The sequence below is a fragment of the Paraflavitalea speifideaquila genome (assembly GCF_032395985.1).
Classification (GTDB): domain Bacteria; phylum Bacteroidota; class Bacteroidia; order Chitinophagales; family Chitinophagaceae; genus Paraflavitalea; species Paraflavitalea speifideaquila.
The window spans coordinates 3,376,232-3,490,161 of the sequence record NZ_CP135920.1 but is presented as its reverse complement, the minus strand read 5'-3'; the positions used below and the strand labels follow the sequence as shown (position 1 = coordinate 3,490,161).

Genomic DNA, 113,930 nt, shown 5'->3' with positions numbered 1-113,930 from the left:
AAATTGATATTGGTGTTCAGTTGTTCTGCGTGCAAACTGGGCGCCAGCAACCCATGTTTCATTTGCAGGATGATCTTGGTAATACCGGCAATGCCGGCAGCTGCTTCGAGGTGACCTATATTGGACTTGACCGAACCCAGGGCACAAAATTGGGTATCGGCCGTGTCGGGCTGAAATGCTTTTGAGAGGCCCGTGACCTCAATGGGATCGCCCAGTGAGGTGCCGGTACCATGCGCCTCGATATAACTGATGGCGCGGGCAGGTACAGCTGCCTGGTGGAAAGCGTCACGAATAAGGGCCGCCTGCAATATGGGATTGGGTACTGTATACCCACTGGTTTTACCACCGTGGTTAACGCTGGCTCCTTTTACGATGGCATGAATGGTATCGCCATCGGTTATCGCCTGTGACAATCGTTTCAATAATACTACTCCCACTCCTTCACCCGGTACAAATCCACTGCCCCCTTCTCCAAAACTGCGGCACCTGCCATCGGCAGCCAGGAAACTTTGTGAACAAAGCCCCACATAATTTAAGGGGTGCAGGTATAAATTAACGCCCCCGCAAAAGCCATCGTACAGGTACCTTTCAGTATATGATCACAGGCTTCGTGAATAGCTGTCAACGAAGAAGAACACATGGTATCAATGGGCATACTGGGACCGTGCAGGTTGAGATGGAAAGAAACCCGGTTGGCCACTGAACTGAAAGAGGTGCGCAGCTGACTGTTTTCTCCCAGGTTGTTGAGGGCGGGTCCATATAATTCAAAACCCGTTTTAGTAACGCCGGCAAACACGCCTACTTTACCATCGTATAGCTCAGCTATCCGCTCCCGGGTATACCCAGCATCTTCCATCGCCTGCCAGCAGGCTTGCAGGAATAGCCGTTCCTGGGGGTCCATGGTATTGGCCTCCCTGGGTGATATATTGAAGAATAACGGATCAAAATGGGCAAAGCCGTCCAGGAATCCGCCCCATTTACTATAACTCTGGCCACCTTCAATGGCCTTTTCTTTATCGGCTTCAAAGAAACCTGCCATATTCCATCTGTTGGCGGGTATTTCTGTAATACAATCCTTACCGGCTTGCAGGTTCTTCCAGTAATCGGCCAATGTATCGGCCATGGGGTATTGTCCGCTGATCCCAATAATGGCAATGGGTTCTTGCAGACCATGTTGAATAGGCCCTGCCTTTACGGGTGTGGGTTCATGTACAGGCGGTTGATGAATGGCTTCCTGCACAGCTGTTGTAGTTGGCAGGACGTCTATGCCAAGCCCGCTCCATTGCACACAAGCCGCCTCCTGGTCACGCACCAGGTAATCGGCCAGGGCCGCTAAATGGGGGTATTCATAGAACAATGTCTTGGACAGATCGCCAAAGACCTTTTCCAGCAATTGGTTCAGTTGAACGATCATGACGGAGTTGAGACCATAGGCCTGGAACTCTTCCCGCTCTTCAATCCTTGCAGGACTTAATTTCACCACCTGCCCAAATAGGTTTTTCAATTGTTGGATGGTTGAGGTACGGATCGTGGCTTTATCAATTTGTGGTGTTGGTGTAATAACTACAGGTGCAGCGGGCGCCTTGGCTACGAATGCATGCAAAAGACTTTCCTGTATTTTATGCTTGTGACCATACAACACCATGAGTTGACTGCAACCCGATGCTGCTGTCTGGTAAAAGGCTTGCAAAGCACTTACCGTATCAATGGGTAAGAGGCCTGTTTTTTGATCCAGCTGTGCAGCTACGGCCGCATCTACCTGCATACCACCTTCCTGCCACAAGGGCCAGTTAATGGAAAGGCTGTATCCATGTCGTTGACGTACTGCCACCAGTTTATTGCGGTATTGTACGTAGGCATCCATGAAGGCATTGGCCGTAGCATAGTCGGCCTGCCCGGCATTGCCCAATGCACCCGCTATGGAAGAAAATACTATGAAGAAATCAAGCGGTATACTTTGCGTAGCCTTGTCCAGGTACACCAGTCCTGCAATTTTAGAAGCCGTTACTTCCTGCCAATCGCTGGTTGTTTTATGGATCAGGTAACTGTCCCTGGTTATTCCTGCACTATGTATAATGCCATCCAGCCCACCCAGTTCCTCCTGCAAAGTGTTGATCAATTGCGTAACGGCTTCCGGGTTGACCATATCGGCTTGTTGATACAGTACGGTAACACCTTTTCCTTGTAAGGGTTCCAATAATGACTGGCGGCCTGCAAGAGGCGATCGGCCAGTGAGCACGACAGTACCTGTATGTAGTTGTTTAATGATCTCCTGGGCGAAAATGAGTCCCAGACCGCCCGCTCCGCCGGTAATTAAATAACGCCCCCTTCCTTCCACAATGGGCGGGCAGAATGACCGGCCCTGTATTCCTGCCAGCACAGCTCATACCGTAATTCGTTGACATAACGAATAGCAGCCTGGTTGCTAGAAAGCCTGTTTTCCTGTAGCAGGGCAATTAGCCGCCTCGTATCGATCGGCTGTGTAATACCAATAAGTTGACCAGTGATCAAAGGGTTTTCCTGCCGGGCGGTTTGTAATAAGGCAAACAACCCCGTTAATGTGTCGTGCCCGGCATCCACCACTACCTGGATCAATATTTTGTGCGTGGGCCGATCTTGTAACAGGGTTTGTACCAATTGAAATAACTGGAAGGAGGATGCTTCATAGCTGGCTTGTATATCCTGCGAGGGGTCATAACAGTTGATTACCTGCGCCCTGTTGAAACCTTCTTTTAGGGAAGGAAGCCAGGTGGCAGCATCCATGCCAGCCAGGAAAATAATATGCTGTGCATATTGTGCCGCTATGGGCGCCGCAGGTAATGGCTGTAATTGCCAAACAGGTTGTACCAGCAAGGTACTGGCTGGTGTGGCAGCGGGCGCTGCCGGTGCATCAACTGCTGTTGCTTGTGGCACCCAATACCGTTCCTGTTCAAACGGATAAGTGGGCAAGCTTATCCTGCGCAGGGAAGCCAGGGTGTTTGCAGCATACAATCCCACCCAGTTCACTTGCAATCCTTTTACCCAAAAAAGTACAGAGGCGGTTGTATTTTTACGGGTTATCCATTTGTTGATGGCTTCTCTCAGGTCTTCATCTGCTGCCAGGGCTTCCATAGCCCCATTGTCGCGTTCCACTTTTCCGTAATACAGGTCATCGGCCACTTGCCCCTGTTGTACAAAGTCATCCAACTTTTGACATAGCTCTTCGATGGACCTTACCACCAGGGCCAACCTGGTATCCAATGCTTCCCGGCCTACTTGTAAGGTATAGGCAATGGAAGGCAGGTGTTGATTGTTGTATTTGCCTTGCTGCAAAGTTTTTGCCAGGCGGCCCGCTATCAATTGCAGGCGGTTTTCATTCCTGGCCGATAAGACAATGACCACGGGATCCACCAATGCCCCTGTTTCGTTGACAGGGGGCAATGGGGGCATGGATTGCAGATGCTCTTCCAACTCTTCGATGATGAGGTGGGCATTGGAACCTCCTGCACCAAAGGATGAAATACCTGCCCTGCGTAAATATGCTGTGGTATACCCATTGCTGGTGATAACAGGCCTGTTCCAGGGAGCCAATGATTGCTGAACGATAAAAGGACTATTCTCAAAATCGATATGCGGGTTCAAGGTAGCTGAGTGCAGGGAAGGCGCCAGTTGCCGGTGCTTTAACTGCAACAATATTTTTGTGAGGCCCGCCATGCCAGCCGCACTTTCACTATGGCCAATATTGGACTTGACCGATCCGATGGCGCAGAAATGTTTGTCTTGCGTAAATGCCTGCCAGGCTTTTTCAAGCCGGTGATCTCAATGGGATCGCCCAGGGAGGTACCTGTGCCATGCGCTTCCAGGTAACTAATGGTGCGTGGGTCGATGCCAGCCCGCTTGCAGGCTTTGCTGATTACCGAAGCCTGTGCCTGTGGATTGGGAACGGTATAACCGTTGGTACGGCCGCCGTGATTAATAGCTGTAGCTTTGATCACACCATATACATGATCTCCATCCTGCAGGGCCTGCGACAAGGGTTTCAGCAATACAGCGCCCACCCCTTCGGCAGGTACATAACCATCACCGCCTGCGCCAAAGCTTTCGCAGCGGCCATGGCTGGAAATGAATTTTCCCTGGGCCAGTAATAAGTATTTATTGGGATGGATAGAAATATTCACCCCGCCGGCAATGGCTGCTTTGCATTCGCCGTTTTGGATGCTTTGACAGGCCAGGTGAATAGCCGTTAAAGAAGAAGAACACATGGTATCCACTGCCATACTGGGGCCATCAAAATTGTAGAAATAAGAGATCCGGTTGGCAATGGAAGACGGGTTGCCAAACAAGGCAAGGGGCTGTTCCTTCCTGCTTTCCTGTACGCCATACAACTGGTACTCTTCATACATAACACCTACATATACCCCAATATTGGCGGGTAGCCCTTTGTCGTTGGCGGCCAATCCCTGCCGGTTATAACCTGCATCTTCAATTGTTTCCTGTACACATTGCAGGAAAATGCGTTCCTGGGGGTCTAGTAATTCCGCTTCCAGTGGGGATATATTAAAAAAGAGGGCGTCAAAACTGGCTACATCTTGTAAGAAGCCACCCCACTTGCTGTATGTTTTTCCTTTTTTGTTTTATCAGCATCGTACCATTGCCGATAATCCCAGCGGTCGGCCGGTATTTCCGTGATACAATCTTTTCCCTGGCATAGGTTTTCCCAGAAGGCTTCCAGGTTCTCTGCCTGTGGGTATTTGCCCGATACTCCAACAATAGCTATATCAAGTGGGTTTATTTCTTTGGCAGCCTTGCTGACTGTCGAAGGCTGGTTACTGCCTTTCACCAACGGCCATGCCCGGTTACGCAAGGGCTGTATAGTCGCTGTTGTATTACCTGTTTCCTGGTTGGTTTCGGATGATGCATTCACCGATAAGCCCAATACTGTAGCCAGCTGTGCTGTATGCTCCTGCAAGAAATACCGGCTAAGGTCAAGGATATTGCGGTATTCGAAGAACAATGTTTTTGACAAGACGCCGAATACTTTTTCCAGCCTGGCCGTCATCTTCATCACCATCACCGAATCAATGCCATATTCTTCCATGGCCGTGTCGGCCCTGATCTTATCGACCGGTAGTTTGAGTACGGATGATAATAACTTTTTGAAATATCCTATCGCTGCTTCTTCCAGTTGGCTGTCAATAACCAGTGAAGTAGTAGTGACAGGTTTATGATCGGGCTCTTTGGGTAGTAGTATCTTTTCCGTGATCCTGTTCCGGTTGCCCGCTATTACCATCACCTGCGATCGGCCCAGTGATAATGCATTGTATAAAGCAGTAATGCCTGGCCTGGTGGCCAGTGGTATCATACCAAAGGTATCATACAAATAATACTCCGTTTCACGGTCTACCTGCATGCCACCTTCCTGCCACAAGGGCCAGTTGATGGATACCGTGTGCCCCTGCCTTTCTTCTTGGGCCACCAATTCATTGCGGTATTGCGCATATTCATCCATGAAGGCATTGGCGGTAGCATAATCGGCCTGCCCCGCATTGCCCAGGGCGCCTGTAACAGAGGAGAAGAACACAAAAAGTCAAGAGACACCATTCTGCTGGCCTCGTCGAGGTATTGAATACCTGCTACCTTGGGGCCAACACTTCCTGCCATTCGGCAGCTTGTTTGTTCACCAGGTAATTATCCCTGATCACCCCGGCGCTGTGCAGGATACCGTGCAATCCGCCAAATTCATGGCAAATGGATTGTATTAAAAGCTGTACAGCCTGCTGATCGGTGATGTCTACTTTCCGGTAGTCGATCGTAGCGCCAGCCTGTTCCAGGGCAGCCAGTTCCTGCTGTTTGCGCTGGTCGAGGGAGGATCTGCCCGTAAGCACCAGTGTTACGCGTTTTGTCTGACTAACTATTTCCTGTGCAAACAGCAGCCCCAGTCCACCGGCTCCACCGGTAATGAGGTATACGCCACCCTCCTTCCAGGGGTGTGCTACTTTGTTTGTTGCCTGCGCCGCCGCAATGGTCCATTGCAATACCTGCCGGTGGCCATCCTGGTAACGGATCACCTGATCGGTCAGGTTATTGGCATGCGGTATTAATTGTTGCCGGATAGCAGCTATGGGTTCATGCCTGGCTACGCGGATCAGCTGGAAATAGAAATGGGGCGCTTCTTTGCGCGCTGTTTTTAATAACCCCGCCATTCCTGCATAGAGCTGCCCTTCCCCTTCGGCAGGTATCAATACCTGCACCAGGATGGGCTGCTTATCCGATAACCAGTTTTTTACTTGTTCAAATAGTTCCAGACCTGCTTTACTAAACCGGGCTGCCGTTGCTGCGGTAAACGTCCTCAACTCCACACCAGGCATATCAGCTATTAGTTCATTGTCCATTGCCGGCAACCCACACACCACAACCACTTGTTTCTTGATTGGTTGATTGTTGACAGTTTCCTTATGATCTTTTCTTTCCCACGCTGGTAGTAACAACAGGGTTTCTGTCGTCCCCTTTGCTTCCGTTAGCTCGCTGGATGTTGGCTTGGCAAAGGCAACCCCTTCATGCGTGTACAGACACCGCCCTGATCATTCAATAGATCTATATCCAGTATTCTTTGTCCTACCTGAGCACCTGGTTGGCCTGTTATCAATGCCCAGGCAGTAGCAGGAATGGGAGCAAGTATTTCTAAGGATTCCAGGGCATACGGCAGGTAAGTATCAATAGCATCTCCGCCATTGGCCAGTTCCCAACACAGGGTAGCCTGCAATGCCGGGTCGAGCAGCGCGGGATGCAATACCAACTGGTCCTGTGCCTCCATATTAATAGCAGGCACAGCAATGCGAGCCAGTATCTTTTTATCACCAATGTATAATGTTTCTATGCCTGTCAATGAGGGGCCATAGTGCAAACCGGTGCTATGAATGGCTTCATAACAGGCTTCCTTGGTCATCCGCTGTTTATTAAGAGCCTGTTGCAGATGGAGTAGGTTTTCGTTAGCAGAGGAACTGTTGGCAGGTAGACTGGTAATGATTGCCTGTCCCAGACTATAGCTTTCACGTTCCCCTTCTTCGCCAGGCTGTCCCACAATTTCAAAATGGATAATGCCCTGGGCATCGGCCATCAATTCAATAGCTACAGTAAGACCATCTTTGCCTACCACTATCGGCTGAGTCCATACCATATGCTGCAAGCGTACCTGTTGGGTGGAAACATCAAAGGAGGGAATGGATCGCTGTACGGCTTCCCTGGCCATTTCGAGCTGCGCCACGGCAGGCAGGATAGACCTTCCCTGCACCAAATGATCGCGCAGGTAAAATTCCTGACCCGTAAACTGCACACGAAATCGCTGTAAGCCCAGGTCGGAGATATTTTGGTGCAGTAAGGGATGAAGTACTGCCAAGGTATTAATGTTGCCAATGGGGCTTGGCTTTCGACCTGCTTCCCCACCCAATACCTTTCTTTCTTAAAGGGATACGCCGGCAAGCTGATCCTTTGCACTGGCTGATGGGCATACTGCGCTGCCCAGTCGATCTTAGCACCTTGTACCCAACTGCTCACTTGTGGGTGGTGGCTTTTGGCAAAGGTTTGAACCGTTTGTGGATCGTTGATAAACTGGCGCAGCTGCAACTCCAGCTCTTGCAGGGTGTTTACCGATAGTGCCAGCCGGGCCTGCAGGTGTTCTCTGCCCACCTGCAGGGTGTAGACCATTGCCGGCAATGTTGCATCGGTCAGGTTCCAATATGTTTTGTGCAGGCCAATAGCGGCCAGCAGTTGGCCGGCCTGTGCTATCAGCCTGTTCTCATCGGTAGCAGATAACAGTATAAGGAAAGGAGACGAACTATTTTGTACAGGGGTTGGGTGCGCTGTTACTGGGATGTATTCTTCCAACACAATGTGCGCATTGGCGCCCCCGCGCCGAAGGATGAAATACCTGCACTTCGTGGATAGGTGTTGGTGACACCATTCCGGGTCAGTACTGGTCTTTCCCAATCCGTAAGCCCCTGTTGTACATAAAATGGACTATTGGCAAAATCTATATGGGCATTTAAAGTAGCCGAATGAAGGGAGGGTACGATCTTTTATGCTTTAGTTGCAACAATACCTTGGTGATGCCTGCTATGCCGGCCGCACTTTCGCAATGGCCTATGTTTGACTTGACAGAACCAATGGAACAGAATTGCGTGTCGGTAGAATAATCGCTCATAGCTTTACCCAAGCCCAGTATCTCAATGGGATCGCCCAGGGAAGTACCGGTACCATGTGCTTCGAGGTAACTGATGCTGCGGGCATCGATACCAGCTTCGCTAAAGGCCCTGCTGATGGCCCCGCCTGCGCCCTGGGATTGGGCACCGTATAACCATTGGTCTTACCTCCATGATTAATGGCCGTAGATTTGATCACGCCATAGATATGATCGCCATCGGCAATGGCTTTGGCCAGTGGTTTTAACAATACCGCTCCTACCCCTTCGCCTGGTACATAACCATCGCCCCCGGTACCAAAACTTTCACAACGGCCCTTGCCCGAAACAAACCTGCCCTGGCTTAGAAACAAATATTTATTGGGATGAATGGACACATTAACCCCTCCGGCAATGGCCAGCTCACTCTTACCGCGTACAATACTTTCACAGGCCAGGTGGATAGCAGTCAGCGAAGATGAACACATGGTGTCAATCGCCATACTGGGCCCATGAAAGTCGAAATAATAAGATACCCGGTTGGCAATAGACGATGGCAAGCCCCATAAAGCTACTGGCCTGCCAGCCATTGTTTCTTCGGCACCTAGTAACTGGTACTCTTCGTACATCACCCCTACGTATACGCCTACCTGGTTGCCCAGTCCAAAGTTTTTTGACCCGTCAGGTTTTGTTTGGTATACCCGGCATCTTCAATGGTTTCGTACACACATTGCAGGAATAACCGCTCCTGGGGATCCATTCGCTCTGCTTCGGAAGGCGATATATTAAAGAACAAGGGATCAAACTTGTCTACATCATTTATAAATCCTCCCCATTTGCTGTACGACTTGTCTTCCTGCTCTTTATCGGCATCATAATACAAGCGGTAATCCCAACGGCTGGCCGGTATTTCTGTGATACAATCTTTGCCCTGTTGCAGGTTGTCCCAGAACTGCTGCAGGTTATCGGCCTGCGGGTAACGGCCAGCCACACCAATAATGGCAATATCCAATGGGCCGGTAGCTGGTGCAGGCACCGGCGCTTGTTCAAAAGGCCGGGCCTCAGGTACCACCGCTGTTGGTTGGGGTGGTAAGGCAGTAGCAGCGACTTCCTGGGTGGTTGGTGATGCAGGCGTCAATACCTGCTGTAATTTTTGCGCGTGGTGATCGAGGAAATATTGGGTGAGTTCCTGGATATTCTGGTATTCAAAAAAGAGGGTTTTGGGTAAGACGCCAAATACCCCTTCCAATTGGTTGGTCATTTGCATCACCATGATGGAGTCGATACCATAAGCCTCCATAGCTGCTTCGGGATCGATTTGCGCAGCAGGCCGTTTGATGGTGACAGACAATAAAGAGGTAAAGTATTCGACTGCAGTAGTGGCTGATGGTGTACTTATTGGTACAGCCTCCTGGTGGCTGCTGCCCATTGCCAGGAATTTTTGTTCCAATAACTGCCTATTACCGGGCGCTACCAATACCTGCGATACGCCTGTCTGGATGGCCGCATAAAGCGCTGCAATGCCATCATTAGTTTCCAGCAAGTGCATACCCATTTGTTGTAACAGCATGGCTTCCATTTCTGGCGCCAACTGCATACCTCCCTCCTTCCACAAAGGCCAGTTGATGGAAAGTGTATGTCCCTGCCTTTTGCCTGCCGCTACCTGGGTATTACGCCAGGCTGCAAAGGCATCCAGGTAACCATTGGCAGCCGCATAGTCGGCCTGACCGCTATTGCCCAGTGGCCCTACGATAGAAGAAAATAGAATGAAGTGATCCAGTGACAGTTGCTGCGTCAACTCATCCAGGAAAGCAACACCCAATACCTTGGGCGATAAAACCTGTTTTACTGAGTGGGCATTTTTACGGATGATATAATTATCCTGTACAATGCCCGCACAATGTATAATCCCTTGTAGACTGAGATGCTGGTCATTGATGTATTGTATCAATCCGGCCACAGCTGTTCGATCAGCTATATCTACCTGCCTGTACATGACGCGGGCTCCCAGGGCAGTTAGTACTTTGAGCTGTTCTTGTTTATCAGCATCCAATACTGAGCGACCGGTTAAAATGAGCAATGGGTTATTCACCCGGGTGGCGATCTCCCGGCCAACGATCCTGCCCAGGCCGCCAGTACCACCGGTGATCAGGTAGCAGCCATTGGTCTTCCAGGGGATGGCTGCCGCTGCTGGAGGAAGGGCCAATTCTTTCCATCCGGCAGTTTTTCTTATACCCTCCCCATAACTGATCCGATGTGGTGCTCCTTCGTACACATTTTCCTGTAAGCGCTGCAATAGTTCTTCTTCCCTTGTGAGGATGATCACCTGACCCGTAAAAGCTGGATTTTCCAGCGCAGCGGTTTTTAGTAATCCTGCCAAACCAGTCGTAAGCGTAGGTTCCTGCTGTTGTAGGATGGCCAGCTGCACCAGTATCTTGCCCGGCTGTTTTGCTTGCAGCAACACCTTGATCGCTTCCAATACCTGGATCGTATGCTCCAGGTATTGTTGGGCCATATTATTATCCAAAGCTGGTAATACAATGACCTGTACACCGGGCAATTGTTGTTGCAAGGCTGTCGCAGCCGAAGGAGTTGCACCAGCTAAGAAAACCAGGCGACGTGCAGGAGGCTGTGTAATTACTTGTTTTTCGGCAGCGGCTGCTTTCCAATCGGGTGTTATCAGTAAATACGGCTTTGCTTCTACTGCTGGTCTAATCAAACTGAAAGTAAACCCTTTCATACGCACACAAAGCCTGCCGTTGTGATCGTAGAGGTCTATATCAAATCGTTTTACGGGAGCTGAGGGTCCCTTAACTGGCTGGTTGATCACCGCCCACATCCGGGCAGTGGTAGCCTGTATGATTTCCAGGCTATCCAGGGCAAAGGGTAGATAAAGCGGAGGTTCCTTTTCATCCACCCGGCCGGCCACCAGGCAGGCTTGTAAAGGCGGCATCCAGTAAGCCGGGATGCAAAGTATAGGGAGATAAGGTATTGCTTTCCGTAGCAGGTAAATTGATGGAGGCCAGTAGCCATCCTGCACCCGCATACACCCCTTCCAGGCATTGATGAGCCGGGCCATAAGCAAAGCCCATGGCTTGTAAGACCTGATAACAGCTTGCTTTGTCTTTCGAGCACTGGCGCATTGCGCCTTTAATAGTTCAATATTTTGTGTGGTCTGGTGGGATGGCGCTTTGAACAACGCTGCTCCGCTGCTATACACAATAGGGATTTCGTATGCGTTGGCAGGCTCACCGTATACACTGAACGAAAGGGTATCCTTCTCCACGTTCTTCAGGCTTGTATGTACCACTACACTATTGGTGGCAACTACTATCGGCTGATTCCAGCTGATATTTTCCAGGTACAAATGAGTCTCGCCCGATGGTTGAATATCTTGCGCGATTGCCTGCACCGCGGCCCGCACCATTTCCAGGTAGACCACCGCTGGTAATAGCTTTTTATTATTGACAATATGGTCACGTAAAAAGAACTCCTGCCCGGTAAAGGTGGTTGTAAAAACCGGGCCGTTTGTACCAGGCAGTTGGGTGCCCAATAGCGGATTAGTGATGGCAGTAATAGCCACCACTTGTTCCAATTCAGGTACCCAGTATGGTTGTTTGGCAAAAGGATAGGTAGGCATTCCGATACGCTTACCTGCACTGCCCAGCCAGGGCTTTCCCCAATCGGGCTGGTATTCTTTTAAATAGAGTTCGGCCAATACCACCAGCTTTTCATAATAAGCTTCTTGGCTGGTATCCTTCGACAATAAAGTCTGGCTTACGAGTTTGTCTATTTCACCAAAAAGTGCAGCAGAGCTGGCTGCTTGTTTGGGGAACAGTACATTCCTGAAACATCCGGGCACTTCTTCCTGAGTTTCGAGCAGCGCCAGTTTCTCCTGCAACTCCCCTATCTGTTGTACCAGCAACACGGTTCTTTTGGGAAAATGTTCACGCCCTGTTGCCAGGGTTCTGCACAAGTCAGCCAGTTCAACGGGTATAGTCCGGTTGCTCAGCCAGGCGGCCAGTTCTTTTTCTTTCTGGTACAACTGCTCCGCTGATTTGGCCGAGAGGCATACCATATAATAAGGAGGTTTATCAGGCTGCTGCTCACTGACATCTACAGTTGCCTCCGCTGGTTTTTCTTCTAATACCACATGGGCATTGGTGCCGCCAAATCCAAAGGAACTAACACCCGCCCGCCTGGGCAATAAGGTATTGGCTGCTGTGATCAAAGGCTCCCAGGGCATTAAAGAGGTAACCAGGAAAAAGGCGTACCCGCTAAAGAGATGCGGTGATTGAGTTGTTGGAAATGCAGCAAACCTGGCAATTGCCGGTGCTGCATGGACAATAACACCTTGATTACCCCGGCAATACCTGCTGCCGCTTCCAGGTGACCGATATTGGTTTTTACCGATCCCAGTGCACAGTAGTTGTTGGTTAGTGACATTTCCTGGCCGAGCCCTTGAAAAGCATTGACCAATCCTTTGAACTCAATAGGATCACCCTTGGGTGTGCCGGTGCCATGTGCTTCGATATAGCCAATGGTATCGGGTGTAACACCCGCCATTTGTTGAGCGGCGATGATCACATCCCGTTGTGCATCGGGATTGGGATAAGTAAGGGAATAAGTTTTGCCCCCATGATTTACTGCACTGCCTTTTATAATACCATAGATAGGATCCTTATCGGCCAGGGCTTGTTCCAGTGGTTTCAACAGGATCAGCCCTGCTCCTTCTCCACGCACATAGCCATCGGCCCCATCATCAAATGTTTTGCAGGAGCCTGTTGGCGACAACATCCCTGTTTTGGAAAAGGAGATATGCCGGGTGGGTGTTAATAACAGATTAATACCTCCCGCCAGTGCCATTTTGCATTCTCCCAACTGTAAAGACTGCAGGGCGGCATGAATGGCGCTCAGCGAGCTGGAGCAGGCCGTATCGAGCGGCACACTGGGCCCTTTGAAATTATAATAATAAGATACCCGGTTGGCAATAATAGCTGATGCCGTACCGGTAGAATGATGCGCTTCAATAGACAATTGTCCGCCACGCTCCTGCAACTCCTTATAATCGAAATTGAATACGCCCAGGAATACCCCCACCTGCTCGCCCGAAACCGTAGTCGGACGAATGCCTGCGTCTTCCAGGCAAGCCCAGGTAAGTTCCAGCATTAGGCGTTGCTGGGGATCCATTCTTTCTACTTCCCTGGCCGAGAGGCCAAAGAAGTCAATATCAAAATTGGCTACTCCTTCCAGGAAGCCACCCCATTTGCTATTGCTTTTGTTTTTCTCAGTGGCTGGATCGCCCCAATAGTCGCGCCAGTTCCACCTGTTGGCCAGCACTTCTTCAATGCCCGAACGGCCTGCTTTCAGGTTCTCCCAAAACTCCTCATAATTAGAAGCGCCGGGAAACCTGCACGACATACCAATAACGGCTATATCAGGCCTCCGCATACCGGAAGACCCTGCAACAGGATTATGCATTGCTATACTTAAAGATTAAAGAATACAGAAATCAGCATACAGAATAGAGAAGACAGAATTTGGAATCAATGTCGATTACTTAAGCAAATGTCTGTCAGGTCTCCAGTCGCCAGCCTCTGGCTGGTGACGGCTATTTCGTAGCCTCCGGCTACAAACCAACACTATTGAACCAGCGCTTGCCGGTCGCGCTGAATGCCAAACACCAGTTTGGTAAGTACATCGCCTGGACCTACTTCCTTGAATGTAATAGAGCCCTGGTTCGATAAGAACAGTACACTGTCTGTCCATCGTACTGGTTTGATCAATTGATCGGCCAGTAGCGACCGTATTTTATCCTGGTGATACAGGGCCGCTTCTACATTGGACACAACAGGTATCCTGGGAGCCTGGAAATGGAATTGCTGTAAATACAATTCAAACTCCTGCCGGGCAGGCAGCATATACCGGGAGTGGAAAGCGCCACTTACATTCAAAACAAAATACAAGCTGGCGCCTGCTGCTTCAAAATAATGACCCGATCTATTGATCAACTCTTTCGGTCCCGATAATACGATCTGGTTTTGCGAATTGTAATTCGCCACATCTATTTCATCCAGTCCATGGCGTTGCAGGACGTATTTTATTTCTTCTTCACTTAATCCTTTTACTGCTGCCATACTCCCATCTTTCATCATGGCCATCAAGGCCCCTCTTTTTTGAACCAGGCGCAAGCCTGTTTCAAAATCCAATGCTTCGGCGGCAAACAAGGCATTGTATTCACCCAGGCTATGTCCAGCTACAAAATCGGGTATTTGGCCCGTTTCTTCTTTTAATTGCAGGTAAGCCAGCGCATTCACCACATACAGGGCGGGTTGTGTGTACTGCGTAAGATTGAGGTTCCTATTGGCAGGGTCCAGGCATAGTTCCTTGATGGAATAGCCCAATAGTTCACTGGCCCGATCCGTCAGCGCTGGGAAGGCGGGGAACAGGTTTTCACCCATCCCTTTTTCTGCGATCCCTGACCAGGGAATAGCCAGGCTACCAGCCCGTCTTTCTTTGCCACTGGTAAAGCGGGTGCTGAAGGCTTATGCGCCTGGTGGTAATTGATCACCTCCTCCAATTTTTTTAACTCCTGTTGGAAGGGCGACATGATCTGAAATCCCCGGGAGCTGGAACCTTCCCGCATATTGTATTTGACCAGGTTGGCCAGTGAACCGGCCGGTCCCAGGTCGATGTATAGGAGTTGATCGGTATTACCCACTGTATTTTCCAGGGTGTTAATGGCTGCTACATAATTGGTAGGCTGCCGTACAGAGTCCCAGAAATAGTGAGGCGTAAATGATTGCACCGGCTGCCCTGTTATACCCGATACCATGGGAACCGCAGGCCGGCCCACCGTTTGGGTGGATAAATAAGTGGCATAAGCCGCCTGGGCATCATCAATAGCCGGTGAATGAAATCCATATCCAACCATCAGTTCCTGGTGCAGGATATCCTTTTCTTTCAGGAACTGCTTAACTATATTCAGTGCGCCTTTCTCGCCCGCTATTGCAAATTGTGCCGGGCCATTGATGGAGGCCAGGGTGCTATTGTTCCTGATAACCGCCGTTTGATGATATAGTTCCGGGCCCTGCAATACAGCGATCAGGCCTCCTTCCACACAGCGGTCGCGTACCAACTGAGCTTGTTTAATGATCATTTCCATAGCTGCCCTTTCGGTAAGCGCACCGGAAAGTACCGCTGCGGTAAATTCGCCCAGGCTAAAACCCACCAGGTAATCAGGCTGCACACCTGCTGTTATTAATACCCTGGCCAGGGCTAGTTCAACCATAAAAATGGCCGGGTGGGTATGGTGGAGGGTTGTACAGGGATCAAACAGCTTCTTATCGGCAGCGTACAAAGCTCCAATTATGGATTCACCTTGTACTGCTTTTGATACTTCATCCAGTTCCAGCATCTTTTCCCGGAAAACAGGATGGGTATCAAATAATTTCTTTCCCATTTGATAGTATTGGGAACCCTGACCGGAAAACATAAAAATTACTTTCATAGATAGTGCTTATTGGCTGTTCATATCGCTTTTTCCGTTTCCTGTTCGCTTACCAGTGTTCGTAACATGCCCACCATTAACTGCAGGATGCCTGCAGTGGTGCTTTCCTTCATATAGGTTTCAATATAAGTAAGCGTAATATTGAGCTGGCCCTGGTTGATGGCGGCACTGCATTCAAAAATGGAGTCTTTGATCTCGGGCGGATAAAGGTTTTGGCCTATGTCCTCCTGCACCATTTCATACGCTTCGTTATTGCCCTGGGTATTGGTAGCCCCCAGGTAGTTAAAAAATATCTGGGGATTCTTGCGCAAACTGCAATAGGCTTCTCTTAACCCGTCCTGCCTGATATAATCTATCACCATCGCAAAGCCCGTTCCGCCATGCGGTATGTTCTTGATCTGCTCGGCCACATGGTGCACATCCCTGGTGGCATTTCCATAACCAGGATTAGTCAACAAAAGCACCCGCACCAGCGAGATATAGCCCACCAGCCGGTGTTCACTAACCTCATATTCCGCAGGCAGCAGGTTCCGGCCTGCATGTGATGCGGCAATGTCGAGGCAGTCGACCTTCCGGTGATTGGACATGGCCATGAAGAATACCGCGATCAGAATAGCCTCAAACTCCAATCCATACCGGCCCAGCAGCTTAAGCGTATCGCTTTGAGGTAGAGCCAGGTGATAGGTTTTGTACTGGTGTAGCCACTGTTTGGTACGCAGCACTTCGTTAACTACTTCGGCCTGGCCAAATTGGTCTGGATAGTCGCCCGGTAATAGTTTTGCTTTTTCCCAGGGCAGGGATATCCAATATTCATATTGTGCGGGAAATACCACATCCCTGGCATACCCATTTAAAATGTACATCCATTTGCGATAATCCGTCACGGCCTGCCTTTTCAGCTCCCGGCCCTGTACAATGGTGTTGTAGGCGTTCATGTAATCACCCGACAAGATCAGCATCGATACAAAATCAGACACCACATGGTGCACACAGAACCAAATGCGGCCCTCCTTTTCTGAAAATTTGAAATAAAGGATCCGGATCACGTTGCCCCGTCCGGGCAATAACCAATCCCGTTCTTTGATACAGATCTCCCGCATTTTCACCTGCTGTTCTTCAGGCGTTTCCTGCGACAGGTCATACCTGCTATAGATATTCGATTCGGTCAAAGGATACAGTTCCTGTACCCATCTCCCATCTTTATGGTAGATCTTCACCCTCAGGTTCTCATACCTGGCTACCAGGTACCAGGCCGCCTCTTTCATGGCAAATTCGTTCATGGGCTGCTTGGTCTTTATCATAAACTCCAGGCATACCCAGCCTGGCCGCTTATATTTCAACAGTTCCCCCATAAGCCATTGCTGGGCACCCGTAAGCGGTAAATATTCTACGGTTTTACTTTTAATATCCTTCACGCCATACATGTTTACCATTATTTTCTGTTGGATGAAAGCCTTTCTATATCAGGCTATGCAATTTACTTTGGGGCAATTCCATTAATACATTACGCTGTAATAAGGAAAGCCTTACCAGTACCTTGTCTTTATTATTATAGCGTATCACCTCGCAGTTCATGCCCGAAAACGGGCCATCAACAATTGTCAAATGTTGCCCCTGTTCAAACCTGGAAAAAGATACTTCCACCCCTTTTCCATACGCTTCTACCAACTTCAGGTCGTTGATCACCTGGTTGGATACGCGCGCATGGAGGCCGCCAAACTTCACATACTGAACTACGCCAGTGGCATTAAGTCCTTCAAAATAATTGTCCTGGCTTTTTAAATTAACAAAAACATAAGATGGGAACATGGGCACGTTGGCCAGTTTTACCCGGTCGACCCATATACGCGTTACAGTTTGGAAAGGCAGGTAATAATCAACTTGTTTAGTAGACAAAGATTCGGCTACACGGTTTTCGTGTTTGGGCCTGGTATATAGCAGATACCATCCCGCATTAAAGCTGGTCATATGTTTGGGATAATGATTACTGTAAACTGATAGCAGGCAAATGCAACACTTACGTTTCGTAGAAACGGTGAACGGTTGGGAAAGGGGTAGAGCTATCGCTACTGACTACCCAGAACTGGGTACTGCAGAAGCAATTTCAATAATGATTTGGGTAAAAAAGTTCTCGAATGAAAGGGTCTAGGATCAGTTTACAAGCAACAACAACGTTCAAGAGGCTATGCAATCAGGAAACTAAATCAATATTAGTGAAAGTTTTCGTCTGGAAAATGAGTACTTTTAACAAATACAACATGCTGTTCATTTCGTTTTTGTCATATTACAAAAACTAACCGTTGGCTCATGTTATTAGTGCCTAATCGTTAAACCTTACCACCAATGACTACATCAACCATTAAAATCGCTATTGCCGATGATCATACCGCTGTTCGGCAAGCATTTGAAAAAGCACTTTCCGTTTATGATTTCCTTACCGTGATCTTTGTGGCCGAAAATGGGGCCGACCTGCTCGAAAAACTACAGGATGTACAACCAGATGTATTACTGCTTGACATTAATATGCCCCGGCTATCTGGTATCGAAGCCTTAAAAATTATTCACCACAATTATCCGGACACACGTATCCTTATCTTAACCGCTTTTTCTGATGAAGTATATGTAGCCCAATGTCTTGAATACGGCATTAATGGTTTTTAACCAAAACCATGGATATCGTTGAGATCGTCAAAGCCATTGAGGCTGCCTATAATAATGAAGTGTTTTATACCAACCTCCTCAATAATCCCTTGCTAAAGCATTATGTACTAAAAGGAAAAAGCCGTAACCAATTTATTGCCAGACTTTTCTAATGAAGAGCTCAAAATACTGAACCTGTTACGGGAAGAAAAAAATACCGATGAGATATCCGACAGGATGAACCTGTCCAAAAGGTCGGTTGAATTGAAACGGGATAAGATGCGGCAAAAGGCTAACGTCAAAACGATTGGCGGACTTTTTGTTGTATGCGTTGAAAAGGAACCTGATACAGTAAAGTAGATTCGTATAAGCCTGTTTGGGGAAATGCAACACGTAAAAATAATTTGCTTTTGCAAACCGATAAATTTATATTTGGATAGGTAACATTATCTTCCATTTTCCTGGTTCATCGACTTCCAGGGTTCCCTCTTCACGAACTGTTGTTTTCCATAGCGATAGCTGTATCTATGCCATATAGAATTGGGTAAAACCATTCGGTTAAGGTTGTTTTTGACAAACAGCCAGGCAGTGATGAATGAATTGGTCAACCAAAGGCAGTGTATTGCGGGGCAGTGTGATAGAACAAACGTAAGCGCCGCAGAAGAACGAAATAGACTTGTATTGTAACCAATGATTGAATGTACTGACAAAATAATCCCCTACTCTTTCGATAGACTTCACTTCCATCATCCACGCATCCATAGTTAAACCAGTTTTAATGAGCTTCGACAGCGACTCCTTCACTGTCCAAACCAAGGTGTATCCCGCTGGGCTGTCCATGCCATACTTCAACAGTTGTGCATGATCAGCCGGGGTAAGTACTGCCTGTATAGCCGACGCTTTATCGGCATCCACCCTTTCCATATCAATACCCAGGGATGTTCCTCCGGGAAAGCCAGGGCAATGCCTATGTCATCACAATGGCTGATGCTTACCTGCATATTGGAATGGAAGCAATGCTTTACTACCGGGAATTTGAAAACGCCAAAACCAATATAGAAAGCGGCCATATCGGTTACCTGCTTGCCCGACGCCGTTGATACAGCGGTCTTAGCCGCCAGCCTTCCCAGCAGGTAGCTGGACCGGCGCAGATCAACTTTCAACGCTTCATAATAATTCCTTTCCCTGTCATGTAACAGGCAGAGATAAGGAGTCAGTGCAGCCAAAGATTCGTTGACAATACTGTAATGAGCCGTATAAGAACTGTCTGTTCGCTGTAATTCAATAACCCCGCTGTTTTCCAACCATTTCATGATGAACACATTTGAGATGGCTTAATATAACCATTAAATAATTATTCATGCAGAAAAATTCTGAAGTTGTATTCCTTTTCGATGGACAGGGCAGCCAGTACTACAGCCTGGGAAAAGACCTGTATGATTGCTGCACTACTTTCAGAAATACCCTCCTGGAACTGGATGCGGAAGCCTACCGGTTGACTGGACAATCCATTGTGGAACATATTTACCATCATACGGCAACGCTGACTGATAGTATCCGGGTATCGAATCCTGCGCGTTATATGGTTCAATATGCCCTGGCCATGACTTTACAAGTGGAATATGATATCCACCCCACCCATGTGCTGGGCAATAACCTGGGCGAGGCAGTAGCCGCCGCCGTTGGTGGCGCTGTAGACCCGCTGGACATGTTGGCGGCAGTAACAGGACAGGCGGCCGCGTTGGAAGACAATTGTGAAAAAGGAGGCATGATCACTGTATTGGAAAATGGACTGACAAACGACGCCCACCGCCGGGTATACGAAATATATGAAGCCGCTACACTGGTCACCATTCATAATTGCGGCCATTTTACACTGTCGGCCGATGCCAAAGCCCTGGAAGAAATAAAACCTATCTCCACCAAAACCAGATCCCTTACCAGGTGATGCCCGTCAACCTGGCATTGCACAGTCCCCTGATCGATACAGCCAAAGCCGCCTTCCTGGAATGTACAAGCCAGCTACTGAGCACCAAACCCCTGGTGTCTTTTATTTCAGGCGTACATGCCCGGGAACTCTATCACCTAAGTCCTTATTATTGGTGGCAAACCATGCGTGAGCAGATCAGGTTCAGTGATGCCATCAGGCTGCTGGAATCCAGGGGGCAGTATTTCTATATTGACTGCAGTCCATCGGGCATGCTGGCATCTATTGGCAGGCAGGTCATTCCCAGGGGATCAGGGTCGGCCCTGTTTGGTATCATGGACCCTGGACAGGGAGGCTTACAAAACCTGCAACTATTGAAAAGGCGGCCCGATCTATCCCTGCCGGCTATTTACAGGAACAGTTTATAATCCACACTTATCATTAAACCATACAGCCATGTTAAAAGAGAATATTTTTCAATTGTTGATACAGCATACCCGGGAGCTGTTTCCGGAATTAAACAACCATGCTTTCCTGTACCAGGAAGAATTTAGGCAATTTGGCGCTAGTTCTATTGATCGTGCTGTGATCATTGCTGCTACTTTGGAGGACCTGTCTCTGCACATCCCCTCTCCGAACTGTTTGAGGTGCAAAGACTGGCCGACCTGGTAGACCTGATCTACCTCAGACAACTGGCCAGTATGGACAAAACGGTCCACTAAGAAGTCAGGGCTATTTAATCCAAAGGTTATTGTTTACTACCTGCTTAATGACCTGGTCGCGGTAATTGCGGCTAATGGGTATGCGATGGGAGGAGATCACCAACTCATTCCCGTCAATGGATTCTATTTTACTGATGGAAACGATAAAGGATTTGTGTACGCGGATAAATGACTGGGGATTAAAATTCTCTTCCAGCTTTTTCATGTGCAGCAGGGTGAGGTATTTACCCTTCGTGGTATAAATGGTTACATAATTTTGTAATCCCTGGGCATAGAGGATATCGGCAAATTGAATTTTCTCGTATTTATTCCCGCACTTGATAAAGAAATAATCCTGCGTCTGTGTGTTTTTATGATCATCCATCTGGGCGGCGCGGGAGGACAATTCAAAATAGTCATTGGCTTTTTAGCGGCTTTATGAAAGCGGTCGAAGGTAATGGGCTTTAACAGGTAATCCAGTACATTTAACTGGAAACCCTCCAGGGCATATCCTGGAAAAGCAGTGGTAATGATCACCATGGGAGGCTTTTGCACTACCCGTAAGAAATCAATGCCATTCATTTTGGGCATTTGAATATCCAGAAAGATCAGGTCTATATTTTTCTCGCTCAACAACTTTCCCAACTCAACAGGGTTTACACAAGTATCTACGAGTTGCAGGAAAGCAACATCCTTCACATAATTGGCCATTCCTTCCCGGGCCAGCGGTTCATCATCAACGATCACACAATTTAACATGCTGTATTATTTATTATGGCCTTTGGTATCAGGGGCCGGGGCATAGGCTGTTTTCCTGGCAGGCTCAAAAACTACAAATTCCGATAACTCCATATCCAGGGTTACGGTGAAACTATCCTGCTCACTTTGTATGTCAAGACGGTAATTACCATAGTACAAAAGATCGAGCCTGCGCCGTACGTTGTTCAAGCCAATACCACCATAATTGACAATGTCGGTGTATGTATCATCGGCCGTACTATTGGAAATGGAGAAATGCAGTTGCCGTTGGTTCAGTGACATGGTGATCATAATCCAGTTGGGCTTATCCGTATGTTTGGATACATGCTTAAAAGCATTTTCTACAAAGGTCATTAATACAAAAGGAGCAATGGCCAGGTGGCCCACCTGCTGCTTATCGATCATCAAGGCAATGGTTACATTGTCGTTTTGCCGTAGCTTTTCCAGCTGTATAAAATTTTCCAGGTAAGTGATCTCCTGTCCAATGCTATTTGGGTATCATTACATTCATAGAGCTGGTACCGCAACAGTTCAGAAAACTTAGCCAGTGAGGCCGAAGCCATATTGGGGTTCTTATGAATAAGAAAAAAATAGAGTTAATGGTATTGAACAGGAAATGCGGATTGAACTGATACTTCAGGAACTGCAGTTCGGTTTCCAGCTTTTCTTTTTCCAGTAATTGTTGCCTCCGTTTGGTCTGTATCCAATTCTTCGTGAGTTTGATGCTCATGGCCAGTGTCATGGCGGCCACGGTAGAAGGAATAGTATTCGTAATCAGAAAGTGGGTGAAATAATTGGTATGGGCTCCAAACAACCCGGCCATGCTCTTGCCCGCCAACCAGGCAGTTACATAATAACCCGGAATGATCAATGCTGCTGCACAAAACAAACTAAGCCCCAGGAAAGTAATATACTTAGCGATCTTATTTTTTTCCAGGTATACCGGCATCAGGAAATACAGGTTGAAATATACCACGGCCGCCTGAACAGCTACATAAAAACAAACTTAGCAGTGAAAGGAGAAAACAAAATGGCTTTTGCCGATTGCAAGGGATCACCCATGGCCACCGTCCACCATATATAATGATACAAACACCAGAAAGGGATATGGTATAGTTTGAACCTCGACCACCAGTTTTGAGGCAGGTCATTATGGTAGGCTATTGATTTCATGTACTAAGGTTTAATGTGCTCATTCTATCGACCATGAATATACAAAATTATAGCAATTTATCAGGGATCAATGCATAAATCGTTCCTATAAATCATACTTGTTGAAACTATGTATTTCATCAATTAAATGGCCCCTCTTGTCATTTAGGTTTCGCGTTTTGCACAATCCTGCACAACTTGTGCATCGCTGCTCAACTATCATTAACCACCTTACTATGAGAAAACTGTTCCTATATCTTGTTTTGCTTGCTTTGTCCACGAGCGTCACTGGACAAAGCAGCATTACAGGAAAAATCATGACAGCCGACGCCCGGCCGATTCCAGGAGCCAATGTGCTTCTTCTGAACCTGCAAGACAGCAGCCTCAAAAAAGGCAGTCTTACCAATGACTCGGGAGAATATGTAATGAACCTGGTCGATGCAGGTCAGTATTTTATCCGGTTTACCGCCGTCGGGTTTCAAACCTATCATTCTGCCACCATCATCCTGGCCACCACCGACAGAAACAAACACTTGGGCACGCAGGTCATGGACAGGGAATCCCAGGAATTGGAAGCCATTGTGGTCAAGGCCAATAAACCTTTGTACCAACAGCAGGCCGACGGTATGGTGGTAAATGTGGAAAGCAGTATACTAAGCAAGGGCAGTTCGGCCTTGCAGGTGCTGGAAAGGTCGCCGGGTGTATTCATTGACCGCCAGTACAATAGCATTGCCCTGAATGGCAAAAATGGCGTAATGGTGATGCTAAATGGCAAACTATTGCGCCTCTCATCCTCGGAAGTAGTATCCCTCCTCAATGGCATGAGCGCCAACAATATTGAGAAAATAGAATTGTTGACAACCCCGCCAGCCCGGTACGATGCAGAAGGCAGTGCAGGGATGATCAATATCGTATTAAAGAAGGTAAAGCGGGCGGGTACTTACGGCAATATGTCGCTGACAGCCGGATATGGCCGCCGGGAAAAAGGAACCGTAAGTGCCAATATTTCGCACAGCACAGCCAACCTGGACCTCTACCTGGCTTATACCTTTTCACATGATAAGTCGTTCAATACCTGGTTTGCCGATGCCTACCAGGATGTACCCATATTAGGAGGTCCCGAAACGGTGAATTACTGGAGCACTACCCGCCCCACACAAAACAGCCACGATATAACCCTGGGACTTGGCACCCGGTTAAATCCCAGGACAACCATTGGCGCCAACCTCACTTTCAATAGCAGCCACAATGCCAGCAGCATTGTTAACCATGGCGAGTTTACCATTTTACCCGATTCCTTATTGGTGATGGATGCCCGTATTGACGGCACCAACCGGTGGAACAACCTGATCAGCAGTATCAACCTGGAAAAGAAGATCCGGGAAGGAGAAACGCTCAACCTTGACCTGGATTACCTCTATTATAAGAACAACAACCCTACCACCATCGAGAGCCATTTTACGGGTAAGGATAGTAAGCCAGCGGTAACGGATAATGACAGCATCTTCTCCCCTTCTCAAAAGGGATTCGCCAATACCGACATTCATGTGGGTGTTGTTAAGTTCGACTATGGCAAACAGATCAGCAAAAAAGTAAAATTGGAAACCGGGGCCAAGGGTACCTATACCCGCAGTTCGAGCGTATCGGGTATCGAAAGCCTGGTGGACAACAAGTGGGTGAACAGGAATGGCACCAACAACGACATGATCGTAAAGGAGCAGATCGGGGCGGTGTATGCCTCTGCCAATATAGACTTCAGTGCTACTGTTAAAATGACCATTGGCGCCCGGTATGAATATTCCCGTACAAAAATGGACAGTTCTTCCAAAGGAGGTACCAATATTGACCGGAAGCTGAGTAAGCTGTTTCCCAATATTACCTTCTCTAAAAACTGAACGAACATTCCGAACTGCAATTATCCTATACCAAGCGGATCAGCCGGCCCTCTTATAATGACCTGGCCTCCTTTGTAACTTACAACGATGCGGCATCGGTCATTACCGGTAACCCTTTATTGAAACCAACTATTACCAATATTATAAGGGTAGGATACAATTACAAACAGTATTCTTTCTCGGTATTCTTTAGCCGGGACTACAAACCCATTGCACGCTACCAGCTGACAGCCAGTCCGTCGGGAGAGTTGATGTACGTTTCCCCGCAAAATCTCCAATATCAAAACAACATTACATTCCAAACGAACCTGCCATTCAAGGTTAATGAATGGTGGAATATGAATTATGGCTTTGCCGGCGGGCTACGTCAGTTCAAACTGGAACATACTGCAGAGAAGTTGAAGAAAAGTTATTTCGGCTTTAATGTGTATGGATCGGAAAACTTTAAACTGCCGCAGGGCTGGTCGGCCGAGCTATCGGGATGGTATAATGGCGCTTCGTTTGATGGCTCTAAAAAGTAGATGGATTTGGATCCGTAAATGTGGGCATTAAAAAGACCTGAAAAACAATAAAGGGAGCTTCCTGTTATCCGTATCTGATGTATTTATGACGATGAACATCAATAACTATTTCGGTGCGCTTACTCAGGAAGCCTTTTCTCTTAAAAATCATTTTAGCCTGGACCTGGAGTCCCGTACCCGTCCTATTTTCCGGCTTACCTATACCCGGTCATGGGGCAGTAACAATTCCAAGGGGCTTAGAAAGCAAAACAACGGATCGAGGGAAGAAAGGGAGCGGGTGATAAAATAATGCTGGGAACCTCTCCCTGGATTTCCCTATTGAGGTTTTCGCCGCTTACTCTACCAGGCCCATTTCAATGGCTTTCTTCACCAGGGCGGCTGTATTTTTCACATCCAGCTTTTGGATCAGGTTAAACCGGTGGTTCTCTACTGTACGAACGCTTAGGAATAGCTTAGCGGCTATTTCCTGGTTACTGAGCCCCTGAGTGATCAGCGCTATTACTTCTTTTTCCCTTTTGGTAAGTGAGGGGTATGGCGATCTGTTTTTACCGGGTATGAGTTGCTGAAGCATGTATTCCTTCAGTTCATCATGTAGATATTGTTCACCAGCCATGGCTGCTTCGATGGCTGTTATAATGACCGCTGCATCGGCCGTTTTCAACAGGTAGCCCGAAGCACCATGCTGGAACATGCTTTTTACATAATGGCGTTCATTACAATTGGTAAAAACGATCACTTTCAGCGTTGGCCAGGTTGTCAACACCTTTTTGCATAAGCTGATCCCATCTTCGCCAGGCAGCTGAATATCCATCAGTATAATATCGGGCAGGTCCGCCGCCAGGCCAGCCATCAGCTGATTACCGTCGGTATAAGCACCCAATATCTTTATCTGCGGAAAAGCGGCCAGGATCATACGCAGTCCGTTCAATATGGCTGGGTGATCATCTACCAGGCTGATACTTGTCATAATTACCTCCTCTTGTGTTGGTTCTTTTCTACCGGTACTAGGTAGTACTACTCAATTTCAAATACAGGTATTTGTTCTGCGAAAATAAAGATATGGGGTCAATAGTTTTGTACAAGATTTTAGTGTACCATGATATTACCCGGGAAGAAAACTTTAACAGGAGCTATGGCTGGAACAACAATCACCTACTTATTGCTGCATGCAGCAGAAGTGGTTAGCGTGTTGCTTGTATCCCTGCTGCTCTTCAATACCGGCATACCTTCTATTAATTTTCTGTCCGATATTATTGACCTGTTCGTTAAGTTCCTACTGGTCTTTTTATCCTGGTGGCTTACCAGCCGCCTGGGCAGGCTGGCTATCCGGCGTGCCTGTGCTGCCCGGAAACCGGCGGCTACCATATCTTTTAACGAAACAGGCCCTAAACGCTTCAACGATCAACCCGATGTGCAGGTATTGAAAGCACAGATACAACCTCATTTTCTCTTTAATACCCTCAACAGGATCAATGCCAGCATTCCGCCGCAGCAGGAAGAAACCCGCGAACTGATTGCCAAACTGGCCGATACCTTCCGGTATGCACTGCAGGCTACCAAAGAAGATGAGGTATTGCTTTGCGAGGAACTTCACTTTATTAAGACCTACCTGGAACTTGAAAAAGAGCGTTTTGGCGAAAGGCTGCAGGTGGTTATCGATGCCAGTGAGGAAGTGATGCAGGCAAAAATTGCCCCCATGCTACTACAGCCACTCATTGAAAACGCTGTTGTACATGGTGTTGGTCCGGCTATTAATGGCGGCATTATTAAGATCCAATGCCATTTGCTGGACAACAAATTGCAGGTATGCATCAGCAATACCGGCGCCCGTTACACCGGCCCGGTAGAATGGCTGATGGAAGGCAAAGGCATAGGATTGCGCAATACCATGCTGCGATTGGAAAAGATCTACAATGAGCCCATGCATATTGAAAAGAATGACGCCGGTTGCCTGCGGTTTACCTTCTCTGTTCCATTGCCGCTATAAACAAGCTATTTCCTCCTCATTTATCCACGGCCAGGCCCGGCATTTATTTGCCCGGATAAGCCAAAACGGGCAGGTTTTTCTCCGTCTTAACCAATTAGTTACTACCTTAGCAATTCCCGGCAGGCTGCCAACAAATCACCAGCTGCCGCTACTTGTAAGTAACCTGCAGGCCCTGCAACCTCCCGATCAACCCACACAACCTATTGCCCCGCACAGGCCTTTTACCGCCGAAGTGTTGCAGTAATCTATGCAATACCTGGACTATACCTGCTTTTGAGCTAATAGAAGTATTACTTAACTATTAAATTGTAGGCAAAATGAGAGGACTAGACAACAAAGTGGTCGTAATAACCGGTGCTGCAGGCAGTATTGAAAGATCACCGCCAGGCTTTTTCTCGACAATGGCGCGAAAGTATTCCTGGTAGATATGAATGAAGATCAATTGAAGAAGACAGCGGATGAGTTAGGGGTAAAAATGTAGCGTATGCTGCCGCAGATGTCACTAAATCGGCTGATGTAGAGCGCTATGCCAATGCAGCGGTAAAACAATTTGGCAAAATTGATGTGTTTTTCAATAACGCCGGAATAGAAGGCGTGGTAAAACCCATCACCGAATATCCCGAAGAGGTTTTTGATAAAGTGATTGCCGTAAACGTAAAAGGTGTTTGGCTGGGTATTAAATATGTATTGCCCCTGATGAACGATGGCGGCAGTATCATCAACACCTCCTCAGTGGCCGGTATCAATGGCAGTCCCAACGTAAGCGCCTATATTACCAGCAAACACGCCGTGGTGGGTATTATGCGGGCGGCGGCCACAGAAGCTGCTTCCCGGAAGATCAGGGTCAACTCTGTTCACCCCTCCCCGTCGACAACCGCATGATGCGTTCCCTGGAAGAAGGATTTGCACCAGGCCATGGCGGCGAAGCCAAGAAGAACCTGGAAGCCACCATCCCACTGGGCCGTTATGCCGAACCCAGGGAAATTGCCGAGCTCGTCGTATTCCTGGCCAGTGAAGAAAGTAAATTCATTACCGGCACCACCGCGGTCATCGATGGCGGGTTGAGTGTGCTGTAGAATTGTGCGTAGCAAGTGGCAGGTAGTAAATGGGGCATTAGAGTGGCCCACCCTGGTGCCTGGCAAAAATTTTCTTAACCAAATAGTCAGTAACAAAGCGCGCGGACAACAGTGAATGCTGTGTAGTCCGCGCGCTTTGTTGTTCATAGTGGATTGAGCAGTGTTTATACAGTATCTATGCCATGGGCATTAACCCGGTATCCGGCAGCCAGAATTGTACCCGCTTGCGGAATACTACTTTTTTCAAACAGCAGCTGGAAGAGCTGCATGCTACCGAAACCGGCAGTTTTGCGGCAGACGTTGAGGCCGAAGGGTTGAAAGTGGAATGGTGTGACCTGATGATCTGGCAATTTCCCCTCTGGTGGTTTACCATGCCCGGCATATATGTATTACCACCACAAATCGTTTACGGACCGGCCAGATATCCCCTGAACAGCGGGAGAAGGAATAGAATAAGGGGCAAACCAGGCTGCAGCAGGTATTTGAAGAACAGCCCCTTGAAGTAAGCCCTTATTAACCGGTAAAAATAGTTTTGGACGGATGTCCAATCCCAGGCACCTCATTTGTTATGGGTATATACATCGATTATTCAACGATTAAAACCTACAACATGGGCAAACTATCATCCTTTCAGTTCCTTACGCTTAATGGGTATTATAAAGGGCCTGGCGAAGACATCAGCTGGCACCAACACGGCGGGGAAGAAAGTGAATATGCCAATGAGGGCCTCCAATCCAACAGTATCCTGCTCTTTGGCCGTACTACGTATGAAATGATGGCCAGCTTCTGGCCCACGCCCCAGGCCCTGGAATCCATGCCCGGGGTAGCCAAAGGCATGAATGCGTCGGAAAAGATCGTCATCTCCCGCAGCCTGCCAAAGGCCAGCTGGAACAATACCCGGATCATTAAGGGCAACCTGGAAACAGCCATTGGCCAGCTGAAAAAGGAATCGAAGAAATCCATCACTATTTTGGGCAGTGGCAGCATTTTACGCCAGCTGGCCAGTGCCGGACTGGTAGATGAGTACCAGTTTATGATCGACCCGGTGGCCCTGGGCCAGGGTTCGCCCATACTGGAAGGGATCAGTGACAAGCTGGTCCTGCAACTTACCCATCACCGGGTATTCAATAGTGGCGTGGTACTGCTTTCGTACCAGCCCTTGAAAAACTAAGTTACATTTACAATCAGCAGAGGTGACACCTTTCGTTTGCAAGGAAGACAAAAGGTGGGACACCCTGCTGCCCAGCATGGCAGCGCCGCAGGGTGACTCACCTTTATCAGAAAGAGGTGACACCTTTCGCTTTCGAAGCAATGGAAAGGTGTCACCTCTATTGATGTTTTCCTCAGTCGCCAGCTTCTGGCTGGTGACGCCTTTACTCGCTCGCCTTCCCGCCGCATGGCGGGATGAGGTGATTTTGTAGCCTCCGGCTACAGACCGGACAGTAGTCTAAAGCAGCTTAAAACCAATAACGATGGATGAATATTTATTGCTGATGCGCCTGGATCTGATTACACGTGAAGCCCAGCCTTCGCCCGAGCAGCTACAGGTATACATGAAACAATACCAGGATTGGGTAGGTGGCATTGCCGCACAGAACAAATTTGGCGGAGGTACCAGTCTGAGTACCGAAGGCAAGGTATTGAAGCCTGATAATGTGGTCACTGATGGCCCCTATGCGGAGATCAAGGAATCCATTGCCGGTTTTATCATTGTAAAAGCCGATAGCTTTGAAGAGGCGGTGGCCATGGGCCAGGCATGCCCCATCCTGCAAGGTCAGGGCAACAGTGTGGAAGTAAGGAAAGTAGTAAAAGTACACAATGCCGGATAGGTTGTATGAAGGACAATGGCCAATTGATACCGCATTTATTCAGGACCGAATACCGGAAGATCGTATCCGTACTCTGCAGGCATTTTGGGTTTGAGCAAATTGAAATGGCTGAAGACCTGGCCAGCGATACATTCCTTACGGCCACGCAAACCTGGGGTGTGCAGGGTATTCCTGCCAATCCGGTCGCCTGGTTGTACAATGTAGCCAGGAACAAAGCCAGGAACCAACTGCAACGCCATGCCGTATTTGATAAAAAGATCGGCCCCGAAATCAGATCAGCCGGAACAGGCATGACGGAGCAGGATATTGACCTGTCGCAGCAAAACATCAACGACAGTCAGCTGCAAATGATGTTTGCTATTTGTCATCCTGTTATTCCTACCGAAGCGCAGATAGGATTATCCTTGCGCATTCTCTGCGGATTTGGGATTGAAGAAATAGCCGATGCCTTTCTCTCCAATAAGGAAACCATCAATAAGCGCCTGTTCCGGGCCAGGGAAAAATTGCGCGAAGAAAAGATCCCCATCGCCCTGCCTCCCGCAACTGCTATCGACGACAGGCTGTCAACGGTATTGAAAACCATCTACCTTTTATTCAATGAAGGTTATTATAGCCTGGGGCAAAACCATACGCTGCGCAAAGAACTTTGTTTTGAGGCCATGCGTTTGTGCACCATGCTGGTGGAGCATCCCGGCACCAACAAGCCGGCTGTAAATGCCCTGCTGGCATTGATGTGCTTTCATGCATCGCGTTTTGAAGCACGCACCAATGCCGCCGGCGAACTGATACTCTATGATGAGCAGGATACCGATCGCTGGAATACCGACCTGGTGAGCAAGGGCGGTTATTTTCTGCGCTGCGCCGCCCAGGGCAATACCCTTTCCCGTTACCACCTCGAAGCAGGTATCGCCTACTGGAATACCCAAAAGCAAGACAGTGCTGATAAATTGAACAGTATAATGCAGCTCTATAACCAGCTTTTGCAAATTGAATATTCACCAATTGCGGCCCTCAACCGCACCTATGCCCTGTCCAAAGTAAAGGGTAAGCCAGCGGCCATTGCCGAAGCCGAAAAATTACAACTGACCCGCCATCACTTTTATTATATCCTCCTGGGTGAGCTTTACTCCCATATCAACAATGAAACTGCCCGCCAACATTTCGGTCAGGCATTCCTACTAGCCCGTACGGATGCCGAGCGGCAGGCCATTCAAAAGAAGCTGGATGGTTTGTGAAAATGTGTAGTTTTTATATTGCGGGGTTATTTTTTCTATACACATTTAGTACAAAACACTTTGGGTACAGTGCCTTTGAAGGCAGTATCCTGCTTTCAATACCACAATAAATAGTTGATTATAAGTAAATTACCTTCCGCTATTCCTTATTTGCCGGTTTCAGGATCGTCGTCAGCAAATGCCCCAGGTCGCCAGGCACCTTATGGATCCGTCCGGTATTGAAGGACATGCCGATGGCCCCGGCCGGCAGTTGACCGCCTCCTATGCCGAGCCCTGTCATGGTATAGAAAACGGTGGGTTCATCCCCTTCTTGCCAAACCAGAGGGTCATGCCCGAAAATCCGCCTTTACTGACCTTTACTTCTTTACCATCTATTCTCACCAGTTTGTAATAGGTGCCTGAAGGGATGGTCTTTTTCATCGTCTACTTTAAACGTGAGGGTATTGTCGTCACTGGCTCTTTCGCCACCAAAAATGTAGATGCCATTCTTTTCATGGTTTTCAAAGTTCACTACCCGGATAGAATCATTCCAGTAATACGTATCCAATGTCAGGGTAAGCTCATTGGTCGAGTCATTGTAGTGGTAATCATTCAATTTAAAACAGGTAGCGCCATCCTTCTTTGCCTGCCCGGCAATTTTATAGAACAGGTTGGTGATATTGGCTTCCTTTTTTTTACGGCCGGTCACCGAATAGGTGGCCACAAAACTATAAGTTGCAGAATCCGTCCTGGGTTCAATAAAAGCAAAATCTTTGGCTGGTGCGAGGTCCTTTAGATTATTGGTTTTGACGACGGTTACGTCTTGTGCACAAACAATATGTGAAGCGTAACAGGCGAGGATAAGTAGCAGTATTTTATTCATGGCAGGTGGTTATCATTTGCTGAGATGAGAAGCTTATCATAATGCTAACTCCAAACGTCTTTAGCAGGCAGTTCGGACGCTAACGTCTTCTCCAACCAGGCCCAGGATTTATTGTGACTAAACTTCATTTATCTACCGGTTATTAGGGAATAGAAAGGTTATTAATACACAGATCAATAAGAAATTAAACTCAACGCCATTCCTGCCCCCACCCACTACAAACCAACCCTCTTTGAAATGCACCATAATAATGCCCATGATCAACACCAGGATGGTCACCAGGGCGGCGGGTTTGATATATCTATTGATCAGGAAACAGGCGGCGCATACAATATGGGATATTTTGATGGCCCAGGCAATGGGTACGCCCAGGGGAGAAAAACCTGCCTGGTTGAGGTATAGATTACCAAAATCATTAATGCCATTGTTGAAGATGCCGGGAATGCTATGCATCAGTAAAATGATGGCTACGGCCACGCGCAGGACGAATGTATTGTTGAATCCTTTCATAAGCAGAACGTTTTTACCATTGTCTGAGGGCCTTCATTACCCCATCGAAGTTAGGTACCAGGTATTGATGATAGTAATCAAATATAATAAGAAAACCCGGCACCTGCCGCCTTCTCGCAGGGCACTAACAGGTGAAATTCAGGCTGGTTGCAGGGTCTTTGGGACACATTTAAAGATCTTCCGGTATTTATTACTACCCATATCCCTAATGTATTTTTCTTCTATGATCTGAAGCCCATTATCAGCAATGATCTTTTTCAGGGCCGGCTCTGTTAAATAAGGATTGTTGCATCCTTTGTCTGTGGCAACGGTTTTCAGCACCAGCGGTTCTTCAATAATCACCAACCCACCTGGCTTCAACAGGGAGCGTACATCTGCAAACATGGACGCTTTTTCATCAAACTCATGCACTACGGCAATCATTAGTACTTTGGTAAAATGTTGCCTGGGCAGCCCCGTGGTACTGAAAGTGCCATAGGAGAATACGAAGCTGTCGATCGGTATATCGGCTTTAAAGTTTTTGATCATCCGGGCAAACACTTTCCTGTTGCACCTGATGGAATCAATATCTTCAACATAATACTTAACTGGTGGAAAATACTTAGACAGCCTCACCAGGTTATAACCGTTCCCACTTCCTATATCTGCCACCACATCACCTGGCACAATATCGATCACTGATACCATGGTATCCAGTCTTGCCTGTTTGATTACCTGAATAGTTGACAACATGCTCTTCTTAACTTGTCCTGAAGACAACAAAGGAGTAAGGATTACCGTCAGCAATAAGGTACGCATCATAGACAACAACAATTAATTTATCCTATTAAATGGGAATTGGGTCCCCAATATACACAACCGGTACAACAACGGGGCTATTCCAGTAGATATACTCAGACTTTTTGTTGTAACTTTCCAATGGAACACCGTACCGTTCAAACCACTCACTTCTCCATGACTAAGGTACCTCATTTCATTCACTCCAACCAAATAGTCAGTTACCCTACCGTTGCTATTCCCTGGTAATAACCGTTACCGTGGATAGAGGTGACACCTTTCGCCTGTTTCGCAAGGGTAAAGGTGTCACCTCTGGACAAATCTCATTTAATTCTTAATCATTAAATACCATCCCATGGCAAAAGCAGCTAAAAAGAAAGCAGCCGGCAAATCAGCCGCTGCCAATCCCATTAATAACACCTTCGATGTACTCTATAATTTATGGTTCCCCATCAACCAGTTACCTATTCCGCCAAGGGCACTGCCCGAAATAAGGGTTATTTCCCAGCAGGTGCAAGCTGGTTTTTGGAAGGAAGTAAGTAGCAAAAGAATCCATTGCTCGACCTGCTTACCCTGCTCACCTACCCCACCCAGTTGCCTTTTTACCCACAGCTTCAACAAAGCAGCAATCCGGCTATAAAGGCATTCATTAAAGTGGCCAATGGTATGGGTGGACTAACGATGGACCAGGCCTCGCAGGTACTGGGTTTCTTTTTGAGGGTACCGCAGGCCCGCTGTCTACTCAAATAGCGATGACCATCCGGGAAGCTTTTTTGTCGGTGATCTGGGACCTCCGCTCGCGGTGCCGCTTACCGGCATCCAGGTGCCCACCACTTTTGTGAGCAATACCCCTGTGTATTCGCAGATCAATTATCCCAAGCTGCCTTCCTCCAGCTGGCTTACGTATGATGCCCATGCCAAAGTGATCAAGGCTAAAACCGGGGTGATTGACTACCTCATTATTGGCAGTGGTCCGGCCGGTGCCACCATGGCCCATGAGTTGCAAAAAGCCAAAAAGAAAGTAGTGCTTATTGAGCAAGGGCCCTGGGTGGTATGGGGCTCTATGAATACCATGAGTTACTCCAAACTCATGTATGCCAATGATACGGCCACTACCGCCAATAACAGTGTGATCGTACGCAGTGGGCAGGCCATGGGCGGAGGAACCACTGTGAATATCGACCTGGCTTTTTCGCCACTGGAAGCTACTATTCAATCAAGGCTGGCCAACTGGATCGAAAAAGGATGGCTGGATGGCCGTTTCTATACCCAATCGCGCATTTCGGCCGCCTATCAGTGGGTGCGCAATGCCATTGGTACCCGGGCGGTAACTCAATCGGAGCTTAATCGCGATAACCGCGCTTTATGGGATGGCGCCAATGCATTTGGCGCTGATCCCTCCCTGTATCACCTCAACCGCTTCCCGCAATTACTGTCCCCCTCACCGGTTACCCAAAAACGGGATGCTGCCCGGGAACTCATCCTGAAGGCGGCGGAAGACAACAGCAACAACAACCCATTGAGTGTAATACCCGATGCCGCCGTGCAGCAATTGCTTTTACTTCTACAGGAACGGATGGAAGTGTAAAAGCGGCTGGTGCTTCTTTGTTGTTTAATGCCCCCTGGACGGAATATGGCAATACCATTGTTGACCCCTGTGGATTGAAAATACCCGCTGGTAATACAGCCGCTATTTATGCCGAAAATGTGATCTTATCGGCCGGCACCATTGGTTCGGCCAGGATACTGCTCAATTCGTGGAGAACGCAGCCAGCCTTACAAAATCCCAGGATTGGCAAGGGCCTCATCCTGCACCCTTCCATGCCCCTGATCGGATTGTTTGAGGAAACGATCAACCTGTTGGAGGGGCTTGATAGTGCTACCTTCCTGGAAGCCTTTGGCGTAACACCCGGATTTATCTTTGAAACGATGGGCGCTTTGCCGGCCTATGGCGCTCTCCTGATACCCGGCAGTGGACTGGATGTATACAAACAGATCACCCAGTTCAACCGGTCGGTAGGTTTTGGGGTGATGCTGGTAGATACGCCTTCCGACTCCAACTCGATACAACTCGATAACACAGGAGCAGTGATCCTGAATTATAACCTTAGTGATGGTGATAAACAACGGCTTCGCATTGGGGTGGGTATTGCCATCCGCATGATGTTTATGGCCGGCGCCAAACAGGTGATCATCCCTACCAATGAAAATGTACTAAAGCTCAGCAATTTCAATCCCATGGTGGGTACTTACCTTAACGACATCAAACAAGCCGACCTGGTGGAGCAAAATATCCAGTTCATCCCCAATCGCACCATACTCACTTCGGCCCACCTGCAGGCAACCAATAAAATGGGCACCAGTGCCGATACTTCGGTAACATCCATCAATCAAAAGATCTGGAACTATAAAACAAAAAAGAGATACCCAACCTGTACCTGATGGACAGCAGTATGTTCCCCACCTCGGTAGGAGCCAATCCCATGCAATCCTTGTATACACTGGCCAAGATATTCTCAGAGCGGTTGCTGGGAAAAGCTGGTACACCGGGAAAGTATTCATTTACCGATATTGAAACAGACCAGCCAGCAACCGGACCGGGGCGTATATAGGAAAAGGATAGAAAAGGAAGCGTTAACCCAGGTCGGCGATTTTTACCGGCAGCCTGCGAATTCGTTTTCCGGTAGCAGCGAAGAGCGCATTGACCAATGCAGGAGCAATGGGCGGTACGCCTGGTTCACCAGCACCGCCCATTGGCTCTGTACTGGGTACAATGAATACCTCTACAGCGGGCATGTCCTTCATGCGAAGCATACGGTAGTCGTGGAAATTACTTTGTTTCACACGTCCCCGCTCCAGGGTGATCTCTCCATACAGTGCCGCCGTAAGCCCAAATACAATACCGCTTTCCATCTGCGCCCGCACGCCATCAGGATTTACGGCCAACCCGCAATCAATGGCGCAGACAACGCGGTGAATATTAATTTTTCTTTTGTCAAGGGATACCTCCACCACCTGCGCCACATAACTGCCCATAGCTTCATGAACAGCTATTCCCCGGAACCGGCCCGCGGGCAGGGGTTTGCCCCAGGCGGCCTTTTCAGCAGCGAGGTTGAGCGCTGCCAGGTGGCGCCGATGCCCTTTCAATAAAGTACGCCTGTATTCCACCGGATCTTTTGACGCCATGGCAGCCAATTCATCGATCAGTGATTCCATGACGAAACAGCTATGTGTATTTCCCACGGAGCGCCAGGGCAAAACCGGAACACCCACGGTAGTAGTGTGCAACTGTACAGAATGATCGGGAATGGAAGCTAAGTAGGGAGAACCGTTCACCCCATCCACGGAACCATAATCAATTCCATTGTGGATGATGGCCGGGGCCAATGGGGTGTTGGCAAAAGTGATTGCCCTACAATATGATGTTCCCATGCCATGGGAAGCCCGTCGTTTCCTATGCCGGTGATCACCCGGTGCAGGTAAACCGGCCGGTAATATCCTCCCCGGATATCATCTTCCCGTGACCATACCAGTTTGATAAATTGGCCGCTTGCCTTCGCAATGTGTACGGCTTCTACAACCCAGTCTGCATCAAAAGAGGCTTTTCTGCCAAAGCTCCCTCAATAAATGGTGTATGGATAATGACTTGTTCCTCTTTAAGGCCTAACAAGGTAGCTACAATGGATTGATACAAGGAAGGTGATTGATTACCTACCCATAGCTCACAGCCGTTTTCATCAATCTTTACCGTACAGTTCAGCGGTTCCATGGGCGCATGCGCGAGGTAAGGAACAGCAAATTCGGTTTCTACCACTTTAACAGCTTTCTTTAATGCGGCCGTTACATCCCCTTTTGCTGACTGACAGGGCCTTGCGTTTTGGATAACTTGCGATAGGCTTCCAGTTGGGCGTTGCTGTCGATGTTTTCATGGACGCCCAGGTCCCATTCAATTTTCAGTTTATTGCATCCGGATCTGGCCGCCCAATAGTGATCGGCCACCACAGCAACCCCTGTAGGTATCTGCACTACTGCACGCACGCCCTGTACCGCTTTTGCAGCAGCAGCATCGAATGATCTTACCTTGCCACCAAATACGGGCGCATGGGCTACAACGGCAGTCAGCATACCGGGGAACTGAATGTCCATACCATATATAGCCTTTCCTGTTATCTTTTCATGACTGTCCAGGCGTTTATGCGATTTACCGATATGTTTCCATTCCGCCGGCTCACGGAGCTTTACGGAGGGTATGGGTAATTTTGATGCTTCAGTGGCCACCTCTCCATAACTAATGCGTTTGTCGCCTGCTATTACAAAACCATTTTCTGTGTTGCAATCGGCAGGCTGCACTCCAAGCCTTTTGGCAGCGGCGGCTACCAACATTACTCGGGCAGTGGCCCCTACCCTGCGGTAACGGTCAAATTCGGACGAAGTGGAAGTGGAACCTCCAGTGCTTTGCCCCCAAACAGGGTCTCCATATTCCTTACCGGCCGGGCTATGTTCCACCTTAATATGCTTCCAGTCGCAATCCAATTCCTCCGCAACCAACATGGGCAAAGTTGTCCAGACACCCTGGCCCATTTCCACCTTGGTAAGTATAATATGTATATTGTTGTCTTCATCAATACGCAGGAACCCATTGGGAACCATCTCCTTTGGAGCTGATGTTGCCGATAGGAGACGCCTGGCCCGGGCGGGAATAGAAAAGGAGATCAACAGTCCTCCACCGGCCAGTGCACCTGTTTTAAGAAAATCCCTGCGATTTACCCGGTTAGGTTTGTCCATTTTAATGCTTCTATTGTGTGCACAACCGGTCGCCCGGTTATCCTGTTTTAAGCAATAGCCCATCCATTCGTCAAGAATTTATTGCATTACATGTAGCAATAATCTTCCAATCCTACGCTTTGTGTAAGTTTAAACATAATTATCATTATGGAACTGTTAACCTACATCATAGCGGCTTTTGTCTTGATGACCGGCAAGGCTGCCGCTGCCGACCCTGGCCCGCGTAAACCCTTACGAAAGGTATTCAGTGGCTCTACTCCCTGTCGCTCTTTCAGAAACACCTACTAATTTTTATATTATGTCATTGCTATTATCTGCCCTGATCGTTTTTCCCTGTATAGCTGTACGGCCGGTGTACAGGAAACCAATGGTCAACTGAAGGAAGTATTTGTGGGCACCACCCCCTGTGGTCAGCATATAAGACCGATACATCATATTGCTGCCAATACCGATTGCGCCCTGGTAGAATGGGAGCTCACCTTGCTGCGTGACCCCAATACCAAAAAGCCAACCACCTTCCGGATTAGCGGCAACAGTTCCTATATCCTGCCGGATAACAACTATTCAAAGCCGGGCACTAAAAATGAGGCATCCGGCAAGTGGAGCATCCGGGAGGGAACAGGTTCTTTAGCCGGTTCTGTGATCTATCAACTGGATGCCGGTAGCCCCAATAAAATCCTGCGTTTTGTAAAACTGAGTGACGATCTGCTCCATTTGCTGGATCAACAGGGACACGCTATGCGGGGTGACCCTTTTCAAAGCTATACCCTTAACCGGATTGCCCAATAACAGTACTATGAAAAAGATACTATTTGTCCTTCTCCTGATTTCAAGTATGCTTGTCGTACAGGCGCAGATATTGCAGGACACCATCCCGCCTGGATCGGTTACACTGGCTTATTATGAAGGCAGAACTCCCTGCCAGGAAATAATGGCTGTATTGGAGATGACCGGTTCCGAAGCATGTATCAAACGTAAGATAGCTTTGACCTTGTATGCAGACGCCGTTACCGGCCATCCTACCCAGTATAAGATCTGGGGCATGGGCATGCGTACCGGCACAGGCAGTTGGTCTATTGAGAAAGGTACACCTACCCATCCACAGGCAGTAGTGTACCGGCTCAATATGGGGCCAGTGAGCCTATTGCTGATGAAAGCAGATGAGGTATTGTTTGTGCTGGATAAACAGAAAAACTTTTTGGTGGGCAACGCCCATTGGAGCTATACCCTCAACCGGGTGATGGATAAACAATCCTGGCAACGCTGGCGCGAGCTGGTACACCAGGGATTGCCCTTTTAATGCCTTCAGTAAGCTAAACGGCTGCTGGTCTTAAAATGCACTTAAAGGTATCAACTGTTGTGTGTTAAAATAAAGCTGGCTGTATATTGTGCAGGAATTAACCCTGATTCTTGTATATGAGAAATATTGTATCCGTATCATGCTGCATCTTTTTGGCCCTCACGCTAACTGCTCAACAGCCTACCCTTGTATTCAAAGTAATGCAAGGTGAACAAAAACCGGCAGGCATTATTAAACCACTCGAAGGCAGGTATATAATAGGTTTTCCCTCTTCAGGGTATTTGCCAATAACGGGAACTGGAGCAGTTCCTGTAATAAATGAAAAGACCATTTCTTTTGGAGCGGATCACAAAAGAAATGGTCTCTATCCCCTGTTCCCACTGCCTAAGCGAAAGAAACCCTACCTTTTTAGCAGCATCTTTAATCTTGCATTTTTTTCCTTTAATAGCGCTGGTGAAGTAGCTGCACCCAGTGAGAAACTGAAATCGGATGCATAGGTAGCCGAACCTGCAATCGTAGCATTTTTATGACAGGTAAAGCAGGTGGTCCTTTGTGCATAGGTTTCCAGCGTGGTATTGGCTACCGTAGTGCTGGGCAAACTAAGGTAGTCGGTGTACAATGGCCTATACAAGCTGGTTTGGTTATTGGGGCTCGATTGTGACCATATTACATTTACCAGTGAGTAATACTGCCAAACCGATCCGGGAAAATTGGTTTTAATATAATTCTGAATGGTATTGTTGATAGCAGTAGCATTGGGATCGAGGTAATTGATCCGGGTTACCTGTATAGGCTTCGGTCCCGGACCTCCTGGTTTTAGATAATAACTGGGGGTTGATTGTTTGGGCAACTGGCACATGCAGGATCATTGAAATTATAGGTACAGGTATCGCAGGGAGCCGCCTGCGGATTGGGCACATTGTCTACCTGCTCAAACGTAGCCCATACCCAGCTTTGCTGCGACTGGGTTTTGTGCAGGATGTGCAATCCTACCAGGGCCAGGATGGTTTGCCGGTACTTACCGGTATTCATATCCTGTACAATGGCTTTGGTCAGCTTATACCTTGCCCATTTGGGATTTTTGATATCATTTACTTCCATCCAGGCCGCTTTCAATTCCTGCGCGCCTACCGTATCGGTATTGGCAATACCAAAAGGCAGGTTGATGCGGGTGCCCTTTTGTACATAGGCCAGCTGGTTATTGGCATTGTAAAATTTATGCTGTACCACATAATTGTACAAGTCGCGGTTAAGCCGTATTTCATACCATACATTGGTACTATTCTGGGCTCCCAGCCAACTGGGTGCATTGCCCGGGGCAGGTTGCCCGGCATTGTTACTGTCGATGATGGTGGAATCAAATCCCCGGCTCAGGAACTCATCAGAGAATTTACTATCGGCATGCAATACTTTCAGGTTGGTAAAAGTATTCCTGCCATTGAGCAGTACCCGTTTTTGGCCGATGTGAGGATATTCCAGGAAGGTGGGGCCGAACCACCGGGCGGGAACAATTGTTCTTCGGTGATATAGGTTTCCCATACAACAGGGTTCAGGGTATCGTAAGGCTTACCAAAATAACTTTCGCCGGCCGTACTCCAGTTGAGCGATACAAAGTCCCACCAGGCCAGGCTGTTGATATCGATCTGGTTATTGGCCACGGGCACATAACGCCCGCCAACATCCCGTGGCATCAGACCGGTAAATGGTACGGTATCCGTACCAGAAGTGATACAATATTTGATGGCAGGAGATGATGGTTGTTGTATGCTTGTTAAGGAGACCTGTTGCCATTTCCCGATGCCCAATGAGCCCAGGTATACCAGGAGTAAGAGGCTGGTAATGATCAATAGCAACCGGGTCTTCCCCGCCCCTCCGCTTGCGCGGAAGGGGACGCAGAGGAGAACCATATTTCATGTGAAGATGTTTTAAATGAACAAATGGGTTATTTGATACGCAGGAGGGCAGGCATGAATGGCCCTGCTCCTGTTTCACCTGCATCTGTGACGCGTACGCCTTTCAAACCAAGGGGCGTGGCCGGGTCAATTTTAACGGTGAGCTCAACAGCCAATGCCTGTCCCGGATAACTGTTGCCCGGTACTGCATAGGTGATGGGGCCCGATACGGAGGTGACCACGGCAGTGACATTCGGGTCATCGAAGGTAACCGTGGGGTAAGTACTGGGGTCGCCTGGCTTTACCGCATCAAACGATACAGGATAATAGGTGAGCACCATATCCCCCCGGCTAATGGACCCGACACGGCTTTTCGTGATAATACCGGCGGCACAAAAGTGCTATTGCTCAGCAGGCTCATGGAAAAATTAACCGGGTTGGCGATGGGCGTGTTCAGCATGGCCTCAAATATATCGCGCTGGAATAACTGGAAGGGTTGTGCGTGCAGGCTTGGCGAACCGTCGGGTATGGAAGCAGAGCAGGCTAAGGCTGTTTGCTTGCTGGTAGCATAATAGGATGCCAGGATGGCCATGGTCATTTTCTGGGCAACCTGTCCGGCCCATACCAGGGGACCTGAATTGGACACCTGCATCTGACTCAGAGCCGGACTGCCAGCGGGGGCTTCTACAGTGAGGTGCAGGTTCAGGTAGTAGGTTGTTTCCTGGCCTGTAGGATCTTTCACCACTACCGGTTCACCACCACGGGTTACTTTAAAATAAGGGGTGATATCATTCACGCCATCAATATAAAACTCGGCATTGAGGTTAGCAGGCAATTGTATGTAGAGACCCGGCGGATTGAAGAGGGTCACCGCATTACCCGCCGCTGCCAATGAATTGATACCCGATCCGATATTGGGATCACTGTGGCGGCCATACTGACCATATTGGGCGCTGCACAGCAGGGTTTGTATATTGTTGTTGCCCGATACGGGAAGGCGTGGAACAGTTGAAAAAGCACCCAGGCCAATTTCTGTTTGCAAACTATTGGGTGTGCTGGTCAGGTGCATGGCCCCTCCCCGGTAGCCGTAGTAACGGTACCGGTATTCCATTTATTGAGTGGATTGTATGCCGGCCGGCCGGTACCGGGATCGTTTACAACATTGCCTTGATAAGTAAGTTGCAGGTCTTCCATTTTGATATTGGGATTGCCCAGCGTTTGTTTATAGATCGCCAGTACTTTATCCGGACTTACCATCCACAACGTATTCCAATATTCCGGGTTTTCGCAGGTAAAGTCAATACGGGTAATTTCTTTATTGGCATTGCGGGTTACCGACCACTCGCAATATTCATCCTGCCATCCACGTGGTCCATAAGGGCCGTATGGGATCATATTGGAAGGATTGCCCGAGCAACCGCAAGGGCCATCAGGAGGAAAAGCCTGAGGCTGGAAAGCAGTGCAGGGCACTTGCGTGATCTCCGGGAAGGTCACTTTATTACCCTTGCCGGTATAATAACCCGTATCGCCCAACTCCAGCATTTGCTCTGAACTCAATGGTGTAGTGGAGTTGGGACCATAATAAGTAGTAAACCTGCCGGGGAAAGGGATCCAGGGGATACCAGCCCCATATACCGGGGCATTGGGGGTAGTATTGGCCGGATTGTAATAGTTGGGGTGGGCGGCATATTGATCATGTTCCAGGTGCTGCCAATAATGGCCTGGTTGGTGAATCCCGTCAGGTTTTGATTCCATAGGTCCAGCAATTCCTGGTGTAATATAGGATCACCAGGGAAATCGTCGATATTGCCGGGAGGCAAAAACTGAATGCTGCAGCATTAGAAGCAACGGTTTTGCCGTCCTTCTCTTTGGTAAGAGTAGTCATACAATACAATTGAATTGGTTTACAAATAAAAATACCAGGTTGAAAGGATAGGCCAGCAGTTCATAGCAGTGTGCAGCTAATCAGAGAGGAAGTAAAAAATAAGCTATCGGAATAGCGTAGGTCAGAATGTTGAGGATGTGAAATTAAACGCTTTGCCGAATATAAAAAATAGTAATACTACGTTTATGCATAAAGTGGATAATTTAGATGCCCTGACTATACAAAAGACAACTTTTGTGTCATAACAAGCGGACCGGGTACGGGTAAGACCAGTTTGCTGGATACCCTGCATCATCACAGCAACTTCACCACATGCTTATAGGTTTTGCCGAGTGGCAATTCTTTTCCATTCTTTAAACGGATATTATTGCCCTCAAAATAGTGCACATACTGCTTATTAAGGATATACGATTTGTGAATACGCACTAGTGTGGACCTCTACCCTGCCGAAGGAAGATATACCGTACAGGGTCACTACCGGTTGCGCAATGAATCGGCTCAACCCATTACCACCATCTGGCTGGGTGTAGACCCCGAAATAACAAAGCCACAACAACCCAACTGATCCAGCAGTTGAAAGCCGTGGCTACTCCCACGCAGGCCAAACTGGTGGATGAATATTTTCAGCAAGTCATTGAGTACAACAACAGCGTGCAGGTGATCCGCTGCGATTCGTTGTCCAATGGTCAATTCAAATTACAACTTGAAGTACATATTGGAAAAGTAGATCAATCTGGAGGTAAAACCCGCCCGCTAATGCCGGATGATGTAATAAGCATAGGCGTATATGATACGCCGGCCAGTCAATGGAACAAGCGTACCCAACCCTTGTACCTGGCTCCCCATCATTTTACAAAAGAAAGCACCTTGCTCACCCTGGTGGTCAATAAAAAACCTGCGGTGGTGTCCCTTGACCCAATGGGTTATTTGTTGGATGCCGATCAGGAGGACAATGTAGCGGCAGTTAAATAATGTCTGATTGAGTTTACCGCCCCCTTAAAGGTGGGCCTCCCTGCCGCGCTGCTTTGCCGGGCTGCAGGGAGACTCACCTTAACTCCCGCACTCGCTCGCCTCTGGCGAGTGAGGCTATTTTGTAGCCTCCGGCTACAGACCCAGGCGTTGGGCTAAAGGAGCTTGTTGAAACCGCCTTCAACAGGCGCTGACTGACAGCAGACAGGCAATATTACACCCTAATTCAACGACATTGAATTTCATCTATACAATCAACATTAAACTCCGGGCTGGTAGTCCGGAGTTTTTAAACCCCTGCATTTACCTGCCGGGCCTTATCTTTAGTCCCTTTTACTGCCCGGCAAAAATAATAACCCGGCCAGGCATCATTACTAACTTTTCATCAGCGATTCGGACCCATGACCATGATCAATTTGCAGCCAGCCACCCCGGACCTACTAAAGACCAAACAGCATTTTGAAATACTCGACGGCATGCGGGGCATCGCCGCCCTGGCCATCGTGATCTTTCATTTTATGGAAGTAGTATATCCCCCTGATCAAAACTTTATTGGTCATGGATTTCTGGCGGTTGACTTTTCTTTTGCTTATCGGGATTTGTCATTGGTTATGCGTATGATGACCGCATAGCCCCAATGGGGTTACGGAAATTCTTTACCTCCAGGCTCATACGTTTACAACCACTGGTGATCATGGGTACTATATTGGGCCTGGCAGGGTTTCTTTTTGACCCTTTTGCCAGTCAGCCACCAACCCAGGGAGCCGGTCAGATCATCCTGCTCACCCTTACTTCCCTGTTAATGATCCCCTTCCCCATCCTGGCCGAACGGTATTTTAACTTATTCAACTTAAATGCCCCTGCCTGGTCTTTGTTTTGGGAATATGTGGCCAATATTATTTATGCCCTGGTACTACACAAGATCAGCCGCCGCCTCCTTATTGTACTAACCCTGGTGGCTGCTATGGTGCTGGGTATGGTAAGTTACCGCGCGGGCAACTTATTGGGCGGATGGAGTAAGGACAATTTTGGGATGGCGGCGCCCGTATTGGCTTTTCCTTTTTAGCCGGCCTGCTCATTTACCGTTCCCACTGGATCATTAAAACCAGGATCGGGTTTATTGGTTTGTCGGCCCTGTTGTTCCTGGCTTTTGTCATGCCTGCTACCCCATGGAATTGGCTAACAGAACCGCTGGTGGTCATCTTGTTCTTCCCTTGCTCATCGCCCTGGGTGCTGGAGCAAGCAGTAAGCCCTGGCTTCGGCAACTCTGCCTGTTTGCGGGTAAAATATCCTACCCCTCTACATGACGCATTACGCCTTCATTTGGATATTCGCCAGTTACTACACCAGCCATAAACCGGGTACCGCTCAATTAACAGGGGTTATCATCGGCGGCACCCTGTTGCTGACCGGCTTTGCCTGGCTGGTGATGAAGTGGTATGATACACCGCTGCGGCAGTATTTAAGCGCCAGGAGAAAGCGCGGATAATTAGGCCGTTCTGTCTGTACCACGGAAACGGTTGCCCGTCTATTTTACCGCTAGGGATTGGCCTTCGTCAATATCTTCATGGCTCACCTATTCCAGCCATGAAAAACACCTTATTACACAAAAGTGTTCTGGTGATGTTGGTCTTGACATCACTCATTACCCTGGTTAGTTTTAGCTTTAAGCAAAAGACACAAGATCCCCAAGTGCCCTACCCTGAAGGGTACCGGATGTGGACCCACGTAAAAACCGGCCTCGTGGGCCCCTCCAATCCAGGTTTCCGCTTCAATGGCGGCTTTCACCACATTTATGCCAATGCCTTAGCCATGCAGGGCTATACTACCGGGCATTTTCCCAATGGCTCCATATTGGTATTTGATGTAATAGACATGAAAGAGGAAAATGGCAATACCCTGGAAGCTGGCAGAAACCATGTAGATGTGATGGTAAAAGACAGCCTCAAATATGCCAGCACCGGAGGATGGGGTTATGAAGAATTTAAAGGCGATAGCCATACGCAAAGACTCTTAACCACGGCAGCCAAAAACCAATGTTATACCTGTCATACCCAACAAGCCGGTTTTGTATTCAGCGTGTTGAGGAACTAACTAAGGAATGCCTGTATTACGATAACCAGTAGCAATGACTGAAAGCGTTATTGTCCACAATAAACACTTACCGCTTCGTTCGACTGTTGTATTTCCACATCAGTAGCAGCCAATGTTTTCGCTTTGATAAAGAAGGGACAAGCTGAATCTTGTTCGCCTTTTTTCACCAGTATGGCGCCTTGCCAAAGCAGGCAACTGGCGTTCTTATAATTGCTGACAAGCAGCGTCTGAAAGTCTGCATACGCGCTTTCCAGACTGTCCACATAAAATTTAACCTGCGCCCGTTGAAAAAAAGCCTCATTAAAGTTGACCTGCATTTTTGATCCCTCACCACCATAGCGGGTATCCTGGGTTTTAAGCGCCATCACCCGGTCATAATCTGCCAGCGCCTGACCATATTTCCTGGTTGCCTGGTAAGCCAGGCCCCTTTCGTACCAGGCCAACTGTATTTGGTCATTGCTTTTAATTACCACCGTATAGATATCAATGGCTTGATCAAACTTCCCTGCCTGGCTAAGCAGGTTGGCTTTGTACAATAATTGCTCATTGGTTGACTGGCAGGAGCTCAAAAGAAGACCAGTAAGACGAATAAAACAGTTTGTTGGGTACCCATGGATAATAGCTGTTGGGCTGAAATATACACCAAAAACAAGATTCACCAAGCCAGCCCAGGTTCCGTGTAGATGTCGTTGAATTAAGCCAATCAGTCGGTTTTACGGTTTATACCATGTTCCCCACATGGAGTTGAGATTAAAATTGAGTTTTTTGAGCCAATTTCCTGAAAAGTTCCTTCTTATAGTAGAAACCTTGTGTTACAGGCTCCTCTTTAGATCCCCCTACTAGATATGTCAACGTAAGCTGGGTTTTACCTGCATAAATAATCACCATCATAGAATAAGTATACCCTCCTCCATGTTTCCCTTTAATTATAATCTCCTGTGCTGGGTAGCCATTTATTGTTAAAACTTGAGATGAAATATATCTGCCTAAATGCTTGACACTCTCTGTTAATAATTGAGCAGAATTGGGCTTAGTCAAATCTTTAAGGAATGGCGTTTTTTTGATTTTTCTATATCTACAATAAGGGAAATGAATGTATTATATTCTTGAAATACAAACTGTTTTTTTATTGTAGGAGTATGTTTATTGAATCGATATAAGGTTGCCACCTACAAGGGTAATATATTTCAATTAAGGAATCCGGACTTAGTTCTTGAGAATAAAGACAAATTTTGGATGCTTCATCTTGTTCCTTTTGGTTTCTTCTGCTGCTTGCTCTAAATGTTGTTGCAGTACTATCAAACTATTATCATTCTTAGGCTTAGGAAGGCTTGTTCTAAAATATCCAATAATAAGAACTACAAGTAATGCGCCACCTAAAATTCTTAATAAATTCATGAAAAGAGGTTAATGTCATTGCCCCTTATGACATGCAAAAATTAAAAAGCGTGGGACTATAGAATCCACCGCTTTCCTGGCACGACCAAGCGCCATGTATACGAGCTGACGTAAGCCCACGCCTTAGGCGTGACGCTTCGCTGATCCCCGTATACTTTGTAAAAATTGGTCGTTTCGAAAGCTGGGAGAGCTAACGCAATTATTTTATATCCAGACAAAGATTGTTAAAAATCCCGATCTAATTAATTAAACAAATAGAATGTTTGTTTTATTGAATTAAATAAAATAGGTTTGTATCATCATGCAAAAGCATCCTTTTCTCAATACAGAAAAACTATAGAGGCCATAGATGAGCAAATAACTCACTATCAATCAATGATAGATCGCCTGATAGCTACTAAGGCTATGCTGATAGATGAGCCAAAGGGTGATGTTTATTTGTTTCATGAAAATACAAAGCTAACCAAGGATATTATCAGAGCCTTCATGAAACAAGCTCGTAGGCCAATGAGAACGGTAGAAGTTATAGATGCTCTTTATCCCAGGGCGACGGAAGAAATGAAAAATAAGGCCATTAAAACGCTTTCAGTGATATTCAATACGCTGGAGAAGGACAAGCAAATCAAAGTTGAAAAGCAAGAAGGAGTGAAGGGTAACTTTTACTCTTGGATAGGATAAAAATAAAAAAAGCTCCCTGTTTTCGACGACGCGGGAGCTTCTTTTAAGACTTCAAAAAAATAGGGGGTATCAGGTTGAGCGGTGGCCTTTGGACAGTTCGCCGCATGGGTTCAAGCCCCATTACCTCCACTTTTCTATTGTAAAGTTACGGTAGAAAGGGCTTAAATCCAATAAAAAGTATTGCCAGATGAACCGTAGCCAGCAGACCGGGGATTTCCGGGTGCAGTATCTGCAAATATTGCTGATACTATTGAGAGCGAATCATTTATAAGGCGTTTTTCAACAGAACAAGCCTTTGTAAGAGAACGGAAACTTAAATTCGTATATCTTGTTGTGATAATTATACAGGGAGTTACAAGGTCAATACAGCGGGAACTGAACACTTTTTACCAGAAGGTAAAGGGAGGGGACTTTGCTATTCAGGAGGTGACCAAGAGCGCCTTCACCCATGCCCGGAAGAAGCTGAAATGGGAAGCCTTTCAGCACCTCAATAAAGTAGGTTGTGATAGCTTCTATCAAGAAGCCCCATATAAGACCTGGAATGGCTTTAGGCTGCTCGCTATTGATGGCAGCACACTTGTATTACCTAACCATCGCTCAATCGAAAAGGAGTTTGGATCAGTAGCAATGGGGCCAAATGGTGATATACCCAAGCCAATAGTCCATATTTCCATGCTGTATGATGTGCTGAACTTTGTTACATTGGATGCACAGATTGACAGGTTTGATGTTCCCGAAAGAGAGTTGGCAAAACGGCACATGGCGGAAATAAAGCCAGGTCAAGACTTGCTTATCATGGACAGGGGTTATAGCGGCTTTCCCTTAGCTTTTGAACTTCAGCAGGAAGGTATTGACTACTGTATCCGTGGTAGGGAAGATTGGTGGCCAGAAGTAAGGGAGATGCTGAAGGATGGAGAATGTGACAAGATAGTCACCATCAAAAAGAATCAGCAATTCGAGATTTTCCCAAAGATGCGACTATTCTATGATGAACTGACTGTTCGGATCGTCGTTGTGACTTTACCAAATGACGGAACCGAGGTTTTAATCACTTCACTGCTGGATCAAGAAAAAGCCCCTTTTGAGGCATTCGTTGACCTCTACAAAATGCGCTGGAACATCGAAGAAGCCTATAAGCTATACAAAACCCGTTTACAACTTGAAGCATGGTCGGGAAAGACAGCGCTGGCGGTAAAGCAGGACTTCTACGCTAAGGTATTCATCATGACCACTACAGCGGTATTAGCCTTCCCACTAGAGGAGCAGCTACGAAAGGAACAGGAGGCCGAGAGGACTACCAAACATGCCTATAAAGTGAATCGTACAAATGCCCTGGCTATCGTGAAGGAATCAGCTCCCAAGATGTTCATACACAAACCTATTGCTGGTGTGCTTTCCGCCTTCGATACAATCCTTAAAAAGACAGTAGAAGTTGTGCGGCCCAATCGCAAGAACCCACGCAAGAAAGGCCCTAAAAAGCCCCCTTCCATGAACTACAAACAGCTATGATCTTTAATAACATCAAAGCACACACCAGTGGGTATTAGATATTTTCAAACACTAAATTGATTTAGCGTTTATCAAAGCAAAATATTATATAGATTAGTGCCCTTTTTTGATTTTATTTTACAGAGGGGTAAATTGCAGGTGCTTAATGCAAGAATCCCACAGGCGCCAACCTGCGGGATTCGAGAAAAACTTAATAGGAGATGGTCAATAACACAGCAAATATATTGCTGGCCCCTATCACCTCCAAATTTTTCTCCTGGCATTTATTGCTTGTGCTGCACTAAGCTTTTTATTGACAATAATCATTTTTTAAAAACTCTAAATCAAAAGTTATGAGCACAGCAAGTATTGTGACTGGTTATTCTTTAACACTTACGGGAAAATCAGGGACTCAATATACTTTTACTCTTTATTCAGGAATGCCAGAATTTAACAGTATAGGGGGCGTATATGTTTTTACCAAAGCAGCTACCGTTGGAGGCTCTCATACAGTAATTTACATAGGCATGACCTCAGATTTAAGTACAAGGTTTGATAACCACCATAAAATGCCTTGTATACAAAAAAATGGTGCAAATTTTTTGGGAGTTTTAACAATAAATGAAGAAAGCAGGAGGAGAAATGCTGAAAATGACCTGTTGGCGGCTTATACGCCAACATGCAACGGATAAAATGATTATGAGAGCATAGGAAGGCTTTTCATTACCTCAAAAGCCTCTTTAAATATATAAGAAGATGGTCGACAAGAACCATCTTCTTGTTCTATACATACAACATAGCAATGATCATCCAGGATGATATGACACCGGCCACCACATTGATCTTCTAAAGTGGCCACCGGATGCATTATTACTGCACTTTCCATGAATATTTCAGGGCTTTTTTTCTATTTGATGATACATATTAAATTGAATAAAACAATTGTGCCAGCCCATAACCGGGGTGGTTTTTACTTTGTTACACCCCCTTAATTCAACAACATTGGGTTCCGTGTAGATGGCTTGAATGTTCGGGATAGATGGCCGTATCTTAGGGTCATCCTAGGGTATTCTTAGGGTATTTTTAGGCTATTTACCCAAGGATGACCCTAAGGAAAACCAAAGATAACCTTACAAATAACCTATTTTACGACTACCTATATCGAACAAATACCGATATTTGTGGGGGTAATAACTCCTTCCCTGAAGCGCTAAACACTAAAAATTAAGTTTATGGCTACCAGTGAAAACCTCTTATTAAAAAAGCTATCCGGTCACCTCGGCAAGCAGATCGTCATTAAGCAATACGGCGAAAAACAGTTGTCAGCGCCTACCCGGATATGAGCAAGCGTAAGCTCAGTGCTAAGCAAAAGCAAAACAATATCTTAATGAAAGTGGCCAATTACAAGGCCAAAGCGGTATTGGCTGATGAGCAATTGAGGGATGCCGCCCAGGTGCGGTTGAACGTAACCCGGAATAAATTGTATACTGCTCTGATAAAAGAGTATTTTCGGAATGCCAAGGCTGGCGAACTGGAATAACCGCACAAAGCAGCCTCACCATTTTTAAGTAAGATGCATATTGAAACACACCAGGTAAGCGATATAAAGATTGCTGAAATAACAGCCACCGGCATAGTGATCAATACCGCTGCAGATGGCCTTGATCTGTTGGGCAATTTATATTACCAGGAGGTTGACCGGATCATCTTGCATGAGCAAAACATAACCAAAACAACACTTCTCATGAGCAACTCCATTTACTATTTTGTCATTCACCCAAATTGTGCACCATGACGAAAACAAGACCCATACATCCCGGCTTCCTGGCACTGCTGGAACTAAAGGAGAAAGCCGTCATTAGCCTTTTTAAGGACTTACGGGCGTATATACTGGAGTTATATCCCGACAGCAATGAGCTGGTGTATCATACACATGCCTTGACAGCCGTTTTCTCCATTTCGGATAAACTAAGCGATGCCTTTTGCATGTTGCCCATCTATAGCAATCACCTGAACCTGGGTTTTAACAAAGGCACACTGCTGAAAGACCCGCATAAACTACTTACCGGAACAGGCAACCTCATCCGCCATATTCCGGTAAACCAACCCTCGGACTATCGCAATGATAAAGTAAAGCAGTTGATCAAAACGGCCATCGACTTTGCCATTAAGGACATGGACAAACCCACCAGGTCCATTGGCAAAACGATATCTAAGATCAAAGTTTGATTATAGAGGAGCTAGTTACTATTCCCCCCTGTACGTCGATAAACCATCATGCACCCTAACCGCCGATACTGGTACGCTATATTCTCTATTATTTTCGCCAGTGCTTTCGTGGGCATGTTGATCCGCCTGGCAGATTACCTGCAGCCCCCTCCTGGATTGATACCATTACCGGGCTCTACCAGGAATGCTTTTTGTTCACTATCCTTGGAGGAATAGGGCTCATACTTTATAGAAGCTTGAAAGAAAGGCGGTACAGGTATAGTTTTATCTACAATTTCGCTGGCACCATCAACCTACTTATTGGCTCAATGGGACTGATCTATGAAGCAACCGGAACGAAAGCTTATGTCATGTCGGCTTGCTTTGCAGTAGGTATTTATATTTACTATGATATTTATTGGGCCAAAAACAGGCAATTTTAGTCTGTGAAAAGTTCCAGACCGGGTGGCCTGGAACTTATAGATAAACAAATATTAAGCTGCCAGTAATTCATCGAGGTTGCCCAATGCCATCGAAAAGCCTTGCTCAAAGCCCATTTCCACAATCCTTTCCAGATCGGCCACACTGGCAAAATTGAGCTCAACCGTTACCGTAGTGCCTGCTTCTGCTGCAGCAAAGTTTACATGCCATTGCATGATAGGAAATGCCGTATTGGTATTGCCTTTTCATCAGTAAATGAATCCTGGCTGCTGAAGCTTTTATGGGTAACTATCTTTTGAAAATCAACCCGGCACCAATGTATTGAACCATCAGGTCCTTCCATATTATAATGCCAGGCGCCACCTTCTCTAAAATCCATTGACCTGGTATTGGCCTTCCAGGGCCTGGGAGCCCACCACTGATCCAGCAGCGTGCTGTCCGTCCAGGCTTTCCATACCTGGTCAATCGGTGCATCCAATTCCCGTACTACGATAATTTGTTTTTTTGCCAGGTCTTTAGTGATACCCGGCTGCTTTGTTACAATCATGGTTATTTGGTTTTAACGTTTTTTAATACAGATTCCAATTGATCGAATTTGGTTTCCCAGAGCTGGCGGAACTGCGCCAGCCAGTCAACTATTTCTTTCATTTTCTTTGGATTGAAGTGATAATAAATTTCCCTGCCCGATTGTTCCTGCTTTAAGAGGTTACACTCGGTAAGGACTTTAATGTGTTTTGAAACTGCCTGTCTGCTGGTAACGAAATGTTCGGCCAGTGCATTGGGCGTCATCGCCTGTAATGCAATCAAACTTAGAATAGCCCTACGCGTAGGATCGGCTATAGCCTGGAAAACATCTTTTTCATTGGTATACCTATTGTATATGCAACTTGCTGGTTGCAATATACACGCAACCTACGGGTTGCGCAAATTTATTTTATACAGGGCTCACAGCACCTGTCAATTAAAAAGCGGGCCCGGTATAAAATGGTAGCGCCCTGCCTTTACATCGGGATTAAAACCTACTGTCATCAGGAATTCACCGGTATAGGTCTGAGTACTGTTAATGGATGATTGGGCGCCCGGATAGATGTTCGGCGCAAGGCTCCCCTCCTGATAATTGTTAATAAAATGTTCAGAATAAAAAGCCAGTAGTATCAGTAGGGGTATCCATCTTTTATCAATTATATCGATAACCTTTAAAACATCATTCCGTGACCCATCAGCTAAAGCAATGGCTTCTATTGCTATTGCCTGTATGCAGCATACAGCAATTGAAAGCCGGAGAATGTATCCAGGTACCAGACACAAGCCACCTGGTAATTTTTCCCGACAGTCTTGATCAACCGCATTATGGTATCCGGGAATATATTCATGATCTGGGCAATAACCTGCAATACCAGGCCACTGCTCCCTTCAAGACCAGCGTAACGCCGGGAGCGCTGGTAGCCATTACAATAATAGGCTCGGCCATCCTGCAGGAAGACCGGCGGCTGAACCGTCAATTACGCCTGGCCAAAGAAGAATTCGCTTTGATCCATAAAACCAGTCCCATCATTACCACCCTCGGCGGCCTGCATGGAGTATTGCTACTGGGCGGCACCGGGGCCTATGGCATGATCACCCATAACGAGCATTTAACCACCACGGTGATCCTGGCTTCGCAATCCTATATAACTTCGGGCTTATGGGCCATGGTGCTTAAAACAGCCTTTGGCCGTACAAGACCTGATGAATACAATCACTGGACCGGCCCTGGCGCATCTTCCGGCCTGATGACCGGCACCTGGACGATGGCATCGAGTTCAATTCTTTTCCATCAGGACACACAACTACGGCCTTTGCCATAGCCAGTGTATTTGCCCACCGATATAATAACCGGCCCTCTATTGTCATTGCATCCTATACCCTGGCAACACTGGTGGGCCTTAGCCGGATGACAGAAAACCGGCATTGGGGATCTGATATCCTGGCGGGCGGTTTATTGGGATACCTTTGCGGAACAGCAGTCGTGAAGAATTACGAAAAACGATTGGCCCATACGATCCTCAAGAATAGTTTACAAAGGAGAAAACTGTCGCAGATGAGCCTTACACCCGTTTGCACAGCCTATGGCACTTCACTGCGGTTTAATTATGACTTTTAAATGATGACTGACTTATTATGAAATGTTTGACCTTATTTTTTTAGTAATGCTGGGCAAAGGTAACCAGGGATGGGCCCAGGAAGTAACCGACAGTATGCCCCAATTTTATAATACAAAGACGGTGGAGCAATATGAGCGTCCTGTTAAATGGGGTTTTATCAAGCATGTGCCCAATGACCTATGGCAGATCGCCCAGGCGCCCTTTAAAAAACAAAACCTGAAAGGGCTGGTCTTGGTAGCTGCTTCTACCGCAGTATTAATTCCACTGGACCAAAATATACTGGATGGCGTAAAGAAAGCTTCGGATATAATATCACTGGTACGGGAAACAGACTATAAGGTATTGTTGAAAGCAGGTGATACCAAGATCATTAAAATACCACGCAACCTTAATTCAGCCCTTTATCAAATGGGAGAAGGTGGCACGAGTTTATTGCTGGCAGGTGGCTTGTATGTATATGGCAAGATCAATAAAGACTACCGGGCCTTGCAAACAGCCAGTGATATTACAGAAACCTTTATCACCATGGGTTTAACCACGCAGGTGCTAAAGCGTATATCGGGCAGGCAAAGTCCATTTGTGAGCACCCAGCGCGGAGGCGCCTGGCACCCCTTCCCTTCTTTTAAGGATTACCAAACCAATACACCCAATTATGATGCTTTTCCATCGGGCCACCTGGCTACTATGATGGCAACAGTAACTGTACTTACGACCAACTATCCGGAGAAAAATGGATCGGCTATGTAGGTTATACGCTGATTGGTATGACCGGCTGGGCCATGATCAATACGGATGTGCACTGGATAGGTGATTATCCATTGGCGCTGGCACTGGGTTATGTATCTGGCAAGATCACCTGTTTGCGCCATAAAAACAGTACATAAGGTGGTCACCTTGTAAAGATTATTACACGGCGGGCTTTAAGGTGTATTTAAGGTGTTGTACAATATCTTGTACCTGGTTTTGACGAGTGATATTTCCCTTCACAACAATAAAAGCGATGCAGCATCCTTGTATCGCTTTATTGTTGAAGGGCTATAAAGAAAACGCCGCAACAACAGTTGCAGCGCTTCTACAGTCACAATACAAACTAACAATTACGCTTTTCCTGTAGCCTTTTATGTGCGGGTCTCTTATGCGTAGTTTTTTTACTGCTGTGTTTCTTGACAGCCTTTTTCGCTCCCTTTTTCTTCCTGGTTTGGAAATAGGTCTCATGCGCTGCCTTTTCATTGCCCGGGGGGTGGTATTGGCAGTAACAGCCGAACCTACCATAACAAATGCCAGTAAGGCGATCATCATTCTTTTCATGTTAAAGGATTTTAGGAACCATTAATTATTTGCAGGTAAGTTAGTCGCTGCAACCTTAAAAGCACCTTAATGCCATTGGATTACCTGTTAATGGGAAGCCAAAAATAAACACATTGGTTTGCCCATCCTGTTGATAAGCAATTTGTCCATGGTGAATTTCGGCAATCTGTTTTACCAGGGGAAGGCCAAGACCATGCCCCGTTACATTAGAAGCGGTGGACGCCCGGAAAAAGGCGCAAAGATCAGGTCGCGTTCTTCGGGCAGGAATAATTTACCATTGTTCCTGAACCCGATCTCCTTCCCTGTTGGTTTGAACCGGATGATGATCTGGGCAGTTTGTGCTTCGGAATACTGGATGGCATTTTTGAGCAGGTTATTAAAGGCCATAATAAGCAGGGGTTCATTGGCCCTCACCAGCAGCGCTTCTTCATTGGGAATATCACCTTCCAGGTTCACTTCTACCTGCGCTTCGGGAAAGAGGTTCTGCATAATTTCAACAGAACGGAATACCAGCTCATCCAACCGCAGCTTAGGGTATTCTTCCTCCTGCAGGTTCTTATCAGAAAGCAGCAACAGGGAATTGGTAATGGTCGTAAGGTTTTGCTGTTGGGTAAACAGGCGGGCCAATACCTCTTCATATTGAGCAGCCTGCATTTTTTGCTGAGGGCATTTTCGGTCATACTCACCATGGCCGTGATGGGCGTACGCAACTCATGCGAGGCATAATGCACAAAGTCTTTTTGAATGCTGAACGCCTGCTGCAAGCGTTCCATCATCTGGTTAAAGCTGGCGGCCAGGCTGTCCACCTCCTCCCCCTGCCCCGACTGGGTAAGGCGCGTATGCAGGTTGTCCGAAGTCACTTTCTGTAAATTGTCTTTCAGCACATACAATGGCCGCAGTACATTTTTAACAAACAGGTAGGTGGCCATCCATCCAAGGGCCAATCCGGCAAAATAAACAATGAGCAGTACCCATTTCAGGAAGCTCATCTTCCTTCTTCCATACTTATCATAAGCCGAAGCCAGTAAAGTATATGAGTTATGGTTCTGTTCAATATAGAGCGCTACCAGTTCATTCTCATTTTGGACCGTATGCAGCTCCTTTTCGAGCTTAACCATCGACAACAACTGCTGATCATACCTGATCTCCTTGTCATCAAGGCTGCTGTAGATCAAGTGTGCACCTTCAAATACCAGCACCTTTTCATCATAAAGACTATTGAGGGTATTTTTGTCAATTACCTGCAATAATTCACGGTCAACCTGTTCTACTTCTATCAACAGTTTGAAGGTGGTAAGCGCCTTATCTTTTAGGCGACTGTAAAACTCTTCCTTTCTAAAATCGGCATACGACACATACACGATGAGGAAGGCAATAGCCAGGAATACTGTAAAGAGTATGCTGAATCCAATCGCAAAACGAACCCGCAAACTATTCATACAATTATGGTGCTGATTTAGGTGTATTAGCCGGCTGATAAAAAGTAGCCGAAGCCGGGTTTTGTATGGATCAGTTTTTTATTAAAGGGTTTGTCGATCTTATTGCGAAGCAGGTTGATGTAAACTTCAATTGTATTATCACCTACTCTATAGCGGCCTTTCCATACTTTTTCATGATCTCTTCTTTGGATACAGGCATGCCATCGCCATCGGCCAATAGCGCCAGCAGGTTAAATTCAGTAATACTTAATTTGATGGGATTCTTCTGGCGGAAGACAGCCTTGGACTTGGCGTCAATGTCCAGATCGCCTACCTGGTAAAAACGTTTACTGCCAGGGATCATTTCATACCGTTTGATCACGGCTTTAAGCCGGGCCACCAATTCTTCCATAAAGAAGGGTTTGATGATGTAATCGTCGGCCCCGGTTTCAAATCCCTGAATGCGGTGGTTAAGATCGCTGAAAGCAGTGACCATAATAACGGGGATGCCTTTATTGTCCTGCCGGATGTGCTGGGTGGCCACCCACCCGTCCATGCCGGGCAATTTAATATCCATGATGATCGCATCCGCTACGTGGAGGGCTTCGGCACGGATGGCCTGTTCGGCCGATCCGAAAGCATATACCTCAAACCCATTATGGCTTAATCCTTCCACCAGGCTTTGTTGCACCAACTCTTCATCTTCAATAACAATGACTTGCTTCTTCTCCATGGACACGAATTTCTGACTGAAAACCTTAATACCACCTTAAAATTCCCCAGCCTGGCCGGCTCGTTCTGTACCCCAACCGGATTGGTGTATGATGGTCCAGGTACCTGCCTCCGGCGCCTACGTATTGAAAGCTGGTAAGGTAGTACATCAATAGTCACGCAGGGTATCCTGGTGTTGCCGATGGACCAGTTCGGGTATACGCTGGGTTCTATGATACCGGGCGCGGTAATCCAGGGGCGAAAGGCCCGTTATCTTCTTAAAGACTTCCCGGAAGGCTTTGATATCAGCATACCCCACCTCATACAATACTTCATTGACGGATTGCTGGGAGGTTTCCAGTAAGCGTTTGGCGGCTTCTATCCTTACACGCTGCAGGTATTCGAGCGGCGTGTTGTTGGTAGCCTTAATAAACCGCCGGTCAAAGCTGCGACGATTGATGTTGAGGCTGGTCGCCAACTGATCCACAGATATCTTTTCGGCCATATTTTTCTCCATAAACACCTGCGCATCTTTGATCAGCTCATCATCATGTGTTTTCTGACCCGAGAAAATGGTGAAAGGAGATTGACTAAAGCGATCCATATCTATCTGGAATATTTTAGAACAATAAATGGCCGTTGGCCGGTCATAATATTTCTCTACCAAATAGATGAGCAGGTGCAGGAAAGAAAAAGCACCGCCATTGGTATAGATGCCTTGCTCATCCGTAATGATCTTTTCCGTAATCAGTTCTACCTGGGGAAATGACTTCCTGAAGGTACTGGCCGCTACCCAATGAGTAGAGCATTGCCGGCCATCCAGCAGGCCCGTAGCCGCCAGGATAAAAGCGCCTGTACAAATACTGGCTATTTCGGCTCCCTGGGCGTAATGCTTCACAATCCAGGGGAAGTATTCAGTGTTGAAAGCCAATTTAGCGGGAAAGTCGCCACTCAGGGCTGGAATGATGATGAGGTCCGTATGCGTAATGTCGGCAATAAAAGCATGGGGCTTGATGGTAAACAGGCCATCATACAATTCAACCGTTTTTGATAGCCCCACTACCTGCACGCGGAATACAGGTTCATTGCCCAGGCTTTTCCAATATGCATTGGCCTTATTGAATATTTTAAATGGACCTACAATACTGCTTACATTGTTTTGCCCTTCGGGTACAATGATGGAAACATGTTTCATGGCTGCTACTTTGCATAAAGATACACCTTAAGTCTGTCTAAAATCCCCGGCAAGCCGCCTGTTTACACACCCAGCTACCCTGTTTGTGGTATGGTTTGATAATTAAATAATACGGATATTTAATGTATCCCGGCTGCAGCGGCTGCCTACAGTCCATACCGGTTATCCATAAAAACTGCAATAACATGAATACAAGGCCTTATGCACGTAAACAGTTGATTGTCTTATTGTGTGCATCACTTATGGGGTTGTTCTTCCTATCCTCCTGCTACTCCGTGCGCATTGTAAACCGGGATGGCACGCCCGAACCAGATCCCATGAATACCTCCGGCAATTTTTACCGGGGTAAGAAGGTGCATGTGCTGGATACCACCATCACTTTAAAACTGACAGAAGGCGAGTTTTACCTCATAGAAAGATGCCCTTCGGGCGGGTTTTATTCGGTAGAATACCGCGTCACTTTTGGCGGGGTATTGCTAAGCGCCATCACCTTTGGAAAAAAGCGCAAAGTGAAGATCAAATATGTGTGTTTGAAGGAGCAGTAAAGGCAACGGGAAAAACCTAATTAAACAATTGGTAAATTGACTAATTAATTTCTATGGCTACTACTACCAAACATGAAATAGGGACCTGGGATACTTTCCACAACAATGGCCCCTTCCCTACCAGGGTACTCTATAAAACATCGTTGGAAGGCAAGGGCAATATGCCTTCCCTGATCGACCGCTACAATGATGCCGCCGCCGAAATACAAAGGCTGCTCAAAGAAACCTTGAATAAAAAGGAAGGTTTCAGGGCCTATGGCTCGGCCTGGTCCATGAACCATATCGCACACCAGAAAGACAATATGCATTTCAATGCAGAAATGAACCTGAAGAAAGCCATACAGGAAGATGAAATTCATCCGGCTGCTACCTTCAAACGCGAAAACCTCTTCTTTGTGCAGTGTGGCAATGTGATCAAAGAGCTGCACAAATTTGTATTTGATCATGGAAAATCATTGAAAGCTACCGGCGCCAGTAATGGGCAAACCATTGCAGGTTGTCTATCTACCGGTGTGCACGGTTCAGCATTGGATGTAGGCTCCGTACAGGATTGTGTAGTAGGGCTCAACCTGATCATCGGTCCCAATCCGGAAGATATTGTGTACCTGGAAAGACATACAGAACCGGCATTGACCGATCTGTTTGCCAGTCGCATCAAAGCCCGCGTAATACGCAATGATGGCCTGTTCAATGCAGCCCTGGTAGGCCTGGGTTCATTTGGGTTCATCCACGGCATTGTACTGGAAACGGAAGACCGGTACTTACTGAAGCGGTATGTAAAAAGATCAATAAAGAACTGGCGCTGGAACTGGCCCAAACAATGGACTTTGCCAATTCTCCCTTTACCATTCCCGGTGAAACAGATGCCAGCGGCAAGGGCAATCGCCCCTTTCATTATAAAGTGTTTATTAACCCTTATGTAGACGATCCTGAGTACGTGGTGGAAGCCTTGTATAAGAAACCTTACAAGGCCGAATACCCCGATCCGTTACCCCGGATGAAGACAGCCATTTACCGCGACCTCATTATCCTGTTTACCAAAATTGCCGGACAATTCAAGAACAGCATTCCCAAACTGATCAAAGTAATACAAAAGTCGGTACTGCCCCCGGTAGACCTGGAAGCTACCGGCACGCTGGGTGAAATATTCTGGGATGCGCCTTACCAGGGACCTGCCTATGCCATTGCTGTGGGCATTGATCATGCCAACAGTCCCGGGGCCCTTGATCTGTTGGCCAGGCTGGCCCGGGAAGAAGGTCCCATACCAGGCATCTACGCCATGCGTTTTGTCAGGCAATCAAGGGCTACCCTGGCCTTTACCCAATTCCCGGTAACCTGTATGCTGGAAATAGATGGCGTGATCTGGAAAGGCAAAAGAATAAGATGATCAGCCTGCCAGCGTTTTGTACCCGTACAATAGAAGTACTGCAAGCCAATAATATCCCCTTTACCATCCATTGGGGTAAGACTGCCGACTGGACCTTTCCCGGCCTGGCTCAACACATGTATGGCAATAAGGCCAATACCTGGATGGAATACCGGAGCGCCCTGCTCAATGAAAAAACAGCCAAACTATTCTCCAATAAGTTCCTGGAAGATTGTAAGCTGGCAGGATATATAGCTGATGCGCCGAAGGAGTTGGCGGAAACGGTGGTATAATAAAAACTTTCCTCGCAGTCTTACTTCCCGGCGGTTCTCCAACGGCCGGGCTACCATATTTATGGGATTGTACGGTGTAACCGGAATGGTTAGTTTTGGTGAAACTAAAAACTATCAGTTATGAAAATGCTTAAGCAAGCAGAATACTATCAGCAATTCGGGAAAAAGAAGGAGAGGTAAATCCTCCAAAAGTTTTTGGCCCTTTAAGACTCGAAGTTACTGATATTCAAGAATTCAGTAATGGGATGGATATATATGTGTGTACCAAGAATGGGAATACTGCCATTGTGTTAAAAGGCAGGGATATTGTGTTGAACAAAACGGATACCACCAATGCTCCAACAACTCAGGAAGCCACAACCGACATTTATACTTCCACAGAAAGTAATGATGGCGAACCCTGCCCCCTTATTGTCTCTAACAATTAGTGAAACCTAGGCCAGATGCCAAGAATATTGGAATACATTTACTTGTTTACTCTTGGAATAGCTACCCTGTCTGGCATTGTTAGCTTGTTCCACAAACCGGCTGTACACTGGAAGGTTCTGGCTATTAGCGGCTTGCCTTATGCGGTGATAGAAGGATATAGCAGCTGGCTGTCCTGGCATCACCAATTTAATTTATACATTTACAATCCTGTATTTGTTGGCCTGCACATCATAAATGCCATCGTAATGCGGTCTATTCTGCACAACAGGATCATTAAAAGATCATCTTGCTCTACCTGATCCTTTATACCCTATACAACCTGATCAATTTTAAAGCCTTGCTGATTGCAGATGAATTCGAATCGGTATCGCTGGTCATTGGGGGCTGTTTTACCATGCTTTGGGCAGCCCTTTATTTTGTACAATCCTATTTTGATGAAAGTAATACACCCGTTATCCGTGACCCGGCCTTTTGGTTTGTCGCCAGCTTAATCCTGGTATATAGTGTTGAAGCCATCCTTTTCCCATCATTGAACCACCTATACAAGGAGTATCAGGAGTTAGTAATAAATATTTACCCGTATATTATATTCCCTGTCAATATAATTGGTAACTTATGTTTACTATTGACCTTTGTATGTTTAATCAAACGCCGGAAATAATATTGGTATTGGGGGCCGCTATCTTCCTCCTGCTGGTACTGGGCCTGCTGGCCATATTTTCACTGGTCATCAACAACAAAAGAAAAGTAAAGCATGCCCGGGAGATAATGGATGTTCAAAGCGCTTTATTAACTACCATAGCGCGGGAATTACATGACAATGTAGGCTTGTTGGTATCCCTGGCCAGGCTCAATCTTCAGCTGGCCATTGCAACACCCGCCAAGAGCAATATCTTGATAACTGAAACGGAAGGCTTATTGGCTAATACCTTAAGTGAATTAAAAGAAGTAGCCACCCTCATCAACTCCGAAAGCATTATTCTTAATGGTATTCAACAGGCGATTAAAACAGAGGTAGAGAAATTACAGAGAACCGGCGTTTATGATATCAACTATCAGGAAAACGGTACCGAGGTAAAAATGTCACCTTCGACCCAGATACTGATATTAAGGATATTCCAGGAGTCCCTGCAAAACATCATTAAACATGCTCAGGCAACGGCCATTTCGATAGCACTCCGTTATGCTCCTGATTTTTCATATTGACAGTCAGGGATAACGGTATTGGATTTGACGCAGATCATATAAGCGGCAAACAGGACGGTGGATTGGGTTTGGAAAATATTAAAAAGGGCTCAGCACCTGCAGGCCGGTCTCACTATTCAAAGCGCACCCAACCAGGGAACAGCTATTGAATTACAAGTACCCTACCATGGCAACCTTTCCTTATCATCGCTAAAACCACATCAACATGATCAGGGTAGCCGCAATAGAGGATTCAAAATTGTACCGCGATAAATTGCAGGTACTATTGTCTGATAGTGAACTTGTAAGGCTTATTCATTGCCTGGAAAGTTGCCATGCCATCACGGATGCCTTTACCAGGTCGCTACCAGATGTGGTGATAATGGATATCGGATTGCCAGGCATAAATGGCATAGAAGGTGTCCGGATCATCAAAAAGAAATGGCCTGGCCTACAGGTCATTATGTTTACTGTTCATGAGGATGAGGATAAGATATTTGAAGCCATTAAAGCAGGCGCCAATGGTTACCTGCTAAAAGGCAATGCACTACGATTGATAAGTGCCATAGAAGAAGTAATGACGGGCGATGTACCTTTATCAAGCGGGATTGCCCGCAAGCTACTGGAACACTTTCGTGAAGAGGGGCGGAATGAAAAGCAATTAATGGATGCCAACCTGACCCGCCGGGAAGAAGAGATCTTGCAATACCTGATGAAAGGTCAATCTTACAAACAAATTGCCAACGCCATCCACATACAGGTAGAAACGCTTAACTCGCACATCAAAAATATATACCGGAAGCTGGACGTGCATTCAAAAGCGAAATACCCGCCCGCTTCGGCATTCATCGCTCATAAGGTTCTGCTGCTTCAGCACTCCACCTACCATAAATCCGGTATTTTACTTACCTGCAACTGGCTAATCTTACCATTTTCTGGGATTGACTTCGGCTAGCTGTCATAGTAATTTTAGTGTAATAACAATACATGCTTCCAGTATTTATTTATCACTAAAAAAATTACTTATGAAACAGTTGTTCTTTTTCTTAAACACTTTCCTGGGACTATTTGGGGCCACAGTCTGCATAGCCCAATCCAATGTACACGAGTACAATATCAGGCCTGATGTCAAAAAAGCATCTTACAATACAGGCATCTTCGTAAAGCCTGGCGACACGATTTCCCTCACGGCAGGAGGATGTGTGCAGACAGGAGGAATTGGCAAAACCTGGAAGCGATATGTGGATCCTTCCGGCCCAAATTCCGGCAGGTTGTATCATGGACTCATCTCCATTCCGGGTGTAACAGAAGATCTTAGCCGTATAATGCTCTGTAACAACCGGACATTCGTTATTCCTGCTACAGCTGCCAGCGGCTATATCTGGCTTGGTTATGAAGATGATCAATATAGTGATAATGGCTATTGGGGACGTGATCCCGGCACCGAAAACCAATGCGTACGCCAACCGGATGCCTTTGTAAACATCAGGGTACGGACAACCAGTGTTCTTGTACAGCCAATAAGAGATTTAGACCGGGATGGTATTGACGATGTAACAGAACGGCAGTTGCTGGAAAAATTCCGTCCCTACTATAAATTTACTTTACGCAATGGAACACAGGATGAATACCGGCCCGCCGATGTATTTTGGTACCTGAACAAATCAGAAGTACTATCCTCCGATAATGAAAACAGTAGCCCTTTGATCAAGAACCAGGATTTGACTGGGAACTCAGCGATCTTATTAACTGCTTTCGGCGGAGATGCCAATATTATCCGTAATCGGAATTTTTCCAAGTATCACATTAACCCCTTAGCATCTGTCAATGGGGTTGGAAATGATCCTGGCCGGCATGGAAACAACTGGCAAACTATACTGAACAATAAGAACATTGGCTTATACGGCCATGTAGTACCCGTAAAAATACAGGCCAACAGGGAGTTTGATTATGACCATGTGTTTTCCAGTAGTGATATAGGAAAGACTTATTACAAGATTGAGTATTGGCAGTTCTGGGGTTATAGTGCCGCTCACATGCCTGCCAACATTGGTGATCATGAGGGCGACTGGACCACTGTACAGGTCATCTATGATCCTGAAAACAAGAGGATCAAGGAAATCGCCCACTTCGCTCATGGCATGAAGTTCAGTTTTCGTTTTTCTGCTTTGCGTGACAATTTTCCGATCAGGATAGACCAGGGTAATGGAATGGAGTATCGCGGAGTCAATTATTCTACCAGTATTGACCTTGTATCACATGATCTGCGTTTTACCTGGAATATGAATGAATATGCCCGTGCACAGGATAATGTAGTAAGGGTATATGCCGACCCCATAACGGGAGAATACACACATCCGGTAGTTTATATTGAAAATGGTACACACGAATACTATCCTACTGAACACTGGAATTACTATACAGCTCCGGCCCACAAGGGTAATGGATATTCCTTTTTAACCAATACCCCTATACATCTGGGTGAAGTTGAATACCCGGTTAACTATAAGGTCATACTTCAGTTCAATGGAAAATGGGGCGCCTATTCACCTTTAAATGATCCACCTGTTGGACCTGCGCTGCACAGACAATGGACTTGGCCTGCCACCAGTTCAATAAGGTGGTTGTTAAATACCAGTCAACTGCCATTTTAAGACCCTTACCACGGCCAAACCCATATTTGCTAAAGCGAAGATTGAAAAATACAGCTACCTACCGGCTACTTTTTTCTTTGCATCCATCAATGGGCACCGATTTCTTTGGTATAGAAATATGTCAAGCAAAAACACTGTGCGTTATTTTGCAGGTTATTTTTCTATCCACAGCCACTCAATCTTGCACATCATTGCAGTCTCTTGTAGTAAATTGAGCATAAACCTGCAAAATTAACCGTTTATGAAAAAACCTTTACTCGCTCTATTGCTTGTATGTATGAGTGTGCTGGTATTTGGCCGGCAAGCGCCGCCCAAACGCGAAATACGTGGCGCCTGGATCGCCACCTTCTCCAATATTGACTGGCCCAACCGCACACAAACACCCGCGCAGCAACGCGCTGCCTTTCTCACTATTCTTGAACACCACAAAGCTACCGGGCTCAATACCCTGTACATCCAGGTACGCAGTCAGTGCGATGCCATGTACCCCAGCCCCATTGAACCCTGGTCGGCCGACCTGACGGGCACACAAGGCAAAGCGCCCAGCCCCGACTGGGATCCCCTGCAATTCATGATCGACGAATGCCATAAACGCGGCATCGAATTCCATGCCTGGATCAACCCTTACCGGGCAGTATCCAACTCGGCCAACCTGCCGGGCTTTGCTGCCAATCACGTAGCCAAACTGCATCCGGATTGGTTGCTGAGCCAGGGTATCTTACGCGTACTGGATCCGGGATTACAGGATGTACGGAATTATATTACCAGTGTGATCGTAGATATTGTGGATCGCTACAATGTAGATGGTATTCACTTCGATGATTATTTCTATCCCCCTGCTGCACCGGCAGGTACGACACCTTACAATGATGATTCTTCTTTTACATTGGATCCCCGTGGCTTCACCAACAGGGCCGACTGGCGCCGGGATAATGTGAGCCTGCTTATCAAAAGACTGAATGATACCATACAGGTATTAAAGCCCTGGGTAAAGTTTGGCGTATCGCCTTCCGGCATTTACCGCAACAGCACCAACCCGGCCATTGGTACGCCTACCAGCGGACTGGAACATTATACCACCCTGTATGCCGATACTAAAAAATGGCTGCAGGAAGGATGGGTGGATTATATCGCACCACAGGTATATTGGTATATCGGGCAACCAGGGGCCAATTACGCCGCCATCGTTCCCTGGTGGAATAACCAGGCCAATGGCAGGCATATCTATATTGGCATGGCGGGCTATAAAGTGAATGATCCTGCACAGGGTGTCAACTGGGCCAACCCCTCCATGATACCCAATGAAATGCGCATGAACAGGGACCCACTCTATCCCAATATTAAAGGACAGGCCATTTACAATACCAGCAGTATGCGGAGCACCACCAAACTGGGTTTCCGGGATTCGCTGCGCTTGTTCTTCTACCAAAAGCCTGCCCTGCTGCCAAGGATGCCCTGGCGCGACAGCATCGCACCAGGATCACCCGCTACATTAACAGCTGTAAAATACCCGGGCGATTCAGTGGTGTTGAACTGGGTAAAACCAGCAGCTCCTACGGAATTGGATAAGGCCATCCGATTTGTGATCTACCGGTCGGAAGATACCACTATTGACATCAGCGATGTCAACAATATCCTGGCCATTACCAATACCGACACAGCCACTTTTGCTGATAAAACTGGACTGCCGGGCACCACCTATTACTATACCGTAACGGCATTGGACCATTTTCACAATGAAAGTATGCTGTCCAATACCGTTTCCAACCTGCCGCCATCCATTGTAGGTTCGGGTAATCAAACCATCTATTTAGATGATACCTGCGCGGTCGTATTACCCGGTTATACTACTCAGGCACTGGTGAATGGACAAGCAGCTGTACCTGGTATTGCCGTGACCCAATCGCCCGTTGCAGGCACGCTTATCCATGGCCGGGGTGATATTACAGTAACCTTAACAGCCACCGATGCAGCAGCCAACACAGGCAATTATTCATTGACAGTTTCCATAAAAGACAGCATACCACCGCTGATCACCGCACTGGATAGCACCCTCACCAATGGATCGGTGAAAGTATTCCCTGCCGATTCAGCAGCCTGTAGCTTTACCGCCGGTACGCAATTGGATATCCAGGGTACCGATGGTTGTGGTAACACCCTTACTTATGCTTATACACTCACCTACCAGGGCCTAAGCCAGGCCACTGTAAATGCCAACAGTTTGCAAGGTGTAATATTCCAACCAGGCAGCACACTGGTGAACTGGAGGGTATCCGATGAGGCAGGTAATGCTACCAACTTTGGATATACAGTAAAAGTGGAAGACAAAGAAAGTCCGCTCATTACCAATGCAGCAGCCAATCCTGCAGAGATATGGCCGCCTACACTGCAAATGAAGGATGTAACGATTGATTATGTAGCCACCGACAATTGCGGTCCGGTGACCACTACCCTGTCGGTTAGCAGCAATGAACCGGTAACGGGTGGCTTGTATGGCAATTTAGCGCCCGACTGGGTGATTGTAGACCAGCACCATGTAAAGCTGCGTGCCGAACGCGGACTATTGGGCAATGGCCGCTTGTATACTATTACCATTACAGCAACCGACTCTGCAGGCAATAGCCGTTCACAACAGGTTAATGTAAGCGTACCACGTATACCCAATGATCCATTCCCCGATGGTATACTCACGGTAAAGGCCTTCCCCAATCCTTCGCCCACCCAGTTCTATGTACTCACCCTGAGTACTTCCCTGAAGCCATTAAGCATTATTGTAACTGACAATACCGGCAGAACAATAGAATCAAGGACAGGACTGGCAGCGAACGGCTTATTCAACCTGGGCGCTGGTTACAGGCCGGGCGTTTACTACCTGCAAGTGAAACAAGGCAACAATACACAAACAGTGAAGCTGATTAAACTGTGAGGGGCAGGTAGCGAGCGGTAAGTGCTAATGGGGAAATACAGTGTTAAACACAGCAGCTGAAAAGACAAACTATAATCATGACTTCGAGGAAGTGTAAGTTTAATTACAAAACTCAAAGTCATGATTTTAAACTCAATTAAAGGTAAAGATTTTACCGGTCAGAATATCTATGCAGGTATAGATACTCACCACAAAAGCTGGATGGTTAGTCTTTATAGTGATGAATTTGAATTAAAGACATTTAGCCAACAACCAGATGTAGATCAGCTGGAAAGATATTTGAAAAAGAATTATCCAGGTGCCAATTATTACCTGGCATAGGAAGCTGGGTTTAGTGGGTTCTGGATTCAACGTTCATTCGCAAAGAAGGGCATTCGATGTGATGTAATTCATCCTGCCGATGTGCCAACCAGCGATAAGGAAAACAAACGTAAAACTGATAAAGTTGATAGTAGAAAGATAGCTAAAGGCCTAAAGAATAGGCAGCTTAATGCCATCTATATCCCTAATGAACGTCAGGAGGCCGACAGGTTGTTATTAAGGGCGCGCGCAAACATAGTTCGTGATGTTACCATGGTCAAAAATAGAATAAAGGCCTTTTTGAAAATAAACGGCATCTCTGTACCAGACAGTCACAAAAATGGCAATTGGACCAAGTCATTCATTACATGGTTGCAGTCATTAAAATTTGCAGAAGTCGCATGGAAAGCATCATTTGACGTATATATAGGGAAGCAATTTTTTTAATTGATCGTGAAAAGCAGTTACGAGTAGCTATCGGAGATTTATCTGTAAGCGAAAGATATGCATCCAATATAAAACTGCTTCTTAGCATACCATCCATAGGCTTGGTATCAGCAATGACGATACTGACAGAGATAGGAGACAAAACGCGATTTAGGAAGCTGGATCATCTTTGTAGCTATTGTGGCCTGACTCCCAATAGCCATAGCAGCGGAGAAACAGAACGAATTGGTGGACTCAGCCGAAGAGGCAATCCCTTTATTAAAGTTATTTTGATAGAATGTGCCTGGATGGCTATTCGAAAAGATCCAGCATTGCTACTTTATTATAAACAATTGTTGCCTAGAATGAATGCAAATAAGGCAATTGTAAAAGTTAGCAGAAAATTACTTAACAGAATAAGATATGTGCTTTTAAGCCAAAAGAAATATGTTACAGGCGTAATTAGTTAGCGAGGATTTATTTTTTTCAGTTTTATAGGGTCAGGATATAATATAGTCTTATAAAAACTCAGGTGCGCCAATAAATGCAGGAGGCCGTCTGTGGCTTGCTCGCAAGACCACTCTTTTGAGTTTGCATTTGGCAACCTGTAAAAAATAATACTGGAAATTGCAGCTTGAACTATCAATGTCTGCCAAGAGAAGGTTGTTTTTATAGGACCTGAAAAGAATTGCACCAACCCGAAAGCTGGTGCAATATTGAAATTTAAACACTCGAGGCTTGGAATTCAACATAGAAGATGGCCTCCAGTATTTTCATACAGGCACAAGATGCCATCACACAAACCTACCCCTCAATCTTGCGCCAGTTAGGGGGCTGATGTTTTTGATACTACGGTTGATTTTCTGATAAGTGGTGATAAGGATGAGAAGGTTAAAGCTTCTCTTAAAGATACTGAACTGCTTCAGCAGTTCAAAGCCGTTGAACAGTTTGCCGATGACGATAAATCCGTAGTGAAAAACTCATAGATGCTTTCATTGTAAAAAAACAATTGCAGCAGATGGCTTCGTAGTTCATTACTGTATTATAAATCGAGTAGGTTGTGAGGGATTAATTCCCTCACAGACCTCTCACACCACCGTACGTACCGACCGGTATACGGCGGTTTGTCAGAATAACTTAGTTTGGTGAGTTGTTTTCCAGTAATAGTAGTTTGCGAACCCTACGTATCCATGCCTGACAAAGTATTCATTATTTAATGCCCTTGTCAATATTGGACTGTGTGCAATGCGGCAATAGCCCCTACGGCTATTTGACCACTCATAGGCTTTCCCAGGATTGATTCCCAGCCTTTTCAGGTTAATCCACCGCGTTTTTGGTCTTTTCCATTGTTTCCATATTCCCATCCTTAGACGCGTTCTTACCCATCTGTCCAGTTCCTCCATTCTGCTTTTGGCTTTGGCTATCCTAAAGTAGTTCACCCAACCAACGATTGTCGCCTCCATCTTCTTTATCTTGTCTTCCACTTTACCGGGGCTTTACGCTGAGTTCGCTCTTTCATCTTTTCTTTAATCTTTCTCAGCGATTTGGGCGCAATACGTATTTGCCAGCCCTTTTCGCTTCGGTAAAAGAAAAACCCAGTAGCGTACTGTCATTGGGGCGGCTGACTTTACTTTTTGTGCGGTTTACTTTTAACTTTAGCTTCTTTTCTATGAACTCTGTGATTGTAGTCAGCACTCGAGCCGCTGACTTTTCACTTTTCACATAGATGCTACAGTCATCTGCATATCGTACATACCGGTGGCCTCTTGCCTCTAACTCTTTGTCCAGTTCATTTAAAACAATGTTGCTCATCAGCGGTGATAACGGAGAACCTTGAGGAGTGCCTTCTTTGCGTTCTATCACTACTCCATTCTCCATTATTCCGCAGTTCAGGTACGCTCGCAGTAGCTTCAGTGTCCGCTTGTCCGTTATCTTTTGGGCCAGCGCCGACATTAACCGGTCGTGGTTCACCCGATCGAAAAACTTCTCCAGGTCCAGCTCTACTACCCATTCATTGCCGTCGTTCAGGCTGGTTTGAGCCTGATACACTGCCTGATGAGCACTGCGATTCTCTCTAAACCCATAGCTATAATTGGAGAACTCCGCTTCATACTGCGGACTCAACCACTGGGCTATTGACTGCGTAATTAGCCTGTCGATTACTGTAGGTATTCCCAACATCCTTTTACCGCCTCCGTTTTCCTTGTCTATTTCTACTTTCTTCACTGCCTGGGGGCGGTACGTGCCTTCTAAAATACTAGTACGCAGTGTTTGCCAGTTGGTATTCAGGTAGTCGCGAAGTTCATCGGTATGCATACCATCTATACCTCCAGCCCCTTTATTGGCAGTTACCTGCTTAAAGGCTTTTTGTACATTGCGGATATCTAATATTTCTTCCAGCATACTATTACTTAAAAAAAAAAATCATCCCAGCGTTATTCCCATTGGTTGCATGATGAGGCTCAACTCCTCCTGTGTTTTACTTTTAGCTTCCGGCTTATCCTCACACAGGTAGTTTTCTAATGTTCTTCTATTGTAATCGCCTCAATCATAAACGTCTTGTTCATTTTCGCCATTCTAACATTCGGCCCTTCGGTTTGGCTGTGAGTCTTCCGTCTTTGCCCTTTACGGGGAGATGGCTCGTTTCCTTCCTACTACGGCTTCGGCTGACTTCTGCTCTAAGCGAAGAATCGCCTGCAGACCTCCCGGGGTAAGTATATCCGCTTTCCGTTCATGTAGCCTCTGCATTTACGTTCTGACAGTCTGCACAGTGTAGGGTTTCTGTTTGTGTTGCAACATCACCCATGTCAGCCCGCCTTGTATGCAATTTCTGTTCGTAGGCTCGAACGTTTGCCGCCGGCTTCTTTCAGATTCCACCTCGCGATGGACACCCTTGCCCTTGGCTAATACTATGCACTGTAACACGTATTCGGGACTTTCACCCTAGAGCTGATATACATGCCCGGCACACAACAAAACCCCGCGTCAGGCGGGGCTTTGTTGTTATCTTAAAGACTGCAAAAATTCAATATCAACTCCTGTATTATATAAGCAAATACTATCTCCGTCGTCCTCGCAATATATGAACTTAAGTGAAGAATTAAAACTTGTTTTTTATAATTTGTTGCTTCCAATATCATATTTACATCGGGTTCAAGTAAATCTTTATTGGTCTTCACCAGTATCAAAAGACCTCTTTTAAATTCTTCGGACTGGATTACCGATTTCAAAAATCATTTTCACATTTATCAATCTTATTAATTAATACGTTGATCTTATCAATCTTTAAATTATAGCTTTTCTCCATACCCTTTCCGAATGAATATTCTTGCGGTTGCTTTGTAACCAGTATAATAGACTCATTCAGAAAAATCTCACATGATATCTTAAAATAGAAATTTTCGATAACCTCTAACTCATCCAAATTATTGTGCTCCGTATTTACGCAAAGAACCTTATCTGTAATATTATAATTTATATTTATTGCCATCGTCAATCATTTTTGATTTCAACAATTTTCTCTCCCACGGCTTCTCCTGCATTTGACCCAAAAATCGCTCCACCAATTCCGCCTATAATTCCGCCAAAGAAACCACCAACTGCTGTACCTATTCCGGGTCCAAAAAAGTACCGATAGTAGCTCCAATTTTTGCACCACCTGCAGCACCTAATGCAGCACCACCCCAACCGCCAGCAACTCTGGAAGTTGCTACAATTGTGTTGTCTCCACCTGTGCCTTGTTGAATATCTGTTTTAATTGCATCTCCAATTTGAATAGCATCGGTTACTATAGCAACCGGTTTCGCAACTTTACCAATTGCATCCAATGTGTTACCTGCTGTTTTTAGAGTATTAAACTGACCTGTAGTAAGCTTGGTATGAGGGTCTGGAACACCCGTCACCTTTTCATTTATATTTAGATGTGGTGTATTCACCTTCCCGTGTGGTTCGTCAACTCGTACCACATCAACACCTTTTGTTTTTCCAGCAGCGTTTGTGCCACCTGCCTTTGTGTCTCTAATTCCGGTTACTGTAGAACCTCGTACAGGCTCTGTTTGATACTGCCCACCTAATCCAAATACAAATCCTTTGGATACTTCACCTGTTTTTTTAACCGGAACCATTATACTCCAACCAGCAGGTTTCGTAGTATCTCCTAACGGGTCATTATTCAATATTGGGTTATTTCCCATTGCTGAATATAAACTCTGCGCATAGTCGGGTTTCGGATCTATCTGCCACCATCTGCCTAATTGTGGGTCAAGACTTCTAAACTGTGTTGCATACCATTCAAGACCTGAACCATCACTAAACTCTTTATTCTGTAACTCACTTCCTTTATTAAATTTCCGTTTGTTCTCAGGTTCTCCGAAGGCTAAAGCTTTACTGCTTATTCCCGCCATCGTCAAGCCGAAAGGATAGTAATGCGTTTCCTCGGTGATGGGGCCGGTAATATGCTGTACACTCAGGTTATCAAAGAACACGTCCCAGTTCTGGGTTTCATTGCTGACGTAAATATACAGAAATCCATTTTGGGTCATGGGGATGGCGGACTGGGCAAGGGCGAGCACGGCATTGGCGCCGCCTACGGGCAGGGCGCCACTGCTGGTTGCCACATATTTCAATTGTTCATCAAGTAATATCCAGTTGAGGTAGGCCTTGGGTTTGCTGTTGCCAGCCTGGGAAGGCTGGTGAGCAGTCTGGAAACTGGTCACGGCGCTTGCCAGGGGGCCAGGATTGGCGCTGAGCTGGGCCAGGGTGCCCTTGGCCTGGCCTGCTGCGCCACAATACCACCGGCCAATGAGGACAGGATGGTGGGCACCATGCTGGCGCCATCGTTGTAGGTGCCGCCACTGCGGTAAAAATGGCTTACCCCAATATCGACCTTATCGCCACTCATGACCTTCAGTACAATGGCCGGGCCGATTTTATTACCACTGGCATTTACTGCCGCCACTATATCATTAGGGCTTGTAACGGGATTGGGATTGGTTGGATAACCGCCCGGTACGCTGGTTTTGGCAATAGCGGTCTGAGCAATATTGGAAAAGAGTTGCTCCTCCTTTGTACGGTAAGCCGTTTCCATGGAAGCCAGGTACTGGGCGGTATCGGCTTGTTCGGTAAGTACCATGCGCACATTGCCCAGGTGGTCTTTGAGGAAGTAATCGTACACGAGGTTCCAGGTGCTATCGCCATTGACGAACTTTCTTTTCACATAACGCAGGCGCCCTTCTTCATGACCGATGAGTTGGAGTGTGTCGTCCTGGAAAACGGCTCCACCCAGGTACAAGGTATTGGTGACCTTACCCGGGGATTGGGTCAAATCGATTACCTGTTTTTTTAGCTTGCCCCCAAAGGCGTCATACACATATTCTATACTTCCTTTACCACTAACTTGCATTATTTGTGGCAGATTGAGGTGATTATAAGTTATGGAACTGATGTTCTTGTTAGCATCGGATACGAGATTGCCATTGGGATCGTATGTATAATCTACCGTTGAATCGGTTTTAGTACCAGTATAATGAAAATCGCCCAGTTTGGTATCGGGAACATTCCATTCATCCAATACCTGTTCAAGCTGATTGCTGCTGTAGTTTTCCTTGTATTTATAACGTAAGGCATCCAGGTAGAAATCAGCACTGCCCGGTTTAATGCCATGTTGTATCATGGAGAGGATATTGCCATTGGCATCGTACTTCATCATATACCCATTGTCGGCATCAAAACCACCGACACTGAAATTGGCTTCACTGTAGTTCCAGTTCCCCCGGTGCCGGGTGTGGAATTCTGGTAGAAACCTGCTTTGCCCAACCTGTTGGCAGCATCGTACTGGAAATTGAACTTACGGCGTACCTGGTCGCCTTTGCTTTTCCAAACGCTGGTGGAAATATTACCATTGTATTGATACACGCCATCGGCACAGGAGCCGGGACTCTGGGTACAATTGTCGTAACCCAGCTCAAACCCAAAATATTTATCGGTATAACTGGCAGTTCCTTGATTTAGGAGGTAACCACGGTTGGCGCCCAGCAGCCAGCCTCGGATATTGTAGTCGTAGGTGAGCGTTTCCAGCGGCCCGCCGCCTGGACCTCCGGCTGGTGATATTTTTTGTTTTTAACTGACCGAGCGGGTCATATTCGTTGCTTGCAATGACTTGCTCGGGTTTGCTAAGAACTTGCCCATTAATATTGCTAATGACAGTTTTTGTAGTAGTGAGCAGGCGTCCCAGGTCATCATAATTCAGTTTGGTAATGATGGTATGTGTTTGCGGATTGGTGCCTTTTTATCCAGGTGGTTTACAATGACCAGGGGTTGACCACTAAAACTATACTGGGTAGTGGTAATATCGCGGCCTTCGGTAATATTAAAGTTTTTCGTTTGTATTACCCTTTCTTTGTTATCATATACATAGCTAACCAATAAACCCGGAGCAGAATTGGGTTGCCAAACACCCGTTACAAGACCCCTGGTATTGACAGATTGGATAACCGGTTCGGCATAAGGGAAAAGAGTGGTACTGGCCGTGAGTAAATAGTTGTCGAAGCTATTGTCTTTATTGTTCCAATCTGGTCCATGCCAGCCACTCCAGCTATAATCATCATAGAAGTTCATCGACAGGACATTGGCCAGGGTATTTACCGGAAAAGAATTTGTAAAAGTGTACCGTTCTACCGTACCGGGTGTATAGGTTTCAAAGCGGGCCAGGTTTTGGGTATTGAGGTAACCCTGCATGGCAGTTAAAGAAGTTTGAGTAGAATTGGTATAAAAACCGGTCATGATGGGCCGGTTAAGTTGGTCATACTTGGTAAATAGCCACTTTTGGTTTGGCCGTTGATTGGCATCTTGTGTGAGCACGAGCCGATCCCATTTATCATAGACCATCCATACCTCCCCTGCGCCGGGTACTTTTTCATTGTCATGCGGCGGCGGGCATCGTATTCATAGCGGAAACATTGTTGGCTCAATATGGTGCTGTTGGTGAGATCCCAGTTACCCATAATCAGTTCTACGCCCCGGGGCTGTATTACACAGCGAAGGTTGTTCTGGTCATCATAGAGATAATAGGTACAGAGCCAACCGGTATGGCTACTACCGCTGCCATTATCGGGGGCAGCGGAGAATTGTATTTTTTTAGGATCACTTTGCCTTCCTTGTCTTTAAACTCGATCACCTGCTTAGCATGTTCATCTATCGTTATTGTTTTGTGCAAGGTGCCAGCCGGGTATTCGCCCGGGCTGGTATAGGTGCTAAAGTTACCCGCCGTGCTGTTCACTGTTACATTCCATATCCGTACATCATCTGCTTCAGTGTTTAGCAGGTATAAGGCTTTTACGGCATGCCCCGTACCTGGTTGCCAGGTACTGCCAACGGCACCTGTTTCCCTTGGCCGGCTAAGCGGAGAAAATTCCAGGAGGCTCTGGCTGTAAGGATGAATGTCTTTCGGTGCATCGGAAACGGTATTGGCAGCATTATAAAACCAAGCCTGGCTGGTGACGGCCGCCGTACGCAGGCTGCCATAGGTAGTTCCGTCTTCCACGTAGGGCAGGAACTTCTTTACCTCCCGACCGTAGTTATCATATTCCACAGGTGCCACAATATCCTTTGTGCCCTGGCTCCCTTGATATTCACGGTTTGAATGGGTCTGCCCAGTCCGTCAAAGTAATTAACCAGTTGCAACCGGTCGGCCGGGGAAGACAAGGCATCTACCATGGCCTGGTTAGTGATGCCCGGTTTTTAATTTCACTTTTGTGCACATAATTCCGGTCGGTACTTACCTGGCCCTGACTGGCCTGTATCAGCAATAAGCAAGGCAGGATAATTGTTAAGATATATCTCATAGCTAAGATGTACATGGTTAATGAGTGGTTGATCAGGGGGCTATTGGACAAGGTTCTGATTGATTCTGGTAATAAAACCCCGAGTTATAGCCATCGCTAAAAGTATAGTAATAGGTACATACCCAGTGATCATTTTCATAAGTACCGCCTATTATGATCTTTGTTCCTGTTTGACAAACGCCATTAATATATCGTTTTCCTTCATCCGCGCAGGAGCAGTTCCCCACTATATTGGCATAATTCGATGGAAGTGCCGCAACCTCTGCATTGGCCTGTGCATTCGCATCGGCCTGACTAATGAACGATTTATATTTACCTGCATTTACAGTGTACGTGAATGGAACGCCAGGTCCTTGCTCCGGAGGGCAATCACTCTTAACCATGGGTTGGCTTATGGCTGCACTCGGCCAATAACATCGTCCTGTACTATTGGCATAATTTTGCCCATTTGCAGCGAGGTCGGCTGCCGCCAGGTTATTGGCTGCTGCCTGACTTAGTGCTGCAAATTTGCCATAGGGCACTACATAAGTCACCTGTTCGCCATAGCTGCCGGAAGTGCAGCCTTGTTTGGTATAAGTTCCCTGTACCGCTGCATTGTAAAACATAGACTGACCAGATTGAGTTGGTGCAGTACCAAGCCCATAATTGTATTTAAAATTTTTAACTATATTCCCTTCTTCATCTTTTATACTCGAAAGCCTCGATAGCCCATCATAAGCATAATAAACTATATTATTGTTCATATCACATTGGCTTGACGTACCTATAAGTGGATCATAGGTACTGGTCACCATTAATGCAGAAGATGGATAAAGCCTTAATTCATCTATATAGCCACTGCCACTTACGCTGACCGATGTTGCTCCCGTAACTATATGCTCAAAATAGGTCCATCCGTTCTTAACAACCCCTTGCCTTACACCGGTACTACCTGAAACGGGAAAATTGCCAGCGGCATTCTTACGCCAATATGTAAGCAGATATTTTTTGTCTGATCAACTGTTGCTGAAATTGAATTCCCTGCAAGGTTAAAACATTGTTTGCCTGTGGGTGAGCTCAAATCAGCAACCGGGTTTCCAGTAAAACTAAATCCCCCTTTACTGGTCGTTTCAAAGCTTGTATAACAAATCTCATTATCGTAAGCACCTGTTACCTCAGCAACCGGGTACGTGTTATTATAGTCCCAGATATACGCTTTAGGCATATCGGCTGTTTTGGATTGCTCAGTTAAATTTTCATTAGCATTATACTTCATGGTGGCCGCAAGCCTGTAATGACTGTCGTAATTGAATACATTGGAACTGATGGAGGAGAGCGTTACACTGGTAATAAGCGGCAGTGCCTCCAGGAAGTATATCTTTGAAGGTTTACCTATGATATAGTCCGTAATCTGGCCGCTAATGTACCTGGTATTGCCGCCTCCCGCATCCTGGCGATATTGTACTTTTTCAACGGGAAGACCCACCATATTCTTTTGCCGCATCAGGTCAATATTATAAGCAATAGAGCCTATCGTTGCGGTTGGTGCAGCAGGATAGTCTACCACATATTTAATACCGGTTTTTACCTTTGTTGCATTGGAGGTTGTTTCTTCTATTCTTGTGGCGTAATTATGCAGTGCATTGTCATAGAAAAGATCTTTTGTAGTAACAATGTATTGGTTAGTGATCTCGTCATAGACTTTTGTTGTGACTTGCGTCAGTCTTTTATTTTGTTGAAAGAAAGAAGATGTTTCGGGAAAACGGAGAGTAGGCATGGTCCTGAATTCCACGCAACCTGCAGGGGTGATTCCCAAACCCCATAGGGATAATACATGTTGGCAGCGCTTTTACAGTAGTATTTTTATTGGTCTGCTCCTGTTGTGGTTTTACCAAGACGCTGTTTAAAATTTCGCCCGTGGTTGTAATAAAAGTATTGGAAGTTTCCTGTAATAATTTCCCATCATTACGATAAACACGTTGACGAACCAGGTCGCCATTCTCTATATTTTCGTCATTAGTAAATGTACCGTTGAAGCTATAGTTGTAAACTGTTTTGCCAAGTGTTTGATTATTTACCAGATCTATTTGGGATTCGGTCACCTGGGTATATCCAAGATGACTTCCCTGGAATGATCCTAAACTAAAAATAGAATTGGCAGAAACGTTAATAGTATATAGAAAATGCTCATCGTTCTCGTTATGTATTTTACAAGGCTCCGGATTTTCATTTGGTAATTCGTATGGGATAAAATAAGCGTGGTAACTGGAAGTCGTTTCATAAAACGGAAACAATCCCGACCTACCGCTGCCCGTACCGTCATCAGAAAGATAGGTATATGTTTTTGCCCTGGCCGCTATGCCATTAAAAGCATAATCAGTAATTTTCTTTACTCTTATCCCTCCCACCGGATGATATTGGCCATCGTCAAATTTCGCCTCGTTTAATTCATATTCAAAGGTTGTATATCCCCCTGTAGGATATGTCATTTTATTAAGGACGGTAGCAGTCGAACCGATCAGGTTAGGTTCTCTGTTGGCTCCCTCTCCCACATTTCTTGGTTGGAAATACATGTTATCAACCACTCTTCCTGCAAAATAAAAATTGGGCACCAGGCTGGTATTGCCGGCTGCGTTATAGAAGCCCCAATGGTCAAGAGAAGCTGTAAAACGCTCAGGAATAGGGGTGTTATCGTAAGCAAATGTATGTGCAGGTGGAGCAGGGGTAACACCATCAACTGGAATTTCCTGTAAACTTTCTAAACGCAAGCGACTTTTATTGAGCAAATTCGCATTGTTTAAAAAATAACCATAAGTAAAATTATATTGCTTGATTAGCTTATCAGTGGCATTGTTAGTACTGTACACTTTTAGCTGATTCAACCTGCGGGCATAAGTATCTTCTGTATCTTGCCTTTGCCCGGTGGCCGAAAGAACATCTATAAAAGCAACGGTGATATTGGCTCTTTTATAAATGATCTTCTTTAAAAACTTCCGGTATATCAGCACTTCAGGTGGCGGAAGCGTTGAAATGGAGCCCATATTGTAGGATTGGGCACAGAAAACGTTGGGTGATTGTACGCCATACGTATAGGATACGGATCTATTATTTAACCGGTTTCCATTTTGTACTGCCCCTGACAGGTTGGTATGGTATTCAAATTGAATAACTTCATCACCCGCAGCTGAAGTTATTGAGCTCAGGTACCAGGCGGAAGGATAGGTATAGCTCAATGTGGATGATTGCCCAAGGTCATCGCTGGGCGTCATTACGCTAGTTTCCGCTTCGTCAAAAACATACGTAATCCCCTCTTCATCTACAATGGTAAAACTGTTATTAAAAGTGATAGCTTTCAAATCCTTTTCCTTTTTAAAGATCGTATTGTCAGGTTTCACCAGAAACTTACCGGAATGGCCGGCAAAATTGTAGTAATAAATATCAGGCTGGGTTTCAATCGCGCCCTCCTCGATGTTTTTCAAATAGGTATCCTGTGCAAAAAAATTGGAACTTGATGGAGGTGTTAAAACATTAGCCACCCCGAAGTAATTGCTGGAGTTATCGGGATTTCCCCTTGCTGCGCGTGTTATTACCCCCCTGCATTTAGCGACCAACTGCTCCCACACCAGGGGCTTCATCCTCGGGCTTAAATCCCGATGCGTTATAACTCATGCTTACAGGAAGCGTTATAGAATTACCCTTTAATTCGTACAGAGGAATGTTGATCGTTGGTGTGCCGGTAAATAAACTTATGGGTACGTTTCCATATTGACCTAACGAGGCGGCTTCGGGTGATGGGGGTATAACCTGTTTTGCCTTGAATTGCATTTTAGCCACTTCTAAGGTTGGATTAGAATTCTGGCAAAATAAATAGAAAGGTATTGTATGTGCTAAAATCAGAAACCATAAGGCTTTACACATAAAGCTTGGGTTTATTGGTCGATTATTAAAAAGTTAAGTCAAGTATTGACCGGGTTTGCTACTATTGTATCCTGATAGCTGGCTGCACTCTAATACACCACATTTAGTTAGGTGAAAAGGACTTTCAGCGCAGTATAGGTCTATTGGTTTACGGTAATTACTTTTATCATAGGTTCAGCCAGGGGGCTCATGGCTCCTGCAAAAAAAGCAATGATCTTTCCTTCCTTACTGATGATAAATTTTTGATAGTCCCCTTGCACCTCCATATCAACCACCCCATTTTCCGATTTGGTGGTACACCACTTGTATATAACAGATTTTGATGGTCCTATAACTGCCGTTTTATTGAACACCAACAAATTGGGATGCAAACCTGATACCCAAGACCTGATTTCCTCATTACTCTTTGGCTCGTTATTAAAATCGTTGGTTGGAAAACCGAGGATCACCAGCCCAACGGATGCATAAGTACGACATAAGGAATCCAATTGAAGGAGTTGGGTATGACGTTCACTGCCAGAGGCGATATTGACTACGACAATTAGTTTTCCATGGAGGTTATTAAGATCAACCTCTACACCTGTTACAGTAGTTACTTTGTAATCGTAAATTGACGATTGTGCAAGGCTGGCCATTGTTAGCAGCAGAAAAAGGAAAAGATGGATAGTCTCATTTTAAATATGATATAAGGATGTCAACAACTATCTGAAGTAAACAATATATGGCTGGGCTACTTCAGGGAGAGGCAGAAAAAATGGATTGTAATGATGCGGAAATGACCAGGCGAACGGGCCTGTGGGCGAGAAGGCATTGACATTTTTCTCATGCGACAAAAAGGATTTTGGTTACATACATCCGGACCGATGCTCAGGAAGCCTTTTTAACATAGTATCCGGATCGTCTTGGGATATTGAAGTAATGACAAAATTATAAACCATCAAAGTACAAACCTATATATGCGCAGTTTTGACGAAAAAGCGTGCAGATTTTGGCGATAAGTGTGTAAACAAATTGTAATACGCAACCGATTGCAGGGCATTACCCCTGCTTAGCCAGTTCAATAATATCGCGGCCGGTGATGATCTTCCTGGTTTCGGGCAAGTTCACACTATGGATCATGGCCAGACCCAGTTCACGCAGGGTACAAAAGCCATTGGGCGAAAGGGCGCGGCCAAGTGGATATAACCAGGTTATGTATTTATAAAAAGGCAGCGTATTCTTTAACCCGCTGGTAGGTTTCATAAATCCGGGTCGCACCGGGAATACTTTCTTAAAAGGCAGCTTCATGAGGTCATTTTCGGTTTTGCCTTTTACCCGGGCCCAGTTCACCTTGCCTTTCTCCGTACTGTCGGTGCCCCGGCCAGAGATATAACAAAAGGTCATTTCCGGTTTTAGCTGTACCAGCGTTTCCGCTACCCGCATGGTAAGCGTATAGGTAGTTTTATAATAAACATCCTGCTTTACACCCACCGAGGAAATACCCAGGCAAAAGAAACAGGCATTGTATCCTTTTAACTGATCCGCTATAGGAGCCAGGTTGAAGAAATCGGCATGTAGTATCTCTTTTAGTTTGGGATGCACCACCCCACTAGGCTTGCGGCTAATGATCAATACAGCTTCCACCAGGGGATGCAACAGGCATTCATGTAGTACGCCCTCCCCTACCATGCCCGTGGCGCCGGTGATGATGGCCCTGATCTTACCTGTCGGTGTCATATAGGTATTGGTTTGATTTCACCGGAAAGATACCAAACTATAGACACTATTTTAGCCCGCCATGCCCCTTGTACAACTGTACCGGGCCGTCCAGTTTCACCGCCAGTACAGTCATGTATTCATCCTGCACAGCAGGGGGCACAGTAATGTATACCAGCCCGGGTACAGGACTCCAGGATATTTTACCAACTACTTTGTGTTGCAGCAACTGCCCGCCTCCTACTACTGCTATTTCACGGATCTTGTTTTTCAGTCCTTTGATCATTACCTGACCGGCAACTTTGCCAGGCAGGAACAAATACAGCGTAGCAGAATCTTTGGATAAAGTAGTGGGCCCATAAAAATGTCCCTGTGCAATACCTCCCAGCGTATTGAAGATGGCCGCACCATGTTTCTTATTCCATTTCCCCAATTCCTTCAATACCTGTACTTGCTGCAGGGGAATGGTTCCATCTTCTTTGGGACCCATATCCAATAGCAGGTTGCCCCCATTGCTGATGGCATCGGCAAAGATGGTGATCACTTCATAAGGTGTTTTCCAGGCCGTATCCTGTGGCTGATAACCCCAGTTATTATTGATGGTCATACACAGTTCCCACCAATTGAAGGCAGGCCTGGTAACCGGGAAATTTTGTTCGGGTGTTTCATAATCACCATAACCCTGTAAACGGCTATTGAGTATAGCGCCAGGCGTTTCTTTCAGGATGCTTTTGCGCACCATGGCAGCACCCCACTCAACAGCTGAATGCTCCCAATCGCCATCAAACCACCACAAATCCGGATGGTAGGCCAGGTTCAGTTCATTGATCTGGGCCTGGTAAAACTTGCGGAACCGCTCCCAGCGCTTCGGATCATTGCTCACCTTGTACCGGGCGCTGTCTTTCAGAAAGCCGGGATAATCGGGATGGCTCCAGTCGATGAGAGAGAAATAAGCCCCCGTTTAATTCCCTGTTTGTCCAATGCCTGATAAAAAGGCGTCAGTACATCACGGCCGGCAGGAGTGTTTTTTACTACACCATAATGATTTTGGGCGGTGGGCCACAAAGCTACCCCATCATGGTGTTTGGTGGTCATTACCGCATAGCGGGCGCCACTTTCTTTGATGAGCGCCGCCCATTCATCAGGATGATACCGGGAGGCCGTAAAGCCTTCCAGTTGTTTCATATAATCGGGGTGACTGATCTTCTTATTATAAAAACTCCAGCTTTCATCTACTCCATTGACGGCATAAATACCCCAATGAATGAAAATACCGAGCTTGGCATCGGCAAACCATTGCATTTTGTTCCGTATAGAATCGGGATGGATCTTGACCTGCGCTGTTGCAGGGAGCAAACAAACCAGCAATAGCGCTGGCATAAAAAAGGATGGTCGAAGCGATTTGTACATCATTTTGATCTTGTAATTGGGCCATTGCCACTACTGGCAGGAACCAAATGTACAATTTAGAATGATGCAGATATTACGCAAACCATTGCGGCAATTATTGATCCCATTCACCAGCCAGGGTTTTGCACCAATTTCCCCAGGCTTTTATCAATTTCAATTTGTGGAACGGGCATCAGGTAATGGCGGTCTAAGAATACGCGTGTTTGTACTGTGACAGGCTTATAAAAACAGCCACACCAGCTTCCTCACTACCGGGCGCATAACCGGTAGACTGTAATTCGGCAGTAGTTGGCCGTGCATTCAATCCATGTACCGGACCATTATCCACCTCCTTCGCTATAAGCCATCGGCGTACATCCCAAAATCGCTGTCCCTCAAATGCAAATTCTACGCGCCGTTCATTCCTGATCCTTTGACGCATCCCCTCCTTCGTATTGTCCGTTGTTCCGGCAACAGGCAGCGCCGGCATAGCCACCCTTGACCGTACCACATTAACTGCATCAAACACCTGCTGGTCGGGGGCGCTCAAATACTCATTCATGGCTTCAGCGTAAATAAGATACATTTCCGCGAAACGGATAACCGGGAAGTTCCTGTTGGCGCTTCCACTCCCTCTCAGGTTTACATTGGGATCGCACCATTTTCTCCAATTATAACCCGTTTCAGCATTGGTCCCGGATTTTGGCCAGCCTTCAGACGCGCCTCCATTATTGCCAAAATAAGCATACTTCAATGGCCTCCTATGATTGGCAGAATCCCAAAATGTATATTGAAAATTGATAGAAGCATAAAAGCGCGGGTCCCTGTTTTTATACATATTGGAAACCTGTTTCGCCTGCCGGAATGTTTTTCCATCCCAAAGAGGACCATTCCAGGTGCCGGCTGTAGTGTAACCGGAATTGGGATCCGGGATCGGTAACCCATTCTTCATTTCATAAGCATCCACCATTTCCTGCAATACACTGAATTTTCCATAGCCACCGGCCGATTGGGCATCCTGGCCATTGGGCTGCAAACTTTGATCAAGGTCCCTTGTTCCACCCCAAAGCAAGGGCAATATGGTTTCCTTATACTCCCGCGAAAAACAGGCGGGCATAATTATCTATTGGATTGCCGGGATTGGGATTGTTTAAGGAATAAACATTCAGATCTATAACGGCTTTGGCAGCATCGGCAGCACGTTTCCATTTTTCCTTATCATAGGTTGGGGGAAATAATGTTGACCCATCTTCATTTTTTAACTGGGCATACATCGTATTACCATTAAAAAGGGGACTGGCAGCGTAAAGGAGCGTGATTGCTTTTAACGCCAGGGCAGCTCCCCGTGTAATACGTCCCGTTTCTCCTACATTGTCAAGATAGTCCAGCGGCAAAGCGGGTGCTATACCGTCCAGTTCCGACACCAGGTAGTTTACCAGTTCATCAAGCGGATTTCTAACAAATAGCTTGGCAGGGATGGCAGCGCTGACATCTATAACCTCATCGCCTATTAACGGTACAGACCCATAACGCCTGAAAAGTTCAAAATACAATTTGGCTCTTAAAAACGGACCTCTGCTTTGTATTGGGGAAGCCTGATCTGATAATAATCCTTCCGGTCCGCTGGAATGGGTACGTTATCAATATTTTTCAGGAAGATGTTAATACGACGTATACTTTGGTAAGCACTTTCCCAGTTGCCCAGTGCATTATTCGTGGTTCCCCATGCACCAGAATTGAAGTTTAATTCCACTACATTCTCCCAGTGGTTCTTACATTCGTCCGTACAGGCCGAAACATTGATACCGCCGGTTATATTGGTAGAGCTGGTGCCCAAAGTATTATACAGGTCGGCCCAGGCTCTTTCAGCTGTAACAATGGTTGAGTAAACATCCTTTTCAGTAACAACCTCCTTAGGCACCACATCCAGGTATTTTTGCAGGACAGGGTTGCCAAACAACAAAGCAACAAACCGTAAAACAGTAATTTCCGTGTCATCAGTATAATGATTTTGAGGGTATTTAGAAAGAAAAGTTAAGGCCAACGTTGATCACCTTTTGCTGTGGATAAGTGCCGGTACCTTCATTGGATATCTCTGGATCAAATATTTTCAGCTTGTCCCAGGTAATCAGGTTAATGCCATTCACAAATACACGCACATTGCCAAGCCCAATTTTCGCCAGCCAGTATTTAGGAAGGCTATATCCCAATTCAACCGTTTTCAACCGCAGGTAATTGCTGGAATAGATCCAAAAGGTAGAATTCTGCTGGTTATTCGTATTGTCCTGGGAGGACATACGGGGATATTTATAGTTCTTATCAGGATCGGAGGCCACCCAATGATTGTCCTTTACTTCAGCAAGCACACCGGCAAACCTTGAAAAAGGAAAGACGCCGGCGCCTGTAACCAATAATGATCCGCCATAGGCGCCCTGAAAGAGAACACTGCAATCAAACCCGCCATAGTGATAAGAAAACTCACCCCTACGATGGATGTTGGCTGGTTCCTTTTTCCAGGCAAAAACCCGCATCCAATGAGTTGATCAAACCATCTCCATTCAGGTCTTTGTATTTAATATCTCCCGGTTTAGTCATACCAAACACAGACTGGGAGGGACTTTTGGCAATATCATCTTCATCCCTGAAAAGGCCGATAGCCGTATATCCATAAATAGACCCCACCTCAGTACCCGTTCTCCTTTGCCATTCCCTGCCTTTATACTCGGGTTGCCTGTAATCAATGACTTTATTTTTAACGAAAGAATAGTTAACGCGAATACTGTACCCTTGTTTTTTGAACTCTTTTCTATGTTCAACAGACAGGTCAATGCCGCTTTTATTAACAATGGCTGCATTCAACGCAGGAGCATTGAACAAACCAATGGCAGCAGGCACCAGTTCTGAAGTGATCAGAATATCCTGCCGCCTTTCTCTAAAATACTCTACCGTGAGGTTCAATCCTCCTTTCCACAATCCTGCATCCAGGCCTACATCTGTTTTATATCCTTTCTCCCATGTCAGGTTCGTATTCGGGATCCTGACCTCATAAGCACCCGAATAACTGGCCCCATCCCTGTTTACGCCAAACTGGTATCCTCCACTGTTAGAGTTCCATTGACTTAAGTAAGAGAATCTTGCGCCGGGTAAAGCAGACGAGCCGGTTACACCATAAGCACCCCTTAATTTTAGCTGATCCACAAAAGGAAGATGATCAGCCAGGAAAGCTTCTTTGGCAAGGTCCCAACTGGCAGAAATGGCTGGGAATAATCCAAATCGCTTTCCGGCCGGGAAATTTTCAGCACCATTGTATCCAGCCGAAACCATTACCGTATACTTGCCATCATAGTTATACATGATCCGGCCAACCACCCCTGGTTCTTATAGGGAAGCCCGGGTATAGCATTTTCTACCCCACCTCCTACGGAATTAAAAAAGGAAGATTGTGTGTAAACAGCAACAGCCTGTATCGTATGATTTCCAAAAGTTCGATCATAATTCAAAAAAGCTTCCACCGTAGTTCGACGGCTTCCATTAGCGCCAACTGTATAACCCAGGATGCCATCGCCATTACTAATTACCTGGTATACACCACTGGCCGCAAGGTCAGTAACAGTATCTGCTAGTACGCCTGGCTTTAACCGGTAAAGAAAAGTCCTGTTTGAAAGCCCCCGGCTTACATTGCGATAATTATTATTATCGAACGACAATCGTACCCTCGAACTTAATCCATTCAGGATCCTTTTCATATCCCATTTAAAGCCTGCTGTAGATTGAAGGTTGGTCTCAAAATTCCGTTGATACCCTGTTTGAGTAAGCCGTGTATAAGGTGAACTGGGAACCGTATTGAATGCCGAGGGACTACCATCGGGGTTTTTAACCGGATACCACCACGCAGGTGTACTTTTGATAGCACTAAAGATATCGGAAGCCGAGGTACCCGGATAATTACGGTCACGTACAATAGCTCCCAGTCCGAGTTCCATGCTTAGGTCTTTTGATATCTGGAGGTCGATATTGGACCGGAAATTATACTTGTTGGTAATAGCCTGCATATTATAATTTTCTATCTCCTCCTCAAACTTATATAACCCATTTTGCCTCAAATACCCCATCGACACAAAATACCGCGCAAACTCATTACCTCCCGAAACGTTAATATTAGCCTGTTGCATCAATGAATGCGGCTTTAGCATGGCATCTACCCAATCAACATTGGGGAATATGTATTCATAAGCCGGCATACTTCTATTCCGGTAATACTGCAATACCGAGTCGGTATATTGTATAGCAACAGGCAATCCATCATTGATCAGCCCTTCCCGGTATAAGGTAAGTCCATCATACGAATCCGCATATTCAGGCAACCTGGTAGGGCTCTGCCACCCATTTTGGAAAGTGACATTTACCCTGGGTTTGGAATTGGTTCCCCTTTTTGTGGTTACCAGTATAACACCATTGGCGCCATTGATACCAAACAGGGCTGTAGAGCCGGCATCCTTAAGAATACTGATATCTGCAATTTCATTCGGGTCTATATCGCCAAACGAACGTTGAATACCATCTACTAAAACGATCGGGCCATTGTTTCCTGTAGTAGTGCTCATGCCCCTGATATAGAGATTCGACCCATCAGCTCCCGGTTCACCACTGTTTTGAACAGTAATAAGGCCGGGCAGTCTGCCAGCCAACGCATTGCTGATATTGGCTACCGGGCTTTGGCGCAGCTCCCTCGGTCCAACAGAGGCGACGGAACCTGTCAGGTATTTTCTTTTTGGGTACCATACCCGATCACCACAATCTCATCTTCCGTTTTTGATTGTAATTGTAGCGTAACATCAATCGGAAAACGCATAGAGGGCGTGATGTTTATTTCCTGGGTAGTATAATTTACATAACTTATTTTCAATTGGCCGCTACTGCCCGGTATAGTAATGGAAAATTTACCGGCATTATTGGTGTTGACAGTAATTGATTTGTCTTTCAGCGATACCGTGGCCCCTACCAAAGGCTCTCCCAAATTGCTGTACACCGTGCCCGTGGCAATAATGTCGCCTTTCGATTCAACGGTTTTCATACCGGGATCCGTAGCTGCCGCCGGCCGGTCTTTTTCTTTCAGCACAATTGCTTTATGCTTTACTTCATAAGTAAAAGGTTGGTTTTTAAAACAACGGAGCAGTACATCAGGCACAGAGGCATTGGAAACATCAATATGCACCGGCAATGCTTTTTTGATCAGGTCATCATCGTATACAAATGAATAACCGGCCTGTGATTTTATGGCCTCAAACACCGTACGCAATGGTAAGTTGTCCCCTTTAAGCGTTATCTTTTGACTAATTGCAGGAGTACTGACCAATAAAGCAATGGCCACCATAAAACAAACAGGCATTTTCATAAGTGTGGCCTGGCAATAGTTTAGCTTACCTCCTTGGGTAGGAAGATTCATATAGAGTTAGTATTTGGTGTTAAAATGTTTCTTTTAAGGTGCGGATACAATTACTTTATTGCCCATAACCTGAAAGGCAACTTTACCCGTAGCTTCCAGTGCTTCCAGCATATTCCCCAACTCCTCTTGTCTGGAAAAAACACCCGAGAGGTAAATATGATCTACCTTATTGCTATAGGATACCTCAATATTGTACCAACGGGCAATCTGCTGCATAATTCCGTCCACACTTGTTCTTTCAAATCTAAACTCTCTGTTTTTCCAGGCTATTTCTTCCTGGACATTTGCCTGCTTATTAAGCTGGATATTTTGCTTTGTGATTGCCTGTTGCCCAGGCTTAAGAACAAGAGATTGATTATCTTTTATTACTTTCAGCGCTCCTTCTACCAGGGTAGTTTTCACACCTTGTTCGTCGGGATAAGCTTTTATATTAAAAGCCGTTCCCAGGTCTTCTATCAGTTGGCCATTTACATGCACCCGAAATGGCTGACTGGCATTGTGCACCACTTCAAAATAGGCCTGGCCGGTGATCTCCACACGCCTTTCTTTGCCGGTAAACACAACAGGATAATAAATGGAGGAAGCAGCGTCGAGGATCACCAGCGTACCATCGGCAAGGGTCAGAGAATATTTACCCCCGCGTGGCGTGGCCAGCATGTTATAAACACCCGGTTGATCAGTTGCCGCCTTATGTACTGAACGATAAGTGATGCTCCCTGGCTGCAGCCGGCTGATCTCTGCATTGCTCTGTGTGGTGATAGCCGCCCTGCCCGAATCGGAGAGCTCGATCTTTGAGCCATCCGCCAGCGTCAGTACCGCCCTGTTGCTGCCAGGCCTGATGGCATTGGCCGGTTGTGCCTGGGAATCATGTTGAGCCTGCGGCTGGGCTGGCTGTTGCTTAGGATAGAACAGGAGAATAAAAGCTGCCAGCACCGCTGCTGCAGCCACAGCATACCACCCTATCCGCCTGTTAGGCTTTGCCGGCGACAATAAGCGATTGCTGAAATCAGCGTAGAGCTCGTCAGACAGCGCATGGGCACTGCCGGCCGCTGCTACCCATTTTTGCATGCCACCGGCTCCCGGGTTCCAGCCATGAAACCATTCGTCCAGCTCCTCCCGTTCTGCAGCCGTACATTCATTGGCCAGGTATCGCTCCAATAAATACTTTAACCGGTTCTCATCCATTGATTTATTATTTGTAGTGCGATCGGGTGATTCCATCCTGTTCCTGGGCACCAGGTAGAAGACGGGCCAGTGGAAGTCTGCCGTTATCCTACTTGAAAATATTTTTAAGGAGGGGGAACGGAAGTTCCCGGACGTCCGGAGTACGCGGATAATCAGTGACAGACGATTTTGGTTTTTAGGAAAAAGCCTTAATATTGTCCAACTATAACGATTAAGCCATCAAAACGCAAGGACAGCATACCGACCAGGAACTGATACTGCTTTGGCAGCAGGGTGATAAAACAGCATTTTCACAACTGTATGTCCGGTATGCCACTACTTTATTATCCATCGCCATGCAAAAGATCAATGACCGGGCGATCGCACAGGACCTGGTACAAGGAGTATTCCTGGCCTTCTTTCATAACAGATCCGCAGCCCACACCATTGGTTCTATCAGGGCCTACCTCTATACAATGTTGAAAAACCGGGTATTTGATCATTACCGGCATATCAAGGTACAGGAGCAATACAAAGTTTATGTTGCCGGACAGTATGCCGAAAACCCTGTCAATAACGTAGATGAATACATCGATACACGGGAATTGGAAAATCAGTTGCGTGAGGAGATATTGAAACTACCGCCACAGTGCAGGCAGGTTTTCAAACTACGGCGCGAAGAAGAACTATCTAATAAAGAGATTGCCAGGCAGATGAACATATCCGAAAACACGGTTGAGCAACACATGCGTAAAGCGCTCCGTTTGTTACACAATGCATTACAGGTAGCCTACCGAAGTTTCTTTATGTTCATACACTAGTCACCCCATGCCATTGCCAACTTTGAATGGGGCCCGCTTGCAGATTCACTTAACGAATTGAATGGATGGCCACTTAGTGGATTTTTTTACAATGCGAACAGGAGCGTCAATACAGGCAATAAACGCAACAACTACCGGATCAATGCCGTAGTTCCTTTTTGGAATATTTTCTCCTTCGTTTCCCGGTGCACAAAGCTAAGCACCCATACATAAGTGCCGCTGGGTTGTTTTTGCCCATTGAGGGTACCATCCCAACGTTTCTTCCAATCAGTAGTTTCAAAAACGATCTGCCCATACCTGTTATACACTTTGAATTCAAGTTCAGTAGCTTTGAAAGCATTGAGTGGATACAGCAGATCGTTATTACCATCGCCATTGGGGCTAAAAGCATTGGGAACTGTGATGTAACAGGTGGTCACTACTTCTACCTGATGAAAAGCAGTATCAAAGCAATGCTTATCGTTTTCAATGATCAATCTTACCGTATATAATTTAGTGCGGGCCAGTGGACGTTGATACTTTTGAGGATCGGGCTTTTGCAGCAGGCTGCTATTGCCATTGCCAAAGGTCCAGTCCCAATTAATGATCTTGCCCAGGCTGCTGTCGGTAAATACCGCCTGGTCTTCGGGGCATAGGAATTCGGGATAGCCAAATCGGGCATCCATGGCATTGTCGAGCAACACAACAGTTTCAGTTGAATCACTGCATACACCATTGTTGACGATCAGGTTTACTTTCTTGGAGCCGAAGGTGGGAAATACGATCACAGGATTTTGTAATGGACTGGAGCCTGCACCTTCAAATGTCCAATACCACTGCGTCACCTGGTTGGCGCCGGGATGAAAAAACTCGACCGTATCTTTCTTACAACCCCATAAGATATTATAGGTAAAATCGGCATTGACCGTATCGTAGGTAGTGAAATTAAGGGTAGCGCCCGCCGGTGTTTCCATACCGCATTCATCAATGATGGTATTGCCATCACTGCCTCTTCGCAGTTGAATATTCCAGGTACCACCTACCTGTATGGGCGCAGTAAGTTGTACCTTAATGAGTGTTGTAAGACCATTGACACAGGAACCCGATGCGCCTTTGATGCCTACCGGTAAGCCTGGGATCATAAAATCACTGCCATCCGCAGCAATAGAACTGCACCGCATACCATTTTTAAATACCAGGCGTAGCTCATCGGGTTTACAGGATGTAATGGCCGTGATGCTGTCCATCGGGGTTGGTACGATGGGGTATACCACCACAGCGAGCCGTTCTCCATCAGTAATTTCACGGTCGCAATTGTCTTTTAAGGTATTGCCATCAGCCCCTTTCCTGATAATAATATCATAGGTGCCGGGGGCGATAATATGATTTACAGTAAGCACCACACTGTCCATATCAAAGCTGCTGCTGCAACCTATCCCAACAGCAGCAACAATATTACCTGCTGCAGGTGCCAGGAGGAAATCACTACCATCGGCCGCCAGGCTATTACATTTCATTTTCTTATTCAGCTTAACCCTCAGTACCGTACCGCCACAGGCTGCAGAAGCACTTTGCAAGGCCGGCAGCTTGGGATCAGTGATCACGGCCGTACCACCACCAAAAGACAGTTTATAGCCGCTTTGTGAGTCGGTAAAATGACTAATTAGCAATAGGTAGGTATGGCCCAAAAGGAGGGTCGGCATTTTGGCAAAAGTGGGTTTACCATCAGAGGGGTTCGAACCACATTCAATATTGGTTACACCAGTGGCCGAAGCGCCGGTGAGACCATAGGTACCGGCCCAGTTGCCCGTCACTACTAAATTGGGATTGGTAAATACATCATCGGGATTAACGCCCGTAATATCATACAGCATCCAGTCATAATCATCACCCAGGTCGTTGGGGGTGATCAGGAATCCCAGCGTGCCGGCAGTAAAGCAGGTAAACCGGTACCAGAATGGATTTTTATCAGAATAGCCGCTCGTTCCACAACCGGGTACATTAACATTCCGGTTACCACAAATGGGTACAGTGGTTTGGCTAAAAGTAGTAGAACCGCAGACAGGGAATGCTGTGGAAGGGTTTTGCCCCAGGGTAGTACAGGTTTGGGCTGTTAAGTAATTGGACAACAATAAGATCAATAGCAGTACAACGACACTCCGATACATGGTTGTATTGACCTGTGAAACACGTTGATCGTTGCAGATAGTAGAAAATTTCGACATAAGCAGCCCCATTTCTTTTACGGTTCCGTTTTTACCCGGCCATTGCCTGTGGAGATACGCGCCAGGTACTCCAACCGTTGGGGGCTAAGATAACTGAAAACTAATATTTATCAGGTATAGAATAGACAAACTGCCCTATTTGATAAGACGAAATACCCGGTGGCACTGCCAGACTGAGCTGTCTGCTGTGAAGAACTCCATTACCTGCAATCAATTGTCATCCGGTGACTACCTTAATGACAGCCATTGTATTTTCAGGCTGGGGAGTTTTGCATCCTTCAAATATATACATGCCATTAGTTTTAACGCCGAGGGTAAGAATAACGGGATGGGGATTGTCAGCCGGCAGATTTAAAGAAAGGTTTACAGACCTCGTGGTGGTATCATTTGTTTGGATGATCGGGCTTTGTTGTGTAACGGTGAGCACATCCTCCTTTTCGAAATCAATGGCGGTAGCACAGGCAATAAAACTGTATTCAGTGGCATCACTTACTGTATCGACCATGGTGATCGCATTAAAAAGGAATATGGATCCTGAATAAACCGGCGGCGTGGTCCAGGTAGAGATACCAGGGTGCATACAAAGTATCAGCCAGTAATTTGTAGCGGTTGAAATTGAATCCTTCCAGCATGGGCAGTGCTTCGGGGTGACCATCCGATTTCCCCCTGCCCCTTATGGGATCGCTCTGGATGATACGGAGCATCCTTTTTGTTAGTCTGCCCGATACATACCGATCGCTCATACCCCTCAGTTCCGACATGGCCTGTCGTAGTATCTTGTTGGCCTTCCCGGCCCGTCCAAATTCCGTCATGTTTTCCCGCGTCCGTTCGAAGGCCTTATCCTTGTAGATTCTATCCTTCTTAGTTTTGTTCTTCTTGGTTTTGTTCTTTTTACTGGTGTTTTTCTTAGCCATATTGGTGTTTGCACGTTGAGGTGATAACTGTAATCACCCCATATACGTGTTTTCTCTGGCGGCAGATTGCTGTACCAGACTGCAAATCAATTCAATAGATAGTATTTTTCAGTTGGCAATTGCACTGACTATTTGAATAGTTCATTCCGATAGGTCTCCTACTCCACTGATACTGTATTAGTTATCCTAGCACTATAAGCACCCGGATATACTACGTATTGCACTGCACCGTATAGCCCAGTGCAATGCGTAGTGGATTCCAGTGCAATAAAACCAGGCTTTTTAGAGGGTATTACATGAGGCCGACTAGTATTCAGCTAGGCTGGACACGGGCGATCCGTAATATGGAAATGGCTGCTTCCAGCATCTCAATACCATGAAACTGCCCAAACTATTCTATACACCCGGACTGATCAGCTTACTGGCATTGCCCCTGCTGATCATGTACCTGGTTTCCCCGTTTGGAGAAGAACTATACGCCATCAAGATGATTGTGCCGTCGGATGAAAAACCGGAGGTTGCTAGTTTTCGATATACAAAATATGGTGTATGGGATGCCATCAAAAATAAGAAGATCATACAGGTGCAGTTTTTCCGTGCACCAATTAGTAGGCTGAATGAGTATACCAGGGATATGAAACTTGAATTTGTACGGCAGGAAATTGAACGCTTGACCTTTACACATGATACCAATTCCGTATTGAAGGTAGAGTTGGGAAAAGGCATTACCTATGGGGAGTTTATAAGAATACTCGACCAACTGGCTGTCTATGGCGTAAAAAGATATGCACTGGTAGATGATAGTCTCTATATTTTTGCCAATGAACCCGAAAAGCGACAAGAAGCGGAAGAGGAGTAGTATACCGAACCTTGCTGGCCTGTAATAAGTACTCCTTCATCCTTATTTACCGAACCTGGCCCGGCGGCAGGCCAAACTTTTTGCGGAAGGCATTGCTGAAATGCTGTACAGAGGAATAACCCAAATTGTCGGATACCTCTTTGATGGCCATATTGCCCTGCAAGAGTAATGTCCGCGCCTGGTCGAGTTTAAAATCACTGAGGTAGCCATATACCGTATTGTTGAAAACCTGCTTAAAACCCTGCTTCAATTTAAACTCATTGATACCGGCCACTTTTGCCAGTTCGGTAAGGGAGGGAGGTGCTGCAATATGTTGCAACAGGTATTCCCGGGCATACAGGATGCGGTCTTTATCCTGGGGGCCGTAACAATACGGGAAGCAGTTTTACCCAGGGCATCTTCATACATCTGGGCTTGCAAGCTGAGCAATTCTATGCATTTGGATTGAAGGAACAATAATTTAAGGCCACCTGTACAGGTGCAATTCATAATATCACGAATGCACTGGTACATATTGAAAGAGATGGGTAGGTTTTCGCGGCTTAGCTGGGTAACCTTGCCAGTTTCTATCATTTCGGCAAAACGCCTTAAACCCGGGCTGCCCGATTGAGCCAGTTGCAGGAAAAAGCCGGTAGTGAAGTGTACTTCAAAAAACTTATACCGTTCGTGTTGCACATAATCGCCTATACCCATAAAGTTGGGCATATAGTGCATATTGTGTTCATTCTCTTTAAAATGGTATTGCCCGCCATTCAGGTCATCCATCATCATACCCCTGCCGGCCAGGGTGAAATGCATTTCTACCAGGTCATGATGATCCAGCATTTCAAAATGCAGTTTCCGGGTTCCATATAGCTGCATATCGCCATATACAATGTATACACCGGCAAATGCTATCCTAACCAGTTCTGCATTACCAAAAGGAAAACTGAAGAGCTCCCGCTTCTCTGTTACGAGGGGTTGATGAATGTGATCCGTGTAAAAGTATCGGTCAATGTAAAATCTATGCCCTGACCATCTCTAACGGTGACTTGCATAAAATCCGTTTGGTGTAAACTTTTATCCGTTTCGTATAAATATAACCAATGAAGTGATTGATAGTTTTGTAAAATTATTATTCCGTTTACAAATACCACCATACAATGCCTCAATTACCTAAATGGCTGGCTGATTCTATGTTGTATGTAGCCAACCCCTGGCTCCGTCATGCAGTTGTATCCAATACAACCATGATCACCGGTGAATTAAAAATGGTCACCTTCAAAGGAGAGTTCGATCATGAAAACTTTTACCGGGAAAAATTGTCCAATTCAGGGTGGATGATACCAATTTCCGGCATTACACGCTCTCCTCCTTCAATAAGCAGCAGGGACTTTGCTCTGTTCTTTTTACCTGCATGGCAAGGGGCCCGGTAGTACCTGGGCAGCCAATTTAGAAGCAGGTCAGCAAATAAGATTCAGGGCTGGACAAGGCACATTAAGATACAATGACCTGGCGAAGCACCACTTCTTTTTCGGTGATGAAACATCGATTGGCTTGTTCAATTGGTACAAGACCACTGCGCTTGCCTGTAGCCATGAATATTTTGGTGTATTGGAGTTGAAGCCCGAACACAAAACAGCGCTGAACGATTTAAAGATCATGATAGATTCCGTTCATTCATCTATGCCGGCGCCGGCAGTGAAGGCAATTGAATGGATGGAAGAAATGCACCCCGATTGCTGGAATAACTGGAAGGGCGCTACTTTTTACCTGGCAGGCCGGGCCATGTCGATCACCCGGTTCAGGAAATACCTGTTACTCAAAGGCGTAACCAGTGCACAGATACGCACCAATGCTTACTGGGCCGACGGAAAGCGGGGATTGTGAATTACCAAAATACCGTATACAATGCGGTAAGTATACCCAATATGATCACCGAGCCCACCATGAATGCCGGGGTTACTTTAAACATCGACCGTTCTATGATCACGGGCTCTTCCCTACCCTCCCGCCGCGGCCAGAGATAACTCATGGATACCATAACGATCAGGATGAGGATAAAAGTAATGGTCATACGGTCCAGGAACGGATAATCCGGGAAAGCACCCCCTGTCCAGGAAGGCAGGAATTTCAATAAAGTAGATACGGGTATGGTCAATAAGGTGCCAGCCAGGGCAGCAGCAGCCGTGGTCTTTTTCCAGAACAGCCCCAATAGGAATATAGCCAGCACACCAGGCGAAATAAAACCTACATATTCCTGTATGAACTGGTAAGCCTGGTCCAGCGACCGCAGCGCAGGCGCTACAATAGCCGCAATGGTCATGGAAATGATCACAGCCCATCTTCCTGTACGCACCACCTGTTTTTCGGTAGCATCCTTCTTGAAGAACTTACGGTATATATCCAATGAATAAATAGTGGCAATGCTATTCGTCTTCCCGGCCAGGGAAGCTACTACAGCCGCTGTTAAAGCGGCAAAGGCCATTCCCTTTAACCCTGCAGGCAACAAATTCATCAGGGTGGGGTAAGCATGATCGGGTTTTACGGCACCCGTAGCATCCAGCATCTCCTGTTGGAACATGCCGTGTTGGTGCATTACGTACATGGCAATACCAGGCAATACAGCGATCACAGGGATCAGCAATTTCAGGAAAGCTGCAAACAGTATCCCATTGCGGGCCGTTTTAAGATCGGCTCCCAGGGCCCGCTGGGTAATATACTGGTTACATCCCCAATAGCTTAGGTTATTGATCCACATCCCACCAATCAGTACCGAAAGGCCGGGCAGGTCTTTATAATAATTATGATCGGGTTTGAAGATCATGTGAAAATGAGAATCGGCCTGCTCCCGTAATAAGGAAAGCCCTTTCAGTACATTGGCGCCGTGGCCAAACTTCTCCGACAATAAGGTTAGCGCCAGGTAAGTAGTGATCAATCCACCGGCAATCAATACCAATACCTGTATCACATCCGTATATCCAATTACTTTCATGCCCCCAGCGTTACGATGACAGAGCATATACTCAAACCGGCAATACACCAGCCAAAGTCGATGCCGGTAATAGAGGTAATGGCAATAGCGCCCAGGTAAATAATGGAGGTAAGGTTCACAAAAACATATACCAACAGCCAGAATACGGCCATAATGGTACTTACCTTATCATTGTACCGCTTGGCCAGGAACTGGGGCATGGTGTAGATCCTGTTCTTCAGGTACAGCGGAATAAAGAATACGGCCACAATGATGAGGGTGGCAGCCGCCATCCACTCATACGTAGAAATGGCCAGTCCCAGGGCAAAACCCGAGCCCGACATGCCTATAAAATGTTCAGCCGAAATATTGGAAGCAATGAGTGAGGCGCCAATGGCCCACCAGGTAAGGGAGCCTTCGGCCAGGAAAAAGTCTTTGGAATCGGTAGTGCCTTTTTTTCTTCTTTGTATAGATGTACAGGCCGTACAGGGATACGAGGACAAAATATACCAGGAAGACAATATAGTCTGCGGTTTGTAATTTATTCATAAAGCAGCTTTCCTGAGGGCTCAAACAACAACAAGGTGACGGTCTTGTTGCTGTTTAAACCTTCAGTTTCGTTCTGATCTAATGTAACGAGGAAAATGTAAGGTACCAAATAGTAATCTTCAGTTGATATCCAAAGGTCTACTACCAATACCTAATAGCTATATACTAACAGTTCTTAAAACTTCAGCCTTTGAGGCAGGTATTTATTTGCCAGCTCCTGGTAATAAGGACGTAATGTATTCCAGTCCGGCGGTGTTGGATTCTTTGAATACAGGTCGTACGGGTTGAAAAGTTTCACCCATTTAAGCATTTCCCGGTCATGATCATCCAGCAGGTAATCATACTCTCCTTCCCTATGCCAGGCATAGAAGGAATGGTAACGCAACATATACAGTCCCGACTCGGGCAGGTAATCCTTCATCATCTGGTATACATACTCATCATGCCCCCAGGACATATCCACGTTGCGCAAACCGCAGCCTTGTTTGTATACCCCCAATGTTGTATTGAACCTTGCATCGGAATAATCAGGGTTATTGGCAAAGAATTCCGGGAATACTACTTTATTGGAATATGCGCAGCCTACCGGGAAGGTATCGCCTACTACCGCCCATTGGGGTTCACCAAACAGGCAAAGTACTTTACCCATATCGTGCATGAGGCCTACCATCACCATCCAGTCGGGGTGACCATCAGCACGGATGGCTTCGGAAGTTTGCAGCAGGTGCTGAAACTGGTCCAGGTCCGTATCAGGATCAGAGTCATCTACCAGTTGGTTCAAGAACTGGAAGGCGTCCCATACAGGCATTTCCTTCTTATCGAATTTGAGGTAATTGCTTTTTTTTCTCCTGTACAAAATCATAGGTCTGGTAAGTATGATTAAGCCGGTAAAACTCCTTTACCGTATCGCGTACCGGCGTTTCATAATTCCGGTATTCTTCGGTGCTCTTGGAAGTAGCAATGGATTCCGGATCGGGATACCGGTCCAGGACAGCTTCTTCCCATTCATCAAGGCTTTTCAGTGGGTTTATTTCGGCTTCAGAAAATTTGTTCACAGGCGTCATAAAGCAAATAATTTAATGGATAATAAAGGCGGGATCGCTCCACTAATTTGCATCTAAATCTTTTCTGACAGGCATCATCAACCATATTTATTTACGAAACCGGTTGCGGGGAAATGGTTACATTTGAATCATAGTCAAGACGGTATGCCCAATATTAGCATGAAAATGTTGGCAAAGGAATTACAGCTTTCCGTGTCAACCGTATCTAAAGTTTTTACCGATAGTCATGAGATCAGTGAACAAACCAAACAGAAGGTATTGGCACTGGCCCGGAAGCTCAATTATGTACCCAATCCCTATGCCAGCAGTTTGCGCAAGAGAAAAGCAAGACCATCGCCGTGGTATTGCCCGAAGTAGCTGACAGCTTCTTTTCAGTGGCCATTAATGGCATAGAATCCATCGCCCGTGAAAAAGGTTACCATGTATTGATCTATCTCACCCACGAACAACTGGAGCGGGAACAGGCCATCCTGACGGATTTTCAAAGCGGACGGGTAGATGGGGTATTGATCTCCATATCCAATGAAACCTCGGACGATCAACATATCAAAGAAATGATGCAGCGGGGCATACCGGTGGTATTCTTTGACCGGGTTTGTGAAGATACTGCTACTACCCGTATTACCACCAACGACAAGGAAAGTGGCTGCCTGGCCGCCCAGCACCTGATTGATCAGGGGTGCAAACATATTGCCTACCTTACCATCTCCGAAACATTGTCTATCAGCAAAAATCGTCTCCATGGTTGCAAGCAGGCCATGACATCCCATCAACTGAACTTCCAGGACCAGGACCTGGTATTGTGTACAAACGATGATACACAGAACTACGCCATCATCAAATCTTTGTTACAAAGAAAGAACCGGCCGGATGGTATTATTGCTGCTGTAGAAAAATTAACTGCTGGTGTATACCTGGCTTGTAAAGAATTAAAAATAAGTATACCCGGAGATATCAAGGTCATCAGTTTTTCTAACCAGTCTACCGCTCCTATATTAAACCCATCCCTTACCACCATTACCCAACCCGCTTTTGAGATGGGTAAAATGGCCGCCGCGGTTCTTTTTAATAGCCTTAGGAAAAGCAGTGAGCGGTTAAAAGCCGAAACCATTGTAATGCCTTCTGTGCTGGTAACAAGAGAATCCACCAGGGGTAAATAACGGTGAGCATGAGCTGTAACACAATGGCTTCAACCATACAGTACAACCTGTAATCAACCAACGATAAACTATAGCTAAAGGCCTCAAACCCTTACCGGCATTACACCCTGGGCATACCGGAAAATCCCCCATTTTGATCAATATCACCAAAATAAAGTCAATTTAATATTGCATTATCCGGAAAACAAAATAGTTTTACTTCAACATAGCGCTTCAGTTCAACCCTGTCGAAACGTTCATCCCACATTTGATCTATTTCCTGAAAATCCATTAGCGTCCTCCTGATCGGGCTCCCTGTTAGTATGCATCCGGCCTATATAGCCGGCCAGTAATCCTATGCCATTTAGGAATCATTAAACTCTTACAATATGACTAAGCCCCTGTTCGCCATCCTGGCGATGACCCTCCTTATTGGCCTATCATCAGCCCAGGCAAAGATCCTCCGTGTTGGTTACTTAGGTACACCGGTTGCCGGTGTTGACTTTGCCACCTTCGATAACAACGTGATCACTGCCGCTGCCAATGGTGATACCATACAGATATACCAGAACAACAACCTGAATGGAAGTGGAGTAACAGTAACCAAAAACTTACATTCCTTGGTTTTGGTTATATGCTGGACAAGAACCCGGGCTTACAAGCTACCGCCCTGGCCGACTATTATGTGAATATCTATTTTACTCCCGGCTCCGAAGGTTCTTCTCTACAGGGCCTCAACTTAAGCACTGTATATGTAGGCGCCAGCAATATCACCATTTCACGGTGCAGGATAACAAGCTACCTCTACCTGGGATATAATTATGCTACCGGTCAACAACCGGCCGTTTCCAATATCAACGTCTTCAGCAATTTTTTATCCGGCGGTGGTTTCTATGATTATGGTGAAGTAAGCGGCCTGCTGGTGTCCAATAATATCTTTTACTCTATTACTATTACCCTGGATAATTCCACGGGGCTTTTTACCAATAACGTAGTCACCAGTTCTGGCATCAACCTCAACTCCTTTATTATACGGAACAATATTATCAGTGCTCAGTGTATTACTTCCTCGGGAAGTGTGATACAGAACAATCTCTTCTCCATTTCATCCTGTGCCAATGTACCGGCCGGCAATAACAATGTATTCAGTGTAAACCTCGCCAATGTTTTTGCCAATTGGAATGGCGGCAGTATTGCAGCCGATAACCAGTTGGTGTTAAAAGCAGGCAGTCCGGCTATTAATGCAGGCATCAACGGCAATGGCACACCAACCGATGCCGGGGTATTTGGCGGCGATGCCGGCTTTACTTATCGCTTAAGCGGTATTCCGGCAATACCCGCGATATACCAATTGTCCGCGCCTTCCCAAACTGCCAGCAACAACCCGTATACCATTACGGTGAGTGTGCGCAGCAACAATTAATATTTCCGTCAACCTCCTGACATGACTAGTATGGTCTTATATATAAACCATCTACGGGCAGGGTATTGCTGCAAGTTATTGCGGGCCGGCATCAGCAGTATGATTGGCTGTTGTCTGCTCCTGCTTCTTGCGGCGCCCACCAACACCCAGGCACAAGCGGGCATTGCCCGGATAGAGTATTATATTGATACCGATCCGGGTTACGGCAGCGCCACACCCCTATCCTTTGTGCCCGATACGGCTGTTCATAACCTGCCCATACAGATCAATCCCACCAGCCTTGGCAGTGGTATCCATTCCCTCTATGTACGGGCCATGGATGCTACCGGCAAATGGAGTCTCAATAACCGCTGGTTGTTTGTGAAGCCCTACGGCAATATCAACAATGCCCCGCCGGCCATGATAACTTATTTAGAATGGTACATCGACGATGATCCCGGTTACAATAAGGGCCATAGCGTGCCCTTATTGCCGGGTGATGTTCCGGAAGATGTATTGATCAATGTAAACCCGGCCGGACTGACAGCGGGTATCCATTCTTTTTATGTACGGGCCAAGGATGCCAATGGCAACTGGAGTTTGGCCAACCGCTGGTTGTTTGTAAAACCCTATAATGAAACGGGAGGCACACCACCCGCTAATATTACTTATGCAGAATGGTATATAGACAATGATCCAGGCCCCAACCAGGCCAATAGCCTGGGCCTCACACCCGGCACAACAGTGAGTGATCTCCTGATCAACATTAACCCCGCTACCCTGACGGCGGGTATTCATGGTTTCTTTGTACGCGCACGGGATGCGCAAGGCAATTGGAGCCTTACCAATCGCTGGTTATTTATCAAGCCTTACAATGAAACGGGCAATCCAGCCGCGCCCAATATCACCCAGGTAGAATGGTATGTCGATAGTGATCCCGGCCTGGGCAATGCCACCAACCTGTCAATAACACCTGGCACCGACCTCAACAATGTACTGATCAATGTAGACCCCAGTGCCCTGACCGGCGGCATCCATTCGTTTTATGTACGCGCCAAAGATGCCCAGGGCCACTGGAGCCTCGTCAACCGCTGGCTATTTGTAAAACCATATAATGAAAGCGCCGGCGCACCACCTTCCAATATTACCTACCTGGAATGGTATGTAGACCAGGATCCAGGGTTTAATAATGGTACGCCTGTATCGCTTACACCAGGCATTGAACTGCCCAACCTGGTAGTGAATGTAGATCCCACCAGTATTACCAATGGTATTCATTCCTTCTATATCCGTGGACGCAATGCTGCAGGTCATTGGAGCATGATGAACCGCTGGCTCTTTATACGTGGTGTAGACACTACTGTAACAGGCAATACGAAACCCGGTCTTACCTACCTGGAATATTATATCAATAAAGACCCGGGGTTGGGCCAGGCTACCTCCGTTGCTATTACACCCGGCACGGATATCCATAACCTGGCCATCCTGGTGCGGGTAGATACCCTGCAACCAGGGCAATATACCTTATACATACGGGCTAAGGATGCCAGGGGCAGTTGGAGCCTGGTAAACAAAGCGGCTTTCCAGGTCGATCCGCCGGACGCTATTACTTTAACACTTGGCGCATTGCCGGATAGTGTGTGCGCCGGCAGTACAGTGCCATTATCCTTTACAGCATCGGCATTGTATGGCACAGCTAATGTATTTACCTTGCAGGGATCAGACCAAAATGGTTCCTTCAGCAATCCCACCACCCTGGGAACACTGGCTTCCAATACTTCAGGCACCATACAGGCCCTGATACCTGCCAACGCCCTCACTGGGTTCAATTACCGCGTACGCCTCATTACAACTGCCCCTTCAGATACCGTAACCAGCGATAAGGTTATTACCCTGCTGCGGCTGCCTGATCATGCACCGGGTATTACCGGCAAAACGCAGTCATGTGTTGGCACAGAGATCTATACACCGGCCAATATAGAACCCGGTGTTCAGTATAGATGGCAAATACAACCTGCAGCCAACCTGGATACTACCGGCGGTATAGCCAAGATCAACTGGAACATTCCGGGCCAATACCAGCTCTCCGTGCAAGCTTATAATCAATGTGGCGATGGTCCAAGCTCGTTTATCAACATCACTGTAGGCGCGCAACCCACTATTGCACCAGCTATAACAGCCATTGGCCGTTACCTCAATGCCACCCTACCTGCAACCAATTACCAATGGTACAGGAATGACACGGCCATTGTTGGCGAAACAACCCCTACTTATTATGCAGCCAACGCAGGCAGCTATACCTTGAAGTTTACCAACCTGTGCGGTAATGGTCCTGCTTCCAATGCCATTGTATTTACAGCCGAACAACAAACGCAAACCATCAACTTCCCGGTTCTCACCAATAAACTCTTTGGCGATCCGCCCTTTGCACTGCAGGCGACAGCCAGCTCGGGCCTCCCGGTTAGTTATGCAGTAGTAAGCGGCCCGGCCATTGTGCTACAAAACATGGTTCAGCTTACCGGATCAGGTACCGTAGTGATCAGTGCCACTCAGCCCGGTGATGCCAATTACCTGGCAGCTACACCTGTGACACGTGAGTTTACAGTATCAAAACCTTCCAGACCATCACCTTTGAGGAAGTGCCTGACCAACCCTATGGGCAAAACTATCTTATACTGAATGCCAATAGTACATCGGGCCTGCCGGTACAGTTTTCGATCGTATCCGGCTATGCACATATCAATAATGGCAATCGTTTAACGCCCATTGGCGCAGGTACGGTAGTGGTGCGGGCTTCACAACCTGGCAATGGCAATTACCAGTCGGCGGCAGTAGACCGCAGTTTCTGTATTGCTGCGCCCCAGCCATCACCCATCCAGGGCTTCAAAGAAGCCTGTGCAGGAACTACTGGTTATTATATCGCCCCGGTACAAGGAGTAACCTATGCCTGGTCGCTATCGGGTGGGGGTAACCTATTGGCCACTACGGGTGTATCTGTTTCAGTAAACTGGACCACGCTGGGTACACATACAATTACGGTAAAAGCCATTACCAATTGCGGAGTCGATACCACACCGGTACGTACAGAGCAAATCACAGTGACCAGTACCCTGATACCTGCTGCACCAACCAACCTGTTCCCTGCAAGCGGCACAGTGATCAACGCTTTCCCATTTCCTGCTCCTGGCAGCCGGCGGTAAATGCGTTGGCGTACGACCTGTATGTATGGGCCGATAGCACCACCGAACCAATCAACCCCACCATTAGTAATATTAACCAGATAGGCACCGTGATCCGGCAAAATCATTTGCCGGGATTTGCTGCCGGTAAAAATACCATTGAAAGTAGTGGGTAAAAATGCCTGTGCGCAAACCAGCAGTCCCACCCAGCATTTTGTCATCAGCGACCTGCCCAACCTTATTGTGGCCAATGCCGATGCCCCTGATGAAGCCTTTACAGGAACAGCGATTGATGTAACCTTTGAGATCAGGAATACCGGTAAGGAAAGCAGCCGGTCGGGTACCTGGTATGATGCCATTTACCTCTCGGCAGATACCATCCTCAATAAAGTGATTGATCCTTATCTGGGAGCCAGGGCCAATGTGAGCGCTTTACAGCCTGGCCAAAGTTATGCCAGCGTCATCCGGGGCAACCTGCCACGCAATATCATTGGACAGCAATACATACTGGTAGAAACCAATTATGACCAGCGATTGGGGGAAGCAATAGGAACCGACAATATAAAAGTGGTGCCGTTGGTGATCAACCTCACACCGCCACCCGACCTGCGGGTAACCAATGTAGTGACAACGGGGATGCTTTTTCGGGCGAACCCATCACGCTGGAGTGGACAGTGATCAATAAGGGTACGGGTAATAACAAAGAGCTTTCCTGGAATGATATGGTGTACCTAAGCCCCGACAGCGCCTTCGACAATGATGCAGCCATGCGGGTAGCCACCGTAAACCATAGCGGTATCCTGAAGCCCGACAGCACCTATACCCAAAGCATCACGCTTACGCTGCCCGACAGGTTATTTGGCAAGCATTATCTCTATGTAGTAACCGATGCGGGTAACCAGGTATTTGAATTCGCCGCTGAAAACAACAATACAGGGCGCAGTGATGCTTTAAATATCTTCCTGACACCGCCACCCGACCTGGTGGTGACGAGCTTAAACAACCCGGAACATGCATCTACAGGCGAATCGGTGCTGGTAGACTGGACAGTGCAGAACCAGGGAGCTACGGCGCCACGTGCAAAAGACAGGCGCTGGAGAGATGCTATCTATATCTCCAAAGATGCTGTATTCAACAGGAATAGCGCTATGTTATTAGCTACCCAATCACCTTCACCCTACCCGGTATTCAATAATGGGGAAACCTACAGCAATGAAGACAGGATTGCCATTCCCAGTGGACTCAAAGACACCTGTTATTTGTTCCTGGTAACCGATTACAGTGATGAGGTGTTTGAATACACCAATGAATCGAACAATACCAGGCGCAGCAGGATCATCATCCAAACACCCGATCTGATCGTGTACAATGTGGTGGCGCCAGCAACCGGTTCATCTGGTAATGAGGTAACAGTTGAATGGACGGTTAAGAACCAGGGTAATGGGAAGATACCCAACCAACAACGTACGGATATCATTTGGCTGTCGCCCACCCCTTCTTATAATGCTACAACAGCGCTGAGGGCGGGCCATCTTTCTTATGGCAATCCGCTCGATCCCGGCGCCAGTGCTCAAAAACAACAAACATTCAAATTACCGCAAGGTATTCAAGGCACGTATTATGTATTCATAGATACCGATTATGGCAATGCCATCTTTGAAGGCGGCGCCGATGGGAACAACCGCGACAGCAGCGGTGCATGGGCCATCACCCTTTCGCCTTCGGCCGACCTGCAGGTAACTTCCGTGACCCTATCGGCCGACACGCTGGCTTCCGGACAAAAAATAGGCATTCGCTATACAGTAGCCAATAAAGGCGGCAAGGACATCAGTGGTGAAGCCTGGCGGGATTATGTGTACATATCCAAAGATTCAGTATGGCCCGGTAGCAGAGCCTATATGATCAAATCATTCACACAAACGCAATTCCTGGGTCAAAATGAATCGTATGAGATCAGTGATTCCTTATACATCAGCATGAACCTGTTGCGCAATATCGGCGTCAATATGGCCAATTGTTATTTCTATGTAGTGACCGACATAAACAACTACATCTACGAATACCAGGGCGAGAACAACAATACACTCCGCAGCAAGGCCATTCATGGTATGCATGCAGAACATGCCGACCTGGCCATTACACAGGTATCCCTACCCGATTCAGTCACCGCAGGTCAACCAGCCAGGGTAGAATGGTCGGTAATCAATAAAGGCGGCATGACGGGTTATTATTATGACTACTGGTATGATGGCATTTTTGTATCGAAGGATACCATCTTTGACGCCGGTGACGCCTTTATTACAGATGCGGTATTGTACAGTCCGCTGCATACCAATGAATCCTATTCGGATAAGCTCAGCTTCACAGTACCCAATGGGCTTTCGGGCAACTACTATTTATTGATGGTGGCCGACCATAAGAATTACAACCGGGATAAGAACCTGAAGGATAACTACAAAACGATCACGTTTACGGAAAATGGACAGCCCACCCCTACGCCGAAGCCGATCAATATCTTCCTGCCGCCTTCGGCCGACCTGAAGGTGAATGCTTTCCAACACCCCTCCACGGGCGATGCCGGCCAGCCCATCCATATTAGCTGGACCATCCTGAACCAGGGCCCCGGCGCCACCACCAAAGGAGGTTGACAGAAAGGATCTACCTGTCGGCCGATAATAAAGTAGATGGCAGCGATAAGGTACTGGCTTCTTATGCACGCAAAGGCGACCTGGCCAGCAATGGCAGCTACCAGGACAGCCTGGATATTACGATACCCAAAGATGCAGCGGGCAATTACTATATCCTGTTCCAGACAGATAATAACAATGCAGTGTATGAACATGAGGCCGAGAACAACAATACGGCCAGTGGCACCATCTTCATTTTACAGCCCGCTCCCTCCGATCTCTTTGTATCGAATGTAACCGTATTGCCAGCCACAGTATCCATCGGTGGCCATATTACAGTGCAATGGACACTTTCCAATATGGGCGCCAATGCGGCCACCGGCAAATTGAAGGAAGGCATCTACTTGTCAAAAGATACCGTGTGGAATAAGGAAGACCTGCTCTTGTTCACTGCCGATGCATATATACAGTTACCGCCACAGGGTTCGGAACAACATAGCCAGCAGGTAAAAGCCACCGGTTTGTCGGCAGGCCAATACTATGCACTGGTACGTACCGACCTGGCCGATAATATTTTTGAGGACAATGAGAACAACAACACACAGGCATCCCTACAAACAGTAAGCCTGGATGTACCTGAGCTGAAGTTGAATATCCTGGCGGCCAATAACCTCGCTCAAAATGAGCCCTTGTATTACCGGTTGGAGATACCCGATTCACAGGCAGGAGAAACCTTGCTGGTAAGCCTGAAAAGCGATTCGCTGCAAGGGGCCAATGAGCTGTACATCAGGTATGGTGATGTGCCTACGCGCACCACGTATGACCTTACCTACAGCAATGCCTTCAGGCCCAACCAGGAAATAGTAATACCCGCCACCGTAAAAGGCACTTATTATATCATGGTATACGGTGCGGTGAACAGCGGCAAACAGCAACCCATAACCCTGCTGGCCAAGAAGATCAATTTCGAGATACTGACCATTGCAGCCAAAGAAGGCGGTAATACAGGTTCGGTAACGATAAAGATCAGTGGAGCCAAATTTGAGCAAGGTATGCAGATCATGCTGCAGGATGCTACCCTGGGTGCTACGCCGGCACATACCATTACCTACGTCAACAGCACTACCCTCTTTGCCTCCTTCAATTTGGCAGGCATGCCCGTAGGCACGTATGATGTAAAAATGAAGAAGGCCAATAAAGACTCTACCAGCCTGGCCGATGGCTTTAGTATCGTGAATGGTCCGGGTGGCGGTCTGGCAGGCGGTGGTGGTGGCGCGGGAGGCGGATTCTATTGCAGCATTAAGAATGTAGGCGTAAATCAACTGATGGATGTGGATGTGCAATATCCCGAAGCTACGCGTACCCGCCGCGTATTTCCCATGGTGATCAATTTCGGCAACTCGTCTAATGTGGATATACCGGTACCCACCCGTATCCTGATCAGTGTAGGTGGCGATCCCATCTCGTTTGTGACGGATGGTATGGTAGCCGATATGATCAATAGCAAAACGGAACTATACATTGAATTCAAAGAATTGAATGCCCCCTTAGATGTGCTGCGACCCGGTGCAACCGGTTCCATCACCATCTTCACCTTGTCGCAAACAGGTTCCAACCTGCGCTTCAGGTTGATACGGTAAACAGTACAACTGGCAACAACAAATATGAACAGGCTTATGAAGAAGCAATTATCCATCACCAGATCTGCGGTACCGCCCGGCTTAGGGCAGTACGGGCGCCTCCTGTTGCTGCTGCTCACCTTGCTAACAGCACTGCAGGTAGCTTTTTCACAGAATATTACGCGGCCCAATTTCAGCGGTCCCGGCGGCCTGCAGGTCAACAGTTATACGGGCGGTCTGTTTTACCAACGCACCGACCTGCAAATACCAGGTCCCGGTATATCCCTGGACCTTTCTTTTGCTTACAACAGTGCCGACCGGGCCAAAGACGATGGCTATGGGTATGGCTGGACCTTCCGTTATAACCTGGGGTATACGTCTGACAGTAGTGGCCTCACCTTCCGCAAAGGTGATGGCCGCAGAGACCGGTACGTGCTGTATGAAATTGCCTACTTAGCACCCAAAGGCGTATTTGACGTACTGCTGCAGTATGCCCCTGGCAAGTATAAGCTGGTAACCAAAGACAATACGGAATATTACTTTGACGACCCCGGCCATAAAAGCTCACCAGTGTTAAGGACCGCAATGGCAATACCCTCACCATGGCTTATGCCGATGGGCATTTGATCAGTATTACCGATGGATCCAACCGGTCTGTCACTTTTACCTGGGCCAATAACCGGCTATCGGAAGCACGTTCAGCTGCCGGCAACCCTGCCCGGGTGATTACCTACCAATACAATAGTGCCGGCTGCCTGGCATCGGTTAAAAATGCTGGCGGATATACCACCAGCTATACCTATGGTCCTGGTCGCCTGATGACAGCTATGACCGACTGGAATGGCAATACGGTCAACATTGCCTACAATGGCAACCGGGCGGTGAGCAAACTCCTTTCCTGTCAGTCGGAAAAAGCATCAGTTACAATGCCAGTCAGCGCAAGACCTACCTCATCGAGAAGAATGGTGACAAGAACCTTATTACCACTTATGAGTTTGATGCAGAAGGCAGGTTGATCAATAAAGAAGGGAATTGCTGTGGTTTCAAAACCAGCTACAGTTATGATGCCAATAACAATATCAACCGGGTCATAGATGCCAATGGAAATACCAGCCTGTATACCTATGATGCCAAGGGGAATCCATTAACTGAAACCGACCCCGCCGGTAAGATCACCCGTTTTACCTGGGATATTCTCCTAAGTAAAATAACCAGCATTACAGATAAGAACGGCAATAAAACCACCCTGGCTTATGATGGCAAAGGCAATCTTACATCCGTTACCAATGCCCTTAACCAGGTAATTCAGTATACCTACGACAATAAGGGCAACCGGCTAACCCACAAAGATGCCAGGAACTATACTACTACTTATACCTATAATCAACATGGTTACCCGGTTACCATGACCGACCCTATTGGAGGCATTACCAAAACCAGTTATGATGAATGGGGCAATATGACGGCCGTAACCGACCCCAATAATCATACAACGAATTATACGTACGATGCGCTGGACCGCCTGCTCACCCTTACCAATGCCGCCAACGGCGTTACCAAATATACCTATGATGGCAATGGCAACGCCTTGAGCATTACCGATCCCAACAACAACAGCACCCGCTATGTATATGATCCCCACAATAACCTGATCAGGGAAACAGATGCACTGGAGCACACGACCAGCCTGGTATATGATGCCATGAACAACCTGGTAAGTTCTACCGATGCCAATGGCAAAACCTCCAGCTATGTGTATGATCACCTAAACCGCCTCACTGCCGAGATCAATCCGGTTGGCGAAGCCAAACAATACAGTTATGACGGCAATGGCAACCGCGTAGTGGTCCGCTATCCGGGTGGCAATATTTTATATGTCCAGTATGATGTGTTGAACCGGGTTACCGGCGTAACGGACAAACTGGGCCCCATAGCAAGCTATACGTATGATGCCAATGGCAACCGTTTATCGGCCACCGATGGCAAAGGCAATGCGATTACTTATAAGTATGATGTACTGAGCCGGCTCACTTCCTCGGCAGATGCCATTGGCAGCACCACGCTCTACACGTATGATGCCAATAACAATGTGGTAAAGGAAACTGACCGCAATGGCAATAATACCGGGCGTACGTATGATGCGCTGGACCGCCTGCTCACCATCACCGATGCGCTGGGGGCAACTACTACCCGCACCTATGATGTGGCCGGCAATTTATTAACGCTGGCCGATGCCAAGGGCAATACCACTACTTATAAATATGATGCATTAGACAGGAATACCGAAGAGATCTTCGCGGACAATACAAAGGTATTGTATACTTACGATGGCGCCGGCAACATACTTAGCCGTACAGACAACAAGGGACAGTTTATTCAATTTGTATACGACAAAGTAAACCGGCCTGTACAACGTAAGTATCCTGTGTATACAGACTCGCTGGAGTATGATGCTACGGGACACTTACTATCGGCCCGCAATCCTTATGCCCGGGTATCCTTTACCTATGATGCTGCCGACCGGCTATCCAGCGAAACCTTGAATGGCCGCATTACCGGCTATGTATACAATGTGGTAGCAGGCATCAAAAGATCATATACCCCAACGGCCGGATCATTGAAAGGTCATTTGACGGACGCGACAGGCTTACTGGTATTAAAGATGGCGCGGGCGCTCTCCTGGCCGGTTTTACTTACGATGCCGCCGGGCTGATCATCGCCCGCCAGTTTGGCAATAAAACCAGCGGCAACGTGGTGTATAATGGCAATAAGCAGGTAACTGATCTTAACTACAATCCTACCCGCTTTGTTGACCTGGGTCTTACCTACGACAAGGAAAACAATCCACTCACCACCCAGTTCAGGCATCGCACCACGCAATCCGAGCAATTTACCTATGATAAATTGAATCAGCTTACCGGCTACAATAAAGGTGGCAACCCATCACTCTTCAATTATGACGCGGTAGGTAATCGTACCACGGCTCAGATCAATGGGCAAACAGCCACCTATACGGCAAACAATATGAATGCCTACAGCAGTATCAGCACTGGCAGCCCGGTCAACCTGCTGTATGACGGCAATGGAAATGTAACAGGCGATGGTACACATACGTATGGCTACGATGCGGAGAACAGGATTATTTCCATTAACAATGGAGCTGTGGCCACCTATCAATACGATGCCCTGGGTCGCAGGATACAGAAGATTACTAACACAGATACCACCCGTTACTTTTATGACGGGTTGCAGGTCATTGAAGAGTTGGATGGACGAAACACCGTAAGAGCCTCCTATATATGGGGTACCTGGATAGATGATATTGTTTCCATGCAGCGCAATGGCCAGGATTACTATTTCCATACCAATACTTTGGGTTCGGTAATGGCCATAACGGATGCCAACGGCGCTGTAGCCGAGCGCTACGAGTATGATGCCTTTGGCAAACCCACCATTTACAACAAGGGCTATACTGTATTAACCGCTTCGGCCATTGGCAATACCTATACTTTCACCGGTCGCCAATATGAGGCTGAAACCGGCCTGTTCTATTACCGGGCCAGGCACTATGATGCCAGCCAGGGCAGGTTTTTG

Annotated in this window: 138 protein-coding genes and 10 pseudogenes (2 of these 148 running past the window's edge); 68 read left to right on the top strand and 80 right to left on the bottom strand. The window is 46.7% G+C overall.

The features are described from left to right. The 15 genes and pseudogenes from RS881_RS23820 to nusG all read right to left on the bottom strand — a co-directional run. Positions 1 to 2,266 (bottom strand): annotated as a pseudogene (locus tag RS881_RS23820) (beta-ketoacyl reductase) (its annotated part extends 2,562 nt beyond the left edge of the window); the annotation flags it as partial. Between the two features lie 47 nt (positions 2,267 to 2,313). Continuing rightward, positions 2,314 to 3,720 (bottom strand): KS-MAT linker domain-containing protein, encoded by a 1,407-nt coding sequence (locus RS881_RS23815; RefSeq protein WP_315824589.1) that lies wholly within the window; start codon positions 3,718 to 3,720, stop codon positions 2,314 to 2,316. Further along, positions 3,660 to 5,038: pseudogene (locus RS881_RS59915) on the bottom strand (beta-ketoacyl synthase N-terminal-like domain-containing protein). Before RS881_RS59915 ends, RS881_RS23815 begins: the two are co-directional and overlap by 61 nt. After that, a pseudogene (locus RS881_RS59910) lies at positions 5,012 to 5,560 on the bottom strand (acyl carrier protein); the annotation flags it as partial. The pseudogenes RS881_RS59910 and RS881_RS59915, both read right to left, overlap by 27 nt. A 52-nt stretch (positions 5,561 to 5,612) precedes the next feature. Then, positions 5,613 to 6,467: an SDR family NAD(P)-dependent oxidoreductase gene (locus RS881_RS23800; RefSeq protein ID WP_315823376.1), complete on the bottom strand. Its 855-nt coding sequence runs from the start codon at positions 6,465 to 6,467 to the stop codon at positions 5,613 to 5,615. 29 nt (positions 6,468 to 6,496) lie between these two features. After that, positions 6,497 to 7,375, bottom strand: a complete 879-nt coding sequence (locus tag RS881_RS23795; protein ID WP_315823375.1) for a polyketide synthase dehydratase domain-containing protein — start codon at positions 7,373 to 7,375, stop codon at positions 6,497 to 6,499. Between the two features lie 215 nt (positions 7,376 to 7,590). Then, positions 7,591 to 7,866 (bottom strand): annotated as a pseudogene (locus RS881_RS61695) (KS-MAT linker domain-containing protein); the annotation flags it as partial. A 154-nt stretch (positions 7,867 to 8,020) separates the two neighbouring features. Further along, positions 8,021 to 8,269 carry a hypothetical protein gene (locus RS881_RS59905; RefSeq protein WP_350340243.1) on the bottom strand — a complete coding sequence of 83 codons (249 nt, stop codon included), beginning with the start codon at positions 8,267 to 8,269 and terminating at the stop codon, positions 8,021 to 8,023. After that, on the bottom strand, positions 8,176 to 8,784 hold the full coding sequence (locus RS881_RS23790; RefSeq protein ID WP_315824587.1) for a beta-ketoacyl [acyl carrier protein] synthase domain-containing protein: 609 nt from the start codon (positions 8,782 to 8,784) through the stop codon (positions 8,176 to 8,178). The genes RS881_RS59905 and RS881_RS23790 overlap by 94 nt, the downstream gene beginning before the upstream one ends. A 17-nt stretch (positions 8,785 to 8,801) precedes the next feature. Continuing rightward, positions 8,802 to 12,401, bottom strand: a complete 3,600-nt coding sequence (locus RS881_RS23785) for an SDR family NAD(P)-dependent oxidoreductase (RefSeq protein ID WP_315823374.1) — start codon at positions 12,399 to 12,401, stop codon at positions 8,802 to 8,804. Continuing rightward, the gene (locus RS881_RS23780) at positions 12,401 to 13,636 is read right to left on the bottom strand and encodes a type I polyketide synthase (protein ID WP_315823373.1); all 1,236 of its coding nucleotides are present in this window, start codon (positions 13,634 to 13,636) and stop codon (positions 12,401 to 12,403) included. Before RS881_RS23780 ends, RS881_RS23785 begins: the two co-directional genes overlap by 1 nt. A gap of 161 nt (positions 13,637 to 13,797) precedes the next feature. Then, entirely contained in the window at positions 13,798 to 14,616 is an 819-nt protein-coding gene (gene fabD / locus RS881_RS23775; protein WP_315823372.1) for an ACP S-malonyltransferase, read from the bottom strand. Continuing rightward, positions 14,580 to 15,617 (bottom strand): acyltransferase domain-containing protein, encoded by a 1,038-nt coding sequence (locus RS881_RS23770; RefSeq protein WP_315823371.1) that lies wholly within the window; start codon positions 15,615 to 15,617, stop codon positions 14,580 to 14,582. Before RS881_RS23770 ends, fabD begins: the two co-directional genes overlap by 37 nt. Before the next feature lie 68 nt (positions 15,618 to 15,685). Further along, a complete protein-coding gene (locus RS881_RS23765) occupies positions 15,686 to 17,098 on the bottom strand; it encodes a condensation domain-containing protein (RefSeq protein ID WP_315823370.1) in 1,413 nt (470 codons plus the stop codon). A 25-nt stretch (positions 17,099 to 17,123) separates the two neighbouring features. Beyond that, positions 17,124 to 17,561, bottom strand: a complete 438-nt coding sequence (gene nusG / locus RS881_RS23760) for a transcription termination/antitermination protein NusG (protein ID WP_315823369.1) — start codon at positions 17,559 to 17,561, stop codon at positions 17,124 to 17,126. A gap of 447 nt (positions 17,562 to 18,008) precedes the next feature. Here nusG and RS881_RS23755 point away from each other — a divergent pair, with 447 nt between their 5' ends. Genes RS881_RS23755 through RS881_RS23745 form a run of 3 tightly spaced genes read left to right on the top strand, consistent with a single transcriptional unit; the run spans position 18,009 to position 18,665 of the window. After that, complete coding sequence (locus RS881_RS23755) at positions 18,009 to 18,326, top strand: response regulator (RefSeq protein WP_315823368.1); 318 nt, start codon at positions 18,009 to 18,011, stop codon at positions 18,324 to 18,326. An 8-nt stretch (positions 18,327 to 18,334) separates the two neighbouring features. Further along, on the top strand, positions 18,335 to 18,478 hold the full coding sequence (locus RS881_RS23750) for a hypothetical protein (protein ID WP_315823367.1): 144 nt from the start codon (positions 18,335 to 18,337) through the stop codon (positions 18,476 to 18,478). After that, a complete protein-coding gene (locus tag RS881_RS23745; RefSeq protein ID WP_315823366.1) occupies positions 18,462 to 18,665 on the top strand; it encodes a helix-turn-helix transcriptional regulator in 204 nt (67 codons plus the stop codon). Before RS881_RS23750 ends, RS881_RS23745 begins: the two co-directional genes overlap by 17 nt. A gap of 198 nt (positions 18,666 to 18,863) precedes the next feature. On the opposite strand, the gene RS881_RS23740 is transcribed toward RS881_RS23745, so the two are convergent. Next, on the bottom strand, positions 18,864 to 19,229 hold the full coding sequence (locus RS881_RS23740) for a 4'-phosphopantetheinyl transferase family protein (RefSeq protein WP_315823365.1): 366 nt from the start codon (positions 19,227 to 19,229) through the stop codon (positions 18,864 to 18,866). Further along, positions 19,154 to 19,618 (bottom strand): hypothetical protein, encoded by a 465-nt coding sequence (locus RS881_RS23735; RefSeq protein WP_315823364.1) that lies wholly within the window; start codon positions 19,616 to 19,618, stop codon positions 19,154 to 19,156. The genes RS881_RS23740 and RS881_RS23735 overlap by 76 nt, the downstream gene beginning before the upstream one ends. A 47-nt stretch (positions 19,619 to 19,665) precedes the next feature. On the opposite strand from RS881_RS23735, the gene RS881_RS23730 reads away from it, so the two are divergent. From RS881_RS23730 to RS881_RS23720, 3 genes are read left to right on the top strand one after another with little or no spacing between them, the layout of a single operon-like run. Then, positions 19,666 to 20,253 carry an acyltransferase domain-containing protein gene (locus RS881_RS23730; protein WP_315823363.1) on the top strand — a complete coding sequence of 196 codons (588 nt, stop codon included), beginning with the start codon at positions 19,666 to 19,668 and terminating at the stop codon, positions 20,251 to 20,253. Continuing rightward, on the top strand, positions 20,250 to 20,660 hold the full coding sequence (locus tag RS881_RS23725; RefSeq protein ID WP_315823362.1) for a hypothetical protein: 411 nt from the start codon (positions 20,250 to 20,252) through the stop codon (positions 20,658 to 20,660). The genes RS881_RS23730 and RS881_RS23725 overlap by 4 nt, the downstream gene beginning before the upstream one ends. Positions 20,661 to 20,688: 28 nt before the next feature. Continuing rightward, positions 20,689 to 20,904 carry an acyl carrier protein gene (locus RS881_RS23720; RefSeq protein ID WP_315823361.1) on the top strand — a complete coding sequence of 72 codons (216 nt, stop codon included), beginning with the start codon at positions 20,689 to 20,691 and terminating at the stop codon, positions 20,902 to 20,904. A gap of 60 nt (positions 20,905 to 20,964) precedes the next feature. Here the strand turns inward: RS881_RS23720 and RS881_RS23715 are convergent, their stop codons facing one another. From RS881_RS23715 to RS881_RS23695, 5 genes are all read right to left on the bottom strand, one after another. Beyond that, positions 20,965 to 21,318: a LytR/AlgR family response regulator transcription factor gene (locus RS881_RS23715; protein ID WP_315823360.1), complete on the bottom strand. Its 354-nt coding sequence runs from the start codon at positions 21,316 to 21,318 to the stop codon at positions 20,965 to 20,967. Then, the gene (locus RS881_RS23710; protein ID WP_315823359.1) at positions 21,201 to 21,692 is read right to left on the bottom strand and encodes a LytR/AlgR family response regulator transcription factor; all 492 of its coding nucleotides are present in this window, start codon (positions 21,690 to 21,692) and stop codon (positions 21,201 to 21,203) included. The genes RS881_RS23715 and RS881_RS23710 overlap by 118 nt, the downstream gene beginning before the upstream one ends. 6 nt (positions 21,693 to 21,698) lie before the next feature. Continuing rightward, positions 21,699 to 22,097, bottom strand: coding sequence for a GHKL domain-containing protein (locus RS881_RS23705; RefSeq protein WP_315823358.1), 399 nt, complete (start codon positions 22,095 to 22,097; stop codon positions 21,699 to 21,701). Between the two features lie 82 nt (positions 22,098 to 22,179). Beyond that, a complete protein-coding gene (locus RS881_RS23700; RefSeq protein WP_315823357.1) occupies positions 22,180 to 22,668 on the bottom strand; it encodes a histidine kinase in 489 nt (162 codons plus the stop codon). A 14-nt stretch (positions 22,669 to 22,682) separates the two neighbouring features. Then, positions 22,683 to 22,865, bottom strand: a complete 183-nt coding sequence (locus tag RS881_RS23695; protein ID WP_315823356.1) for a hypothetical protein — start codon at positions 22,863 to 22,865, stop codon at positions 22,683 to 22,685. Between the two features lie 215 nt (positions 22,866 to 23,080). On the opposite strand from RS881_RS23695, the pseudogene RS881_RS23690 reads away from it, so the two are divergent. Together RS881_RS23690 and RS881_RS23685 are read left to right on the top strand one after the other, a co-directional pair. After that, positions 23,081 to 25,260: pseudogene (locus RS881_RS23690) on the top strand (TonB-dependent receptor). A gap of 91 nt (positions 25,261 to 25,351) precedes the next feature. Further along, complete coding sequence (locus RS881_RS23685) at positions 25,352 to 25,549, top strand: hypothetical protein (protein ID WP_315823355.1); 198 nt, start codon at positions 25,352 to 25,354, stop codon at positions 25,547 to 25,549. Between the two features lie 45 nt (positions 25,550 to 25,594). Here RS881_RS23685 and RS881_RS23680 read toward each other — a convergent pair whose 3' ends face one another. After that, positions 25,595 to 26,227 (bottom strand): response regulator, encoded by a 633-nt coding sequence (locus RS881_RS23680; RefSeq protein WP_315823354.1) that lies wholly within the window; start codon positions 26,225 to 26,227, stop codon positions 25,595 to 25,597. Positions 26,228 to 26,392: 165 nt separating this feature from the next. Between RS881_RS23680 and RS881_RS23675 the strand changes: the two genes are divergently transcribed. The 6 genes and pseudogenes from RS881_RS23675 to RS881_RS23645 all read left to right on the top strand — a co-directional run bounded on the left by RS881_RS23675 (position 26,393) and on the right by RS881_RS23645 (position 31,387). Then, positions 26,393 to 27,247, top strand: a complete 855-nt coding sequence (locus tag RS881_RS23675) for a sensor histidine kinase (protein WP_315823353.1) — start codon at positions 26,393 to 26,395, stop codon at positions 27,245 to 27,247. A 525-nt stretch (positions 27,248 to 27,772) separates the two neighbouring features. After that, positions 27,773 to 28,323: pseudogene (locus RS881_RS59895) on the top strand (SDR family NAD(P)-dependent oxidoreductase); the annotation flags it as partial. A gap of 182 nt (positions 28,324 to 28,505) precedes the next feature. After that, positions 28,506 to 28,829, top strand: a complete 324-nt coding sequence (locus tag RS881_RS23660) for an NAD(P)H-dependent oxidoreductase (RefSeq protein ID WP_315823351.1) — start codon at positions 28,506 to 28,508, stop codon at positions 28,827 to 28,829. 62 nt (positions 28,830 to 28,891) lie between these two features. Next, positions 28,892 to 29,494, top strand: a complete 603-nt coding sequence (locus RS881_RS23655) for a dihydrofolate reductase family protein (RefSeq protein ID WP_315823350.1) — start codon at positions 28,892 to 28,894, stop codon at positions 29,492 to 29,494. Positions 29,495 to 29,795: 301 nt separating this feature from the next. Then, positions 29,796 to 30,152, top strand: coding sequence for a YciI family protein (locus RS881_RS23650; RefSeq protein WP_315823349.1), 357 nt, complete (start codon positions 29,796 to 29,798; stop codon positions 30,150 to 30,152). A gap of 5 nt (positions 30,153 to 30,157) precedes the next feature. Next, the gene (locus RS881_RS23645; protein ID WP_315823348.1) at positions 30,158 to 31,387 is read left to right on the top strand and encodes an RNA polymerase sigma factor; all 1,230 of its coding nucleotides are present in this window, start codon (positions 30,158 to 30,160) and stop codon (positions 31,385 to 31,387) included. A gap of 139 nt (positions 31,388 to 31,526) precedes the next feature. Here RS881_RS23645 and RS881_RS23640 read toward each other — a convergent pair whose 3' ends face one another. The 4 genes from RS881_RS23640 to RS881_RS23625 form a co-directional block, all read right to left on the bottom strand. Next, positions 31,527 to 31,667 carry a hypothetical protein gene (locus tag RS881_RS23640; protein WP_315823347.1) on the bottom strand — a complete coding sequence of 47 codons (141 nt, stop codon included), beginning with the start codon at positions 31,665 to 31,667 and terminating at the stop codon, positions 31,527 to 31,529. A gap of 84 nt (positions 31,668 to 31,751) precedes the next feature. Continuing rightward, positions 31,752 to 32,249, bottom strand: a complete 498-nt coding sequence (locus RS881_RS23635; RefSeq protein ID WP_315823346.1) for a hypothetical protein — start codon at positions 32,247 to 32,249, stop codon at positions 31,752 to 31,754. A 132-nt stretch (positions 32,250 to 32,381) separates the two neighbouring features. Next, positions 32,382 to 32,759, bottom strand: coding sequence for a DoxX family protein (locus RS881_RS23630; protein ID WP_315823345.1), 378 nt, complete (start codon positions 32,757 to 32,759; stop codon positions 32,382 to 32,384). Between the two features lie 138 nt (positions 32,760 to 32,897). Further along, on the bottom strand, positions 32,898 to 33,560 hold the full coding sequence (locus RS881_RS23625; protein WP_315823344.1) for a class I SAM-dependent methyltransferase: 663 nt from the start codon (positions 33,558 to 33,560) through the stop codon (positions 32,898 to 32,900). 531 nt (positions 33,561 to 34,091) lie between these two features. Here RS881_RS23625 and RS881_RS23620 point away from each other — a divergent pair. From RS881_RS23620 to RS881_RS23605, 4 genes are all read left to right on the top strand, one after another. Continuing rightward, positions 34,092 to 34,286 carry a hypothetical protein gene (locus RS881_RS23620; RefSeq protein WP_315823343.1) on the top strand — a complete coding sequence of 65 codons (195 nt, stop codon included), beginning with the start codon at positions 34,092 to 34,094 and terminating at the stop codon, positions 34,284 to 34,286. A 73-nt stretch (positions 34,287 to 34,359) separates the two neighbouring features. Further along, on the top strand, positions 34,360 to 35,124 hold the full coding sequence (locus RS881_RS23615) for an FAD-dependent oxidoreductase (protein ID WP_315823342.1): 765 nt from the start codon (positions 34,360 to 34,362) through the stop codon (positions 35,122 to 35,124). Positions 35,125 to 35,141: 17 nt separating this feature from the next. Further along, positions 35,142 to 35,978, top strand: a complete 837-nt coding sequence (locus RS881_RS23610; RefSeq protein ID WP_315823341.1) for a GMC family oxidoreductase — start codon at positions 35,142 to 35,144, stop codon at positions 35,976 to 35,978. Then, positions 35,978 to 36,148, top strand: coding sequence for a hypothetical protein (locus tag RS881_RS23605; RefSeq protein ID WP_315823340.1), 171 nt, complete (start codon positions 35,978 to 35,980; stop codon positions 36,146 to 36,148). Before RS881_RS23610 ends, RS881_RS23605 begins: the two co-directional genes overlap by 1 nt. Positions 36,149 to 36,170: 22 nt before the next feature. On the opposite strand, the gene RS881_RS23600 is transcribed toward RS881_RS23605, so the two are convergent. From RS881_RS23600 to RS881_RS23590, 3 genes are all read right to left on the bottom strand, one after another. Further along, positions 36,171 to 36,968 (bottom strand): molybdopterin cofactor-binding domain-containing protein, encoded by a 798-nt coding sequence (locus tag RS881_RS23600; RefSeq protein ID WP_315823339.1) that lies wholly within the window; start codon positions 36,966 to 36,968, stop codon positions 36,171 to 36,173. Between the two features lie 142 nt (positions 36,969 to 37,110). Continuing rightward, the gene (locus RS881_RS23595; protein WP_315823338.1) at positions 37,111 to 37,350 is read right to left on the bottom strand and encodes a molybdopterin cofactor-binding domain-containing protein; all 240 of its coding nucleotides are present in this window, start codon (positions 37,348 to 37,350) and stop codon (positions 37,111 to 37,113) included. 26 nt (positions 37,351 to 37,376) lie between these two features. Then, positions 37,377 to 38,384, bottom strand: a complete 1,008-nt coding sequence (locus tag RS881_RS23590) for a molybdopterin cofactor-binding domain-containing protein (RefSeq protein ID WP_315823337.1) — start codon at positions 38,382 to 38,384, stop codon at positions 37,377 to 37,379. Positions 38,385 to 38,468: 84 nt separating this feature from the next. Here RS881_RS23590 and RS881_RS23585 point away from each other — a divergent pair, with 84 nt between their 5' ends. From RS881_RS23585 to RS881_RS23575, 3 genes are all read left to right on the top strand, one after another. After that, positions 38,469 to 38,609, top strand: a complete 141-nt coding sequence (locus tag RS881_RS23585) for a hypothetical protein (protein WP_315823336.1) — start codon at positions 38,469 to 38,471, stop codon at positions 38,607 to 38,609. Between the two features lie 102 nt (positions 38,610 to 38,711). Continuing rightward, positions 38,712 to 39,110 (top strand): hypothetical protein, encoded by a 399-nt coding sequence (locus RS881_RS23580; protein WP_315823335.1) that lies wholly within the window; start codon positions 38,712 to 38,714, stop codon positions 39,108 to 39,110. 7 nt (positions 39,111 to 39,117) lie between these two features. Next, positions 39,118 to 39,621 carry a hypothetical protein gene (locus tag RS881_RS23575; protein WP_315823334.1) on the top strand — a complete coding sequence of 168 codons (504 nt, stop codon included), beginning with the start codon at positions 39,118 to 39,120 and terminating at the stop codon, positions 39,619 to 39,621. Positions 39,622 to 40,021: 400 nt separating this feature from the next. On the opposite strand, the gene RS881_RS23570 is transcribed toward RS881_RS23575, so the two are convergent. The 7 genes from RS881_RS23570 to RS881_RS23540 all read right to left on the bottom strand — a co-directional run bounded on the left by RS881_RS23570 (position 40,022) and on the right by RS881_RS23540 (position 43,785). Next, entirely contained in the window at positions 40,022 to 40,471 is a 450-nt protein-coding gene (locus RS881_RS23570; RefSeq protein WP_315823333.1) for a hypothetical protein, read from the bottom strand. Continuing rightward, positions 40,438 to 41,028 carry a hypothetical protein gene (locus RS881_RS23565; RefSeq protein ID WP_315823332.1) on the bottom strand — a complete coding sequence of 197 codons (591 nt, stop codon included), beginning with the start codon at positions 41,026 to 41,028 and terminating at the stop codon, positions 40,438 to 40,440. Before RS881_RS23565 ends, RS881_RS23570 begins: the two co-directional genes overlap by 34 nt. A gap of 5 nt (positions 41,029 to 41,033) precedes the next feature. Continuing rightward, positions 41,034 to 41,528: a hypothetical protein gene (locus RS881_RS23560; protein WP_315823331.1), complete on the bottom strand. Its 495-nt coding sequence runs from the start codon at positions 41,526 to 41,528 to the stop codon at positions 41,034 to 41,036. A gap of 35 nt (positions 41,529 to 41,563) precedes the next feature. Next, positions 41,564 to 41,854 carry a hypothetical protein gene (locus tag RS881_RS23555; RefSeq protein WP_315823330.1) on the bottom strand — a complete coding sequence of 97 codons (291 nt, stop codon included), beginning with the start codon at positions 41,852 to 41,854 and terminating at the stop codon, positions 41,564 to 41,566. Beyond that, positions 41,815 to 42,624 carry a DUF8225 domain-containing protein gene (locus RS881_RS23550; protein WP_315823329.1) on the bottom strand — a complete coding sequence of 270 codons (810 nt, stop codon included), beginning with the start codon at positions 42,622 to 42,624 and terminating at the stop codon, positions 41,815 to 41,817. Before RS881_RS23550 ends, RS881_RS23555 begins: the two co-directional genes overlap by 40 nt. After that, entirely contained in the window at positions 42,573 to 43,268 is a 696-nt protein-coding gene (locus RS881_RS23545) for a DUF8225 domain-containing protein (RefSeq protein WP_315823328.1), read from the bottom strand. Before RS881_RS23545 ends, RS881_RS23550 begins: the two co-directional genes overlap by 52 nt. A 424-nt stretch (positions 43,269 to 43,692) precedes the next feature. Beyond that, complete coding sequence (locus RS881_RS23540) at positions 43,693 to 43,785, bottom strand: hypothetical protein (RefSeq protein ID WP_315823327.1); 93 nt, start codon at positions 43,783 to 43,785, stop codon at positions 43,693 to 43,695. A gap of 43 nt (positions 43,786 to 43,828) precedes the next feature. Between RS881_RS23540 and RS881_RS23535 the strand changes: the two genes are divergently transcribed. The 4 genes from RS881_RS23535 (at position 43,829) to RS881_RS23520 (ending at position 45,433) form a co-directional block, all read left to right on the top strand. After that, positions 43,829 to 43,963: a hypothetical protein gene (locus RS881_RS23535; RefSeq protein ID WP_315823326.1), complete on the top strand. Its 135-nt coding sequence runs from the start codon at positions 43,829 to 43,831 to the stop codon at positions 43,961 to 43,963. A gap of 8 nt (positions 43,964 to 43,971) precedes the next feature. Continuing rightward, positions 43,972 to 44,370 (top strand): hypothetical protein, encoded by a 399-nt coding sequence (locus RS881_RS23530; RefSeq protein WP_315823325.1) that lies wholly within the window; start codon positions 43,972 to 43,974, stop codon positions 44,368 to 44,370. 398 nt (positions 44,371 to 44,768) lie between these two features. Next, positions 44,769 to 44,999 (top strand): hypothetical protein, encoded by a 231-nt coding sequence (locus RS881_RS23525; RefSeq protein WP_315823324.1) that lies wholly within the window; start codon positions 44,769 to 44,771, stop codon positions 44,997 to 44,999. Between the two features lie 5 nt (positions 45,000 to 45,004). Next, complete coding sequence (locus RS881_RS23520) at positions 45,005 to 45,433, top strand: hypothetical protein (RefSeq protein ID WP_315823323.1); 429 nt, start codon at positions 45,005 to 45,007, stop codon at positions 45,431 to 45,433. A gap of 13 nt (positions 45,434 to 45,446) precedes the next feature. Here RS881_RS23520 and RS881_RS23515 read toward each other — a convergent pair whose 3' ends face one another. Next, positions 45,447 to 45,632 carry a hypothetical protein gene (locus RS881_RS23515; protein ID WP_315823322.1) on the bottom strand — a complete coding sequence of 62 codons (186 nt, stop codon included), beginning with the start codon at positions 45,630 to 45,632 and terminating at the stop codon, positions 45,447 to 45,449. Between the two features lie 38 nt (positions 45,633 to 45,670). Here RS881_RS23515 and RS881_RS23510 point away from each other — a divergent pair, with 38 nt between their 5' ends. Both RS881_RS23510 and RS881_RS23505 read left to right on the top strand, forming a co-directional pair. Further along, positions 45,671 to 45,856, top strand: coding sequence for a hypothetical protein (locus RS881_RS23510; protein WP_315823321.1), 186 nt, complete (start codon positions 45,671 to 45,673; stop codon positions 45,854 to 45,856). Positions 45,857 to 45,990: 134 nt separating this feature from the next. After that, complete coding sequence (locus RS881_RS23505; protein WP_315824586.1) at positions 45,991 to 46,461, top strand: cytochrome P460 family protein; 471 nt, start codon at positions 45,991 to 45,993, stop codon at positions 46,459 to 46,461. A gap of 47 nt (positions 46,462 to 46,508) precedes the next feature. On the opposite strand, the gene RS881_RS23500 is transcribed toward RS881_RS23505, so the two are convergent. From RS881_RS23500 to RS881_RS23490, 3 genes are all read right to left on the bottom strand, one after another. Continuing rightward, positions 46,509 to 47,120, bottom strand: coding sequence for a tetratricopeptide repeat protein (locus RS881_RS23500; RefSeq protein ID WP_425476390.1), 612 nt, complete (start codon positions 47,118 to 47,120; stop codon positions 46,509 to 46,511). A 91-nt stretch (positions 47,121 to 47,211) separates the two neighbouring features. Further along, the gene (locus RS881_RS23495) at positions 47,212 to 47,499 is read right to left on the bottom strand and encodes a hypothetical protein (RefSeq protein ID WP_315823319.1); all 288 of its coding nucleotides are present in this window, start codon (positions 47,497 to 47,499) and stop codon (positions 47,212 to 47,214) included. 168 nt (positions 47,500 to 47,667) lie between these two features. Beyond that, the gene (locus RS881_RS23490; protein WP_315823318.1) at positions 47,668 to 47,859 is read right to left on the bottom strand and encodes a hypothetical protein; all 192 of its coding nucleotides are present in this window, start codon (positions 47,857 to 47,859) and stop codon (positions 47,668 to 47,670) included. A gap of 291 nt (positions 47,860 to 48,150) precedes the next feature. On the opposite strand from RS881_RS23490, the gene RS881_RS23485 reads away from it, so the two are divergent. From RS881_RS23485 to RS881_RS23455, 7 genes are all read left to right on the top strand, one after another. Continuing rightward, positions 48,151 to 48,537, top strand: coding sequence for a hypothetical protein (locus RS881_RS23485; RefSeq protein WP_315823317.1), 387 nt, complete (start codon positions 48,151 to 48,153; stop codon positions 48,535 to 48,537). Between the two features lie 237 nt (positions 48,538 to 48,774). Beyond that, a complete protein-coding gene (locus RS881_RS23480) occupies positions 48,775 to 50,046 on the top strand; it encodes an IS4 family transposase (protein WP_315824585.1) in 1,272 nt (423 codons plus the stop codon). Between the two features lie 332 nt (positions 50,047 to 50,378). Further along, positions 50,379 to 50,717: a GIY-YIG nuclease family protein gene (locus tag RS881_RS23475; RefSeq protein ID WP_315823316.1), complete on the top strand. Its 339-nt coding sequence runs from the start codon at positions 50,379 to 50,381 to the stop codon at positions 50,715 to 50,717. Between the two features lie 647 nt (positions 50,718 to 51,364). After that, on the top strand, positions 51,365 to 51,565 hold the full coding sequence (locus tag RS881_RS23470) for a hypothetical protein (protein ID WP_315823315.1): 201 nt from the start codon (positions 51,365 to 51,367) through the stop codon (positions 51,563 to 51,565). Positions 51,566 to 51,598: 33 nt separating this feature from the next. After that, positions 51,599 to 51,820: a DUF4180 domain-containing protein gene (locus RS881_RS23465; RefSeq protein WP_315823314.1), complete on the top strand. Its 222-nt coding sequence runs from the start codon at positions 51,599 to 51,601 to the stop codon at positions 51,818 to 51,820. Beyond that, complete coding sequence (locus RS881_RS23460) at positions 51,817 to 52,254, top strand: DUF1801 domain-containing protein (RefSeq protein WP_315823313.1); 438 nt, start codon at positions 51,817 to 51,819, stop codon at positions 52,252 to 52,254. Before RS881_RS23465 ends, RS881_RS23460 begins: the two co-directional genes overlap by 4 nt. A gap of 236 nt (positions 52,255 to 52,490) precedes the next feature. Continuing rightward, entirely contained in the window at positions 52,491 to 52,676 is a 186-nt protein-coding gene (locus RS881_RS23455) for a hypothetical protein (protein ID WP_315823312.1), read from the top strand. A 51-nt stretch (positions 52,677 to 52,727) separates the two neighbouring features. Here RS881_RS23455 and RS881_RS23450 read toward each other — a convergent pair whose 3' ends face one another. From RS881_RS23450 to RS881_RS23440, 3 genes are read right to left on the bottom strand one after another with little or no spacing between them, the layout of a single operon-like run. Next, on the bottom strand, positions 52,728 to 52,889 hold the full coding sequence (locus tag RS881_RS23450; protein ID WP_315823311.1) for an SRPBCC family protein: 162 nt from the start codon (positions 52,887 to 52,889) through the stop codon (positions 52,728 to 52,730). Beyond that, positions 52,874 to 53,221, bottom strand: coding sequence for an SRPBCC family protein (locus tag RS881_RS23445; protein WP_315823310.1), 348 nt, complete (start codon positions 53,219 to 53,221; stop codon positions 52,874 to 52,876). The genes RS881_RS23450 and RS881_RS23445 overlap by 16 nt, the downstream gene beginning before the upstream one ends. 2 nt (positions 53,222 to 53,223) lie before the next feature. Continuing rightward, the gene (locus RS881_RS23440; protein ID WP_315823309.1) at positions 53,224 to 53,574 is read right to left on the bottom strand and encodes an ArsR/SmtB family transcription factor; all 351 of its coding nucleotides are present in this window, start codon (positions 53,572 to 53,574) and stop codon (positions 53,224 to 53,226) included. 311 nt (positions 53,575 to 53,885) lie between these two features. Between RS881_RS23440 and RS881_RS23435 the strand changes: the two genes are divergently transcribed. From RS881_RS23435 to RS881_RS23425, 3 genes are read left to right on the top strand one after another with little or no spacing between them, the layout of a single operon-like run. After that, on the top strand, positions 53,886 to 54,521 hold the full coding sequence (locus tag RS881_RS23435) for a hypothetical protein (protein ID WP_315823308.1): 636 nt from the start codon (positions 53,886 to 53,888) through the stop codon (positions 54,519 to 54,521). Then, on the top strand, positions 54,407 to 54,817 hold the full coding sequence (locus tag RS881_RS23430; protein WP_315824584.1) for a phosphatase PAP2 family protein: 411 nt from the start codon (positions 54,407 to 54,409) through the stop codon (positions 54,815 to 54,817). The genes RS881_RS23435 and RS881_RS23430 overlap by 115 nt, the downstream gene beginning before the upstream one ends. 46 nt (positions 54,818 to 54,863) lie before the next feature. Continuing rightward, positions 54,864 to 55,565: a phosphatase PAP2 family protein gene (locus RS881_RS23425; RefSeq protein ID WP_315823307.1), complete on the top strand. Its 702-nt coding sequence runs from the start codon at positions 54,864 to 54,866 to the stop codon at positions 55,563 to 55,565. A gap of 616 nt (positions 55,566 to 56,181) precedes the next feature. On the opposite strand, the pseudogene RS881_RS62305 reads toward RS881_RS23425, so the two are convergent. The 5 genes and pseudogenes from RS881_RS62305 to RS881_RS23405 all read right to left on the bottom strand — a co-directional run bounded on the left by RS881_RS62305 (position 56,182) and on the right by RS881_RS23405 (position 59,450). Continuing rightward, positions 56,182 to 56,513, bottom strand: a pseudogene (locus RS881_RS62305) (sensor histidine kinase). Between the two features lie 71 nt (positions 56,514 to 56,584). Beyond that, positions 56,585 to 57,565 carry a HAMP domain-containing protein gene (locus RS881_RS23415; protein WP_315823305.1) on the bottom strand — a complete coding sequence of 327 codons (981 nt, stop codon included), beginning with the start codon at positions 57,563 to 57,565 and terminating at the stop codon, positions 56,585 to 56,587. A 26-nt stretch (positions 57,566 to 57,591) separates the two neighbouring features. Further along, positions 57,592 to 57,678 (bottom strand): helix-turn-helix domain-containing protein, encoded by an 87-nt coding sequence (locus tag RS881_RS59885; protein ID WP_350340241.1) that lies wholly within the window; start codon positions 57,676 to 57,678, stop codon positions 57,592 to 57,594. Positions 57,679 to 57,707: 29 nt separating this feature from the next. Beyond that, a complete protein-coding gene (locus RS881_RS23410) occupies positions 57,708 to 58,277 on the bottom strand; it encodes a response regulator transcription factor (protein ID WP_315823304.1) in 570 nt (189 codons plus the stop codon). A gap of 147 nt (positions 58,278 to 58,424) precedes the next feature. Then, positions 58,425 to 59,450, bottom strand: a complete 1,026-nt coding sequence (locus tag RS881_RS23405; protein WP_315823303.1) for a GlxA family transcriptional regulator — start codon at positions 59,448 to 59,450, stop codon at positions 58,425 to 58,427. A gap of 185 nt (positions 59,451 to 59,635) precedes the next feature. On the opposite strand from RS881_RS23405, the gene RS881_RS23400 reads away from it, so the two are divergent. The 13 genes from RS881_RS23400 (at position 59,636) to RS881_RS59880 (ending at position 70,044) form a co-directional block, all read left to right on the top strand. Next, positions 59,636 to 59,995, top strand: a complete 360-nt coding sequence (locus RS881_RS23400) for a hypothetical protein (protein WP_315823302.1) — start codon at positions 59,636 to 59,638, stop codon at positions 59,993 to 59,995. A 53-nt stretch (positions 59,996 to 60,048) separates the two neighbouring features. After that, entirely contained in the window at positions 60,049 to 60,918 is an 870-nt protein-coding gene (locus tag RS881_RS23395) for an FAD-binding protein (RefSeq protein ID WP_315823301.1), read from the top strand. Beyond that, complete coding sequence (locus tag RS881_RS23390) at positions 60,897 to 61,382, top strand: hypothetical protein (protein ID WP_315823300.1); 486 nt, start codon at positions 60,897 to 60,899, stop codon at positions 61,380 to 61,382. The genes RS881_RS23395 and RS881_RS23390 overlap by 22 nt, the downstream gene beginning before the upstream one ends. Then, on the top strand, positions 61,379 to 61,654 hold the full coding sequence (locus tag RS881_RS23385; RefSeq protein WP_315823299.1) for a hypothetical protein: 276 nt from the start codon (positions 61,379 to 61,381) through the stop codon (positions 61,652 to 61,654). Before RS881_RS23390 ends, RS881_RS23385 begins: the two co-directional genes overlap by 4 nt. A gap of 245 nt (positions 61,655 to 61,899) precedes the next feature. Further along, entirely contained in the window at positions 61,900 to 62,082 is a 183-nt protein-coding gene (locus RS881_RS23380) for a hypothetical protein (RefSeq protein WP_315823298.1), read from the top strand. A gap of 15 nt (positions 62,083 to 62,097) precedes the next feature. Further along, positions 62,098 to 62,382, top strand: coding sequence for a hypothetical protein (locus RS881_RS23375; RefSeq protein WP_315823297.1), 285 nt, complete (start codon positions 62,098 to 62,100; stop codon positions 62,380 to 62,382). A gap of 316 nt (positions 62,383 to 62,698) precedes the next feature. Further along, a complete protein-coding gene (locus tag RS881_RS23370) occupies positions 62,699 to 63,289 on the top strand; it encodes a sensor histidine kinase (RefSeq protein WP_315823296.1) in 591 nt (196 codons plus the stop codon). Positions 63,290 to 63,494: 205 nt separating this feature from the next. Beyond that, complete coding sequence (locus RS881_RS23365; protein WP_315823295.1) at positions 63,495 to 64,223, top strand: response regulator; 729 nt, start codon at positions 63,495 to 63,497, stop codon at positions 64,221 to 64,223. Between the two features lie 70 nt (positions 64,224 to 64,293). Next, entirely contained in the window at positions 64,294 to 65,922 is a 1,629-nt protein-coding gene (locus RS881_RS23360; protein WP_315823294.1) for a hypothetical protein, read from the top strand. A 241-nt stretch (positions 65,923 to 66,163) separates the two neighbouring features. After that, positions 66,164 to 68,848: a family 10 glycosylhydrolase gene (locus tag RS881_RS23355; protein WP_315823293.1), complete on the top strand. Its 2,685-nt coding sequence runs from the start codon at positions 66,164 to 66,166 to the stop codon at positions 68,846 to 68,848. A gap of 120 nt (positions 68,849 to 68,968) precedes the next feature. After that, entirely contained in the window at positions 68,969 to 69,169 is a 201-nt protein-coding gene (locus RS881_RS23350; RefSeq protein WP_315819967.1) for a hypothetical protein, read from the top strand. An 81-nt stretch (positions 69,170 to 69,250) separates the two neighbouring features. After that, entirely contained in the window at positions 69,251 to 69,595 is a 345-nt protein-coding gene (locus tag RS881_RS23345) for an IS110 family transposase (protein ID WP_350340171.1), read from the top strand. Positions 69,596 to 69,708: 113 nt separating this feature from the next. Next, a complete protein-coding gene (locus tag RS881_RS59880; RefSeq protein ID WP_350340240.1) occupies positions 69,709 to 70,044 on the top strand; it encodes a transposase in 336 nt (111 codons plus the stop codon). 657 nt (positions 70,045 to 70,701) lie between these two features. Here RS881_RS59880 and RS881_RS23340 read toward each other — a convergent pair. The 23 genes and pseudogenes from RS881_RS23340 to RS881_RS23235 all read right to left on the bottom strand — a co-directional run bounded on the left by RS881_RS23340 (position 70,702) and on the right by RS881_RS23235 (position 91,027). After that, complete coding sequence (locus tag RS881_RS23340) at positions 70,702 to 71,058, bottom strand: group II intron maturase-specific domain-containing protein (RefSeq protein WP_315816028.1); 357 nt, start codon at positions 71,056 to 71,058, stop codon at positions 70,702 to 70,704. 52 nt (positions 71,059 to 71,110) lie between these two features. After that, positions 71,111 to 71,977, bottom strand: coding sequence for a group II intron reverse transcriptase/maturase (gene ltrA, locus RS881_RS23335; RefSeq protein ID WP_315823292.1), 867 nt, complete (start codon positions 71,975 to 71,977; stop codon positions 71,111 to 71,113). 1,205 nt (positions 71,978 to 73,182) lie between these two features. After that, complete coding sequence (locus tag RS881_RS23330) at positions 73,183 to 74,289, bottom strand: RHS repeat-associated core domain-containing protein (protein ID WP_315823291.1); 1,107 nt, start codon at positions 74,287 to 74,289, stop codon at positions 73,183 to 73,185. After that, positions 74,286 to 75,281 carry an RHS repeat domain-containing protein gene (locus tag RS881_RS23325; protein WP_315823290.1) on the bottom strand — a complete coding sequence of 332 codons (996 nt, stop codon included), beginning with the start codon at positions 75,279 to 75,281 and terminating at the stop codon, positions 74,286 to 74,288. The genes RS881_RS23330 and RS881_RS23325 overlap by 4 nt, the downstream gene beginning before the upstream one ends. Next, complete coding sequence (locus RS881_RS23320) at positions 75,278 to 75,487, bottom strand: hypothetical protein (RefSeq protein WP_315817066.1); 210 nt, start codon at positions 75,485 to 75,487, stop codon at positions 75,278 to 75,280. Before RS881_RS23320 ends, RS881_RS23325 begins: the two co-directional genes overlap by 4 nt. Before the next feature lie 330 nt (positions 75,488 to 75,817). Then, complete coding sequence (locus RS881_RS23315; RefSeq protein ID WP_315823289.1) at positions 75,818 to 76,432, bottom strand: hypothetical protein; 615 nt, start codon at positions 76,430 to 76,432, stop codon at positions 75,818 to 75,820. 169 nt (positions 76,433 to 76,601) lie between these two features. Continuing rightward, positions 76,602 to 77,221, bottom strand: a pseudogene (locus tag RS881_RS23310) (DUF6443 domain-containing protein); the annotation flags it as partial. Positions 77,222 to 77,447: 226 nt separating this feature from the next. Further along, positions 77,448 to 78,158, bottom strand: a complete 711-nt coding sequence (locus RS881_RS23305) for a DUF5977 domain-containing protein (protein ID WP_315823287.1) — start codon at positions 78,156 to 78,158, stop codon at positions 77,448 to 77,450. Between the two features lie 173 nt (positions 78,159 to 78,331). Then, the gene (locus RS881_RS23300; RefSeq protein ID WP_315823286.1) at positions 78,332 to 79,171 is read right to left on the bottom strand and encodes a hypothetical protein; all 840 of its coding nucleotides are present in this window, start codon (positions 79,169 to 79,171) and stop codon (positions 78,332 to 78,334) included. Further along, complete coding sequence (locus RS881_RS23295; protein WP_315823285.1) at positions 79,122 to 80,873, bottom strand: hypothetical protein; 1,752 nt, start codon at positions 80,871 to 80,873, stop codon at positions 79,122 to 79,124. Before RS881_RS23295 ends, RS881_RS23300 begins: the two co-directional genes overlap by 50 nt. A 121-nt stretch (positions 80,874 to 80,994) precedes the next feature. After that, a complete protein-coding gene (locus RS881_RS23290; protein WP_315823284.1) occupies positions 80,995 to 81,219 on the bottom strand; it encodes a hypothetical protein in 225 nt (74 codons plus the stop codon). A gap of 233 nt (positions 81,220 to 81,452) precedes the next feature. Next, entirely contained in the window at positions 81,453 to 81,947 is a 495-nt protein-coding gene (locus tag RS881_RS23285) for a thioredoxin domain-containing protein (RefSeq protein WP_315823283.1), read from the bottom strand. Positions 81,948 to 82,350: 403 nt separating this feature from the next. Next, the gene (locus RS881_RS23280; RefSeq protein WP_315823282.1) at positions 82,351 to 83,028 is read right to left on the bottom strand and encodes an NAD-dependent epimerase/dehydratase family protein; all 678 of its coding nucleotides are present in this window, start codon (positions 83,026 to 83,028) and stop codon (positions 82,351 to 82,353) included. Between the two features lie 46 nt (positions 83,029 to 83,074). Continuing rightward, positions 83,075 to 84,309 (bottom strand): annotated as a pseudogene (locus tag RS881_RS23275) (alpha-L-fucosidase). 215 nt (positions 84,310 to 84,524) lie between these two features. Beyond that, positions 84,525 to 84,590, bottom strand: a complete 66-nt coding sequence (locus RS881_RS59875) for a hypothetical protein (RefSeq protein ID WP_350340239.1) — start codon at positions 84,588 to 84,590, stop codon at positions 84,525 to 84,527. 14 nt (positions 84,591 to 84,604) lie between these two features. Further along, on the bottom strand, positions 84,605 to 85,513 hold the full coding sequence (locus RS881_RS23270; RefSeq protein WP_315823281.1) for a RagB/SusD family nutrient uptake outer membrane protein: 909 nt from the start codon (positions 85,511 to 85,513) through the stop codon (positions 84,605 to 84,607). Then, positions 85,485 to 85,949, bottom strand: coding sequence for a RagB/SusD family nutrient uptake outer membrane protein (locus RS881_RS23265; RefSeq protein WP_315823280.1), 465 nt, complete (start codon positions 85,947 to 85,949; stop codon positions 85,485 to 85,487). The genes RS881_RS23270 and RS881_RS23265 overlap by 29 nt, the downstream gene beginning before the upstream one ends. An 8-nt stretch (positions 85,950 to 85,957) precedes the next feature. Continuing rightward, the gene (locus tag RS881_RS23260) at positions 85,958 to 86,440 is read right to left on the bottom strand and encodes a RagB/SusD family nutrient uptake outer membrane protein (protein WP_315823279.1); all 483 of its coding nucleotides are present in this window, start codon (positions 86,438 to 86,440) and stop codon (positions 85,958 to 85,960) included. Beyond that, positions 86,418 to 86,927 carry a hypothetical protein gene (locus tag RS881_RS23255; protein WP_315823278.1) on the bottom strand — a complete coding sequence of 170 codons (510 nt, stop codon included), beginning with the start codon at positions 86,925 to 86,927 and terminating at the stop codon, positions 86,418 to 86,420. The genes RS881_RS23260 and RS881_RS23255 overlap by 23 nt, the downstream gene beginning before the upstream one ends. Next, positions 86,881 to 87,765, bottom strand: coding sequence for a TonB-dependent receptor domain-containing protein (locus RS881_RS23250; RefSeq protein WP_315823277.1), 885 nt, complete (start codon positions 87,763 to 87,765; stop codon positions 86,881 to 86,883). Before RS881_RS23250 ends, RS881_RS23255 begins: the two co-directional genes overlap by 47 nt. Then, positions 87,720 to 89,120, bottom strand: coding sequence for a TonB-dependent receptor plug domain-containing protein (locus RS881_RS23245; protein WP_315824582.1), 1,401 nt, complete (start codon positions 89,118 to 89,120; stop codon positions 87,720 to 87,722). The genes RS881_RS23250 and RS881_RS23245 overlap by 46 nt, the downstream gene beginning before the upstream one ends. 32 nt (positions 89,121 to 89,152) lie before the next feature. Continuing rightward, the gene (locus RS881_RS23240) at positions 89,153 to 89,842 is read right to left on the bottom strand and encodes an STN domain-containing protein (protein ID WP_315823276.1); all 690 of its coding nucleotides are present in this window, start codon (positions 89,840 to 89,842) and stop codon (positions 89,153 to 89,155) included. Positions 89,843 to 89,875: 33 nt separating this feature from the next. Then, positions 89,876 to 91,027, bottom strand: a complete 1,152-nt coding sequence (locus RS881_RS23235) for a FecR family protein (RefSeq protein WP_315823275.1) — start codon at positions 91,025 to 91,027, stop codon at positions 89,876 to 89,878. A gap of 218 nt (positions 91,028 to 91,245) precedes the next feature. On the opposite strand from RS881_RS23235, the gene RS881_RS23230 reads away from it, so the two are divergent. Further along, positions 91,246 to 91,827 carry an RNA polymerase sigma-70 factor gene (locus RS881_RS23230; protein ID WP_315824581.1) on the top strand — a complete coding sequence of 194 codons (582 nt, stop codon included), beginning with the start codon at positions 91,246 to 91,248 and terminating at the stop codon, positions 91,825 to 91,827. Between the two features lie 131 nt (positions 91,828 to 91,958). Here RS881_RS23230 and RS881_RS23225 read toward each other — a convergent pair whose 3' ends face one another. From RS881_RS23225 to RS881_RS23215, 3 genes are all read right to left on the bottom strand, one after another. Then, positions 91,959 to 94,031: a T9SS type B sorting domain-containing protein gene (locus tag RS881_RS23225; RefSeq protein ID WP_315823274.1), complete on the bottom strand. Its 2,073-nt coding sequence runs from the start codon at positions 94,029 to 94,031 to the stop codon at positions 91,959 to 91,961. A 217-nt stretch (positions 94,032 to 94,248) separates the two neighbouring features. Beyond that, entirely contained in the window at positions 94,249 to 94,536 is a 288-nt protein-coding gene (locus tag RS881_RS23220) for a hypothetical protein (protein ID WP_315823273.1), read from the bottom strand. 10 nt (positions 94,537 to 94,546) lie between these two features. Continuing rightward, positions 94,547 to 94,945, bottom strand: coding sequence for a hypothetical protein (locus RS881_RS23215; RefSeq protein ID WP_315823272.1), 399 nt, complete (start codon positions 94,943 to 94,945; stop codon positions 94,547 to 94,549). 376 nt (positions 94,946 to 95,321) lie between these two features. On the opposite strand from RS881_RS23215, the gene RS881_RS23210 reads away from it, so the two are divergent. Beyond that, positions 95,322 to 95,804 (top strand): hypothetical protein, encoded by a 483-nt coding sequence (locus RS881_RS23210; protein WP_315823271.1) that lies wholly within the window; start codon positions 95,322 to 95,324, stop codon positions 95,802 to 95,804. 46 nt (positions 95,805 to 95,850) lie between these two features. Here the strand turns inward: RS881_RS23210 and RS881_RS23205 are convergent, their stop codons facing one another. Together RS881_RS23205 and RS881_RS23200 are read right to left on the bottom strand one after the other, a co-directional pair. Continuing rightward, positions 95,851 to 96,054 carry a helix-turn-helix domain-containing protein gene (locus RS881_RS23205; RefSeq protein WP_315823270.1) on the bottom strand — a complete coding sequence of 68 codons (204 nt, stop codon included), beginning with the start codon at positions 96,052 to 96,054 and terminating at the stop codon, positions 95,851 to 95,853. Continuing rightward, positions 96,051 to 96,665 carry a hypothetical protein gene (locus tag RS881_RS23200; RefSeq protein WP_315823269.1) on the bottom strand — a complete coding sequence of 205 codons (615 nt, stop codon included), beginning with the start codon at positions 96,663 to 96,665 and terminating at the stop codon, positions 96,051 to 96,053. Before RS881_RS23200 ends, RS881_RS23205 begins: the two co-directional genes overlap by 4 nt. 281 nt (positions 96,666 to 96,946) lie before the next feature. Here RS881_RS23200 and RS881_RS23195 point away from each other — a divergent pair, with 281 nt between their 5' ends. Then, complete coding sequence (locus tag RS881_RS23195; RefSeq protein WP_315823268.1) at positions 96,947 to 97,219, top strand: hypothetical protein; 273 nt, start codon at positions 96,947 to 96,949, stop codon at positions 97,217 to 97,219. Then, complete coding sequence (locus tag RS881_RS23190; protein ID WP_315823267.1) at positions 97,179 to 97,673, top strand: siderophore-interacting protein; 495 nt, start codon at positions 97,179 to 97,181, stop codon at positions 97,671 to 97,673. The genes RS881_RS23195 and RS881_RS23190 overlap by 41 nt, the downstream gene beginning before the upstream one ends. Before the next feature lies 1 nt (position 97,674). Here RS881_RS23190 and RS881_RS23185 read toward each other — a convergent pair. From RS881_RS23185 to RS881_RS23175, 3 genes and pseudogenes are all read right to left on the bottom strand, one after another. After that, positions 97,675 to 99,260: pseudogene (locus RS881_RS23185) on the bottom strand (sodium/sugar symporter). A gap of 221 nt (positions 99,261 to 99,481) precedes the next feature. After that, the gene (locus tag RS881_RS23180; RefSeq protein ID WP_315823266.1) at positions 99,482 to 100,162 is read right to left on the bottom strand and encodes an inositol oxygenase family protein; all 681 of its coding nucleotides are present in this window, start codon (positions 100,160 to 100,162) and stop codon (positions 99,482 to 99,484) included. Continuing rightward, entirely contained in the window at positions 100,122 to 100,370 is a 249-nt protein-coding gene (locus RS881_RS23175) for a hypothetical protein (RefSeq protein WP_315823265.1), read from the bottom strand. The genes RS881_RS23180 and RS881_RS23175 overlap by 41 nt, the downstream gene beginning before the upstream one ends. 123 nt (positions 100,371 to 100,493) lie before the next feature. On the opposite strand from RS881_RS23175, the gene RS881_RS23170 reads away from it, so the two are divergent. The 14 genes from RS881_RS23170 to RS881_RS23105 all read left to right on the top strand — a co-directional run. Next, positions 100,494 to 100,727 (top strand): LacI family DNA-binding transcriptional regulator, encoded by a 234-nt coding sequence (locus RS881_RS23170; RefSeq protein ID WP_315823264.1) that lies wholly within the window; start codon positions 100,494 to 100,496, stop codon positions 100,725 to 100,727. Then, positions 100,715 to 101,530, top strand: coding sequence for a substrate-binding domain-containing protein (locus tag RS881_RS23165; RefSeq protein WP_315823263.1), 816 nt, complete (start codon positions 100,715 to 100,717; stop codon positions 101,528 to 101,530). The genes RS881_RS23170 and RS881_RS23165 overlap by 13 nt, the downstream gene beginning before the upstream one ends. Before the next feature lie 368 nt (positions 101,531 to 101,898). Then, entirely contained in the window at positions 101,899 to 102,198 is a 300-nt protein-coding gene (locus RS881_RS23160; RefSeq protein ID WP_315823262.1) for a hypothetical protein, read from the top strand. Further along, a complete protein-coding gene (locus RS881_RS23155; protein ID WP_315823261.1) occupies positions 102,144 to 102,932 on the top strand; it encodes a hypothetical protein in 789 nt (262 codons plus the stop codon). The genes RS881_RS23160 and RS881_RS23155 overlap by 55 nt, the downstream gene beginning before the upstream one ends. Positions 102,933 to 102,962: 30 nt before the next feature. Then, positions 102,963 to 105,590: a PKD-like domain-containing protein gene (locus RS881_RS23150; RefSeq protein ID WP_315823260.1), complete on the top strand. Its 2,628-nt coding sequence runs from the start codon at positions 102,963 to 102,965 to the stop codon at positions 105,588 to 105,590. After that, the gene (locus RS881_RS23145) at positions 105,551 to 106,111 is read left to right on the top strand and encodes a PKD-like domain-containing protein (protein ID WP_315823259.1); all 561 of its coding nucleotides are present in this window, start codon (positions 105,551 to 105,553) and stop codon (positions 106,109 to 106,111) included. The genes RS881_RS23150 and RS881_RS23145 overlap by 40 nt, the downstream gene beginning before the upstream one ends. Positions 106,112 to 106,116: 5 nt before the next feature. Further along, positions 106,117 to 106,266, top strand: coding sequence for a hypothetical protein (locus RS881_RS23140; protein ID WP_315823258.1), 150 nt, complete (start codon positions 106,117 to 106,119; stop codon positions 106,264 to 106,266). After that, entirely contained in the window at positions 106,259 to 106,768 is a 510-nt protein-coding gene (locus RS881_RS23135; protein ID WP_315823257.1) for a CARDB domain-containing protein, read from the top strand. The genes RS881_RS23140 and RS881_RS23135 overlap by 8 nt, the downstream gene beginning before the upstream one ends. After that, on the top strand, positions 106,765 to 108,738 hold the full coding sequence (locus RS881_RS23130) for a CARDB domain-containing protein (RefSeq protein ID WP_315823256.1): 1,974 nt from the start codon (positions 106,765 to 106,767) through the stop codon (positions 108,736 to 108,738). Before RS881_RS23135 ends, RS881_RS23130 begins: the two co-directional genes overlap by 4 nt. After that, positions 108,735 to 110,357, top strand: coding sequence for a CARDB domain-containing protein (locus RS881_RS23125; RefSeq protein ID WP_315823255.1), 1,623 nt, complete (start codon positions 108,735 to 108,737; stop codon positions 110,355 to 110,357). The genes RS881_RS23130 and RS881_RS23125 overlap by 4 nt, the downstream gene beginning before the upstream one ends. A 36-nt stretch (positions 110,358 to 110,393) precedes the next feature. Beyond that, positions 110,394 to 110,963: a DUF6531 domain-containing protein gene (locus RS881_RS23120; protein WP_315823254.1), complete on the top strand. Its 570-nt coding sequence runs from the start codon at positions 110,394 to 110,396 to the stop codon at positions 110,961 to 110,963. Then, positions 110,939 to 111,352, top strand: a complete 414-nt coding sequence (locus RS881_RS23115; protein ID WP_315823253.1) for an RHS repeat domain-containing protein — start codon at positions 110,939 to 110,941, stop codon at positions 111,350 to 111,352. Before RS881_RS23120 ends, RS881_RS23115 begins: the two co-directional genes overlap by 25 nt. After that, positions 111,349 to 113,049 carry a hypothetical protein gene (locus RS881_RS23110; RefSeq protein ID WP_315823252.1) on the top strand — a complete coding sequence of 567 codons (1,701 nt, stop codon included), beginning with the start codon at positions 111,349 to 111,351 and terminating at the stop codon, positions 113,047 to 113,049. The genes RS881_RS23115 and RS881_RS23110 overlap by 4 nt, the downstream gene beginning before the upstream one ends. Before the next feature lie 38 nt (positions 113,050 to 113,087). Continuing rightward, positions 113,088 to 113,930: the 5' portion of an RHS repeat domain-containing protein gene (locus RS881_RS23105; RefSeq protein ID WP_315823251.1), read on the top strand. Its footprint extends 648 nt past the window's final position; the window shows 843 of its 1,491 coding nt (coding positions 1-843); it begins with the start codon at positions 113,088 to 113,090; its stop codon lies off the right edge, out of view.

Coding starts and splice junctions, on each gene's coding strand:
- RS881_RS23790 (WP_315824587.1), bottom strand. CDS start 8,784: ATGTACGAAGAGTACCAGTTACTAGGTGCCGAAGAAACAATGGCTGGC.
- RS881_RS23785 (WP_315823374.1), bottom strand. CDS start 12,401: ATGCCCTGGGAGCCTTTGATCACAGCAGCCAATACCTTATTGCCCAGG.
- RS881_RS23780 (WP_315823373.1), bottom strand. CDS start 13,636: ATGCATAATCCTGTTGCAGGGTCTTCCGGTATGCGGAGGCCTGATATA.
- fabD (WP_315823372.1), bottom strand. CDS start 14,616: ATGGGTGAAAACCTGTTCCCCGCCTTCCCAGCGCTGACGGATCGGGCC.
- RS881_RS23770 (WP_315823371.1), bottom strand. CDS start 15,617: ATGGGAAAGAAATTATTTGATACCCATCCTGTTTTCCGGGAAAAGATG.
- RS881_RS23765 (WP_315823370.1), bottom strand. CDS start 17,098: ATGGTAAACATGTATGGCGTGAAGGATATTAAAAGTAAAACCGTAGAA.
- RS881_RS23755 (WP_315823368.1), top strand. CDS start 18,009: ATGACTACATCAACCATTAAAATCGCTATTGCCGATGATCATACCGCT.
- RS881_RS23750 (WP_315823367.1), top strand. CDS start 18,335: ATGGATATCGTTGAGATCGTCAAAGCCATTGAGGCTGCCTATAATAAT.
- RS881_RS23740 (WP_315823365.1), bottom strand. CDS start 19,229: ATGGAAAGGGTGGATGCCGATAAAGCGTCGGCTATACAGGCAGTACTT.
- RS881_RS23735 (WP_315823364.1), bottom strand. CDS start 19,618: ATGAAATGGTTGGAAAACAGCGGGGTTATTGAATTACAGCGAACAGAC.
- RS881_RS23730 (WP_315823363.1), top strand. CDS start 19,666: ATGCAGAAAAATTCTGAAGTTGTATTCCTTTTCGATGGACAGGGCAGC.
- RS881_RS23720 (WP_315823361.1), top strand. CDS start 20,689: ATGTTAAAAGAGAATATTTTTCAATTGTTGATACAGCATACCCGGGAG.
- RS881_RS23715 (WP_315823360.1), bottom strand. CDS start 21,318: ATGGATGATCATAAAAACACACAGACGCAGGATTATTTCTTTATCAAG.
- RS881_RS23710 (WP_315823359.1), bottom strand. CDS start 21,692: ATGTTAAATTGTGTGATCGTTGATGATGAACCGCTGGCCCGGGAAGGA.
- RS881_RS23705 (WP_315823358.1), bottom strand. CDS start 22,097: ATGATCGATAAGCAGCAGGTGGGCCACCTGGCCATTGCTCCTTTTGTA.
- RS881_RS23695 (WP_315823356.1), bottom strand. CDS start 22,865: ATGAAATCAATAGCCTACCATAATGACCTGCCTCAAAACTGGTGGTCG.
- RS881_RS23685 (WP_315823355.1), top strand. CDS start 25,352: ATGAACATCAATAACTATTTCGGTGCGCTTACTCAGGAAGCCTTTTCT.
- RS881_RS23680 (WP_315823354.1), bottom strand. CDS start 26,227: ATGACAAGTATCAGCCTGGTAGATGATCACCCAGCCATATTGAACGGA.
- RS881_RS23675 (WP_315823353.1), top strand. CDS start 26,393: ATGGCTGGAACAACAATCACCTACTTATTGCTGCATGCAGCAGAAGTG.
- RS881_RS23660 (WP_315823351.1), top strand. CDS start 28,506: ATGGGCATTAACCCGGTATCCGGCAGCCAGAATTGTACCCGCTTGCGG.
- RS881_RS23655 (WP_315823350.1), top strand. CDS start 28,892: ATGGGTATATACATCGATTATTCAACGATTAAAACCTACAACATGGGC.
- RS881_RS23650 (WP_315823349.1), top strand. CDS start 29,796: ATGGATGAATATTTATTGCTGATGCGCCTGGATCTGATTACACGTGAA.
- RS881_RS23645 (WP_315823348.1), top strand. CDS start 30,158: ATGAAGGACAATGGCCAATTGATACCGCATTTATTCAGGACCGAATAC.
- RS881_RS23640 (WP_315823347.1), bottom strand. CDS start 31,667: ATGACAGGGCTCGGCATAGGAGGCGGTCAACTGCCGGCCGGGGCCATC.
- RS881_RS23635 (WP_315823346.1), bottom strand. CDS start 32,249: ATGAATAAAATACTGCTACTTATCCTCGCCTGTTACGCTTCACATATT.
- RS881_RS23630 (WP_315823345.1), bottom strand. CDS start 32,759: ATGAAAGGATTCAACAATACATTCGTCCTGCGCGTGGCCGTAGCCATC.
- RS881_RS23625 (WP_315823344.1), bottom strand. CDS start 33,560: ATGATGCGTACCTTATTGCTGACGGTAATCCTTACTCCTTTGTTGTCT.
- RS881_RS23605 (WP_315823340.1), top strand. CDS start 35,978: ATGGACAGCAGTATGTTCCCCACCTCGGTAGGAGCCAATCCCATGCAA.
- RS881_RS23600 (WP_315823339.1), bottom strand. CDS start 36,968: ATGGGAACATCATATTGTAGGGCAATCACTTTTGCCAACACCCCATTG.
- RS881_RS23590 (WP_315823337.1), bottom strand. CDS start 38,384: ATGGGCTATTGCTTAAAACAGGATAACCGGGCGACCGGTTGTGCACAC.
- RS881_RS23585 (WP_315823336.1), top strand. CDS start 38,469: ATGGAACTGTTAACCTACATCATAGCGGCTTTTGTCTTGATGACCGGC.
- RS881_RS23575 (WP_315823334.1), top strand. CDS start 39,118: ATGAAAAAGATACTATTTGTCCTTCTCCTGATTTCAAGTATGCTTGTC.
- RS881_RS23560 (WP_315823331.1), bottom strand. CDS start 41,528: ATGGTTCTCCTCTGCGTCCCCTTCCGCGCAAGCGGAGGGGCGGGGAAG.
- RS881_RS23555 (WP_315823330.1), bottom strand. CDS start 41,854: ATGGTGCTCACCTATTATCCTGTATCGTTTGATGCGGTAAAGCCAGGC.
- RS881_RS23550 (WP_315823329.1), bottom strand. CDS start 42,624: ATGGAATACCGGTACCGTTACTACGGCTACCGGGGAGGGGCCATGCAC.
- RS881_RS23545 (WP_315823328.1), bottom strand. CDS start 43,268: ATGGAATCAAAACCTGACGGGATTCACCAACCAGGCCATTATTGGCAG.
- RS881_RS23525 (WP_315823324.1), top strand. CDS start 44,769: ATGACCATGATCAATTTGCAGCCAGCCACCCCGGACCTACTAAAGACC.
- RS881_RS23520 (WP_315823323.1), top strand. CDS start 45,005: ATGGGGTTACGGAAATTCTTTACCTCCAGGCTCATACGTTTACAACCA.
- RS881_RS23510 (WP_315823321.1), top strand. CDS start 45,671: ATGACGCATTACGCCTTCATTTGGATATTCGCCAGTTACTACACCAGC.
- RS881_RS23505 (WP_315824586.1), top strand. CDS start 45,991: ATGTTGGTCTTGACATCACTCATTACCCTGGTTAGTTTTAGCTTTAAG.
- RS881_RS23490 (WP_315823318.1), bottom strand. CDS start 47,859: ATGAATTTATTAAGAATTTTAGGTGGCGCATTACTTGTAGTTCTTATT.
- RS881_RS23475 (WP_315823316.1), top strand. CDS start 50,379: ATGAGCACAGCAAGTATTGTGACTGGTTATTCTTTAACACTTACGGGA.
- RS881_RS23470 (WP_315823315.1), top strand. CDS start 51,365: ATGAGCAAGCGTAAGCTCAGTGCTAAGCAAAAGCAAAACAATATCTTA.
- RS881_RS23465 (WP_315823314.1), top strand. CDS start 51,599: ATGCATATTGAAACACACCAGGTAAGCGATATAAAGATTGCTGAAATA.
- RS881_RS23460 (WP_315823313.1), top strand. CDS start 51,817: ATGACGAAAACAAGACCCATACATCCCGGCTTCCTGGCACTGCTGGAA.
- RS881_RS23450 (WP_315823311.1), bottom strand. CDS start 52,889: ATGCAATGGCATGTAAACTTTGCTGCAGCAGAAGCAGGCACTACGGTA.
- RS881_RS23445 (WP_315823310.1), bottom strand. CDS start 53,221: ATGATTGTAACAAAGCAGCCGGGTATCACTAAAGACCTGGCAAAAAAA.
- RS881_RS23425 (WP_315823307.1), top strand. CDS start 54,864: ATGCTGGGCAAAGGTAACCAGGGATGGGCCCAGGAAGTAACCGACAGT.
- RS881_RS23415 (WP_315823305.1), bottom strand. CDS start 57,565: ATGAATAGTTTGCGGGTTCGTTTTGCGATTGGATTCAGCATACTCTTT.
- RS881_RS23410 (WP_315823304.1), bottom strand. CDS start 58,277: ATGGAGAAGAAGCAAGTCATTGTTATTGAAGATGAAGAGTTGGTGCAA.
- RS881_RS23405 (WP_315823303.1), bottom strand. CDS start 59,450: ATGAAACATGTTTCCATCATTGTACCCGAAGGGCAAAACAATGTAAGC.
- RS881_RS23400 (WP_315823302.1), top strand. CDS start 59,636: ATGAATACAAGGCCTTATGCACGTAAACAGTTGATTGTCTTATTGTGT.
- RS881_RS23395 (WP_315823301.1), top strand. CDS start 60,049: ATGGCTACTACTACCAAACATGAAATAGGGACCTGGGATACTTTCCAC.
- RS881_RS23385 (WP_315823299.1), top strand. CDS start 61,379: ATGATCAGCCTGCCAGCGTTTTGTACCCGTACAATAGAAGTACTGCAA.
- RS881_RS23380 (WP_315823298.1), top strand. CDS start 61,900: ATGGATATATATGTGTGTACCAAGAATGGGAATACTGCCATTGTGTTA.
- RS881_RS23375 (WP_315823297.1), top strand. CDS start 62,098: ATGCCAAGAATATTGGAATACATTTACTTGTTTACTCTTGGAATAGCT.
- RS881_RS23370 (WP_315823296.1), top strand. CDS start 62,699: ATGTTTACTATTGACCTTTGTATGTTTAATCAAACGCCGGAAATAATA.
- RS881_RS23365 (WP_315823295.1), top strand. CDS start 63,495: ATGATCAGGGTAGCCGCAATAGAGGATTCAAAATTGTACCGCGATAAA.
- RS881_RS23360 (WP_315823294.1), top strand. CDS start 64,294: ATGAAACAGTTGTTCTTTTTCTTAAACACTTTCCTGGGACTATTTGGG.
- RS881_RS23355 (WP_315823293.1), top strand. CDS start 66,164: ATGAAAAAACCTTTACTCGCTCTATTGCTTGTATGTATGAGTGTGCTG.
- RS881_RS23350 (WP_315819967.1), top strand. CDS start 68,969: ATGATTTTAAACTCAATTAAAGGTAAAGATTTTACCGGTCAGAATATC.
- RS881_RS59880 (WP_350340240.1), top strand. CDS start 69,709: ATGACGATACTGACAGAGATAGGAGACAAAACGCGATTTAGGAAGCTG.
- ltrA (WP_315823292.1), bottom strand. CDS start 71,977: ATGCTGGAAGAAATATTAGATATCCGCAATGTACAAAAAGCCTTTAAG.
- RS881_RS23325 (WP_315823290.1), bottom strand. CDS start 75,281: ATGATGAAGTACGATGCCAATGGCAATATCCTCTCCATGATACAACAT.
- RS881_RS23305 (WP_315823287.1), bottom strand. CDS start 78,158: ATGAACAATAATATAGTTTATTATGCTTATGATGGGCTATCGAGGCTT.
- RS881_RS23300 (WP_315823286.1), bottom strand. CDS start 79,171: ATGCCTACTCTCCGTTTTCCCGAAACATCTTCTTTCTTTCAACAAAAT.
- RS881_RS23290 (WP_315823284.1), bottom strand. CDS start 81,219: ATGCAATTCAAGGCAAAACAGGTTATACCCCCATCACCCGAAGCCGCC.
- RS881_RS23285 (WP_315823283.1), bottom strand. CDS start 81,947: ATGGCCAGCCTTGCACAATCGTCAATTTACGATTACAAAGTAACTACT.
- RS881_RS23280 (WP_315823282.1), bottom strand. CDS start 83,028: ATGACACCGACAGGTAAGATCAGGGCCATCATCACCGGCGCCACGGGC.
- RS881_RS23270 (WP_315823281.1), bottom strand. CDS start 85,513: ATGCCCGCCTGTTTTTCGCGGGAGTATAAGGAAACCATATTGCCCTTG.
- RS881_RS23255 (WP_315823278.1), bottom strand. CDS start 86,927: ATGCGGGTTTTTGCCTGGAAAAAGGAACCAGCCAACATCCATCGTAGG.
- RS881_RS23240 (WP_315823276.1), bottom strand. CDS start 89,842: ATGAATCTTCCTACCCAAGGAGGTAAGCTAAACTATTGCCAGGCCACA.
- RS881_RS23235 (WP_315823275.1), bottom strand. CDS start 91,027: ATGGATGAGAACCGGTTAAAGTATTTATTGGAGCGATACCTGGCCAAT.
- RS881_RS23225 (WP_315823274.1), bottom strand. CDS start 94,031: ATGTCGAAATTTTCTACTATCTGCAACGATCAACGTGTTTCACAGGTC.
- RS881_RS23220 (WP_315823273.1), bottom strand. CDS start 94,536: ATGGTCGATACAGTAAGTGATGCCACTGAATACAGTTTTATTGCCTGT.
- RS881_RS23215 (WP_315823272.1), bottom strand. CDS start 94,945: ATGGCTAAGAAAAACACCAGTAAAAAGAACAAAACCAAGAAGAACAAA.
- RS881_RS23210 (WP_315823271.1), top strand. CDS start 95,322: ATGAAACTGCCCAAACTATTCTATACACCCGGACTGATCAGCTTACTG.
- RS881_RS23200 (WP_315823269.1), bottom strand. CDS start 96,665: ATGCAGCTATATGGAACCCGGAAACTGCATTTTGAAATGCTGGATCAT.
- RS881_RS23195 (WP_315823268.1), top strand. CDS start 96,947: ATGCCTCAATTACCTAAATGGCTGGCTGATTCTATGTTGTATGTAGCC.
- RS881_RS23175 (WP_315823265.1), bottom strand. CDS start 100,370: ATGACGCCTGTGAACAAATTTTCTGAAGCCGAAATAAACCCACTGAAA.
- RS881_RS23160 (WP_315823262.1), top strand. CDS start 101,899: ATGACTAAGCCCCTGTTCGCCATCCTGGCGATGACCCTCCTTATTGGC.
- RS881_RS23155 (WP_315823261.1), top strand. CDS start 102,144: ATGCTGGACAAGAACCCGGGCTTACAAGCTACCGCCCTGGCCGACTAT.
- RS881_RS23150 (WP_315823260.1), top strand. CDS start 102,963: ATGGTCTTATATATAAACCATCTACGGGCAGGGTATTGCTGCAAGTTA.
- RS881_RS23120 (WP_315823254.1), top strand. CDS start 110,394: ATGAAGAAGCAATTATCCATCACCAGATCTGCGGTACCGCCCGGCTTA.
- RS881_RS23115 (WP_315823253.1), top strand. CDS start 110,939: ATGGCTTATGCCGATGGGCATTTGATCAGTATTACCGATGGATCCAAC.